Origin of the sequence: Bilophila wadsworthia ATCC 49260 (assembly GCF_000701705.1) — a bacterium.
Classification (GTDB): domain Bacteria; phylum Desulfobacterota; class Desulfovibrionia; order Desulfovibrionales; family Desulfovibrionaceae; genus Bilophila; species Bilophila wadsworthia.
This window is the reverse complement of record NZ_JNJP01000002.1, coordinates 1-115,343: the sequence shown is the minus strand read 5'-3', so window position 1 is coordinate 115,343 and position 115,343 is coordinate 1. Positions and strand designations below refer to the sequence as shown.

Below are 115,343 nucleotides of genomic sequence, written 5' to 3'. Positions count from 1 at the left end.
TGAGGGCGGCGGCCCTTTCGCGGGTGCCTTCGCCGAGATCCTTGCCTTCCAGCCATTCTTCCATAATGGAACGGAGAGCGGCGCTGATATCCCCGCCTTCCAGCAGAACCCTCATCTTCAGGGCGAGGGTGGCGCGGATCTGCGCTACGCCGAGGAACATGCCGAAGCCGTATTCGGCGTTGTCTTCAAAGAGCGAGAAGCCCCACGCCGGGCCGTGGCCGTTCTCGTCGGTGGTGTAGGACACGGAGGGGGCACCGGCTGCCCACACCGTGGAACAGCCGGCGGAGTTGGAGAGCATCATGCGGTCGCCGAAGAGTTGGGTGACGAGCTTGGCATAGGGCGTTTCGCCGCAGCCGGCGCAGGCTCCGGAAAATTCGTTGAGCGGGCGCAGGTACTGGCTGTTGGCGACGTTGAGCTTACCCTGAGTTGGCTTCTTGTAGGTGATGTTCTTTTCGGCGTAGTCCCACTTCCGGGCCCCCTCGGGCATCACGTTTTCCAGTTTGGTCATGGTCAGGGCCTTTTCCTTGGCCGGGCACTGGCCCACGCACACTCCGCAGCCGGTGCAGTCAAGGACGGAAATGGCCATGTGGAATTCGAAGCCCTTCTGGATACGGCAGGGACGATGCTCGATGGACGCTGGCGCGGCGACGGCTTCCTCGGCACTGAGCAGGCGCGGACGGATGGCGGCATGGGGGCAGGCGAAGGCGCACTTGTTGCACTGGACGCACTTTTCGGCATCCCAAACGGGTACCATGATGGCGGCACCGCGCTTTTCAAAGGCCGTGATGCCCACAGGCCACGTGCCGTCTTCGTAACCGAGGAAGGCGCTCACGGGCAGCTCGTCGCCTTCCTGACGGTTCATCACGTCCACGATGTTGCGGACGAAGTCGGGGCGTCCGCCGCAGGGGGCGGGGGCGTCTTCCTCGGCGTCGGCCCATGCGGCGGGCACGGCCACTTCGTGCAGCATGGCGATGCCCTGGCGCACGGCTTCCTGGTTCATGTCGACGACGGCATGTCCCTTCCTGCCGTAGGTCTTGACGATGGCTTCGTTCAGGTAGGCGACGGCGTCATCGAGGGGTATGATGCCGGCCAGCTTGAAGAAGGCGGCCTGCATGAGCATATTGATGCGTCCGCCGAGGCCGAGGCTCATGGCGATATCCACGGCGTTGAGCGTGTAGAAGCGGATCTTCTTGCGGGCGATGGTGCGGCGCAGGGAAGCAGGCAGATGTTTTTCCAGATCCCCGTCCTTCCACATGCAGTTCAGCAGGAAGACGCCGCCCTCCTTGATGCCCCGCAGCAGGTCGTACTTGTCCACATAGGACTGGTTGTGGCAGGCGATGAAGTCGGCATAGTCGATAAGATAGGAAGAGCGGATGGGCCGGCTGCCGAAACGCAGGTGCGATATGGTGACGCCGCCGGACTTGCGGGAGTCGTAGGCGAAATAGGCCTGAGAATACAGGTCGGTGTGGTCGCCTATGATCTTCACGGCCAGCTTGTTCGCGCCGACGGTGCCGTCGGAGCCGAATCCCCAGAACTTGCAGGCGGTCTGGCCTTCGGCCACCACGTGGAAGTCCTTCACTTCGAGGGATGTGTGGGTCACGTCGTCGATGATGCCCACGGTGAAGTTGTCGCGGGGCTGTTCGACGGCCAGGTTATCGAAGACAGCAAGGATCTGGGCGGGGGTGAAGTCCTTGGAGGCGAGGCCGTAACGACCGGCATATATCGCGGGGGCATCGGCTTTGGAGGCATAGGCGTTGCGCACGTCGAGGCACAGGGGGTCGCAGGCGCCGGGCTCCTTGGTGCGGTCGAGCACGGCGATGCGCTTCACGGAGGCGGGGACGGCTTCCAGCAGCTTTTCCGGCAGGAAGGGGCGGTACAGGCGCACGTTGACCATGCCGACCTTCTCGCCGCGGCGCATAAGCTCGTCGATGGTCTCTTCCACCACGGAGGCGCCGGAGCCCATGACGACGATGAGGCGATCCGCTTCGGGATGGCCGTAATAGTTGAAGAACTTGTAGTCCTTGCCGGTGATGGCGTTGATTTTGTCCATGTACTTCCGGACGATGCCGGGCAGGGCGTCCACGAAGGGGTTCACCGCTTCACGCAGCTGGAAGAACACGTCGGGGTTGTGGGTCATGCCGCGCAGCTGGGGATGGTCGGGGTTCAGGGCGCGGTGGCGGAAAGCTTCCACGGCTTCCCAGTCGAGCATGTCGGCAAGTTCTTCCTGCTCAAGGAGTTCGATCTTCTGGATTTCGTGGGAGGTACGGAACCCGTCGAAGAAGTGGATGAAGGGCAGGCGCGCCTCAATGGCGGAAAGGTGGGCCACGGCGCCGAGGTTCATGACGTCCTGCACGGAGCTGGAGGCCAGCATGGCGAAGCCGGTCTGGCGGGTGGCCATCACGTCCTGATGGTCGCCGAAGATGCTCAGGGAGTTGGAGGCGAGGGAGCGCGCGCTCACATGGAAGACTGCGGGCAGGAGTTCGCCGGCTATCTTGTACATGTTGGGGATCATCAGCAGGAGCCCCTGCGAGGCCGTGTAGGTGGTGGTGAGAGCGCCGCCTTGCAGGGAGCCGTGCAGAGCTCCTGCCGCGCCGCCTTCGGACTGCATCTCGACCACGCGCACAGGGGCTCCGAAAAGGTTTTTCTTGCCCTGAGCCGCCCACGCATCTGTGAGTTCCGCCATGGGAGAAGAGGGGGTGATGGGAAAAATGGCGGCAACTTCCGTGAAAGGATAGGAGATATAGGCGGCAGCGGTGTTGCCGTCCATGGTCTGTGTCCTGCGGTTACTCATGAAAAAGCCTCCCGATCTGAAGAAATAATACAGACTGGATGCGAATAACATGCCAAAACCGCAATTTTGAGGACGTGCCCCGTCTTATTTCTTCTCTTGTGCGGCGATCTCCTTCAGCTTCCTCCATAACGTGGCGGGGGAGATGCCCAGACGCCGGGCTGTTTCCGCCTTGTTGCCCTGTGTTTCCTCCAGTACCTGAAGGATGGTGCTGTTTATCTGGGCACGAAGCATACTCTGCTTGGTTTGTCTGTTCGCATCGGCAGGTGCGGAAGGCGACGGGGGCACGGTCACGGCCTTCTTGTGGCTGTTCCCGCACGGGGCCTCGTTCATCAGGAGCACGCGCGAGATGTCGCTTTCCTGTATTTCCCTGCCCTTTGCGATCACCACCAGCCTTTCTATGACGTTGCGCAATTCCCTGATATTGCCCGGGAAATGATAGAGCTTCAGCACGGCCAGAGCCTCGGGGCTGATCTGGGGCCGGGGGAGGGAGAGCGACTGGGGCAGCCAGCTGAGGAAGCTGTCGGCGAGTTCCTCGATATCCTCCGGGTGTTTCCGCAAGGGAGGGAGGTTGAGCCGGAGCACGTTCAGGCGGTAGAAAAGGTCTTCCCTGAACTTGCCGCACCGCACCAATTCCGCCAGATCCTTGTTCGTAGCGCACACGATGCGCACGTTGATGGGGATATAGCGTTCCTGACCGATGCGCATGACGATTTTTTCCTCGAGCACGCGCAGAAGCTTGGCCTGCACCGAGGTGGGGATCTCGCCGATTTCGTCGAGGAAGAGGGTGCCGTTGTGCGCCATTTCGAAAAGGCCCACTTTGCCGCCTTTTTTCGCGCCGGTGAAGGCGCCTTCGGCATAGCCGAAAAGCTCGCTTTCCAGAAGGGATTCGGGCAGGGCCGTACAGTTGATCCCCACAAAGGGGCCGTTCCTGAACGGGCTTGCCATATGTATGCCCTGCGCGAAGATCTCCTTGCCGGTTCCGGATTCCCCGTAGATGAAGATGGAAGAAGGGCTGTTGGCGTAAAGCTCCGCGTGTTCCACAAGGCTGCGCATCTCCGCGGAATGCCCTACCACGTCCTTGAGGGTATAGCGCGCCACATGCCCCTTGGCGTGCAGTTCCCGGCGCATCTTGTGTTCGAGGCTCTGGATATGGCTGGCATCCTGGATGATCACGCTGGCTCCGCAGTAGATATCGTTGCTGTAGGCGGGGATGATATTGCAGAGATACTGCTTTTTTTCGTACTTCTTGCTTTCTCCCGACCACGTGAGCTGCTGCTGTACCGCCTCGATGATGCCCGTATCCTGCAAAAAGGTGCGGATGCTTTTCATGGTGGATTCGCCGTTGGCGAACATCTTTTGGGCAGGCAGATTGTATTCCAGTATCTTGCCCTGTTCGTTCAGCGAGATGGCGCCGTCTTTCAATGCGTTGAGCATGGTGCGCACGCGGGCGTCCTTGGAACGTTCGCTGATGATGGCGTTGAGTATGCGGTCGGCTTCGTTCAGCACCTGTATCACGCCGTCCGCGGAAACCGTATGCAGTACGCCATGCAGTCCCAGTTTCTGTGCCCACTGCACGGCGTGACCGCCGCCAACGAGCACCTTCATCCCCTTGTCCCTCATCTCGTAACAGCCTTTTTCGATATCGTCGGGGTTGTTGACCTGATGGACGGTGAGGCTCACCCCGAGGTGTGGGGCCACCGTGACCATCTTGGCGATATGGGAAGGAAAGGAAACCACGCCGATGTTCGTGTCGTACTGCTTTGCCTTGGTAAGGAATTCAATGGCATCACAGCATGTTATGGGTGTCTGTAGCGTGGGTATGAGGGGAAAAGCCTTTTTTATCGTGCTCCACACGCTGCCGCGGCTGACGATGACGGCGGCACCTTCCTCAATGACCCGCCTCGTGGCTACTATGCATTTGCTGGATTCCGTAGTGATGATTCGGACAGGCGAGGATATGGAGTGCTGGCAGAGCTCTATCTGCTCTGCCGCACTGTTGTCGGAAACGATGGCACAGATGAAGGGATGCTTAGGCATAGGGGGTACTCGGCAGGGATGAGGGAGCAGTTGGTGAATGGATGCAGGATACCTGAACACGCTAACTTTTCAACTGCCTAAGCAGAAACGACAAAGGAGGAGAAGCTCCCTAACGGAGCTTCTCCTCGCCGGATAGCTTTTATATGGTTTAGTAGTTCTTACCAGCGGCCTTGTAGCCGTCGAGGACCTGCTGGATGAGGGACGGGGGGACCTGCTTATCGAAGTCCTTCCAGATGGCCTTGCCGGCGTTCATGAATTCAGCGCGGGCTTCGGGGGAGAGCTCGATCACGTCCACGCCCTGAGCGCGCAGCTTTTCGATGAGCTTCTGTTCTCCGGTGTGGATGGCACTACGCTGGATCTTCTGGACTTCAGCGAATGTTTCTTCAAAAATCTTACGGTCTTCAGGAGACAGGGAGTCCATGAACTTGGCGGAAGCCATGAACAGATGGGGGGTATAGAAGTGGCCGGAGAGCACGAGATGGGGGGCGACTTCGTGCAGGTTGGCGGAAACGGCGGAGTGGATGTCAACGTCCACGCCGGCCACGGTGCCCTGCTGAAGAGCGGTGAAGGTTTCACTCCAGGCCATGGGGGTGGGGTTCATGCCGAAGGCCTTGGTCATACTGATATGAACCTTGGAAGCGGTGGCGCGGATCTTCATGGACTTGGCTTCGGCCATGGTGTGGAATGGCTTGTTCATCCAGTAGAAACGGGTGCCGAGGGCGATCCAGCCCATGCCCTTGATGCCGATCTTTTCAAGGGAGCGGCTCAGTTCCTTCCCAACTTTGCCGTCGAGCAGAATATTGACGGCGTCGTAGTCGGGCATGAGGTAGGGAAGGTCGAAGATCATCAGTTTGGGATCGTAGATGGACAGGTTGGAAGGGGATTCCTGAGCGAACTGCAACATGCCGAACTGCAGGCCCTGTACCACGGCTTCAAAGTTGCCGAAGGAGTAGTTGTCGAACACGTCGATACGGAAGCGGCCATTGGTCTTTTCTTCAATGGTCTTTTTGAACTGGCCGCGGATGAGGTCGGTGGTGGGGTGGCCCGTGGGCTGGGTGAGGGCGATCTTCACCACGGTGGGAGCAGCCTGTGCGTGGGCGGCGGGGAGCAGAAGGCTCAGAGCGGCTACGGAGCAGAGCATGGCCTTGAACAGTTTCATAGAGATCCTCCAGACAGTTTGTGAGAATGGTTTCCCAACGTTAAGGACTTAGATGAGACAGAGCGAGAGCTGCGGGACAAAAGCGATGATGACCAGCATGACCACGAGTGTGAGAATGTAGGGGATGCTCGCAATGCTGAGGCGTTCGATGCTGATCTTGGCGATGGAAGCACCCACGAAGAGCGTCATGCCCACGGGAGGAGTCTGTCCCCCTACGGCGAAGCTGGTGAGCATGATGATGCCGAAGTGTACGGGATCCACGCCAATGGCATTGATAACGGGCAGCAGAAGCGGAGTGACGATCATGATGATGGCGGCAGCTTCGAGGAAGGTGCCCAGAATGAGCAGCACGACGAGGATGAGCGCCATGATGACGACCTTGCTCGTGGAGATGCCCATGATGGTATCGAGCACGGCGGCGGAAAGGTTGTAGTACATCATGATCTGGCCGAGTGCCGTGGCGGAGGCCACCACGAGGAAGATGGCGGCGTTGATGCGTACGGAGCTCTTGATGATCTCGAAGAACAGCTTCCTCGTCATGGAACGGGTGATGAACACTTCCACGAACAGGGCGTAGACCACGGCGATGGCGCCGGCTTCGGTGGGGGTGGTGATGCCGCCGTAGATGCCGCCAAGAACGATGACGGGCACCATGATGGCCCACTTGGCTTCGTACAGGGCCTTCAGCATTTCCGCGAATTTGGCACGGGCCACGGTTTTGCCGTACTTCCTGCGCACGCAGATGACGTAGCTCACCAGCATGAGGGCGCAGCCCATGAGGATGCCGGGAACGATGGTGGCCACGAAGAGGTCGCTGATGGAAACGCCGGCGGTGGAGCCGAAAAGGATGAGCGGGATGCTCGGCGGGATCATGATGCCGAGACAGCCGGAGGTGGAGTTCACGGCGGTGGCGAACTCCTTGGGGTAGCCTTCCTTCTCCATGGCGGGGATCATGATGCCGCCCACGGCGGCCACGGTGGCGGCGGCGGAGCCGCTCAGCGCGCCGTAGAAGAGGCTGGTGAGGATGGAAATGTGGGCCATGCCCCCCTTGATGTGGCCGACCAGACAGCGGGAAACGGCCAGCAGGGAGTTGGCGATGGTGCCTTTCTGCATGATGTCGCCAGCCACGATGAAGAAGGGGACGGCCAGCAGGGGGAAGGAGTCCAGCGCACTGTACATTTTCTGTGCGAGGAACACGGGGGGAAGGCCGCCCACCATCATGCCCATGAAGACGGCGGTGCCGATGGAAACGCCGATGGGTACGGTGAAGATAAGCAGGACGATGAGGGTGCCGAATGTGGTAAGAAGAACAGGATCCATATTATTTCCTTTTATTATACTATGTTAAACGTTCTTCGCTATCTCATCGACACAGCGCAGAATGGCTTGGATACCCATGAGGCCGAAGCCTGCGGGCATGGCCATCCAGATGATCCAGGCAGGCAGCTGCATGGCGGGGGTGAGCTGTTCGCTCCAGTGGATGTTGATGACGGACTCCATGCCGGCATAGACCATGATGATGCTGAACGCGAGGCACACGATGCAGGAGAAGCACTTGACGTACTTCTTCATGCGGGGGCCGGAAAAGTTGGAAAGGATGGAAAGCTCGAGGTGGGAGTCGGTGCGCATGGCGAAACTGCATCCGAAAAGCACGCTCCAGATGACGAGGTAACGGGCCAGCTCTTCCGTCCAGGCGAGGGAGTCCTGGAGCACGTAGCGGCAGAACACCTGAATGGAGACGACGAGGATCAGGAGCAGCATGGCGAAGACGCTGACCCAGACTTCGATGGCGTTGATTGCTTTGCGGAAAGGGGAATCCGGCTTCATGGAACCTCCTGTTGGTATGCCCTCTGTCATGAGGGCTTTTTTATTCAGTATTCCGTGTATGGGCATCCGCAGGGGCGGCAAGGTGCCAGATCAGGCGGGCTCTTCCAGAACCGCCACAAAGCGTATCGGGGAACCCGTGAAGCCGGCGAGCTTCAAGGGCAGGGCCGTACAGTGGAATCGTTTTCCTGCCAGAAGTTCGGAACGCACGATGCCTTCGATGATATGCACGCCATGGGAAAGGAAGGCGCGGTGGATGGGGCGCCCTTCCCCCCTGCGGTCGTCCACGGTGGGGCCGTTGACGCCCACAGCCACCGGACGGAGCCGGATGATGCGTTCCGCAGCGGCAGGGGTGATGAACGGGGAATTGAAATATTCCTGCGTATTGGAATACCAACCCGTTCCGGTGTGGAGCATGATGAAGGCGTCTTCCGGGATGGAGCCGTATTGCTTCAGCTCGCGTTCCACGTCGCCCGCATCGATCTTGTGGAAGGGGGATGCGGTGGTGAAGTCGAGGAAGACGCCGGGCATGGAATACAGGGCAGAGAGATCTGCTTCATCGATGGGCTTCCCGCCGGGGACGAAATGCAGAGGCGCATCGATGTGCGTGCCCGTGTGATCGGTCATGCCGAACCACATCATCTGGTAGGGGGAATCGGGACTGTGGCGGGCCACCGTGCGGAATTCCACAGGCGGATCGCAAGGGGCAGGCGATGCCGGGGTGATGGGCTGGCTGAGATCGATGATGTTCCGGGTGGCCATGGGAGCCTCCTAGCAGGATGGCGCTGCGTTGATGTCGGCAAAAGCATGAAAGGATGGAAGCTCTTCAAAGCTTCCATCCTTTCATGCTAACTGCTTACCATTTGAAGGCAAAGAACTGCCGCTCGCTGTACGTTTCGCCGGGGCGGAGAATGGGCGACGGCATGGAGGGGATGTTGATGGCGTTGGGGTAGTTCTGCGGTTCGATGGCAAGGCCGGGGGCCGGGGCGAAGGGGGATTCCAGCCCGCGGGAAGTATAGAACGAGGCCATGTTATAGGCGTTGTACACCTGCAGGGCGCGGGCCGTGGTGTGCAGGGTGTAGGAGCGGCCCTGTTCCGGGATGCTCACTTCGGCCACTTCGCGCAGGGTGCCGCCTTCGCCGTCCAGAGCCATGATGGGATTGTACACCGCGCCCTGAGAGAGTTCCTCCAACAGCTTTGGGGTGCGCAGGTCGAACACGGAGCCTTCCACGGGGATGAAGTTGCCGGTGGGGGTGCCGGTGGCATCTTTTTCCAGATAATACGAAGCGTTGACCTTCAGGTATTCGTTCATGACGTCACGGTTCTTGAAGCCGTTGAGGTTCAGGTACACGTGAGAGGACATGTCGATGATGGTAGGGGCGTCGGTGACGGCTTCCCAGTTCATGTGGAAGCGGTTGTCGTCGTCGAGGCGGTAGGTGACGGTCACGGAGGCGTTGCCGGGATAGCCTTCTTCGCCATCGGGAGAGAGATACGTGAGCTTCAGCGTGGCGCCGGTGGCGTCGCTGTCGGCTTCGCCGGTCCATACGCGGCTGTCGAAGCCCACGAAGCCGCCGTGCATGTTGCTGCCGGCGGGGCCGCTGGCGGACAGATTATAGGTCTTGCCGTCGATCTGGAACCGCGCGCCGGTGACGCGGCTGGCGGTGCGGCCGAGGAGGGCGCCGAGCCAGGGATTGAAGCGGGTATGGTAGGGCTCGAAGGTGTCGTACCCTACGCTCATGTTGTCCAGGCCGCCCTGGCCGTCGGGGATGCACAGGGCCTTGATGCGGCCGCCGAATTCGAGGAGCTCGGCCACCATGCCGTTGGCGTTGGACAGACGGAACAGGTGGATCGGTTTACCGTTGAGTTCACCAAAAACGCTTCTTTCAACTCGCTGCATGACAACCTCCAGAGTTCGTATGTTCGGGACGAGGAAAGGTCTGGTTCGACAGCCGGAACGCCGCTTGTGTTTTTCTTCTTGCAAATTCTGTGTCAACGGGCGCAGGCCCGGAGTATGGCCGCAGAGGAAGGGCCTTGCGCGCGGTATCGCGAGAAGGCAGGGCTTTTGGAGTGGTTCGGATATGCGCTCGGGAAGGATTTCAGGCGGAGGAATGGTTTGTGATTTTAAAATGAAATATTCAAAATTGAAACTATCAAAAATGATAGGGGCGAAAAGCGGTTTGCCTGCTACACGCTTCAAGGTTACACGATGTGGTTTTTTTGCATATAAAAGGAATTTTTTTATCAAGAAGCAATATGATTTTAGAACACGATAATAAATAAGGTGTTCATATCCATATTGAATCATCGATTCATCGTGCCAAAGGATGCAACGGAACATAAAGAATAAAGGCTCTGCCATAAATAGGGCTGATACGGTTTTACAGGATGGCAAATATACAATGTTTTTTAATTCTTTTTGTTGGTCGACCCCCCTCAGCAAAGGGATGGACTTTGTAGTATACATATGAAATTTCATGAAATGAAATTTCAATCGCTTACTGTGACAGATCCTGAATAAAAAAACAATGGAACTATCTGGTGTTATATATAGAAAACTTTTTTTAGAAAAGGAAAGATATGGATAGCGTTTTTTGGGGTGCCGGGAGAAGCCTTTTGGAAGGCTGGTTCTTTCATTATATCAAAATGAAATGGTTCAAAATGAAACGCATCGAACTGAAATGAAAGATGCCGCACGCAGGGCTTTCGGCGGGGCGATCAGTGATACTTGCGACTTTTCCAGAGGATTGGCGAGGCCTGGCTGAAGGTTTTTCGGCAGAAAGGGGATGTTGGCAAACCTTTTGCACAAAGTGCTGGAAAAGAGAAATCGAAAAACCGATCCGCTCTCTATACACTCAACGAAAAGGTTGCCTAATGGAACACGTTATTATGATGCACGCCAAAGATAACATTGCCATTGTCATGGTCCCTTCCTTGGCTGTGGGAAGCGAATTTACGGTGGGAGGCAAGATGGTTTGTGCCAAAGACGAGCTTCCCTTTGCCCATAAGGTCGCCATCAAGGCTATCCCCAAGGGTGGCCAGATCGTTAAATATGGAGAGCCCGTGGGGATAGCGACCGCCGATATCGCCCCCGGCGAGCACGTTCACGTGCATAACGTCGTCAGCGGTCGCCACACCGTAAAAGAATAAGGAACGCTGTCATGCTGCCAGAAATCATGGGTTACAGGCGTCCCGATGGCCGTTTCGGCATCCGCAACCATATCGCCGTCATCGCTACGATGGACAACGCCAATCCTACGGTGCGGCGCATATGCTCTCTGGTGAAGGGTTGCGTGCCTTTTTGCCCCGGGTTCGGCCGCGGCGAAATGAACGAAGACCTTGCCCTGCACAACCTCCTCTCCATCAATACCGCCCTGCATCCCAACGTGTACGGCGTCATCGTCGTGGCTTTGGAAGATCAGACCGCCGAATACATTTCCGGCGAGATCGCGAAGGGCGGCAAGCCCGTGGTGGGCTTCTCCATCGAAGATCAGGGCGGCACCGTGGAAGTGGCGTATCGCGCCGCTCAGGCCGCCATCCAGATGCTTCACGATGCGGGCCGCCTGCGCCCCGAACCCATGCCTTGGAGCGAATTCGTCCTCGGCGTGGAATGCGGCGGCTCCGACGGTTCTTCCGGCATCGTCTCCAATCCGGTGACCGGACGTTTGGCCGACCGCGTCATCGACGCCGGCGGCACCGTCATCATGTCGGAAACGCTGGAACTGCTGGGCGGCGAGGAGATGCTCGGCCGCCGCGCCGTCACCCCCGAAGTGGCCGCCAAGGTGAAGGGCATCATCCAGCGCACCCTCGACTATGCCGCCGAGCACAATCTCGACATCATGGGCGCCAACCCCGCTCCCGATAACATCGCCGGCGGCCTGACCACCATTGAGGAAAAGGCCCTCGGCGCCATCAAGAAGGGTGGCACCAGGCCTCTGGTCGAAGTCCTCGAAGAGGGCGAACGTCCCACGAAGAAGGGCTTCGTCATCATGGACGCTCCCGCCCCCGGCGTGGAGAACCTCACCGCCATCGTGTCGGGCGGCTGCCACGCCGTCATCTTCTCCACCGGCAAGGGCAACTGCATCGGCCATCCCGTGGCCCCCGTCATCAAGATTTCGGGCAATCCCATGACCGTGAAGGCCATGCGCGACAATATCGACGTCGACGTGTCCGGCGTCATCAATCAGGGGCTCACCCTCGATCAGGCCACCGATATCGTGCAGGACAAGCTGGTGGACGTGTGCTGGGGTGCCATGACCAGCTCCGACATGCTGGGCGAGATCGAAACGGCCGCCAGCCGTCTTTTGAGAACCCTGTAAGCCAGAGGATGCCATGAAGGTCTGTTTTCTGGGGCTTGGGAGCATGGGGAGCGGCGTGTGCCGCAACCTGTTGAACAAGGGATACGCCCTGCAGGTATGGAACCGCAGCCCTGAAAAGGCGGCCAAGGTCGCCGGATGGGGCGCGGAAGCCTTTGCCACGCCTCAGGAGGCTACCCGCGGCGCTGGCGTGGTGATGAGCTGCCTGTCTTCCGTGGCTGCGCTCAAGGCCGTGGCGGGCGGCGCAAACGGCGTGTTCTCCTGCATGGGGGAGGGTATGGCCTTCTACGACATGGGCACGTGGGACATCGAGTCCGTCCTCGCTCTGGACGCGGAAGCCGAGAGGCACGGCGTCCGCTACGTGCACATGCCCATGGGCAAGGGGCCCGAAGCGGCCGAGGCCGGGGAGTCCCCCTTGTTCTTCGGTGGCTCAAAGGATGTGTATGAGCGGGATAAGGCGTTCCTCTCCGATATAGGGGAAGTGTTTTATCTAGGCGACGTGAAGGCGGCCTGCGCCTTCAAGCTCATCACCAACCTCATCGGGCTTTCTAACAACGTCATCCTTACCGAAGGCGTGTTCTTCGCGAAGAGGATGGGCCTCTCCGAAGAGGCCTTCCTCAATGGGGCGAAGTCCACCGGCGCCTGGTCCTACCAGATGCGGAACTCGGGGCACAAGGTGTTCGCCGAAGCCTTCCTGCCCATGCGCGGTACGCTCGACAACGCCTGGAAAGATATGAAGTTCGGCGTGGAGATGGCGGAAGAGGCGGGAGTTTCCTGCCCCGCCTTCGCCATGCTCAGGGATCGCTACAAGGCCGCATCGGAAGCCGGCTACGGAGAGGAAGACTACATCTCCGTGTACCGCCTTCTCATGGATGCGGAAAATGACGGCGCAACTGCTGCGGAACCATGTAATTGACTAGGAGTTTGCCATGAAAGTTGGTTTTATCGGCCTCGGCAAGATGGGTGCCGGCATCTGTTCCAACATCGTCAAGAACGGCATCGACGTGGTGGTGTACGACATCAACCCCGCCAACATGCAGAAGTTCGTGGACATGGGTGCCTCTTCCGCCGCCACCGTGAAGGAACTGGCCGCCCAGGTTGACGTGTGCATCACCTGTGTGCCCATGCCCAAAGACGCCAAGGGCGTTCTGCTCGGGCCCGACGGCGTGTTTGAAAACCTCCCCGAAGGCGGCGTGCATTTCGACCTGTCCACCTTGGACATTGAAACGGTGGTGATGCTCGAAGCCGAGGCCGCCAAGCTGGGCAAGAAGTACCTCGTCATCCCCATGGGCAAGGGCCCCGCCTTTGCCGCGGACGGCACCTGCCCCCTGTTCGGCGGCGGCGACAAGGCCACCTACGACAAGTATGAGGAATGCCTGCTCAAGAAGATGGGCAAGCCCGCCTACATCGGCGACGTGAAGGCCGGCTGCGCGCTGAAGCTCATCCAGAACCTCATGGGCATGAGCATCAACGCCGTCTGCTCCGAAAGCATCAAGCTCGCCAAGCTCGCCAACATCCCCAAGGAACAGTTCATCGAACAGATCTCCAATTCCGGGGCCTTCTCCTTCCAGTTCAAGAACACCGCTTCCGGCACCTTCGACGAAGACTTCGAGCATCCGGTGTTCACCGTGAATCTGGCCTTCAAGGACGTGCGCCTCGGCATCGAGATGTGCGAATCCTTCGGCCAGCGCGTGCCCATGATGTCCCGCGCCCGTGAGGTGTTCGCGGCCACCGCTGAAAAGTACGGCGAAGAAAACTTCACCGCGACCTTCAAGATGCTGTAGCCCCCCTTCCTCCATCCCCGGAAGCCGCAGCCGTCCGGGGCGGCTTCCGGGGCCCCTCCCCAATGTCGCAGCATACCCACTTCTAACCTTTCCGAGGAGTCAGACATGTCCAAGAAAATCATCTTCATCACCGGCGTCACCTCCGGTGTCGGCCGCGAAACCGCCCGCCGCTTCATCAAGGAAGGCTGGAAGGTCATCGGCACCGGCCGCCGCCAGTCCCGCCTCGACGAACTCGCCGCCGAACTGGGCGGAGATTTCCTCCCCCTCTGTTTCGACGTCGCCAAGCGTGACGTCGTGGTGGAAATGTTCGCCAACCTTCCCGAAGGGTTCAAGGACATCGACGTGCTGCTGAACAACGCGGGCAGCTCCATCGGCCAGAACCCCGCTCAGGCGGGCAACATGGACGACTGGGACGAAATGATCGCCACCAACATCAACGGCCTGCTGTACTGCACCCGCTGCGTCCTGCCCGGCATGATAGAACGCGGCTCCGGCCACATCGTCAACATCGGCTCCGTCGCCGGCAACCGCGCCTTCAAGTGCGGCAACGTGTACGGTGCCACCAAGGCTTTCGTGAACCACTTCAGCCGGATGCTCCGCTGCGACCTTCTGGGCACTCCCGTCCGCGTGACCAACATCAAGCCAGGCCATCTGCACACCGAATTTCTGGCCGTGCGTTTCAAGGGTGACCTGAAGACTTCGGAAGCCGCTTACGAAAACTTGGATCCCCTGACCCCTGAAAATATCGCCGAATCCGTGTGGTGGTCTGTGAACCTGCCCGCCCATATGGACGTGTGCGACATGGAACTCATGCCCATGTGCCAGTCCGACGGCGGCTGGAGCTTCTGCCATAAGAGCTGACCGAGCGTGTGCGGGCTCCTGTCGCGGGGGCCCGTTTTCATAGACCTGCCGCCGCTGTTCCGAAAGCGGTCGCGAAGACCATCAGGATATGCGTTATGATGACCGCCGAGGAGTACATCCAGTCCCTCCGTGATCTGCGCCCCCGCAGAGTTTATGCCTTTGGCGAGAAGATCGAGGATTGCGTCGACCACCCCTTGATCCGCCCTTCCATCAACTGCTGCGCCATGACCTACAAGCTGGCCGAGATGCCCGAATACCGCGAGCTGATGGTGACGTCCTCCAGCTTTACCGGCAAGCCCGTGAACCGCTTCTGCCATCTGCACCAGTCCACGGCCGATCTGGTGAACAAGGTGAAGATGCAGCGGCTTTGCGGGAGCATGACCGGCGCCTGCTTCCAGCGCTGCGTGGGCATGGACGCCCTCAACGCCGTGTTCAGCACTACCTACGAGATCGATGCCCGCCACGGCACCGAATACCACCGGCGTTTCGTGGAATTCGTCAAAGAATGGCAGGAAAAGGACTGGACTGTGGACGGCGCCATGACCGACCCCAAGGGCAACCGGGGCCTCGCCCCCTACGCCCAGAAGGATCCCGACATGTTCCTGCGCGTGGTGGAACGCCGCGAGGACGGCATCGTGGTGCGCGGCGCCAAGATGCACCAGACCGGCGCCCTCAACTCCCATCAGATCCTCGTCATGCCCACGCAGACCATGCGCGAGGAAGACCGGGACTATGCCGTGGCCTTCTCCGTCCCCGCCGATGACCCCAGCATCCTTTACATCTATGGCCGTCAGGCCAGCGACACCCGCAAGCTGGAAGCCAGCAAGGTGGACGTGGGCAACGCGAATTACGGCGGCCAGGAAGTCATCATCATTTTTGAAGATACCTTCGTTCCTTATAAGAACGTGTACATGTTGGGCGAGATCGATTTCACCGGCATGTTGGTGGAACGTTTCGCCGGCTATCACCGCCAGTCCTACGGCGGCTGCAAGGTCGGAAACGGCGACGTGCTCATCGGCGCGTCCCAGACGGCCGCCGAATGCAACGGCTGCGCCAAGGCGTCCCACATCAAGGACAAGATCATCGAGATGATCCATCTGAACGAGACGCTGTTCTCCTGCGGCATCGCCTGTTCCTGCGAAGGCTCCCCCACGCGGGCCGGCAACTACCAGATCGACATGCTCCTCGCCAACGTGTGCAAGCAGAACGTCACCCGCCTGCCTTACGAGATCGCCCGCCTCGCGCAGGACATCGCCGGGGGGCTCATGGTGACCATGCCTTCCGATGCCGATTTCACGTCCGACGAAGTGGGCGAATGGTGCCGCAAGCTCATGGTGGGCGATGCCCGGTATTCCGTGGAAGAACGCCAGCGCATCCTCCGCCTCATCGAGGCCATGACCATCGGTTCCGTGGCGGTGGGCTACCTCACCGAATCCATGCACGGCGCAGGTTCGCCGCAGGCCCAGCGCATCATGATCGGCCGTCAGGCCAACATGGAAGCGAAGAAGGCCCTTGCACGCCGCCTGTGCGGCATCGATCCCGACGGCCTGTTCTGATTTGAAAACGCCTGCCGCGGCTTTTCGGGCCTTGGCAGGCCACTGCTTGAAGAGAGGGAAGGGGGTTATGTACGAGAACATCCTTTTTGAGAAAAAGGACGGCGTGGCTTACCTCACGCTGAACCGTCCCGATCGGCTGAACGCGCTGAACAGCGCCGTACTGAAGGAACTTGACGACGCCCTTGCCGCGATCGACGGCGATGCCGAGATCCGCGTCCTCGTCGTCAGGGGGGCCGGAGAGAAGGCCCTTGCCGCCGGAGCGGACATCACGGAGATGCAGTCCATGGAAGCGGAAGCCGGTATGTCCTTCGGTGCCTTTGGGCAAAAGGTATTCGCCAAGATAGAGGCCCTGCGCCAGCCCTCCATCGCCATGATCCCGGGCTTTGCCCTTGGCGGCGGCTGTGAACTGGCCCTTGCCTGCGATATCCGCATCGCATCCGAAAAGGCCCGCTTCGGCCAGCCCGAAGTCGGCCTCGGCATCACGGCCGGATTCGGCGGCACCCAGCGCCTGCCCCGTCTGGTGGGCAGGGGCGCGGCCTCCCTGCTGCTCTTCTCGGGCAACATGATCGATGCCGCAGAGGCCCTGCGCATCGGCCTCGTCGACAAGATCGTCCCCCACGATGCCCTTGCCGCTGAAGTTTCCGCGCTGGCGGAAGGCATCGCCCGTCAGGCTTGCTGTGCCGTCCAGCAGACCAAACGCTGCATACGTCATGGCCTCGAATCCGGCCTCGAATCCGGCCTCTCGTACGAAGCGCAGGCGTTCGGCCTCTGTTTCTCCACGAAGGAGCAGAAGGACAGGATGCGCGCCTTCGTCAATCGCCGCCGCTGATCGGGTTCCGCTGTGCAACCCTCGGAGGATGGACTGAATGGAAGCAACGCTCTGGCAACGCCTTGATGAGATCATTACGAGGACCGTGAGGCCTATGGCCGAGCGCTGTGATGAGGAAAGCCTTTTCTGCGGGGAGTCTGTCCGAGCCTTGGCCGACGCCGGATTCATGGGGCTTCCTTATCCTCCCGAGCAGGGCGGGCGCGGTTCCAGCTATGAATCGTATGTCCGTTGTGTGGAACGCCTGTCCAAGGTCTGCCCTTCCGTGGGCGTCACCTATGCGACGCACGTGGGCCTTGCCTGCCATCCGCTCCATGCCTTCGGCTCGCCCATGCAGAAGGAAAGCTTCCTTCGTCCCATGCTCCGCGGCGACAAGCTGGGGGCCTTCGCGCTCACGGAGCCCGAGGCCGGGTCGGACGTGGGGGCCATCGCCACCACGGCGGAGCTGGACGGCGGCTTCTACGTCATCAACGGACACAAGATATTCATCACCAATGCCGGCAGGGCCGATATCTATATCCTCTTTGCCCGTACCGGCGGGCAGGGCACGGAAGGCCTGAGCGCCTTCGTGGTGTGCAGTGACGACGCCGGCCTGCTCATCTCCGCCCCTCAGCGCAAGATGGGCATCCGCGGCGCCCAGACCTGCGAACTCTTTTTGCGCAACCTCTGCATCCCCGCCGACCGTCTCATCGGCAGGCCCGGCGACGGGTTCCGCATCGCCATGGAAACGCTGGACGGCGGGCGGCTGGGCATCGCCGCGCAGGCGGTGGGCATAGCGGATGCCGCGTTCGACGAGGCGTGCGTGCGGCTCAAGGAACGCCGCCAGTTCGGCCGCACTTTGGAGCATTTCCAAGGGCTGCGCTGGAAGGCCGCGGACATGTGGGCGAAGGTGGAAGCCGCCCGCCAGCTCACCCTGTATGCGGCCCGCCTGCGCGACGGGGGGAAAAGGTTCCGCGCGGAAGCTTCGGCGGCCAAGCTCGTGGCATCGGAAGCGGCCGTGTGGTGCGCTTCGGAAGCCGTGCAGATATGCGGCGGCAGCGGCTATTTACAAGGATCTGTTGCGGAACGCTTGTACCGCGATGCCAAGATCACCCAGATCTATGAGGGAACGAGCGAAGTCCAGCGCATGGTCATCGCGTCCGGCGTCCTCGGGTGATGGAAACGGGACAGGTCAACGAACGGTTTCATGCCGAAAAGGAGATGGTTATGGAGACCCTTTTTGTGATAGGTGCAGGGACCATGGGCGGCGGCATCGCTCAGGTGGCCGCGCTGAACGGTTTCACCGTGTATCTCTACGATATAAAGCAGGAATTCGTCGACAGGGGGCTGAAGGGCATCGCTGGCGCCTGGGACAAGCTCGTGGCCCGGGGCAAGATGGCCGCCGAAGACCGCGATGCGGCCCTCCCCCGCATCATCGGCACGTTGGACATGCAGGATGCCGCCAAGGCCGACGTGGTCATCGAGGCCGCCGTGGAGGATCTGGACGTCAAGCGTTCCATTTTCTCGAAGCTGGACGGCATCGTTTCCCCCGGCTGCATCCTCGCCACCAATACGTCCAGCCTGAGCGTCACCGCCGTGGCCTCCGCCGTGGGCAGCCCCGACAAGGTGGTGGGCTTGCATTTCTTCAATCCTGTGCCCCGCATGGCCCTCATCGAGATCATCCGTGGCGCCGCCACTTCCGACGAGACCTACGAAGCCGCCAAGGCGCTTTCCGAACGGCTGGGCAAAACGGCGGTCACCGTGAATGAATACCCCGGCTTCGTGGTCAACCGCATCCTCATCCCCATGATCAACGAAGCGGTCTTCATGCTGCAGGAAGGCGTGGCCTCCGCTGAGGATATCGATACCGCCATGAAGCTCGGAGCCAATCACCCCATGGGCCCACTGGCTCTGGCCGACCTCATCGGCCTCGACGTGTGCCTCGCCATCATGGAGCTGCTCCGCGACGAGATGGGCGAGGGCAAGTACCGCCCCGCGCCCCTGCTCCGCAAGATGGTCCGGGCGGGCAAGCTGGGCCGCAAAAGCGGTGAAGGGTTCTTCCGCTACTAAGCCGTCGGGAACATATCGCTCGCAAAGAGCGCATCATCGGGCGAAAGCCCTTGGAGAGCCGGTACTGTGCCGGACAGGAGTCATTATGCGTGAAGTGGTCATCGTAAGCGCGGCCCGTACCGCGTTGGGCAGTTTCGGCGGTTCTCTCGCCTCCGTCCCTGCCGTCGAGCTGGGGGCCGTGGCCATCCGCGCGGCCCTTTCCCGGGGTGGCGTGGATGCCGGCATGGTGGAAGAAGTCGTCATGGGCAACGTCCTTCAAGCGGGGCTGGGCCAGAACCCCGCGCGTCAGGCCGCCGTCAAGGCCGGTATCCCCGTGGAGATCCCGGCGTGGACGGTGAACAAGGTCTGCGGTTCCGGCCTCAAGGCCGTGGCGGAAGCCGCGCTGGCCATCCGCGCCGGAGAGGCCCGCTGTGTGGTGGCAGGCGGCATGGAGAACATGTCTCAGGCTTCCTATGTCCTGCCCTCCGCACGCTGGGGGGGCCGCATGGGCGATGTCAAGCTTGTGGACGAGATGATCAGGGACGGCCTCTGGGACGCTTTCAACGACTATCACATGGGCATCACCGCCGAGAACGTGGCGGCCCGCTACCATCTTTCCCGTGAAGGACTGGACGCCCATGCCGTGCTTTCCCAGCAGAGGGCCGCAGCCGCGCTGGAATCGGGCGTGTTCGATGAAGAAATCGTGCCCGTACACGTGGAGCAGAAGAAAAAATCCTTCGACTTCGCTCGTGATGAGTTCCCCCGTCCCGGCACCACCATGGACGTGCTCGGCAAGTTGCGCCCCGCCTTCAAGAAGGACGGCGTGGTGACGGCGGGCAACGCTTCCGGCGTGAACGACGGCGCGGCGGCTCTGGTGCTCATGGATGCCGGACTGGCCGCTGAACGGGGCCTTTCGCCTCTCGCCCGCATTGTGGGCTGGGCCAGTGCCGGTGTGGAGCCCGATGTGATGGGCCTTGGCCCCATCCCCGCCACCCGCAAGGCTTTGGAAAAGGCTGGTTGGACAGTGGCCGATCTCGATCAGATCGAAGCCAACGAAGCCTTTGCCGCCCAGTTCCTCGCCGTGGGCCGCGAACTGGGGTTCAGCCTTGATAACGTGAATATCAACGGTGGTGCCATTGCCCTTGGGCATCCTATCGGTGCCTCCGGTGCGCGTATCCTCGTTACGCTTTTGCATACGCTGAAGCGGAAGGGGCAGAGCAGGGGATTGGCAACGCTGTGCATCGGCGGCGGGCAGGGGATCGCCATGTTGGTGGAAAGGGGCTGACGGGCCATGCCTTCCCTCCATGTGAAGTATTGCGGGGGATGCCGCTCCGGATACGATCGCGCGGCATGGTTCAGGGGGGTGCTGTCCGCCATGCGCGCTCTCGATGGGAGCATTGTGCTCACGGACAACGAGGCCGGAGCCGATATCCGGGTGGCTGTGTGCGGCTGCCCCGCACAGTGCGTTTCCGTTCTGCCGGGGACGCACATGCTCCATGCCCCGTACATGGATGGGGAGCGTATGGAACCCTGCGATATGGCCGCATATTTGCTGGACATGGCTTCCCTGCGGAACGGGAGGGACGAATAGCATTGCTTATCAACTTGTTACAAAGGAGATGAGCGTTAAGGAGCGCAGAGGTGCTATGGCGTCAGCGATATCCCCCAGCCTCAGCGCTGTCATCTTATGCTAGCACGGTTTCCGATGTGCCTGCGGTGATTCGCCGGGATCTTGTCCTGCCTGCGCGGCATGGTGTACCTTACACACGCAAACGTAACTTCCTCATCAGCCACGCCGAGAACATAACCTTATGTGGAAGAATAGGATGTGGAAGAATGGGGCCGGCGTTATGATGGAAAGCGCCACTGTTTCCGCCGTGGTGTTCCCCTCCATCGGTGCTTCCATGATCCTGCGGCGCGTCATCGGTAAGGAACATCCGGCTTCCGCATCTGCCGTGTTGAATAAGCATTTCCGCCATCCTGCGTGAAGGAACCGTACATCATGACGGCGTCCGCCTCGGCTTTTCCCTGGCGGTGCGGATCTGCTTTTCCTGCTCCAGCATAGGGCTTCCTTCCGTGAAGCCTATGGGATCGAGGTTCCCAATCGGCTTGGGCTTCAAACGTAGGTGATGCGGTCGCGGCCTTCGGCTTTGGAGCGGTACATGCCGTCGTCCACGCGCATGAGTATGGCGTCCATGTCGTCTTCGGGGTTGATGCGGGTCGCGCCGATGCTGATGGTGACGTGGTTATCGAGATCGCGCACGCTTTCCAGAAGGCATCTCAAGGTTTCCTCGGCGTCGCCCGGCGCATCGATGAAGCCGATGAATTCGTCCCCGCCCCAGCGGGCCACGCAACCGGCCTTACCGACGATTTCCTCAGCCTTATGCCCCACACGGGCAAGGACTTCATTGCCCCAAAGGTGGCCGCGGGTATCGTTGATGTGTTTGAAGTGGTCCACGTCGAACATGAATACAAGAGGCCGTTCCCAGAGTTTCCGGCTCAGGATGGCATTGAAGCGTTCCCGGTTCATGAGCCCGGTGAGTTTGTCCGTGGTGGCAAACAGGGTCATGAATTTGTCGTAGCGCGATACGGTCCCCGAAACCAGCAGCAGGATCAGGATGATGATGCACGCCACGACGAGGATGTCCTTCCAAAGCTGCGAGAGAAGCGATTCCTTAATGATGGCGGTATCTTTTTCCACAATGAGATACCAGTCGAGATCGTCGATGTAACGGGTGACGAGGCAGGTTTCCTGCCCGTTGTACTTGTACCACGAGCTTTCCACACGGCTCTTGGTGAAGATCTTTTTGCGGTATTCGGATACGGGCAACAGATCGTCGATGGTGGCGTTGGCAATCATGGCGTCGGACGTGTGGACCTGTACCACACCCTCGCGGTTGACGAGGAACGCCGTCAGATCGAAATCGAGCTCGAACGAGGCGAGGATCTGCTGCAATTCACGCATTTTGACCCCGACGCCCACCACGCCCATGAGTTCGCCGTGATCGTCTTCGATACGGCAATCCACGAACACGGTCAGCTCATTGCGGGCCATTTCGTCGGTGTCGACCTCAAGCCGGTGGGGGATCCCGGAAGCGACGAAGTTGTAGTACCAGACGTCGTGGGAGTCATCCCTGCTGACAACCTTATTTATCCCATTATAATGATAATAAATATTCGTCTTTGCCGAAACAAGGAACACCGAACTGTAGTCGTATTTCCTCTTCAGGCCGTTGAGGTAGTCTTGCAGTTCCGCAATTTGTTCCGGTGAATCATTCTCTCCCCGGAGCCAGCTCTTGAGGAAGCTGTCGTTGGCCATTGTCAGGGAGACGAAAATCGGCTTGGTCAGTTCGTTACTGATGGAAGAAAAGATGTTCAGGGAGGTAAGGCGGGAGATATTCCTGATGTCATCCCTGATGACGACGCTGTATGTGCAGTAGTTAATGATTGTTATACAAATGAACCCAATAAGCACGATACCCGTGATGAAGGCGTGGGTCCTGAAGAGTTTCTTTTTCATAGGAGGCCTGATTACGGGGAGCCGGCGCGGAATGGCGGAAACCGACGTTCTGTCGGTGGGATATTATGACACTGTTCGTCCAACCGATAGATTCTAATGGGATCCTATGGCTCTGGCAATAGAAAAATGGCGGCATTCTGATAGGGTTGCGCTATGGGCTTAGGCCTCCTCCGGAGGTATGTTTCCGCAGGAGGCATTCCATCATGTGCTGCCTTTTTCCAGTTTTTCGGCAAGGGCTTTGATGCTCGGGGCGACGGGGAAAGGATGTTCTGTCCCAAAGGCCAACGCCTCAAACTGCGGGATGGGCAGGGGGCGCGAATAGAAATAGCCCTGCGCATAGGCGCATCCGGCCTGAAGCAGGAAAGCGGCCTGTTCCTCGGTTTCCACGCCTTCGGCAATGACCTTGATGCTCATTTCTCGGGCGAGGGAAATGCTGAACCGGATGACCGTCTTGCCGCGTTCGGTCGTGACGACCTCGTTGAGGAATCCCCGGTCGATCTTGATGAAGTCCACGGGCATACTCTTGAGCATGTTCAGGGACGAGTAGCCTGATCCGAAATCGTCCATGGAGAACTGGAACCCGAAGGCCTGCAAGGCCTTCATGGATTCGAAGAGCCCGCTTTCGTTCTCGAGGAAGGCGCTTTCGGTGAGTTCCAGTTCGAGGAGGTGCGGCGGCAGCTCGTAGCGGCGCATCAGGTCGAGCAGCTTTTCACGCAGGCGCGGATCGTGGATATGCATACGCGACATGTTCACGGAGATGGGCGTGGGCGTGAGGCCGTGGTCAATCCAGCGGCGCAAGGTGATGCAGGCCTGCTCCCAGATGTATTCATCCAGCCGGATGATGAAGCCGTTCTTCTCGAACAAGGGGATGAAACGGTCCGGCGGCATCAGCCCCTCGGTGGGGTGTATCCAGCGCACCAGCCCTTCCGAGCCGATGATGCGCGATGTCGGGATGTGCACCTTGGGCTGAAGGTACAGAACGAATTGCCCCTGCAGAAGGGCGTCGTGCATCTGGTTTTCGATCTTCTTTTCCTCAAGGATCCTCTCGCGCAGCTTGCCGTCGTAGAAGGCGTAGCTGTTCAGGTAATTCCCCTTGATCGTCTTGAGGGCGAGGTTGGCCCAGTCGCAGAGCACGTTGATGGGCGTGTCTATGTTGTCGACCTCGCAGATGCCGAACGAAGGCACGACCTTGTACGGCAAGGGGTAGTCGGCGAGCCTGTCCGTCAACTCCTTGATGAGGGCGAGGATACGCTCACGGGAGTAGTCCACGCACAGGCAGAACACATCCCCGCCGAGGCGCCCGTAGACGCTGTGGGTCCCGGCCATCTTTTCCCGCAGCAGATCCGCGATGGCGATGAGGAGCTTGTCGCCTTCCTTAAGGCCGTACAGGTCGTTGATGACCTTGAAGCGGTCTATGTCCATGCGGACGATGCTGTAGCGGCGCTCGGGGTAGGCGTGCACGGCCTGTGCCGCCTGCGAGTAGAAGGTGTGCATGTTGTACAGATCGGTCAGGAGATCGAACTCGGCCCGGTACTTGAGCGCGAGCACGGAACGGGTCGCGCTGTCGACGTCGTTGAGCGTGCCGATATAGCGCTTGGGATTGCCCTTGTCGTCGTGCAGGCAGGTGAGGGCCGCCTTGCACCAGATGTACATGCCGTCGCGCTTGCGGAAGCGGGCGGTCATCTCGGTATAGCGCTGGATGCGCGAATCTTTGAGGAAGGCGGTGAGCAGGGGCAGATCGTCAGGATGGATCACGAGGTCTTCCCGCCAGACGTGCATCAGATCACGGTGGTCGTAGTTCCCGGCGAAACGGGCGACGATCTCCGGCGAGATGTAACGGGTATCGGTTTCGAGGTTCCACTCGAAGACGAGGGTGTCCGTCTGCTCCACGATGGTCCGGTAGCGTTCGTCGTCGAGGCGCTGGCGCTCAAGGAGGATGTTCTGCTGAGCGACTTCCTCCGCCTGCTTCTTGTCCCCGATATCCATGATGAAGGCGAGATAGATCTCGTCGCCGCCGTCGGGCTGGGCCACGGGGAACATGGTGATCGACGCCCAGTGGTACTTCTGGTCGTGCCAGAGCTTGCGGAATTCGCCGATAAGGTATTCCCGGCCCGCCGCGAAGTTCTGCCGCAGCGCATCGAGATTAAAGAATTCGAGGAAGCGGGTGCGGTCTTCAGGAAAGAGCATGTTGCGCGATACGAGATCGATGCACTCGCTGAGGCGGCCCTGCTCGGGCGGGGTCACATACTTGCCCTTCACGTGGTACACGATACGGTAGCTGTCCTGCGTGATGTTCAGTTCGTACAGCTCGTCGTAGATGTTGCGCAAGGCGTGATCGTACTGCTCGCTGATGCGGCGGCGCTGTTCCTCTTCACGCTGTTCGGAGATGTCGCGGACGAGGAGTATCCCCTTGTCGGTGCGGCAGGAGTCGTGCCCGCACAGAGGAACGATGAAGGCGGAAACCCAGTACCATTTGCCGTCGCTGCCAAGGCGGCGGTATTCGGCGGGGACTTCCATGCGGCCTTCGCTGAACTCCTTGCGGATGTTGCTCCCGATGAAAGCGGTGAGGAAGCGTTCCCGGTCCTCAGGGTGGATGAGGGTTGCGGCTATGGTGTGGATATTGCCGTTCTTGTCGTGATCCACGGGGATCATGGGCGTGTCGGCGGCGTAGACAAGGTGGGGCGTATCGGCGCTGAGGTCGATTTCGTAGATTTCGGTATACGTGTTGCGCAGGGCGATGTTGTAGCGCTCTTCCTCAAGGGCGCGTTCCTCTTCGACGCGCTTCTGCTCCGTGATGTCCCGGATGATGAAAAAGGCGGTCATATCGTCGCCTTCTTCAAGGAAAAACACGCGGTTTTCGAGCCACAACTGTTCGTTTTCGCCAAAGAGCACCCGATACTGATCGACGAGGGTGCGGGAATGCGCGCGGCAGGCCTCGAGCAGGGCTTTGGGCGTGGTGGTGCGGTTGATGCGTTCGCGGTCGGCGGGATGGACCATCGCTATTGTTTCGGCGTGGAATGTGCGGTAGTCGCCGGAACGGGGTTCGCTGGGCAGGCTCGGCGCGGAGGCGTTGCGGTGGAACTGCCACGTGCGCAGGTTGATTTCGATGATGCAGTCCCCGGACTGGCGGAACACGGTGCTTTGACGGCGTTCGAGCCGGGCGGCGGTTTCTTCCATCCTTTTGCGTTCGTTGATGTCCTGCCAGAGGAGGAGCAGGCGCCCCGACGATCCGGGCATGGGCAGCACCAGTATCGAGATCCAGTGATAGGTCCCGTCGACGGCAAGGACGCGGTATTCTGTGGACAGCCGGGGATCGTCGGCCACTTTCCTGCTGACGTTTTCCGGGGAGAAAAGATCAAGGAAGGACTCCCGGTCATCGGGGTGGATGTACCGGTTGGCGATGGTACGGGTGTCCCGCGAATACGAATGGGTCAGCTCGGGTTTCGCCAACGTGGAATCTTCGTCCCGGTGCACGATGCGCATGGAATCCGTATCGAGCATGACCTCGTAGATTTCGGAATAGCTGTGCTGGAGGGCCTTGTAGAAATCGGCTTCCTCGTTGAGCCGTTCGGTGATGTCGCTCAGCAGGAGCAGGGCATGGTGGTACGCTCCGGGGATGGCCCGGATGGTGGCGTTGACCCACCGGTAGGGTTTTCCGGCGTCCTGCCGTTTGCGGTATTCGAGCTGTGGGGCCTCGCCCAGGTCGAGCCGGGCCATGATGTTCGGCACGTCGTAAAAGGTGCGGACGCTTTTGAGGTTTTCTGGGTGCACGCGGTTTTTGCCACGATCGAGGACGAATTCCTCGATGGGCATCAGGGTCGGCGAAATGGTGACTTGTTCGCTGTTGTAATAGAGGGGAGCGATAAGCCCGGCTTCAAGATCGAGGCGGAAAATTTCCGTATAGTTGCTTTGCAGGGCGAGGAGGTAGTTGTTTTCCTCTTCTTTCTTCTTGGTGACGTCGCGCAGCAGGATAAGGGCGTGCCCCTCGTTGCCGGGGACAGGCTGCGCCGAGGCCGCGATCCAGCGGTAAGGGCCGTTTTCCGACGAACGCTTGCGGTATTCACATTCCGGGCGGCCGCCGCGTTCCAGTTCCCCGAAAAGGCGGCGCTCGTAGAAATCGAGCACGCTTTCGAGGGATTCTGGGGCCACGCGGTCGACGGCGCGCCGCTTGACGAACGCGGAAAAATTGGCTTCCTCCTTGACGATGGGCACCTGCTCGCTGTTGTAGAACAGCGGCGTGACCGTGCGGCTCCTGACGTCGAGGGAGAAGATCTCGGAATAATTGTTTTGCAGGGCGAGGAGGTAGTTGTTTTCCTCTTCCTTCTTCTCGGTGACGTCGCGCACGAGGAGGACGGTCTCTCCCCGGTTGCCGGTCGGCAAGGGCACGATGAGCGCCAGCATCCAGTGATAGGTCCCGTCAAGGCCGAGCTTGCGGTATTCGACGGAAAGCTCTTCCCCGGCGTCGAGTTTCCTGAGGATGGTTTCGGCGGTGAAGAAATTCCGGAAGACCACCCGATCCCGCGGATGGACGCGGGTTTTCATGACCGTGATGATGTCCTTGTCGAATTCGCCGCTGACATCGATGGGCGCGAGCAGCTTGGTGTTGCAGAACAGGCAGGTCAGCTGGTTGGCGGCGAGGTTCATCCGGTAGATCTTGGCGTAGCTGTTCTGAAGGGCGACTTGAAGGTTTTCTTCGTCCCGCCTGTGGGTGAATTCCGCGCATTTCTGCTCGTTGATATCCCGGATGCATTGGAGGACGTGGCACGAGCCGTCGTCCTGCGTATAGGCGAAAGCGATGCGGGTACGCCAGCGGGGCCCGGCCTCCTCGGCAAACTGGTATTCGAGATGGATATTCCTGTCGTTTACGCCTGCCGCGAAGGCTGCCCGCAGCCCTTCGAGGGAGAAGTGTTCGCGGAAGGCGTCACGGTACTGTGGGAGGATATGGCCGAAGAACAGCTCGAAATGGGCGGCGTAATCGCCCGAAGTGTCGGTGGCGAGGTCATTGCGGTTGGCCAGAAGCTCAAAATGGCCGGTGCCGAGATCCACGTCCACGACATAATGATAGCTCTCGCAGAGGGCGCGGGCGAAGGAATCGCGCTTGGCCTTGGCCTTGCGCTCCTCGGGCGTCAGAAGGCGCTCTGAAATGAGCACGACGTGTGCGGGCTCCTTGTTTTCCCAAAGGATACCGGAAACCGAAATTTCACAGATGCCCTTGAAGGGCGGGTGCTCATGCAGGGTGGTGAACGCCTCCCCGCCGCCGTGTTTTGTCACGGGACAGAAGGAGCAGATATCGGATTTGCCCCAAAACACCTCGAAGCAGGTCACCCCGAGCTTGACATTGGGATACGCGCGGGCGACCGTATCGTTGAAGTAGACGATGCGGTGGTTGGCGTCGATGACGTAGACCGCCGTATTGGGCAGGCTGTTGAGGATGTTGCGGGTGGATTCGTAACTTTCGCGCAAAAGGCTGGCGGAGCGGCGCTGCCGGATGTACTCCCCGATGATTTTGGACATGAGGATGAGGGCGTCCACTTCCTGCTGCGTCCATATGCGGCGGTTGCCGCGCTCCTCGAAGCCGATATGGCCGACCACGTGCCCGTCGCGCACGATGTCGCACTGGAGGAGCGAGGAGATGGTGTCGTCGAGGATGAACGTTTTTTCTTCCGGGGGGACTTCCGAAAAATCGCTGCAATAATAGATGCCGCTGGAGTCCCGTGTTTTGGGCAGCTCGATTTTGTCGATGGGGACGTTTTGGAGCTGCTCCTTGGTGCTCCATTTCGGATCGGAGCACCATTCATGCGCGATGCTGACGGCCTTCCCGTCGAGCGAGTATTCAAAGATGAGAATCTTGTCCACGCGCAAGGCGTTTCCGATGAAATGCAACGCCTTGTCGATCCCTTCGTGCATGTCGTACATGCTGAAGAGGATATCGATGATGTCCACCATGATGCTGTTGCGGACGGTGTTGACGGCGAGGGGTGCGGATGTCTGGACGCCGTCGGCGTCTCCGCCGGAGGACTGGCCGAAGAATTCGTAACGGTTTTTGCCGTTCCCTTTGGCGTGGTACAGGGCGACGTCGGCCTGCCGGAACAGATCCTCATAGGCGATGGGGCGCTCGGTAACGGCGATGCCCACGCTGACGGAGACGGCGTTGTCGATATTGCTGTTTTTAAACAGGTTGCGGATGGAGGAGCAGAGGGACTGCGCGCGTGTGCGGATACCCGCGATTTCAGAAACGTCGCGCATGTAGACGTGGAATTCGTCGCCGCCCACGCGCCCGATGATGTCGTCCTGCCGGAAGGTGCGCCGAAGCTGGCGGGCGATTTCCATGATGATGGAGTCCCCGGCGAGGTGCCCCATGCTGTCGTTGACGTCCTTGAAATTGTCGATGTCGATCATGAACAGCACGCCGGAACTGCCGGGCCTTGCGTCGCGCAGGGCGATGCGGATTTCCTCTTCGGTCGTGACCTTGTTGTAAAGCCCGGTCATGGAGTCGGTGCGGCTCTTATCAAGGAGCCTGAGCTGTTCGCGCTTCTGCCGGTCGATGTCGCGCAGCGCGCCCACGGATTTGACGGGCTTGCCGAGGGTGTCCAGGATGTTGGTGCTGTAGAGGGCGAACCAGCGCTTGCGGCCTGAGTGGGTGGGCAGGAACCGTTCGGGTGCGGCCTCGGTGGAGGCTTTTTCGGCATCGAGGGCGAGAAAAGGTTCACGGAACCCCTCGCTTACGGGATCGATGGCCTCGCCTCTGCCCAGCCGTTCGCGGAAACGGGGAATAACGGGTTCGTGCCCGAAGACCTTATGGTACTTTTGGGTGTAGGCGATGGTATCCGTCTCAAAGTCGTATTCAAAGGGCAGATCTTCGGAAATGTCGGCGATGAGGGCGTATTTACGGCGCTCGTATTCGGCGCTGCGCAGCATCTCCTCCACGCAGGCGAGATCGGTAAAGGCGGAAAGGTAAACGGGGTACTGGCCTTCGTGGAGGACGCCTTCCATGCGCGTGCCGGAGAGGCGGATGCGGACGGAGGTGGCGTCTTTGCGGACGAGCACCCCTTCCCAGTCGAAAAGGGGAGGGTGCCCGGCGAGGAGCCCGATGAGGCGCACGGCGGAAGATTGTTCGATCCAAGGAAGGAGGGAGTTGCCCTGTTGGCGGCACGACTCGGCGGTTTCCCCGACAAGCGTATAGAGGGCCTTGTTCGCCGCGATCAAGGTAAGTTGCGGATCTGCGGCAACGGTGGCAGTTCCGGTGATTATGTGCGGGTTGTCGAGGAATTCCTGGAGCCTGTTCATTCCACTGTTCTCTTGGATAGGGTGTGGAGACACTCCGGGGGATGCCCCCCCCCCCGCATGTCGGAAAAAGTCCGGCACGCATCGTATCAAAGAATATAAAAGCCGGCAAAACATCCGATAGCATAGAGTATAGGCTTACGGGTGCCATTCATCAAGCGGAAATGCCGCTTGATGCCGGAAGTTATTCCACAACCGTTCCCGTTGCGGAGGGATACGGTTCTTGGGCGGAGGCAGCAGGGCGGTATCCTCAAGATGCCGCCCGCTTGTTGTGGTCAAGAGACGCTTGGCTTGCTGATGTGCCCGCTCTGCGCGGTAGAGCCGGGTGCTCTGGGGGTATGATCGGCCCGATTGAAAAGGTTTCTCCGCCGGGCGAAACAGGGTGGCGGGTTTCCGCGTATGGGGTGGCGTCGGGAGCTGCACAATGCATCCAGCCGAAAGAGGTGTCCCCTTCGGGGGGGCGGGCCGCCCTTTCCGCTTCCCGATTCTGAATAACATACCATCATCTCCGCAAGTTGTTTCGTTCTTTTGCCATGTGAAGAAAAGATCCTTGCTGAATGACTCCATTCCACTCAAAACCTTTGTAGCTCAAGGTTTTTCGGCCAATCGGAGCGTTCATTTTTTTATCATAAAAAAGCTAATGAACATATAGTATTATACTTTATAAACGGCCCTGTTCCGGCTTCTCGATTCCTCCGGAGCTTTCGTGAAAAAAATCGGAAAAGGTGAAAAGTGTCTCTTGGGAGACAGAAAATGTCCCTGAAATCCGTATTGTGAATGCAAGAACAAGGTCGCACAGCGACCCTCCAACCCTCTCTACGGAAGGAACCGCCATGAAAGAAGACCGCAAGATCAAGAACGTCGTGCTGATCATGCTCGACACGCTCCAGTTCAACTACCTTGGCTGCTACGGCAACAAGGTTGTGAAGACCCCCAATATCGATCGCCTCGCCCGTCAGGGCTTCCTCTTCGAAAACGCCTACAGTGAAGGCCTGCCCACGGTGCCCGTGCGCCGCGCCCTCATGACCGGCCGCTTCACCCTGCCTTACGGCGGCTGGCAGCCTCTCGCTCCTGACGACACCACCGTCGCCGACATCATGTGGGGCAAGAACATGCAGACGGCCCTCGTCTACGACACCCCGCCCATGCGCCTGCCCAAGTACGGCTATTCCCGCGGTTTCGACTTCGTGAGCTTCAACCCCGGCCAGGAGCTCGACCACACCAGCTTTGCCGATGTGCCGCTGGATCCCGCGCTGAAGCCGGAAGACTACACCTCCCCCACGATGGTTTTCAATGAAAAAGGCGAAGTCATCGACGACGACAGCACGCAGCTCCTCGACGAAATCGGCTGCTTCCTGCGCCAGCAGCAGTTCCGCAAGCCCGAAGACAGCTATATTTCCCGCGTCATGACGGATGCCCAAAACTGGCTGTCCAACCGCCGCGACAAGACCCGCCCCTTCCTGCTCTGGGTGGACTCCTTTGATCCGCACGAACCTTGGGACCCGGAATCCGTGTGGAAGGGCGAACCCTGCCCCTACGATCCCGAATACGTCGGCAACCCGCTGGTGCTCGCGCCGTGGACGCCCATCGAGGGCCGCATCACGGAACGCGAATGCGAGCACATCCGCGCCCTGTACATGGAAAAGATCATGCAGGTGGACAAGTGGGTGGGCGAACTGCTCGACTCCATCCGTGCTCAGGGGCTCTGGGACGAAACCCTTATTGTGCTGATGTCCGACCACGGCCAGCCGATGGGCGAAGGCGAGCACGGCCACGGCATCATGCGCAAGTGCCGTCCCTGGCCGTATGAGGAACTCGTGCACGTACCTCTGATCATGCACGTCCCCGGCATCGAAGGCGGCAAGCGCATCAAGAGTTTCGTGCAGAACGTGGACGTGACCGCGACCATCATGGACGCGCTCGGGGAGCTCGGCACGCCGCAGAAGGCGAGCGATTTCGGCTTCCCGACCTATGACACCTCGGAAATGCAGGGCATCAGCCTCCTGCCCGTAATGCGCGGCGAGACCGACACCGTGCGCGACTGCGCCATCGCCGGGTACTACGGCATGTCGTGGTCCCTCATCACCGAGGATTACTCCTACGTGCACTGGCTGGTGAGCGAGGACGTGAAGGACAGCGTGGACTGCATCGCCGGTTCCGGCACCGAAATGAAGGAAGAAATGTGGACCTGCACGGCAGGCGCGAAGGTGCAGGTGCCCGATCATGATGAATTGTACGACCGCAAGGCCGACCCCTTCCAGCTCAACAACATCGCGGATCAGAATCCCGACAAGGCCCGCGAGATGCTCCAGCAGCTCAAGCTCGTCATCGGCGAAATCCGTACGAGCTGAGGATAGGAAGAAAGGGAGAACTGGGGGAAGGGGTTCCCCTCCCTTCCCCCACCCCCCAATCCCTCCCCTTCCTAAGGTTTTTGTTTTTAGCGAACCCTTGTTCACTGTGTTGGGGAGGTGCCGGATCCTTGCCGGGCTGCGGGGCTTCCTTTTCCATATATCTCACTCTATTCCATGCACTGCGCGGAGCGCATATGACAACTGCCGTTGCGACCAACAAGCTGTCCGGAAAGTGGATAGGCTGGCTGACGAGCCTGCTCGGTGGCCTCTTTGTGGCTTGGTGCTTTTATGACCCGAGCACACCGAAAGTGAACCTCTACTGGTTCGGGACGATCATGGCGATCGGCATGTTCGCCTTTGACCTGCTGCCGAATTTCGTCACCGCCGTCCTGCTCCTGATGTACTACATCCTGACGGGCATCGCGGCTCCGGATGTGGCTTTCGTCGGCTGGACCACCCCCATCCCGTGGCTGTGCATGTGCGGTATGCTCATCGGCGTGCTCATGGAAAAGACGCGCCTCGCCAACCGTATTGCCCTGTTCACCATCAGCCGCGTGGGGACCACCCCCATTCGCATGTACATCGCGTTCCTGCTCGCCGGATTCATCGTCAGCGCGATCATCCCCGACGTCATCACGGTCGACATCCTGTTCATGGCCATAGCCACCGGCATGTGCCAGAGCCTCAACCTGTCCGTGACTTCCCGTTCCGCGACCACCATCGTCCTTGCCGCCTTCTTCGGCGCGACCATCTCTTCGGCTGCCTACCTGCCCAACAACACGGGCATCATCGGCCTGCTCATGGTCAAGGACATGGGCGTCCCGTTCACATGGCTGGGCTTCTACAGCGAAAATCTGCCTTACCAGATCGGGCACGCGCTGCTGGCCTATACCATCCTGCACCTTTTCGGCGGGCGTGAGCTTGGCGAGCACATTTCCCGCTGCCGCGCTTGTGCCGAAGCGGAACTCGCCACTCTCGGCAAGATGAGCCGCGACGAAAAGAAGACCCTCGTCCTGGCCTTGCTCGCGCTGGTGGCTTTTATCAGCGAACCGTGGCACGGTATCCCCGGCTACTTCGCCTTCTGCAGCATGGTCCTGCTTGGGTTCACCCCTATCTTCAACTTGATGGAAGCCAGCGATCTCAAGAAGGTGCAGTTCCCCATCCTGTTCTTTATCGCGGGCTGCATGGCCATCGGCATTGTGGCGGGAACCCTCGGCATCCCCGCATGGCTGGCCGGGAAGCTGGTGCCCTACCTCCAGCAGATCGACAGCAATGCCGGTTCGTCCATGTTCGCCTATTGGGTGGGCGTCGTCGCCAACCTTGTGCTGACGCCTGTCGCGGCGGCAACGTCCCTGAGCGTGCCCATGGCCGAAATCGCCACCTCGCTGAACCTTGGGATCAAGCCCATCCTGTACAGCTTCCTGTACGGGCTTGACCAGTTCTTCCTGCCGTATGAGCTGGCCCCGGCCTTGATCATGTTCGCGACCGGATACGTCCGCGTCCGTTACCTTATCGGTATCATGCTGACGCGTATGGTTTTGGCCAGCCTGATCGTGGCGTTCGTCGCCACCTTTATCTGGCCCATGATGAACCTGTAGGGAGGGGTGAAAAGGAGGAAACATGAACCGTTTCGGATTCTGCAAGCAGGAAGGCCCGGTTTTCCGCATCCGGGATCTCAACAGCCCGTGGCGTTCGGTCCTGCATCAAGGCCAGCGTCAGATGGTAGGCAAGTCCTACCAGTGGGAAGACGATCCCGAAACCTCCACCTTCTCGTTTTTGGAGAAGGGCAGGGTACGGCTCCTGAATCTTTCCGAAACGGGCAAGGAGCGCATCGTGCTCTATATCGAGCCGGGGTGCCTCTTCCGCGAAATCGTGTTGCTGCATGTTTCCCCTTCGCATCCCGCGTCGCTGGTGGCGCTGGAACCCTGTGAAGTCTATAATTTCCCCCGGACCCTGCTGGACGATGCCGAATTCGTGCGGCGCCATCCGGCGCTGATGAGCAATCTGGTCCACTCGCTCGGAGCCAAGGCCGGGGCCTTTTACAGCCAGATAACCGAAAGCGTCGAGCTGGACCCGCAGACGCAGGTATGCCGGTATCTGCACCGGCTGGCCGATGAGCGCCGGACCCGCGTGGTCAACCCCGGCGTGTCGCAGTCCGAGCTGGCCCTTGTGCTCGGCTTGCATCGGAGCACGGTATGCCGCATTATCCGGACCCTGCGCGATCGGGGCGTTCTGGGGCACTTTACCCGGTGTTCCCTTGAGATCCTCGACCGCGAAGCCCTCGCGGAGTTGTGCAACCCGAGCGAGGGAGGAAAATAAGATGAACCGGGGAGAGGGAGCTTTCGGGGAATTCCCGCACGGTTTCTCCCTCCCTGGATACACCGCCTTCCCCATGTTTTTCGAGTGAAGGCAGGCGGTACGGAGGGGAATCCCCTTTCGTGACGAGAGAACCGCATGAAACCCATTGGAGTGACATTATGATCGAGATCATCACCGAAGCTGACTATAAGGATCGCCTTGCCGCGACGCAAAACGGCGTGCTGCTGTTCTTCAAGAAGCTCTGCCCGCATTGCAAGAACATGGAGAAGGTGCTCGAGAAGTTCGGAGCCGCCAAATCCGGCATCGCGCTGTACGGCATCGATATTGAAGAGAACGCCGCCGCTGCCGCCGCGCTCGGCGCGGAACGCCCGCCGACGATTTTCGTCATCAAGGGCGGTGAGGTCAAAGCTTCCAAGGTCGGCCTCATGAACCCCCGCGAAATGGCCGCGTTCTTCGAGAAGGCCTAAGTTGCCGAATGGGGGGAAGGGGGATTCCAGAACGGTGCGCTGATGCGCGCTCCCCCTTCCCTTCACATTGTCTTTTTCTCTTATACATCCGTTACGATGAAGGCTTCGATAATCGCTTGTTTTTGCCAATGATTGCGTGAGCCGAATCCCCTTCGGCGGCAAGGCATGGGCAAAGGCGGGCCGGTCGTCGCGTCGTTTGTCTCGGAAAAGGCGGCGGTTCCCGTGCGGGAAAGCCGTGGCGTCATCTCCTCACCAGCCGAAACGTTTTGAGGTGGGGGCCGGGAAGGAAGGCTTTTTATAAAGGGCCTTTTCCTCGGCAAATCAGGAGTTTCCATCAGGAGCTTGCAATGGAAGAACGTACTTGTGACATCATCGTACTGGGCGGCGGGCCTGCCGGGATGACGGCGGCGATCTACGCGAAACGCGCGAACCTCGATGTGGTGCTCCTCGAGACGAATGTGACGGGCGGGCTGGTGAATTCGACGTATACGGTGGAGAATTTTCCCTCTTATCCTGAGATCCACGGTATGGAACTCATGGAAAAGATGCGCGAACATGTGGATCACATGGGCGTGGAAGTGGAGGAAGTGTTCGAAGTCACCGGCCTTGAGCTTGGCGAAGACGAGAAAGCCGTGCATGGGGACGGCATCGTTTACAAGGCCCCGGCGATCATTCTGGCGACGGGCCGCAAGCCCATTGCGCTGGACGTGCCCACCGAATGCGATCAGATGCACTTCTGCGCGATCTGCGACGGCGCTCCGTACAAAGGCAAGCGCGTGCTCGTGGTCGGCGGCGGGAACAGCGCCTTCGACGAAGGCTTGTACCTCCTGAATCTCGGCGTCGCCGAGCTGACCGTGGTGGAAATCATGGATCGCTTCTTCGCGGCGGAGGCCACGCAGGACGCCCTGCTCGGCGATCCCCGCGTGAAGGGCTTCAAGACGACCAAGGTCGTGGACGTGGAAGTCACGGACGGCAAGCTGTCCGCCGCCATCCTCGAAAACGCGCAGACCGGCGAACGCACCGCGCTGCCCGTGGACGGGATTTTCGTCTTCCTCGGCCAGTCCCCGAACAACGAATGGTTCAAGGATGCGATCGCCCTCGATGACAAGGGCTACATCCTTGCGGGCGAAGACATGTCTACCAATATTCCCGGCGTGTTCGGCGCGGGCGACATCAACCACAAGCCGTACCGCCAGATCACCACGGCGGTCAGCGACGGTACCATAGCCGCTCTCGCCGCCGAGCGTTGGTTGCGCAGCCGCAAGAAATAAGGTTATGTATGACTCCGGGGGAGGATGTTTGGGGAAAGGCGTCCTCCCCCGCCATGCCGTCCGCATGAACGGGCGGCGGGGAGAGACGTTCCCTCGGGGGGACGCACGCATATTCCATCCGCTTGAATACACTTCTTTATCCTCAATAACGTGCGGTTAAAGAGCGTGTAGCTGGGTGTCGGGATATGTGTCCAAACTCCCCCTCCTGGTTTGCGCCGGGAGGGGGAGTCTTTTGTGTACCGAGCTGTTTTTTCCAGAAGCGGGGCCTGAACCCGTGCCTCGGCAAACGGAAAGGGATTTTACGGGCGGATGACCTTGTCGGCCAGTGCGAGGCTGGTCACGACATCCAGCATGTTGGTGGTCTGTCCGGCCTGCTTCGCCTCAAGGAGGCCGTAGAAATCAAGGCAGGTTCCGCAGACGAGGACGTCCGTCCCCGCGTTTTCCAGAGCCTTCAGGCTGTCCAGTGCTTTTCCGAGGGTGGCGGCGAGCTTCACGCCGCCGTTCAGCAGAATGACGCGCCACAGGCTCTCCCCCAGCTCGGGCAGGGTGGACAGGAAATTCCCCATCAGTTTTTCGCCCAGCTCATCATCGCCGCGCCCGAAGGTTTCGGTGGTGATGAGGACCAACGTCTTGCCGGGCGTGAGGGTTGCGGCGGCGGGTTCCGGCTCGGTGACGCGGCATCCGCACGCTGTGGCGGAAACGCACCACAAGTCGGCTCCTTCCTGCCGTACTTCCACGGAATAGCCGGTGCGGCCGAGAAAGCGGCCCACATTTTCCGAAGCCGCCGTATTGTCCACAAGCACGCGCAGCGAGGCGGGTTTTTCTTCTTCCAGCATCCTGCGGCAGCGGATGACTGGTTCGGGGCAGGCCAACCCGCAGCAATTCAATTCCTTGGTCATGTGACTATCCTTTTCTGTTTTTTCATGAAGCGGCCGCCGTCCGCACAAACGGCTGGACGGCGCTTCCATGCCGCCGAGAGGCTTAGTTGAGCATTTCGAGGAAGGCTTCGATCCGGACCTTGAGCTGTTCGGTATCCGCCTCCGAGTAGTCCGTCACGATCTGGAGGAACGGCAGATCCAGTTCCTCACGCACGAACTTTTTGACGGACCACGATTCCACATCGTACGTCTGGCATCCCTGCCAGGTGAGATCGACCACGGCGTCCGTCTGGAACGCTTCCGTCAGCTCTCGCAGCGCCGTGTAGCGGTTGGGGTTGGGCGACATGACGGAGCATGGCGTGTCGAGATACCGTCCGGCGAGTTCGGTCAGCGGATCGGCGGTTTCATCCATCATCAGGCGCACTTTTTTATAACAGGTGCAGTTGTCGATGCAGACGATGCTCGCCCCGCACTCTTCGAGGAGCTGGATGACCTTGTGGGAGCCCAGCCCCGTGGGGACGCCCGTGAGCAGGACGCGGGGCGCGTCCGGGGAAACGGCCCCGTCACTCGCCCCGCCGATCTCGGCGGCGATGTCCTGAAGGAGCGCGATGGCCTGCTCGTAGTCGGGCATGAAGGAAGCCCGGAAACAGATGTCCAGCAGATCCATGCCCGTCAGGGGCGACGGTTTGCGCTTGGCAAGGTCAAGGACATCCTTGAGGGCTCGGCGGAGCCGGTTGGTCAGCCGGACGGCATTCCGCAGATCGTCCGTGGTGATGGAAACGCCGAAATCCTTTTCCAGCCTCGCGGCGAGCTTGGCGTACTGGGCGCGCCAGTAGTCCTTGGCGTCCCCGTCCTGAATCTGCGGAAGCTGGAGCAGTACGACCGGCTTGTAGGCGGCCAGCAGTTCGTACATCTTTTTCTTGCCGTCGCAGGTGGTGTCCGCCACCACGATGTCCGAGGCGGCGAGATAGGGACAGCTGTCTTGGAGCGCGAAACCGAAACTGCTCTTGATCAGCGGGCAAAGGGAGCGGGGGAGCATGGTTTCCGCCACCGGGATGGAATCGTTTTTCGTGCCGCACAGCGAAACCGGAATGGCTCCTGCGGCAAGGGCGATTTCCAGCGGCGAATAGATGCAGTACTGGCCCACGACCTTTTTCCCCGCTTCTTTGGCTTGTTGCAGCGCCAGCACATTGCGCCCGGTGATGTCGCGGAACCGTTCGAGACTTGCGTATGCCATGGAAGTTCTCCTTCAAGGTATGGTGGTGAAGCCGTTCAGATGCGGGCGGCAATCAAGGCCGCTCCGATGGCTCCGACGAGTTGCGGATACTCGGGCACGTTGACCGGGACGCCGAGTTCTTCGGAAAGCAGCCTGCTGAACGAAGGGCTTGTCGCCAGCCCGCCCGTGAACGTGCATTCGCCGCGCAAGGGTATGCGGGCGGCAAGGCCCCGCATACGCCGGGCGATGGAGCGGAAGACGCCGGCGGCGATATCGGCGGGTGGCGTACCCCGCGCAAGCAGGCCGATGATTTCCGTTTCCGCGAATACGGCGCACATGCTGGAAATGGCGGCGGGCTTTCCCCGTCCGGCGGCTTCACCGAGCTCCGCCAGCTCCATGCCGAGGATGCCGGAAAGGACCTGTAGAAAACGGCCCGTGCCCGCCGCGCACTTGTCGTTCATCAGAAAATCCTGCACCGAGCCGTCCGGGGCCGTACTGATGACCTTGCTGTCCTGCCCTCCGATGTCGAGCACAACGCCCGTTCCGGGGAAGAGGTGGACGGCACCGCGCGCGTGGCAGGTGATCTCCGTGACCACTTTGTCCGCAAAGGGCAGGGAAATGCGCCCGTACCCCGTTCCGACGATACGGGATGCCGCGATCCCGCCCGCGTCGGCACAGGCGGCGGCCAGCGCCTTTTCCCCGGCCTCGCGCGCGTTCCAGCCTGTGGGCAGGACGGCCTTGCCCAACAGCGAACGCGATTGGGGATCGAAGATAACGGCTTTGGCGGCTACGGAGCCGACATCGACACCGGCTACAGGCATACGGTTCTCCTTATGGGGGCGGCGTCGGATGCGGAACCCTTGGGGGTGGCGGGAGCCCGCCCTTCCGTCCGGAACGGGCAGAGGCTCTTCACGGGCGTGCCCATGTCCATATGCTTCTGGGCACGCAAGAAAGCGGCTCCGGAAGAACTCTTCGAGGCAGGGGGATCAGGAAACGCCGAGGGGCTTACCGTTTTCGACAAGCGCGTAGTTTTCCCGATCGGCGAAAGGCTTAGGGCAGACGCATTGAGCTTCGAAGGCCCTGTCCTTGGACACGGCCGCGATGGGCGGGGAGTGGCGTGCCGTGAAAACGAGGCCGCCTCAAAGGAGGGAAGCTCGGCCGAGGGTTTCCCGAGCAGGCCGTGTGCGGTAAGCCCGGCAAGGGGTGCCCGGCGGAAGGGTGCGAACATGGACATTTCCCCAATGCTTGTTGTGTATGAACGCTCCGAAAGGGTTCCGGAGCCTCCGACGCGGCAGCGAAACGTGTACCGCGCACAAGATACAAAAAAGCCCGTATGCAACCATACGGGAAAAGCGATGGGGGAATGTCCGTCAGGAAAGAAAGGCGGGAGGGGATGCCGCTATCAGCACACCGCCAACTGTGACGGGGACATACAGCCCCACCGCAGACGGCGTCAGGTCATGCCTGAAATCTGATGGCGGAAACGAGACATGGGGTACCTTTGCTCAGTATTTTCATAAAGCAATAATCGCTGGCCATTGGAATGTAAAGGGCGTTTAGCGTTTGATTTTCATAGATGACGGATGGGATTGCCTTTTCCAGTTCGGAGTGTGTCATTTCACTCCCTTGCCCTGGCTGTTTATCGCCTCCTCCGGAATAAGATAACGGACAGCAAGGTTTTCTGGGCGTATCCTTGGACCACGAAAAACAGGCAAGGGAGAGCAAAGGGAATACGTCTAGGCCGTTAGAGGGCTTGAGAGAGAACGTTTCTGGAGAGTTCAATGGATAGTGCCATGATAGCTTCGCTTCTTTCATACGGGAACATTGCGATCAAACTGGCTGTAGGGCTGATCGGTTTTCTTTGGGTGCTGCGGACGACCAATCGCTGCCAATTGGCACAGATGACCCCGGTCGACCTTATAGGCAATTTCGTGATGGGCGGCATCATTGGCGGTGTTATTTATAATCAGGACATAACTACCGTACAATTCATAATCGTATTGGCGATATGGCAACTTCTGGTATTAGGGGTAAATGCCCTGCGCATACACACGGAGTCCGGTCAGAAGATGATAGTGGGAAGGCCTACTCCTGTTGTGATAAAAGGCAAGTATTTACAGGATAAATTTGAACTCTTGGGTCTTGATATCGCTGATTTTGCGACATTATCCAGAATCCAGGGCGTTCACTCCCTCTATGATATATGGAATGCGCAGATTGAGCCGAATGGGCAGGCCACCATTCAGAAAAAAGATGCCCGCAAAACATCAAATATACTCATAACGAACGGGACAATAGATACAGGCGCTCTGGAAATGATGGAAAAGGATGAAGGATGGTTGAAAAATGAATTACATAAAAGGGGATACGAATCGTATAAAGATATCTTTTTTGCCGAATGGAATGAACTTATTGATGATGAAAGGGGAAAAGCCGGGGAACTGTATATCGTTGAGCGCACGGAAAAAAGAGATTGAAAAGGATACTGCCGGAGAGGAATGCCCTTCAAGGTAACGCCATGCGAGACATCCCGAGGAGTTTTTCCTATCCGGAAGAGGAGATCACGCCATGTCCGTGCCTTGTACGGATGAAGCCTCCCCGCGCTACCGGAGGGATGGTTCAGGGAAATGCGTAGCGGAAATGTAAAATCCGGCCCGCGATATGGCCTTACTCACTCCGGGCGAGCAGAAAATGTTCCGGCAGGATTTCCCGCCATTCCCCGCTCAGATCCGCCGTTTCATGCGTGTAGGGGATGATCTTTTTTGAGCGTTCGTAAACAGGATCCGGTACGGGAATGGCGGAGAGCAGCGCACGGGTATAGGGATGCAGGGGGTTCCCAAAAAGCTCTTTCGCCGGGGCGAGCTCCACCAGCCTGCCCTCGTACATGACGCCCACGCGGTCGCAGAGGTAGCGGACCATCGACAGGTCGTGCGCGATGAACAGGAACGTGAAGCCATGCTGCCGCTGCAAGTGCTGAAAGAGGGACACGATTTGCGCCTGTATGGAAACGTCGAGTGACGCAACGGGCTCGTCGGCGACGATCAGTTCGGGGTTGACGGCTATGCTGCGGGCGATGGCGACGCGCTGGCGTTGCCCGCCGGAGATCTCGGCCGGAAACTTGTTGCCGTAGCTGGTGTCCAGCCCGACAAGCGTGAGCAGTTTGTCCACTTCGGCCCGCAACCGGACCTTATCGGGATAAACACGATTGATAACCAAGGGCTCCGCAATGATGTCGGCAACCTTCATGCGAGGATTCAGGGCCGCCGCAGAGTCCTGGAAGATGACCTGCATATTGCGCTGGATATCTTTCTTGTGCTCCCGGTAGGAGCGCTTTTCCGAGATCAGAAAGTCTTTGAAGCAAATCTCGCCTTCCGTCGGGGTATAAATGCCCATAATGGCGCGCGCCACCGTCGACTTGCCGCAGCCGGATTCCCCGACCAGCCCGAAGATTTCCCCCTTTCGCAAGTCGAAAGAAATCCCGTTGACGGCGTGCACCGTCAGGGACTTGTTGATGGGGAAATGCTGCTTGTAGTTTCTGACGGATAAAAGAACCGGATTCTTCAATGGACCATACCGCGGCGTTTGATGGTGACGGGAGGCGTGACCGCGGGCGCCCTTTCATCCAGAAGCCATGTTGCGGCGCTGTGGGTTTCGGAAACGGGGAACATCGGAGGCATCCGCTCGTAATCGATTTTCATGGCATACTGATTGCGTTCGGCGAAGGCGTCACCCGGAGGCGGATCAAGGAGCGTCGGCGGCATACCCGGAATCCCCCTGAGCTCCCCGTTTTCCACGGCCTGAGAGGGAAGGGCGCCTAGCAGCCCCCATGTGTACGGGTGGCGCGGGTCGTAAAAGATTTCCTCGGCGGTCCCGATCTCGACGATTTTCCCGGCATACATCACGGCGACCCGGTCCGCGATGCGGGCGACCACGCCCAGATCGTGCGAAACCAGCACGATGCCGATGCCGGTCTTGCGTTGGATATCACGCAGCAGGTCGAGCATCTGCGCTTGTACGGTCACATCCAGCGCCGTAGTGGGTTCGTCGGCGAAGAGGATGTGCGGGTTCAGGGCCAGCGCGATGGCAAGCACGCACCGCTGGCGCATCCCTCCGGAAAAATAGTGCGGCTGCAAGAGCATCCGCTGGGCTGGATCGTCGATGCCCACGCGGTGGAGCATCTCCACGGCCAGTTTTTGCGCATCTTCCCGGCTCATTTTGCGGTGTTTCAGCACGGCTTCCGTGATCTGCTTCCCGATGGGGATCGTGGGGTTCAGCGTGGTCATGGGGTCCTGAAACAGCATGGAAAACAGGGAACCGCGCAGCTTGCGCATCTGTTTTTCGGTATACGGGGCAATGTCCTTGCCGTCGATGAGCATTTTGCCGCTGATCCGGGCATTGCCGGGAAGGAGTTTCATGACCGATTTGCACAAAACGGACTTGCCGCATCCGGATTCGCCCACGATGGCAAGCGTTTCGCCGCTCTTGAGGGACAGCGAAACGTCCCGGACGGCCTGAACGGTTCCGTCGGGCGTGTCGAAATGAACGGAAACGTTTTCCAGTTCCAATACGGTGTCCATGTCTTCCTCGGTGCTCCGAAAAGGCAGCCGGGGCCGCCCGGATGTCCCGGACGGCCCTGCTGCGTGCGGTTAGCGGTTCAGCGTCCAGTCTTCGATGTTCCACATGACGCCCACGGCATGGTGGCCGAGAACGCGCGCGGTATCAAGCCCCTTCAGCCCGGCGATGCTGACGTAGTTGCCGTTCAGGTACGCGACCAGCAGGTGGCCGGGGCGTTCGGCATAGGCTTCCTCAAACTGGCCGTAGATGGCCTTGCGCTGGGCCGGATCTTCGGTGGCGCGGCCCTTTTTCAGCAGTTCGTCGACCTTGGGGTTGGAATAGGCCATCGTGTTGTCGCTGGCTCCGGTGACGAAATCCTTGTAGACGCCGTCCGGGTCGAATTCGGCGGCGAACCCGGCGAGGAATCCGTTGTACCCGGCCTTCCAGTCAAATTTGGTGACGAGGACGATCTGCATGTCGACCCCGGCTTTCTTCAATTCGTTGGCGATGACCTTGGCGATGTCTACGCGCTCTTCCTCATAGTCCCGGACCTGAATCGTGAACGAGAACTTCTGCCCGTTGCGCTCGTAGATGCCGTCCTTGCCCTTCTTCCAGCCGAGCTTTTCCATTTCGGCGGCGAATTTCTTGAGATCGTAGGAGTAGATGTCCGCGGCCTTGTTGCCGCCGTAGGCGTTCATCTGGATGGGGCTGAACGCAGGGAACCCCTGGCCGTTCAGCACGCTTTTGGCGATGGCGTCCTTGTTCAGGGCGTAGTTCAGAACGCCGATGGAGTCGCCGTTCCGCTTCCAGAAGTCGGTATGGAAATCCATAGCGGCGGAACGGTAGTCGGCGGTGGCGAAGTCGATGTTCTTGTAGCCGTCCTTGCCCCGGAACGTGTCCGCATACTTGGCGTTCAGCCACGCCAGATCCGCTTCCCCGGACTGGAGCATGAGGGCCTTGGTGCTTTCGACGGCGACGGTCTTGTAGACGATCCGGTCGATGTTCGGCACCTTGCCGTAGTAGTCCTTGTTCTTTTCCAGAATGATCATGCCGCCGGCGGTGTCCCATTCCACGAACTTGTAACGCCCGGTGCCCACGGGGTGCTGGTTGGCGGGGGCGGTGTTGATGTCTTTGCCCGCGAACAGGTGCTTGGGCAGGATGCCGATGGTGAAGTTGTCCAGCATGGCGGCGTTGGGCTTGGACAAGGTGAAGATCACGGTCTGGGCGTCAGGCGCCGTGATTGACTTGATGTCCTCGTAGTTGCTGGTGATGGATGAGGCCAGCGTCTTGTCTTTGGTCAGCGCTTCGTAGGTGAACAGGATGTCTTCCACGGTGAGGGGCTTGCCGTCGTGCCATTTCACGCCGTCGCGCAGCTTGAAGGCATAGGTGTGCGTCCCTTTATCATAGGTGAAGCTCTCGGCGAGCTCGGGAACCGGCTGGCCCTTGGCGTCGTACTTCATCAGGCCGGAAAAAATGATTGTGGGCAGTTCCTGATGGTTGTTGAGCAGGGGGTTGATGGTGTCCTCGTTTTCCCCGGCGTAGACAAGGGTGTTCGCCATTTCGTCGGCGGCGTTGGCGGGCATTGAGGCGAGACAGAGCGCAAGGCACATGAGGCCCCAGCGAACCGTTTTCAAGACCGGAGCGGTCAATACGTTCCTCTTCACGAAGTTCTCCTTTTCGGATTGTCGTACGTTGCCTGTATTTATAAAGGCGACCTGTGGTTACAGGTTGCTTGGCCCTTGGTTGCTTCTTTTTCGGAAGTAATGGCCGATGCTGGTGATGCTCAGCAGCGTAACCACAAGGAAAACCCCGGGGATGAGGATGACCCACCACGAGTTGAGGAGGAGCGCCCGGTCGGCCAATGCCAACATGCTCCCCCATGAGAGCACGTCCACAGGCAGGCCCAGTCCGAGGAAACTCAAGGTCGCTTCCATCGCCATGCTGGTGCTGATGCTGGAAATGACCACGAACATGATCGCCGACACGAAGTTCGGGATGAGGTGCTTGCGCATGATGAAGGGAAACCGCGCGCCCATGCAGCGCGAGGCGAGGATGTACTCGCTGTTGCGGATCTGCCGGACTTCGCTCCGGACAATGCGGGACAGGGCGAACCAGCCGGTGACGCCGATGACGAGAGCGATGGTGAGCTCGTTCGGTTTGCCCATGAGGGAAAGGATCAGCAGCAGGGACAGAAGGACCGGGACACTTTGCAGGAGTTCCACCGCCCGCATCATGGCGCTGTCCACCACGCCGGAGGCGACCCCGGACAGGCAGCCGTAAGAAACCCCGATAAGGGTAATGACCGCGGCGCTCATCAGCCCGATGAAGATGGAAGCCCTGCCGCCGTACCAGATGATCGAGTAAATGTCCCGCCCCAGAGAGTCCGTGCCGAACCAGAATTCGGCATTGGGAGCCTCATTGACGTTCATGAGGAAGAGTTCGGCGGGATCATGGTTGATGATCAGGTTGGAAAAAAGGCAGCCGAGGGCAATCACGGAAAACACGGCGACGGAGAGGGTGGGCTTGCCTTTCAGCCGCGCCCAGAAGCCTTTTTTCCGTATGGCGGGCTGGTGCGCCCTGTACCCGGCCCCGACGATCGTGAAGGCATCGTTGGAAGAGGCGTCCATCAGCACACGACCCCGTCAGAAGACTTCATGCGCGGATCGATGACTTCGTTGACGGCCTGCGCGACAAGGCTGCTCAGCATGACCATCGCTCCGGTGATCAGCACCATGAGCATCAGCAGGTTGTAGTCATGGTATTTGGCGCTGGATACGGCGAGCAGGCCGATGCCCGGATAGTTGAATACGGATTCCGCCACATAGGTGCCGCTCAGGACGTGGGGGATGGAGATGGCCATGATGCTGACGATGGTGGGGAGCACGTTCCGCAGGCAGTGGCTCAGCAGGACCCGTGTCCTTCCGAGCCCCTTGGCCCGCGCCAGCAGCACGTAATCACGGCGGATTTCATCCAGCAGCTTGTTGCGGATCATGTAAGCGTAATACCACAGGTGGCTCGCCACCATGACGATGAGCGGCAGGACGAGGTGGCGCAGGCGGTCGGTCAAATCGCCGGATTTCCCGATCCCGTAGGCACCGCTGCTCGGCAGCAGTTTGAGGTTGACGCTGAAAACGAGCACCAGCACCACGCCCATCCAGAAGGCGGGCACATAAAAGGCTACCGTACCGATGCGGCAGACGAACCGATCCATGAAAGTGTCCTCGAACCGGGCGCAGAAGAGGGCAAGCGCGATGGCGAGCATAAAGACCAGCGCGTAGGCGATGCCGCCGAGCATGAGCGTATTGCCGATAAGCGGAGAAACGACATCAAGGACGGGGCGTTTGTATTTCAAGGAGATGCCGAAATCCCCCTGCATGACGTTCCCGATCCATTTGGCGTACTGCATCCAGATGGGGCCGTTCAGCCCCAGCCGTTCCCGTGCGGCGTCCAGTTCCGTGGTCGTCATGGACTGCATGGCGTCGCCGTAGAAGGATTGGAGAGGATCGCCGGGGGTCAGGCGGGATACATAGAAAACGATCAGCGACAACAGAAACATCATGGCGATGAACACCAGCGTTTTCCGTGCGAGAGAAGCCATCAGTTGTCTGCTGTTCATAGTCTGCCTTCCTTGGAGCGCGATCCTTCGGACTGTTCCGAGATCCTGTTTCGTAACACGTTGTTTTCTTAGATGTAGAGTATAGTGTTACGCGTATAAAAAATGTAATACGAGGTATACCGGCCACCGCCGACGGTGTCAATGAGAGGTCTTTTGCATCAAGCGGGCACGGGCTTCGGGCGGATTTCCTCCATGGCCATAAACGGATTACATCCTGATATAAAAAGAGAAAACGGGGAAAGAAAACGCCCCTGTCACCGTCCACATCGGTTCCCTGGGCGTTTTGCGATGATTGTGTATAGGTCAAGGTGTTACTTTTGTCAAATTAATGTTATCAAAATGGTATTCCGCGCCTCTCCAAATAAAAAAGGGCAACATCTCAAAGGCGGCGTGAATCCCCGCCACCGTTTGTGCCGTCACATAGTGAGGATATGGCGCGGGTTCTTGACCTTCAGAGCGCGACGGTTTTACTGTTTCCCCCACGAAGCTTCGGGATGAAGCGCGCGGAACAAACTGCCCAGTGTTCAGCTTGCCGTGCAGGTGGTTTTAAACGGGAAAATCTCAACGGATAGAGAGGTTGCCATGTCGATATTGGTCGTATGGGCAAGTCCCAACCAAGACGGTTTGACCTCTGCCGCCAAAGACAACATTTTGAAAGGGCTGTCAGAGGCGGGCAGTGAGGCCGAGGCTCTGCATCTGAATAAGCGGGACATCAGGTGTTGCCGGGCGTGCGGGAATGGGTGGGGGCTTTGCAGGAGCGAAGGCAGGTGCGTGATCAACGATGATTTTTCGGAAGACTATCAGAGACTCGTTTCCGCCGAGGCGATTGTCTGGATCACGCCCGTCTACTGGCACGATCTTGCCGAGAACCTGAAGGCTTTTCTGGATCGCCTGCGCCGGTGCGAGACGCGCCGTAACCATTTTCTGAAAGGGAAAAAGAGCCTCTTGGTCGCCTGTGCCGGAGGGACGGGCCGAGAGGCGATACAATGCCTTGACCGCCTTGAGGACACACTGGGCCATATGGATATTGTTGCGGTCGACCGCCTGCCGATTATCCGTTTTAACCGCGAGTACATGCTCCCGGCCCTGCTTGGCGCGGGGCGTGCCTTTGCGGCGCATATAGGGCAAACGGCGTCCGAAGAGGGCGTATGAGTGCCGACCCCGGATCAAGACAATCAAAACGTGGGGAGCTCTCTTTTGCAGGGCGGTGGATGCCGGCAGCGGCATTTGCCGTCCTGCTGTTTCAAGGGGGCCTGAAGTCGGGCAAGGGTCACGGAAAAGGCTTTTTCAGCCAATCTGTATCTGCCTTGCCGCAATAAACACCGATGCCTTTCCCGCCTACCGCGAGAAGGCGCCTCGCTGGGCATCGGCATGGCAGGCGGCGCAGTTCTTCAATCCTTGAGCCTTGGCAATGGAACCTTGTGAAACATCATCATGCTTGTGTATGAACCAACGGCTTTCCGTGATTCTGACGGGCGTGTCGCCATGAAGTTTTTTGGCAATTTTGCTTCCGCGCCGGGTGGTTCCCGTGTCCGCGGCATTGCCTTGAAGCCACGCGCCGATCTGCTCCTTGTCCGCGGCGTCGAGTTCGACGGCGGCATCAAAATGGTTCGGAAGATCCCCCATGAGCCGTTTCCATGAGCCGGACGGCAGCAGCAGGGCGGAGTATGCCGTATGGCATGAGCCGCAGTTGTCGACATACGTTTGCGGCGGGATGAGAAGACGGTTTGGGGAATGTTTCCTGTATCCGTCATGCGCTTCGGCAAGCCCGACGATTCCACAGAGTAAAAGGCCCGTGAATCCCCAAAGATACCTTTTTTTCATGAGATCGCTCCTTGCTGCGTTTGCGGTTGGTTGGACTGCAACCTACCCTGAGCGGCGTGAAGAATATGTTAACGCCGCGTTTTCCCGGCACCTCCGCGAGAGGGGAGGGCGGGATGCGGGCCCCCCTTTTCGTGGCGTTGCATCCCTATGTACGGCGGCGCTCACCCGACATAGCGTGCCCACAGCGCCGAGAGCGGCATGATGATGAGCATGGACGGCAGCATGTTGATCACGGGAAAGATTTTGATGCCGCACATGCGCAGCCCCGTGGCGACGAAGATGACGCCGCCGCAGGCGGTAAAGTCGCTGAGCATTCCCGGCGTCATGTACGGGGCGAGGAAGGCGGCGGAAGCATAGAGCAGGGCGAGGATGGCGAATTGGGGTATGGCGATGAGGCTGACCGAGAGGCCGAAAAGCGTCCCGAACACGATGCCGCTGAACAGATCGAGAACGGCCTTGGTGAGGAGGATGTCCGTGGACCCGGTGATGCCTTCGTTTATCGCGCCGAAGATGCCCATGCTGCCGAAGCAGAAGGCGGAAACAAGGGTGATGATGTTCACGATGTACGTCTCATTGCCGCAGTGCTTGCTTTTTGCGAGGCGGAACAGCGCCCTGATGCACTTGGCAAGAAAAGATTCGGCAAAGACGAGCTCGCCGATGACGGAACCCACGATGAGGGCCATGACCACGACGGGAAGTGCTGAAGCCTTGTTCACGAGGGTGGAGCCCATGCACAGCGTGATCACGCCGAAGATGAGGGGAAGCGTTTCCTTGACGCGCTTCGGGATGAACCCAGAGAAGAGGGTCCCGGCGAGCCCGCCGACGAAAAGAGCGCAACTGTCTGTAATCGGTCCGATCATAATGCTTAACCTATTGAAATAATGTAAAAGATTCTTTCATCCAATTGTACCATGAAACATGGCGCTGAAAAATTGTCAAGCTCCAAAGAAGAGGAACACCGTCTTTGCTGAAAAGGCGGACGGATCGGCATATGCCCGAGGGCACGACGGGGGGAAGGCCGCTTGCCATTTCTTTGGTGGCTTTGCTAACGTAACGGGCGCAACTGGAGCCGCGTGGGATGGCATGGCATCCTTTTCCGCAAAAACGGGAAGAGGATATGTCCGCTTTCCGCCGTATTTTTCGCAGAGGGAAAACATTGACAGGCCACATGGGGTGAGTTATGGAAAAGTCGTCAGACGTCAGACGAGTTAGGGAACAACGGGAACCCCTGTATGTGGAAGTGAAAGAGGCTATTCTCGAATTGGCCCGTACGCAGTGCGGCCCGGATCGCAGGCTTCCTTCCGAGGAAGAGTTGTGCCGCCTGTTGGGCGTAAGCCGGGCTACGGTGCGGGAAGCGTTGAGCATCCTTTGCCGCGAAGGGTTCGTCTCCAAAAGGCACGGCATAGGGAACCTCGTCAACCGCAGCGTGCTTGATACGCCGATGCGTTTCGATTTGGAGCGCGGGCTCCGTCGGATGCTTGAAGACGCGGGGTATCAGGCAAGCACGATCCGGGAAATGCCCGTGAGCCCCGGTGGGAAGGACATCCTTTTGGATGATCCGACGCTGCCGGTCAGGCTGACGATCCCCCGGCCGTGGAAGATCCAGCGGACGGCGCACCTTGTGGAAGGCGCGCAGGCCATTGTGACCTGTAACGTGTTCACATCGAACGGCTCATGGAATGGAAAAGGGTTCGCGCAGGAACTGGCCTATACGGATGTGATCAACCTGCTGTCGGGCGGCACGTTGTCGCACACGGTGATGGCGTTCCTCCCGTGGTGCGCGGGGAAGGGGATCGCTTCCGCTTTCGGGCTTGCTCCGGGTACGCCGATCATTCTGTGGCATGAGCTGAACTACGGCATACAGGATACCTTGTTGTGCGAGAGCGTGGTGGCTTTCAATCCGGATTTTGTGACCCTGCGCGCGCTCCACAGATGGTAATGTCCCCTGACATGGCAAAGGCCTTTTTCTGAATCCTTTCGAATGGATCACGACGAGGACGTGCTATGTTTTCCAGAAAGATCCAATCACTTTGCATTGCCCTGTTCTGGCTCTGCGCCGCCGTGCCCCAGATGGCCTTCGCGGAGTATCCGGAACACCCCGTAACCGTGTATCATCCCTTCGAGCCCACGCCGTATGACGCGTTGAGCAAGGTCTACAATGCGGAAATGTCGAAGATTTTGGGTGTGCCCTTTGTCTTTGAATATGGTATGATGGGCAAGGCGGCGAAAGCGACGCTCAACGGCAAGCCCGACGGCTACACCGTGTATTTCGCGGCGATGGGCCCGATGGTCCTGAAGCCCAACATGGTCGGCCCGTCCGCCTCGCCCAAGGATTTCCGGGCCGTGGGGCGTGCGACCCTGCTGCCGATCCTGTTCGTGGCGAACAAGAATGCGCCCTTCAAGACCTTTGAGGAGTTCAAGGCCTACGCGAAGGCCCATCCCGGCAAGGCCCGGATCGGGATCACCAACGCCCCCAGTTCCCTCCAGATCGGCATGACGCACCTTATCAAGGATCTTGCCAAGCTGGATGTGCAGCTTGTGGAGCAGCCGGACGGCCCCGTGCGCGGGACCATCGACTGCCTGATAGGGGATACCGACGCGCTGATCAGCCATCCGCCGGACATCATGCGCTACATCAGGCGGGGGGATTTCGTTCCGCTGGCGACGTTCGCGCCGGAACGCCTCGCCATGCTGCCCGATGTGCCGACCCTGCGTGAGCTCGGCTATGATTTCTCCCAGACGAGCTGGCGTGTCCTCGTGGTGAACAAGGATACTCCGGACGCCATTGTGGAAAAGCTCGCCAAGGCTTCCGAGCGGGCGTTGAACAGTCCCGCCATGAAGAAGTCCGCCGAGGAGAATTACGAAATTCTCGCTTGGCTGCCCCCGAGCGAGGCCGATGCCTTCCTCCAGTCCGAGTTTGATTTTTATCGGGATCTGTCCATGTCCATGGGGTTGCACTATACCCAACGGCCCAAGAAGTAACCGTTTGAGCAGCATCCACAAGAGCCTCTCCGTTTATGGCGGAGAGGCTTTTTTATGGGCAACGTCTTTTTCACGTATGGGGTTGCATCTAGGGCCTTTCGGCTTTGTGCGGCGATTGACAACCGCCAACGGGATACATAAGAAGCAAGACCATATGCTGGCTGGTGCCTGCGCTTGCCTCCCCGTTTCCGAACGTGCTGCGTCTATTCTGTCGAGGCGGCTTTGCCGCTCACCGCAACGCACAGGAGGCCCCATGACGGGATGTGGAACGGAACGCTACGCCGACTGGTTTTTTGACTTGGACGGGACGCTGGTGGACAGCGCCCCCGATATCCTGCGGCTGCTCGGCGGCGTGCTGCGGGAGGAAGGGCTCGCCGTGCCCGAACTGGACAAGGGGCGCATCGGGCCGCTTCTGGAAGACATCATCCGCGGGATCTGCCCGGATCTGGCCCCTGCGGATCTGGAGCGCATCGTCCGCATCTACCGGGCGCGCTACCGCGCCTGCCCCTTTGACGAAAGCCCGGCGTTCCCCGGCATACCGCCGCTGTTCGAGCGGCTGTCGGGGCGGGGCTGCCGGTTGTTTGTGGCTACCAACAAGCCGGAGGACGTAACCCGCCGTCTGCTCGACGTCCGGGGTCTTCTGCCGTTTCTGGCCGGGTTCGCGTGCAGCGACTCGCTGCCGGGGCGGCGGCTCTCCAAGGCCGGGATGCTGGCCCTGCTCATGGAACGCCACGGCGTGGAGCCGGGGACGGCGATTATGGTCGGGGACTCGGCGCTCGATATGCGGGGAGGGCAGGAGGCGGGCATGGCCACGGCTGCGGCCTTGTACGGGTATGGGCGGCGCGGGGCGCTGCTCGAAACCGGGCCTGATTTCGTCATTGAGGATGCGGCGTGGACGCGCGTGGTCCGGCTGTCCGGCGGAGCCGCCGGTTTGCATGAAGGAAGGATTGCATGAAGCAGGAAAATCGGCATCAGGCCATTCTCTATGCCGTGATGCGGCAAGGGTACGTTTCCATCGAATCGCTGGCTGAGGAGCTCGGGGTGTCGTCGCAGACCATCCGGCGGGACATTTCCGAGCTGGACAGGACGGGGATGCTGGAGCGCAGACCGGGCGGTGCGAGCTGCCGCACGACCATTCTGAACAGCACCTACGATGCCCGGCAGGTCGAGGATTTCAAGGACAAGGAGCGCATCGCCCGGACCATTGCGGAGTATATCCCCGACAACAGTTCCATTTTCCTTACCCTCGGGACGACCGTGGAGGTCATCGCGTACGCGCTGCTCGAGCGTTCCGGGCTCATGGTCATCACCAACAACGTGGTGGCGGCGCTCACCTTGAACAAGAAGACCGACTTCGAGGTGGTCCTCGCTTCGGGCTATATGCGCAAGAGCAGCAACGGCCTTGTGGGGGAAAGCACAATCGAATTCGTCAACGGTTTTCAGTGCGATTACGTGATCACGAGCACCGGGGGCATCAGCGAGGCGGACGGCCATCTGCTTGATTACCATACGGCGGACGTGAGCGTGGCGCAGTGCATGATGCGCAATGCAAACAAAGTGTTGCTTGCGGCAAGCCGTTCGAAGATCGGACGGCAGGCCGTGGTCAGGGTAGCCCCGCTCAAGACCGTGGACGTATTGTTCACCAACAGCCCCGTCCCTTCTCGGTTGGAGGAGGTCGCGCAAGCCGCGGGCGTGGAATTGATCGCTTGTTGATGGAATAAATTTTACAACTATATGACGCTCAATATTTTTGGAAAGGATTCTATATTTTTTTAACATATTGAAATTAAATAAATATAAAATACAGCATCCGTTCATGCCGAATGGATGCTGTATTTTTTTGTACATTTTTTGAAAATGTATTGACACAAAACGACGTTTCGGAGATGGAATGAAACAGAATAGACGCAGTATTGGTTCTCGGACTGGTGACGGCAATCCCGTTAGTCCGCCGGATTGTTCCTTTCGGAACATGACGGCGCCACCCTCAAACCGGAGAGTTTCATATGCGCAAAGGTCTTTTCACCCTTCTGTCCCTTGTCTGCGCCGGCCTGATCTGGGCCGCGCCGGCCCCCGCGAACGCGGCGGACAAGATCGTCATCCGTTTCGCGCACAGCAACACGCCTTCGGACATGGACCCCTACCATGCGCTCGTCACGAAGATGAACGACAAGCTGGTCAAGAAGCTCGGCGCGGATCGCATCGAGATTCAGGAATTCCCCGCCGGGCAGATCGGCAGCGAGGAGCGCAGCTTTCAGGACGTGCAGCAGGGCATCCTCCAGATGACTGTGCTCGCGGTGAACAACGCCTCGATCTTCGCCCCCTCCCTCGGAGCGTTCGACCTTCCCTACATCTTCAAGAGCGTCAAGGAATTCGACGATTGCGTCGATCAGAACTGGGATCTCATCAACAAGCGCATGGAAGCCGAAAGCGGCACCATCGCCATCGCGTGGCATTCGCAGGGCTTCCGCTTCATCACCAACAGCAAGCAGCCCGTTGCCAAGCTGGCCGACCTCGCTCCGGTCAAGATCCGTACCCCCAACAACCCGATCATGATCGGCGTGTACCGCGCCTGGGGCACGGACCCGGTTCCCATGGCCATGGACGAAACCTTCAACGCCCTCCAGCAGAAGGTCGTGGACGGTCAGGACAACCCGCTGGTCTCCATCGCCACCAACCGCTTCTATGAAGTGCAGAAGTACATCACCGAACCCCACTACAAGCTGTGGACCGGCCCCGTGGTCGTGAACGTGGACTGGTTGCGTTCCCTGCCCGCCGACGTGCAGCAGGCCATCATCGAGGCCGGGCACGAAACCACCGTCGAAATGCGCGCCCTGCTCGACAAGCAGGAAAGCGCCTCCCGTGAGTTCCTGAAGGAAAAGGGCATGGTCTTCTGCGGCGTGCCCACGGATGAGGACGAGTGGATGAAGCGGGCCGTCAGCATCTGGCCCCAGTTCTATCCCCAGATCAAGAACCTTGAAATCGTTGAGGCCTTCATGAAGACGCTGGGACGCCAGCTCCCCAGATAAGTCCAGGTTTGACGGGGGCGGCCTTCGGGCCGCTCCTCCCCTCAGGAGTTCCGCTATGAAGAATCTGCTTGCATGGCTCGACGTTCACTTTGAAGACGCGCTTTGCGGCGTCCTGCTCGTCGGCATCATGATCATGCTCATGGCGCAGGTGGTCGTCCGGTTCGCGTTCGGGCACGGGCTCACGTTTTCGGAAGAACTGTGCCGTTTCTCCTTCCTCTATCTCGTCTATTTCGCGGCGAGCCTCGTAGCCTGCAAGGGTGCGCACATCCGGGTGACCGCGCACACCCAGAAGCTCCCCGCGCCCGTGCGCGTGGGCCTGCTCATGCTGGCGGATCTGCTCTGGCTCGGGTTCAACGCCACGGTGATCTATCAGGGCGCGCTGCTCATCGACAGCATGTCCACCCGCCCTATGGTGTCGGGCAGTATGCTGCTTGATCTGCGTTACGTCTATTTCGCCGTTCCCGCCGCCTTCACGCTCCAGAGCTTCCGCATCCTCCAGCGGTGGTACCGGCATTTCCGGGGCGGCGTTTCCATCCTCGGTCAACAGCAGGAGGAGGTGTAGCATGTCCGCCGATGCCGTTCTTTGGATTGTTATGGCCTTCTGCCTCATCGTGGGCTGCCCCATTTTCGTGTCGCTCGGCGTGGCCTCCACCCTTGCCCTTATTTTGACCAATATCCCCATGCGCATCGTCGCGCTCGACATGCTCAAGGTGATGGACATGTTCCCGCTGCTCGCCGTGGTGGGCTTCATCTTCGCGGGCGCACTCATGGAAAAGGGCGGCATGGCCCGCCAGATCGTCGACGTGGCCTCGCTGTTCGTGGGCCGGATACGCGGCGGCCTCGGCATCACCACCATTCTGGGCTGCCTGTTCTTCGCCGCCATGATCGGCTCGGGCCCGGGCACGGTCGCCGCCATGGGCAGCATCATGATCCCCACGATGGTCCGGCGCGGCTATTCGCCGGAATACGCGGCTGGCGTGTGCGCCACGGGCGGCACCCTCGGCATCCTGATCCCGCCGAGCAACCCGATGATCATCTATGGCATCATCGCCAATACATCCATCGCGGCGTTGTTTACCGCCGGGTTCGTGCCGGGCTTCGTGCTCGGGCTCATGATGATGCTCATGGCCTATTTCCTTGCCCGCCGCGCCGGGTTCACCGGAACCGTGGACGAGGACAAGGGTGCCCATTTCTGGCCCATGTTCCGCAAGAATTTCTTCTCCCTGATGGCCCCGGTCATCATCCTCGGCAGTATTTACGCCGGGATCTGCACGCCGGTGGAGGCTTCGGTGGTGGCGGTGTTCTACGCCCTGTTCGTCGGGACGTGCATCACCCGTGAGCTGAAGATCATCCAGCTCTGGGACGCGATCAAGCTGACCAACGTCTCGGCGGGCAGCATCATCATCGTGCTCGGCGTGTCCACGCTGTTCGGGCGCATCCTGACCATGCAGCGCATCCCGCACCAGCTCGCCAACGCCATGATCACCCTGACGGACAATCCGTATGTCATTCTGGTGCTCATCGGGCTTCTGCTGCTGTTCCTCGGGATGTTCATGGAAACCCTCGCCACCATCGTCATCCTCGCGCCTATTTTCCTGCCCCTGATCACCAAGGTCGGCATCGATCCCGTGTTCTTCGGCATCTTCTGGGTCATCACCAACGAGGTGGCGCTGCTTTCGCCGCCGCTGGGGGTGAACCTGTTCATTGCCCAAAACCTGTCGGGCATCAGCTTCGAGCGGGTGGCCAAGGGTGCTTTCCCCTACATGATGCTGATCATCTGTTTCATCATAATGCTGATCCTGTGGCAGGATCTGCCCTTGTGGCTTCCGCGCCTGACGGGGCAATACTAGTTTGATAGGGAGTTCGGATATGTCTGAAAAGGACTTTGACCTGATTTGTATCGGCCGGTCGTGCGTGGATCTCTACAGCGGCGAATTCGGCGTCCCGCTGGAGCGGGCCATGACCTTTACCAAATCCGTGGGTGGAAGCCCCATGAACATCGCCATCGGCACGTCCCGGCTCGGTCTGCGGGTGGGCGCGATCACCGGCGTGGGGCAGGAAGACAACGGCCGTTACCTCAAGTGGCAGCTCTCCTGCGAAGGCGTGGACGTCAGCGCCGTGAAGACCGATCCCAAGCGGCTCACCGCGATGGTGCTCCTGAGCATCCGGGGCGACAACGACTTCCCGCTCATCCAGTACCGGGAAAACTGCGCCGACATGGGCCTGACCGCCGAGGACATCGATCCGGACTATCTGGCCCGGGCCGGGGCCGTACTGGTGACGGGCACGCACCTCTCGCGCGAGGGCGTGCGGTCCGCGACCATGAAGGTGCTTGAAACCGCAAAGCGCCTCGGCCTCAAGTGCATCCTCGACATCGACTTCCGCCCCAACTTGTGGGGATTGCAGGGGCACGACGCCGGGTCCAGCCGCTGGGCCGAGGCGTCCGAGCAGGTGACCTCCGAATACAAGAAAGTCCTTCCGTACTTCGACCTTATTGTGGGTACGGAGGAGGAATTCTTCATCGCGGGCGGCAAGACCGAGGCGATGGAAGCCCTGCGCGAAGTCCGTAGGCTCTCGAAGGCGCTCCTCGTCTTCAAGCTCGGGGACAAGGGCTGCGCCGCGCTGCCCGGGGATATTCCGGACAGCTTCGTGGATGAAGTGGTCTATCCGGGCTTCCCGGTGAAGGTGTTCAACTCCATCGGCGCGGGCGACGGGTTCATGTCCGGCTTCCTGCGCGGCTGGCTGCGCAATGAGGATCTGGCCTCCTGCTGCCGTTACGCCAATGCCGCCGGGGCGTTCGCCGTGTCCCGCCTCGGCTGCTCCTCAGCCTATCCGAGCTGGACCGAGCTGCAATACTTCGTCAGCCACGGCAGCAAGCATAAGTGGCTGCGCGAAGACGCCATGCTCGAACAGATCCACTGGGCCACCAACCGTCGCAACAAGTGGAAGAACCTCGCCGTGTTCGCCTTTGACCACCGTGATCCCTTCTCCGCTCTGGCCGCCGAAACGGGCCGCGACGCCAAAGCCATTACCGCCTTCAAGAATCTGGCTTTCCGGGCCGTGGCGGAAGCCTCCTCGGAGCTTGAAGGCCAGAACGATGTGGGCATTCTCGTGGACGACACGTACGGCCAGTCCGTCCTGTTCGAGAGCAACCGCTATCCGTTCTGGGTGGGCCGTTCCATTGAAAAGACCGGGGTTAACCCGCTCATGTTCGAGGGCAAGGCCGACGTGGGTTCGACGCTTCAGGCGTGGCCTGAGAACCATGTGGTGAAATGCCTGTTCCGCCCCGGTGCGAAGGATGCGCCCGAGGTCGTGGAAGAGAACGAGCGCCAGCTGTGCCGCCTCTTCTCGGGGGCGCGGAGCACCGGGCATGATCTCCTGTTGGAAATCATCGTCGACCAGCCGCAGACGCGGGAAGAGCAGGACGCCTGCCTGCTGCGTTGGATGCGCCGCTGCTACGAGCTTGGCGTGTACCCCGACTATTGGAAGATCCTGCCCGTAGCCGACCAAGGCACGTGGCAGGCCATCGAAGCGTTGATCGGCGAATACGATCCGTACTGCCGGGGCATTCTGTTCCTCGGGCTCAACGTGGCGGAAGCCGAGCTGGTGAAGCGGTTCGCCGCGCTGCCCGAATCGCCGCGCGCGCTTGGGTTCGCCATCGGGCGGAGCATCTTCCTCGAACCGGCCCGCAAGTGGTTTGCCGGGCAGATGTCCGATGAGGACGCCGTGGCGACCATGCGGGATTGCTTCCTGCGGCTGGCCCGCGCGTGGAACGGGCGCAACCGCGGGTAGTTTTTCGGGGGCTGCGCGCCCCCGTACCCCTCGGCAGAGGCGCTGCCTCCGTATTCCGCAAGGGGGCAAGCGCCCCCTTGACCCGGCGTGGGAGTTTCCTGTTGCAAGGCTGCGGGAAGCGCTGGGAGGGAATTGCCTCTTTATACGCAATACAGACAAAACAAAATCTCCTCCACCCCAACCCCGGGCGTTCCGCATTCCCCCTGCGGGACGCCCGAACCAAGGCACTTTGAAAGGAACGGCGCCATGAAAGCATGCGTATTGTACGGTCCTAAAGACCTCCGCATTGAGGAGCGCCCCGTCTCCGAGCCGCAGCCGGGTTTCGTCCGTCTGCGCATGGGCGGCGTGGGCATTTGTGGGAGCGATCTTCATTATTACCATATCGGGCGCGTCGGGAACGCCGTGGTCCGTGAGCCCATGATCCTCGGGCACGAACTGAGCGGCGTGGTCGATGCAATCGGCCCCGGCGTATCCGGCCTTGTGCCGGGCCAGAAGGTCATCATCAACCCTACCGATGAATGCGGAACGTGCGGCTATTGCCGGTCCGGGCACCAGAACCTCTGCCCGGATCTGCGTTATTACGGATCGGCGGCCCGGACTCCGCATGTACAGGGGATCATGGTCGAATACCCGATGGTGCAGGCCCGGCAGTGCGTGGCGGTCAGCGACGCCATGCCGCTTGATCAGGCCGCCTGCGTGGAACCCCTCGCCATCGCCCTGCACGCTGTGGCCCGCGCCGGGAATCTGCTCGGCAAGCGGGTGTTCGTCAGCGGGGCGGGTCCGGTGGGCTGCCTCATCGCCGCCGTTGCCCGCCTGAACGGTGCGGCGTCCGTGGCTATCAGCGATATGGAGGCGTTCCCGCTGTCCGTGGCGGTGAGGCTCGGTGCGGACGCGGCGTTCAAGGCCGCCGATCCCGCGCTGACCGATCTCGCCAATGCCTGTGAAGCCTGCTTTGAGGCGTCCGGTTCCGTGGGTGGCATGAACACCTGCCTGAGGAGCGCCGCGCCCGGCGGTACGGTCGTGCATGTCGGGTTCCTCGGCGAAGAGGAGGTGGCCTATCCGGTCAACACGATGGTCATCCGCAAGGAAGTCACGGTCTGCGGCTCGCTGCGCGCCTATCAGGAATTCCCGCTTGCCGCCCGCCTCGTGGAATCGGGGCGGCTTGATCTGTCGCCCCTGATCACCGCTTCCTATCCGCTGGAAAAGGCGGAAGAGGCCATTCTCGCCGCCAGCGACAAGACCCGATCCATGAAAGTCGTTCTGACCGGACCGGCACTGTGAGGTTGTTATGAATATCAGTATTTCCGTCGCCGCCACGCCGTGCGCCATGCCGCAGATCATGTTCGCGGGCGATCTGGAGGCGCGCTGTGCGCTTCTCGCAGGGCTCGGCTATGACGGCATCGATATGTTTTTCCCCGATCCGCAGGGCACGGATGCCCGTACCGCCAAAGCCGCGCTGGACCGTAACGGGTTGCGGGCTACCATGCTTGCAGCGCAGGGCGATCTCATGGCCGACGGTTTGTATTTGAATGATGCCGGGAGGTTGTCCGAACTGCTCGAGCGTTCGAAGTACCATCTTGAGCAGTGCGCCGTGCTCGGTGCCATGCCGAACATTGGGTTCATCCGGGGATGGCACCGCAACGATCCGGGCAGCCTGCCCCGCATGGCCGACGGCCTCGCCGCGTATTGTCAACTGGCGGCGTCTTTCGGTGTAGACGTGCTCTTGGAGCCGATCTGCCGTTACGAAATCGACTCCATCCATACAACGGATCAGGCCATCGACCTGTGCGAGCGTGCTGGAAAACCCGCCAATCTCGGGCTCCTTCTCGATCTCTTCCATATGAATATTGAGGAAGCGTCCGTGTGCGGAGCCATCTGCCGCGCCGGGTCGCTTGTGCGGCACGTCCATTTTGTGGACAACACCCGCGCCGTGCCCGGTATGGGCTGCATGGCGCTGCCGGATGTCGTGGCCTGCCTCAAGGCCGTGGGCTACGAAGGGTTTCTCGGCATCGAAGCCATCCCCGGATCCGATCCGGAAGGCGAGGCCCGCAGCGGTCTGGCCTTCACCCGCGCGCTGGGCGTGTGAGGCTATATCCCTTAGCAAACAGGCGGCATTTTTCTTTTGCTGGAATGTTTCGGTGCGGCATACCCCGAGGAATTCCTTCAACCATTACAGTAAGGATGCAATCATGTTTTCTCTGAACGGTAAAACGGCTCTCATTACTGGTTCCGGGCGCGGCATCGGCCTCGCCATCGCGGAGGCGATGGCCCATCAGGGCGCGAACATCTTCCTGTCCGACATCAACAGCTCGGTTGTGGAGCGGGCCGCCGGGGAACTGGCGGGGAAATATCCCAACGTGGCGGTACGCGGCCTGACCTTCGACGTGACCGACAAGGCGCAGATTGAAAGCGCCATGCAGACCATCAGGGATGCCGGGAACGGCCTGCAAATCCTCGTCAACAATGCGGGCATCAACCTGCGTGAGCCCGTGGCGGACATGGATGATGCCCTGTGGCAGAAGATGCTCGACACGAATCTGACCAGCGTGTTTCGGGTATCGCGGGCGGCGTTTCCCATGCTCAAGGAAAAGGGCGGCAAGGTGATCAACCTGTGCTCGCTGATGTCCGAAATCGCGCGCCCCACGGTATCGCCCTACGCGAGCACCAAGGGTGCGGTGCGCCAGTTCACGCGGGCGCTGGCAACGGAATGGGCGGAACATAACATTCAGGTCAACGGCATCGCGCCGGGCTTCATCGCCACGGACATGAACATCCCGCTCATGGAAGACAAGGATCTCAACGACTACATCATGCGCCATACCCCGGCGAAACGCTGGGGCAAGCCGTCCGAAGTGGCTTCGGTGGCGGCCTTCCTCGCCTCGCCCGCGGCGGATTTCGTGAACGGGCAGGTGATCTTCATCGACGGCGGGTTCATCATTTCTCTGTAATGGGTGGGGTTCCGGCGGCAAGAACCTTTGCCAAGAAAAAGATTCTTGCCGCTCCCGATTGGAAGTGCGGCGGACGTCTGTGTATGGAAGGGATGCCCAATAGTGTAAGGAGGTTCCATGCGAATCAACGGCACCGTCTGGAGCGCGCGGGACATTGCGGCGCGCATTGATCATACTGTGCTGGCACCCGACGCCACGCGCAAGGATATGGAAAACGCCTGTGCCCTCGCACGGGCGTATGGTTTTAAGGCTGTGTTCACGAACCCGTACTGGACGCCGCTGGTAGCCGAACTGCTGGACGGCAGCGGCATTGCGGCGGGGATTTCGGCGGCGTTTCCGCTCGGTTCGTTGTCTACCGACGCTAAGGTCGCGGAAGTCTTGGATGCCGTGGCCCGCGTCGACGGCAAACCCTGCGCCGTGGACATGGTGACCAACATTGCCCTGTTGAAGGAAGGGCATTTCGACGACTACACACGGGATATCGCCGCAGTGGTCAACGCGGTGGAAGGGCGGGGCATCATCGTCAAGGCGATCCTCGAAACGTCGCTCCTCAATGCGGAGGAAATCCGCACGGCTTGCCGCTGTGCCGCCGAAGCGGGCGTGGACTTTGTGAAGACCTCGACCGGCAGGGCGGGTGCCCCGGCGCTCTCACATATCCGGATCATGCGTGAGGCGCTCCCCGCCCACGTTGGCATCAAGTTCTCCGGCTTCGGAACGCTCAATGCTCCGGAACTCGCGCTGTGGGCCTTTTTCCTTGGTGCGGATGTGCTCGGCTCTCCTTGCGGAGATGTCGTTGTTGATGTGTTGTCCTCCGGCTATGCCGAGGTCGGGATGCTCGCTGGATCTTGATGTGTCCTCAGAGGGGTTTGGCGGCAACGCTCTACTTCATGCGCAAGCTGAAATGGCAAGGGAGGTCCGCCTCCCTTTTTCGTGCGGGATGCGGTGCCTTTTGATCGGTTTTCTGCAAAGGTGGGCTCATTGCATCTTTCAGAAAAGGATCTATAATAAAAGAAGAAGAGGAATAGGATGAAAAGGTTGGGAGCAGGCCTTGAACCTATACTCTACGAAAGGAGGTCTACTCAGATGTACAAAGTTGCGGAACGATGAGGCGGCGGCAGAGGCCCCCAAAACATGAGCAACGATAAACAGGAGACGATTCCGATGGGCAAAACAGTGATGGTTCTGGTTATCCCGGAACCTAAGGTGCGGAAGGCGACGGCAAAGCCGGTTCGAAAGCACAAGGGCAAAACAGCCTACAGCCGCAAGGCAAAGCACAAGACCCCCGAATGGGGGTCTTGTTGTGTCTGGGGCGCTGTGACGGGGTTTGCGCTTCGGGCGTATCCTTGGTGTGAGCGAGGATATGAACCTGTTGAATACGGTCGATAAGAAAAGGTACCATTTTAAGTTTGCATGCTAATGAATGATAATATATCATGAAATATGAATATATTTTGAGGAATAAGGATAAGGAAAAGCCCTGAACACATCGAGTGCTCAGGGCTTTTTCCTGATTTCCACATGGAAAAACCTGCTAGTTATACTTCCTTACACCATAGATACCGACGACAACGGAGATGAGCATGAAAGCACCAGCGATGATCATAATAGGAAACATGGACATGGTGGACTCCTTTATCGTTATAGGTTTCAGAAAAAGGAAACACACAGCAGAAAAATCCGTACAAAAGTTTGTAGAGAACACCCTTTCGTCGTGAATCCTGTCTACCACCATTCATGGAAAAGGCACAAACGGAAAAAAATGTTCTTTTTGACAACTAAAACTTATTAGAGGCACTGCCATAACTGAAAAATGCCCGAGGACGGAATCATCCTGCGGGCATTTTCAATAATCGGGCGGAAAGGGGAGGCGGAAGGGGCGGGGGCGGGCCACTTCATCGGCCTCTCTCTCTCTCTCTCTCTCTCTCTCTCTCTCTCTCTCTCTCTCTCTCTCTCTCTCGTGGCGGCGCTTGGCGATGGCGCCGGGGGTGCTGCCGAAATGCTTCTTGAAAGCCGAGATAAAGGCGGAGACGGAATTGTAGCCGCAGTCCAGGGCGACGGCGGTGACGCTTTGCCCCTGCTCGATTTCGGTCATTGCGTGTTGGAGGCGCATGATTTGCAGCCAGCGTCCGAACGTTTGCCCGGTTTGCCGGATGAACAGGCGGGCGAGGGTTTTTTCGGACATGCCGAGATGGCGGCTCCAATCAGCCATGCATATCGGCGCGTCGGGTGCGGCCAAGGCTGCCGCGCACAGCTCCACCAGACGGTGCTCGGAAGGCATGAGCAGAGGGCCGCCAACTTCCTTGCTGGCTTTGAGGCGATCCATAAGCACCAGTGCGAACCGTTTCCCTTCTTCCGTCGTGAAGTCCGGCTTGAGGTCGTCCACCGCAAAAAGAAGCTCCCGCAGTAGCGGGGACATTTCCAAACCGTGGCACTGCCGGAAACGGGGGGAATTCTCGAACAGGGAAGCGTGGAAGAAAAGCGAGCGGTTCCATGAGGCTTCGGGCAGATACCACTCATGCTGGACGCCCGGCGGGACCCATGTGGCGCGGTACCCCTGCCCGAGGAAGTTTCCCGTTTCCGAGCATAGGACGATGCTGCCCGTGGCGACAAACAGCAGCTCCCCCCAATCGGGGTGGACATGCAGGTCGCTCCATGTCCCGGCATCCTGCCTTTCATTAAAGGCGTAAATGAGTTGTGTCTCATCAACGAAACAGGCTTCGTTCGTCCGGGGATTCCAATAATGCTGTCGCAGCGCCATGATGCCCCCTGAACCGTATCGGGCAGGATGAGCCTTTTGATACGGATAGATTGTTCTTTAATGTACAATATGTGTTGGCAACGGACGGATTGCGTCAATTGAAGATGCCGGTTCTTTTCTTAATGAAAACACTTCATTCAAAAATGGGTCAGCCTATGCTTGTGAATTGGTTTTACGGTGGCGGGCTTCGTGAAAGCCCGTTTTATGGAAGTCGGGGAACTGATTTTGTCATACCTTTGCCTGTATCAGAAGGGATTCCCGGTGTGCAACTCGTCGGCATCAAATACTGCGGATGGGCAATGAAGGACATGTGAAACAGGATGTGTCTATAACATATTGTAATTATTTGTTTATTTATACTTTGTTCCGTTTTGGAACAGAAAATGTCCATTTGGCGTTATTTTTTGTCCGTCCTTCGCAAGTAAACAGGAATATCATGCCGTATTTTTCTTAGAAAGAGCGAAGAACTTTTCATTTGACCGCATAATGGTTTTATTTCTTTACGATTACAAAGATATTCCTGTGCGGTCTTTTTTGAAAGCCCTTTCGTTCAAAAAAGCACAATAGCTCAAAATGGACAGTTGGGCAGCGTGTTTTTTTCGGGATTTTTTTCGCATTGCGTTCCGAACGCCCCCATACGACGCACAACCATCAAAGGAGCAAGCTCATGTTGGTAAGCAAAAAGACCGTCTATGTCGGGGCTGATATCGTCACCATGTCCGAAAAGGCTCCCAAAGCCGAAGCCGTCTGCATCGCGGACGGGCGCATCGAATGCGTCGGAAGCCGTGAAGAGGTCCTCGGATACGCCAAAGCGGGCGAATACGACGTCGTGGATTTCGGCGGCGGGACCCTCTATCCCGGCTTTATCGACACCCACAGCCATATGTCCTCGTTCAGCCGCTGCCTCAATCAGGTGTACTGCGGCGCTTCGCTCGGTTCCATCGCCGCCGTGCAGCAGGCCCTGCGCGACAAGGCCGCCGCAAGCGATGACGAATGGGTGATCGGCTACGGGTATGACGACTCGGGCATTTCCGACAACCGCCACATGAACCGCCACGATCTTGATGCCGTCTGCGCCGATCGGCCCGTGATGGTTGTCCATATTTCGGTACATATGGGGTACGTCAATACCATCGGCCTCGAACGTCTTGGTTTCACCGCCGATACGAAGGTCCCCGGCGGCGAAATCGTCCTTGACGGGAACGGCCTGCCCACCGGCCTGCTGCTGGAAAACGCCATCATCGAAGCCTCGGGCCGCTTGCCCGTTCCCACGGAAGCTCAGGTGCGCGAAAGCCTCGTCCGCGCCATCGCCGAATACAATAAGAAAGGCTTTACCACGTTTCAGGATGGCGGGCTCGGGATCAACGGCGAAGCCGAAGTGTTCCTCCGGCCTTACATGGAGCTTGCCCGCGAAGGCCGGCTCAACGCCAGAGCCTATCTGCAGCTTCTGCCTTCCGAGATGGACAAGCTCATCTCCCTCGGCGTGTGGGGCATCGGCAACGACCACATGAAGATCGGCGGGGTCAAATACTTCACCGACGGCTCCATTCAGGGCTTCACCGGAGCGCTGCTTGAAGACTACTACACCCGCCCCGGCTACAAGGGTGCGTTGCTGTGGTCGCAGGAAGAGATCGACGAAATCATCATCAAATACCACTGCCTCGGCTTTCAGGTCGCCGTGCATACCAACGGCGACGCCGCCTCGGAATCGGTCATCCAAGCTTTTGAAAAGGCCGTGGAGCGGTGCCCGCGCACGGATCTGCGCCACATGCTCATCCATGCGCAGCTCGTTTCCGACTCGCAGCTTGAGCGCATGAAGGCTTGCGGGATCATCCCGAGCCTGTTCGCCCGGCACATCGAAGTCTGGGGAGATCGGCACGCCGCCATTTTCCTTGGCCCCGAGCGCACCGCGCGCATGGACCCCGCCGGTTCCTGCGTCCGTTTGGGTATGCCCTTCTCGCTGCATGTGGATACGCCCGTCCTTCCGGTGACCGCCCTCGGCAGTATGCACGCGGCGGTAAACCGCATCAGCGACGGCGGTGTCCTGTTCGGGGGCGATCAGCGCATTACCCCGCGTCAGGCGCTGGAAGCCTACACGACCTATGCTTCCCTTTGCTGCGGCGGGGAACACGACCGCGGGCGCATCGAGCCGGGCCGTTTTGCCGATTTTGTATTGCTCGACAGTGATATTGAAGCCGTCGATCCGTCCGGAATCAGGGACATCAAGGTCCTGAAGACCATCTGCGGCGGGCGTGTGGTGTACGAAGCGTAACGCAGAATGGCATGGAGAGGGGTTTTTCAAGACAAGCCCCTCCCCTTGCCCCAGCGGATATTGCGGCGAAGTGAACCATCACTGCCGAAGACACTCAAGGAGGTTTCCATGCAGGCACAGCGCCTTTTCGATACGCTTGAAGAACTGTCCACGTGCAACGCGACGCCCGGAAAAGGGGTGACGCGGTTCTCATGGTCGGAGGCGGACAGCCGTGCCCGCCGCGTGCTTGAGCGCGAACTGAAGGCTATCGGGCTGGAACCGTGGACCGACGGCATGGGGAACCTGCACGCCCGGATTGAAGGCTCGACCGGCGCTCCCGCCGTGCTCACCGGTTCCCACCTCGACACCGTGCGTAACGGCGGACGCTATGACGGGACATACGGCGTGGTCGCCGCGCTGGAGGCGCTGCGTTCCTTCCATGATGAAGGATACAAGCCGGAACGCGCCATCGAATTCATCGCCTTCGCGGAGGAAGAGGGGTCGAATTTCGGTTCCACATGCCTCGGCAGTAAGGGCATCGCGGGGCAGATCGGCGTGGAGGGCTTGAAACGCCTGAGCAACGCCGAAGGGTCCGCCTACGATGCACTGCGTGCGTTCGGGCTCGACCCGGATGCCCTGCCCGAAGAACAGATCGATCCCGCGAACGTTAAAGCTTTCCTTGAAGTCCATATCGAGCAGAACGCGATGCTCGAAGACGCCGGGCGCGAGCTCGGCATCGTTACCGCCATTTCCGGGATGCGTCTGCACCGCATCGTCTATAAAGGCCATTCGGATCACGCCGCCAGCCCCATGCAGGGGCGCCGCGATCCCGCCGCCGGATTCGCCGAGCTGGCCTTCCGCATGGAGCAGCTTTGGAAGGACGGCGATCTGCCCGAGGATTTTTCCTGCACCATCGGCGAATTGGCCTGTTCCCCCAATGTGGGGATCGTCGTTCCCGAGTCGGTGACGTTTACCATTGATATACGCCATGTTGACGTGCCCGTTCTGGAGGAGGGTTGGCAGCGCATCGAATCGCTCGTGCGTTCCGTCGCCGAATCCAGAGGGCTTGATCTGGAGCTTGTCCGGCTTTCCGCCAGCGGGGGCGTGCGCACGTCCCCCGAAGTGGGCGAGGTGTTCCGGCAGGCGGCCGAAAGGCGGGGTGTCCAGCCGCTCTTCCTCAAGAGTGGTCCCGCCCACGACGCCGCCAGCCTCGGGAGCCGAGTGCCGGTCGGGCTTTTGTTTGTTCCGAGCATCAAGGGGTTGAGCCATTGTCCGCAGGAGGCCACCGCGCCTGAGCACCTCGCTTTGGGGGCATGGGTGCTTGAGGATGCGCTGCGCTCTCTTGCGGGGGGTGGCCGCCCCTGATGCCGGAACCCTCCGGTTGGTTTTCATTTTGGGTAACTTTATCCACAGGAGCTATTCGCATGAAACGGTTTCTCGTCGCCTTTTTGGTGTGTACCGCGATGCTGCTTGCTCAGACGCAGGCGCAGGCCGCTTCAAAGATCACTGTGATTGTGGCCTCGTCCGTGGACACCAGCGAACAGAACTACATGAATGTCACGTATAAGAAGCTGGTGGAACTCGCTCAGAAGTATTCCGACAACGCGTTCGATTTCCAGTTGTTCCCGAGTATGCAGCTTGGCGACGAACAGGAAACCGTCCGCGCCCTCCAGCTCGGCACGCTTCAGATGTCCATGCTCGCCACGAACAACTACGCCCCTTTCGCGCCTTCCTGCGGCTGGGTGAACATGCCGTATCTGTTTGATACGCTGGATGAATTCCGCGCGCTGCTCGATGCCATGTGGGAACAGAACAACGAGTGGGCCGTCAAGGAAGGCGGCTGCCGTATCCTGTCCATTCTCGACATCGGCTACCGCCAGCTGACCACCAGCGCCAAGCACCCGGTCCGCAAGCTCGCCGACGCCAAGGGCATCAAGATCCGCACGCCGCAGAACGCCCTCATGGTGTCCACGTTCAAGGCTCTCGGCCTCGAACCCACCGCCGTTTCCTTCTCCGAAACCTTCAACGCGCTCCAGCAGGGCGTGGTGGACGGTCAGGAAGGCTGCTTCAACAACGTGGTGACCCTGAAGTTCTACGAAGCGCAGAAGTACGCGACCCAGATCAACTACTCCGTGCACAGCGCCAACATCATCGCCAGCGAACGCTGGCTCCAGAGCCTGCCCGAGAAGGAGCGCAACGCACTGATCCGCGCCGGCAAGGAAGCTATGGAATATGAGCGCACCAAGGTCGCGGGTATGCTTGAGGCCGACGACAAGCTGATGGTGGAACACGGCATGGAACTGCTCGGCGTGGTCGAAGACCTCCCCGAATGGATCCGCCTTGGCCGTACCGCGTGGCCCAAGTGCTATGAAGTCATTGGCGACGGCAATGCCGAAAAGGGCAAGGCCGTTATGGATATCGTCCTCGCCAAGAAGGAAGCTCTGGCGAAGAAGTAGCCCTTTCCGGGGCATCCGGGGGAGTCATTCCCCCGGACTCCGGCGGAAAAGGGAGCCGCCGGGGGTGTTGAGGAGGTTTCCGCAGCCGTTTGCGGAATGTTTCAGCGGGAGTTTTCCCGCAACGATGTCAGTTCAAGGGGAAATGACATGAAGAAATTGCTTGTTGCCTGCCTGCTGTGCGCATCCGTGATCGGCCTTGCGTTCGGTCAGGCGAAAGCCGCCTCGAAGACCACGGTGATCGTGGCGTCCTCCGTGGACGCGAACCCGCAGAACTACACTAACGTCTTCTATAACAAATTCATCGAACTGGCCCAGCAGTATTCGGACAACGCCTTTGACTTCCAGTTCTTCCCCAGTATGCAGCTTGGCGACGAACAGGAAACCGTGCGCGGCATCCAGCTCGGCACCATCCACATCGCCAACCTCGCCACCAACAACTATGCCCCGTTCGCGCCTTCCTGCGGCTGGGTGAACATGCCGTACATGTTCGACTCGCTGGAAGAATTCCGCGCCCTCGTGGACGCCATGTGGGATCAGAACAACGAATGGGCCATCAAGGAAGGCGGCTGCCGCCTGCTGTGCATCCTTGACATCGGCTACCGCCAGCTGACCACCAGCGCCAAGCACCCGGTCCGCAAGCTCGCCGACGCCAAGGGCATCAAGATCCGCACGCCGCAGAACGCCCTCATGGTGTCCACGTTCAAGGCTCTTGGCCTTGAGCCCACCGCCGTTTCCTTTGCCGAAACGTTCAACGCGCTCCAGCAGGGCGTGGTGGACGGTCAGGAAGGCTGCTTCAACAACGTGGTGACCCTGAAGTTCTACGAAGCGCAGAAGTACGCCACCATGATCAACTACTCCGTGCATAGCTGCAACTTCATCGTCGGAGAACGCTGGCTCCAGAGCCTGCCCGAGAAGGAGCGCAACGCTCTGATCCGCGCCGGCAAGGAAGCCATGCTGTACGAACGCACCAAGGTTGCCGACATGCTCGCCACCGACGACAAGCTCATGCAGGAACACGGCATGGAGCTGCTCGGCGTGGTTGAAGACCTCCCGGAATGGGTCCGTCTCGGACGTACCGCATGGCCCAAGTGCTATGAGGTGATAGGCGATGGCGACGCCGCCAAGGGCAAGGCGGTCATCGACGTCGTTTTGGCCAAGAAGGAAGCTCTTGCCAAGAAGTAAGCTGTTCCCCGGCGGGAAGGGAGCCCTTCCCGCCATTCTCCGGGAGGTATCATGAAGGTTTTGCGCTGGCTCGACGAATGGGCCGAAGAATTTTGCGTTTCGATTATGCTGTCCTTGCTCATCCTGCTTCTGGGAACCGAAGTTTTTTCCCGGTTCCTGCTCAGCAAGTCGTTTTCGTGGATTGAGGAACTCTGCCGGTATCTGTTTGTATGGGCATCCTATCTTGGCGTCGCCATCGCGGTGAAGCGCAAGGAACAGCTTCGCGTCCTCATGCTCATGGATACGCTGGAAAAGCATTTCCCGCGTCTGGTGAAAGTCTGTTACGTGGTTTCCGAGCTCTCGTTCGCTGTGTTTTGTGTGCTTGTTTTTTATTACAGCATCAATATGCTCGAGAACATGACCCGTTTTAAGCAGGTTTCCGCTTCCCTTGAAATCAACGTAATGTACGCGTACCTGATCATCCCGATCAGTATGGCCGTTACGACGTTCCGCGTGTTGCAGGGCTTGTACCGCGATTTCCGGAACCATACGCTCCACTTCCAGGGCAGGGGGGACTAAGCCATGCTGCTTGTTTTGTCATTCGTCTTCTTCATGTTGCTTGGCTTGCCTCTGTTCGGCGTTATCGGGCTTGCGTCCATCATCTCGATGATCGGGATGCCGTTTCCGATGGAGTTCATCCCCCAGAACCTGTACACGGGCATGGACCAGTTCCCGCTCATTGCCACCATCGGTTTCGTGATGGCCGGGTTCCTCATGGAGCCCGCCGGGATTACCGGTGAAATCATTGAAGTCGCCAAGAAGGCGGTGGGCAACATCCGCGGCGGCCTCGCCATGGTGACCATCCTCGCCTGCATGATCTTCGCGGCGCTCAGCGGCTCCGGCCCCGCCACAACCGCGGCCATCGGCAGTATCATGATCCCCGGCATGATCGGCGCGGGATACCGCAAGGACGACGCCGCCGCCGTCTCCGCCACGGGCGGGACGCTCGGCATCCTGATCCCGCCGAGCAATCCCATGATCATTTACGGCGTCGTGGCCAACACGTCCATCGCCGGATTGTTCATGGCGGGCTTCATCCCCGGTTTCGTGATGACCACTTCCATGTGCATCACCGCCTATTGCATCGCCCGCAAGCGCGGCTATAAGGGCACCGGCGAAAAGTTTTCCGTCTGCGGCTTGCTCAAGGCGATTTGGGACGGCAAGTGGGCGCTGGCGACTCCGGTGATCATCCTCGGCGGCATCTACTGCGGCGTATTTACCCCCACCGAAGCCGCCGAAGTGGGCGTGCTCTGGACGCTGTTCGTCGGCCTGTTCGTTTACCGCAAGCTGACGTGGAAGAACATTTCCTCGGCGCTTATCCGTACCTCGGCCTTCGCCGGGTCGGCCACGGTGCTGGTCGGCGTCTCGATGGCCTTCTCGCGGCTCCTGACCCTGTACCACATCCCGCAGAGCGTGGGTGCGTTCCTCGGCTCCATCTCTACGGACCCGACGATCACCCTGCTGCTCATTGCGTTCTTCATCTTCCTGTGCGGCTTCGTGGCGGATACGCTGGCGATGGTCGTGGTGCTCGCGCCGGTGTTCCTGCCCATCACGAACGCCCTCGGCATCCATCCGATCCAGCTCGGCGTGCTGTTCGTGGTGTGCTGCGAAACCGGGTTCCTGACGCCTCCTTTCGGCGCGAACCTGTTCATCACCATGAAGATTACGGACGTGAAGCTTGAGGAAGTGGCGCTGAAGGCTTTCCCCTACTTGTGCACGATATGGTTGCTGATCATTCTCATTGCGGCCTGCCCGCAGCTGGTGATGTTCCTGCCGAATCTGCTCATGTAGCCCCTCCCGGGGCCCCTCGTGCGGCGGGTCTGCCCATCCGTCGCGCGGGGGGATTCCCTTCATGTCAACCTTGCGGAGTTTTTGTCATGATTTTCGGAAAGATAAAGTCGCTGCTTGCCGTGCTGGCGCTGGCTCTTTTGCTGGCGCCAGCCGCACAGGCCGCGCCCGCCAAGCTCTCGAGCGCTTGGATGGGCGAACACGAGACCTTTGTGGCGTGGTACGCCAAACAGCAGGGCTGGGACAAGGAAGCCGGGCTTGATCTGACGATGATGCCGTTTGATTCGGGCAAGAACATCGTCGAAAGCCTTGCCGCCTACGATTGGGCAGTCGCCGGGTGCGGCGCCGTGCCCGCTTTGACCACGCCGCTGAGCGACTACCTGTACATCATTGCGGTCGCCAACGACGAATCCGCCAACAACGCCATTTATGTGCGCAAGGACAGCCCCATCCTTGGAGCCAAGGGCACGAATCCGTCCTATCCCAATGTGTACGGTTCCGCTGTGACCGTGCAAAAGGCCGATATCCTGTATCCCAAAAGCACATCCGCGCACTATCTGTTGGCTACATGGCTGCGTATCCTCGGCTTGAGCGAAAAGGACGTGAAGCTTCAGGAAATGGAACCCACCCCGGCCCTGAGCGCCTTTACCGGCGGCGTGGGCGACGCTGTGGCCCTGTGGGCCCCCCTGACCTATGAAGCGGAGGCCAAGGGCTTCAAGTCTGTGGCGAATTCCAAGGATTGCGGCATCACGCAGCTTGTCCTGCTGGTAGCGAACCGCCGGTTTGCGGATCAGCACCCTGAGCAGGTGCAGGCGTTCCTCAAGATGTATATGCGCGGCATCGAAGCCCTGCGCGCCAAGCCCGCCAAGGAGCTTGCCGTCGACTACGTCCGTTTTTACAAGGAATGGACCGGCCGCGAGCTGACGCCTGAAATGGCCGTTGCGGACATCCAGAGCCATCCGGTATTTACCCTTGACGAACAGCTTGCCATGTTCGCCCCGGGCGGCAGTGTCCAGAAGGCCCTCAACGAGATCGTGGACTTCTCCATCAGCCACGGCTCTTTTACCCCGGAACAGATCGACAAGATGAAGGGCAAGACGCAAGTCGCCGCCCGGTTCCTCGAAGCCATCAAGTAAGTCACCTGAAAACAGAGTTTCCTCGCCCCTTTCCGGCCCGCGCCGGGAGGGGCGTTTCGTTTTTCCGCCGGGGTGTCCGCTTTTTTCATATGTTTTTTTACGGCAAACAGAAAATCGTGATCTTGATCACGGCGCTGGGCTTCCGTACGGTGTAGGAATGGGCTTACAGAAAGAAAACCCCGGAGGAATCCGTCATGAAGGAATACAGAAATATCATCGAAATAGACAGGGAACGCTGCAACGGCTGCGGCCAGTGCGTGCTGGACTGTGCGGAAGGCGCCATTGCGATCATCGACGGTAAGGCGACTGTGGTTTCGGACAGTTACTGCGATGGGCTCGGCGCGTGCCTTTCCGGATGCCCGCAGAACGCGCTTGCCATCGTGCGCCGGGAAGCCGTGCCGTTCGACGAAGAGGCAGCCATGCGCCACGTCGCCAGGCAGAAGGAAGAGCGCAGGCAACAGCTTTTTCAGCCGCTCGGCAAGCACGAGCCGCACGGAACGCTTGGTTGCGGATGCTCCGGGACCACCGTGCAGGAATTCGCTCCACGGAAGCGGCAGGAAAGCAAGGCGGCAGGGCCGGTTGGTGAAAGAAGGCAGACATGGCCCGTCAAGCTGCGCCTTGTACCGCCGTCCGCCCCGTTCCTCAAGGGCGCGGATATCCTGCTTGCCGCCGACTGTTCGGCCCCCGCGTCCGCCCGGTTTTGCGAGATCGCGTCAGGAAAGGTCGTGTTGATCGCCTGCCCGAAGTTTGAGGACAACCAGGAGATGCGCGCCCGTCTGGTTGCGTTGTTTACGGAGGCGCGCCCGGCCTCGGTGACGGTCTTGCGCATGGAAGTCCCCTGTTGCCGGGGCATTGCGGCGGTTTGTCACGAAGCGGCCGAAGAGTGTGGCATCTCTGTTCGTGAGCTTGTTATGGGACGCAATGGGGAGTTGTGTCAGCTGAAGGATTGAGCAAGCGCGGAGAGCCGGGGGAGGAGAACCTTTCTGAAGAAAGGTTCTCCTCCCCCGGACCCCACCTCTCCCAAGACTTTTGACTGATGGGGAGGTGGCACGCAGGGAGTCCGTTCCGGTGAAAAGGGAGAGGGACGAAGGTTTTTGGGGGCTGCCGGGAATGGGGACTTTGCTCTCTTTATCGCCGGGTCAAGGGGGAGCTGCCCCTTTGCGGAGTGCGGAGGCGGAGAGCCTTTGCCGGGGCGAGGGGCGGAGCACCAATCAGCTCAGCGGAGGGAACGGATGAAGCGTTCGGCTTCCAGCGCGGCGATGGTTCCGTCGCCCATAGCCGTGGTGATCTGGCGGTACCGCTTGGCGCGGACGTCTCCCACGGCGAACACGCCGGGAAGGGAGGTCCTCATGTCCTCATCGGTGCGGATATAGCCCTTTTCCATATCGATGAGCCCTTCAAAGAGAGCGGTATTCGGTTTCTGGCCTATGAAGCAGAACACGCCGTCCACAGTTTCCTCGGAGGCGGCCCCCGATGCTGCATCCCTGAGCGAGGCGCGGCAGCGTCCGTCCGGCAGCGGGTCCAGCGCGGTGATGGTGGTGTTCACGTTTGCCCTGATGATGCCGGTAGCCAGAGCCCGGTCTTGTGTGGACTGTGCGGCGGCGCAGGCCGGGAACATTTCCACGATATGGACGGAACGGACGCCGAGGCCCGCGAGGTACAGGGATTCGTCGAACCCGCTGTTCCCGCCGCCGACCACGAGCACGTCTTTGTCCTTGTAGGCGGTGCCGTCGCAGACCGAGCAGTAGTGGACCTTTTCGAACGCCGTTTCCACAGGCAGCGGGATGGGCTTCCGCCCGGTGGCGATGATCACCACGTCGGCGGTGAAGCTGTCGCCTTCCGAGGTGCGTATTTCCTTGGGCTGGCCGTCGAGCCGGACCTCTTCCACCTCGTTGACTTCTTCAATGGCGACGCCGAGGGACTCCACATGCTCCCGGCAGGCGGTCATGAGATCCATGCCGTGGATGCTCTTGTATGAGGGCACGTTTTCCACGGTATGGGTCCAGTTCACCAGCCCGCCGCACACTTCCTTCTCCACGATGCGGACGGAAAGGTTGGTCCGAGCCGCGTACAGCGCCGCCGTCATGCCGCCTATGCCGCCGCCGATGATCAGGATGTCGCTGTGCCCGTTCATGACGCCGACTCGTAAAACGCGAGCAGTTCGCGCGGGTTCATGATGCCGCTTTTGCGGGCGGCGACGGCCCCGTTCCGGCAGACGATCAGGGTAGGCACGCGTTCAACGGAGCAGCGGGCCATGAGATCCGGCTGTTCTTCGGAATCGACGGATGCGAGCTGGATATCGGGGCGTTCGGTCGTAGCCTTGCCGAGCACGGTACGCATGACCTTGCAGTGCGGGCAGAGCTTTTTGTGGAACAGGACAATGCCGTCGTGGGACTTGATCCATTCATCAAAAGTAACGGAATCCAACAGGGTAGCTTCGCTCATAACCGGTTCCTTTGCGGGTTGCGGAAAACGGTGAAACAGGGGTTTTCCCGAAGGGCATTCGGGAAAGCGGGATGTCGGTATTTTCGAAAGGCCGGAGAGGGGGATCCCCACGGGCAGGACGGTATTGCCCAATCCCCCTCACCGGCGGATCATCAGGAGGCGCGCAGTTCGGCCATGAACAGCTTCAGCTGTTCGAACAGCTCCTTGGCGACCTCGGGATGTTTGGCGGAGACGTTGTTGAGCTGGAACGGATCGTCCTTGCGGCAATACAGCTCGTCGCGGGCGGGCACTTCGCTGGAGGCGGCGGCGGTGCAGGTCCACTGATCTTCGCCGTCCAGCGTTGCGGCCTTTTTGTGTTCCTCGTAGGCGCGGTTGTAGAAGGCGGTGTCGCGGTCCTCGACGGCGTTGGCCTTCTTCATCTGGAGGATGTGGGCCGTGGATTCGCCGAGATCCTTACCGTAGATGCCGAACCGGGCATCGGCGACGCTCTTTTCGTCATCCTTCAACCAATGGATGAAGGACCAGTCCTCGGTGATGATGGACCACGAGTACCGGAAGTACCCGGCAATGGCGAATTCGCGGACCTTTTCCACGTCGCCCTTGGCGAGCGGCAGGAGCGAATGGCCCTGCATGGAGGGATGCACGCCGATGCCGAGCCAATCCACCACGGTGGGGGCCACGTCGCAGGACTGGACGAAGCCTCTCACGCGCCGGTTGCGGGGCAGGCCGGGGCCGCGCATGATCATGGGGATGTGGGCAAGTTCCTCATAGGGCCACGGGCGGCACTTGCGCATGATGCCGTGGCCGTGCTCGCCCTTGCCCATCGGGGAACCGTGGTCGGAGACGAGGATGACCAGCGTGTCGTCTTCCATGCCGAGCGTGCGGATATTGTTCATGAGATGCCCGAACCATTTGTCCACCATCGTCACCTTTTCGGCGTACAGGGCGCGGATGTGTTCCAGTTCGCGGTCGGTATACAGGCCGTCGACATGGCCCTGAATGGGCAGGAACATGTCCTTGCCTTCGTAGTCGGGGTCATAGGGGCACTTCAGATCCGGATCGTACACGGAGGGAGCATCCCACGGTTCGTGCGGATCAAAGCAGTCGATCCACATGAAGAAGGACTTGTTGCGGTCGACGCGCTCCAGGTTCCGTACGGCTTCCTTCATGATCTGGGCGGCGTGCTGATCGCCGTCGGATTTCCAGTACTGGCGCTCCTTGAGATGGCATTCAACCTGGTTCATGAGCGGGCGCATGACGTTTTCCCCAAGGATCTCGTCGGCTTTTTCCATTACATGATCTTCATAGTAGTCCTCGGCCTTGAGGCCGCCGCCGAGTTCGTCCTGTGCGTAATACTGGTGATCGGTCTCATGCCCGTGCAGGAAGAACACCTTGTCGAAGCCCCGCGAGTACCCGAACTTGGGCAGTCGGAACGGCCCGGAGTCGTGGATCAGGTAGCTGTCGATGGGCTGCCCCCAGCACAGATCCGCAATGGTGGTGTCGCTGACGTCGAGCTGCGACCAGCCCTTCACCGGCAGGGTGTAGCGCCCGGTGAGCATGGCCCGGCGGCAGGGCACGGTGGGCAGGCCTTCCGTATAGGCGTTTTCGAAGACCACGCCTTCGGTGGCGAAGCGGTCGATGTTCGGGGTCTTGACCCGCGTATTGCCGTAGCAGCCCAGATAGTTGAACTGGAGCGTATCCAACATCACGACGATGACATTCTTCTTTTCGCGCATGATAACACCTTTTGTTTTTTCGGGTTGAAAGTAAGGGGGCGGGCGATCACTTCGCCATCAGCCCCTTGATGACTTCGGCGTTGCGGACGGATTCCTCCTCCACGAATGCGCGGCAGTCCTTGCTGTCCAGATAGCCGGGAACGAGGTTCAGCTTGTGGAGGCGCTCCACGAACTCGGGAGACTGCATGGCCTTGCGCATGGCGTCGGAAAGCGTGGCCTTGACGTCGGCGGGCAGGCCCTTGGGGGCGAGAAGGGGCATCCACTGGCTGTAATAGGCTTCGACGCCGGATTCCATCACCGTGGGCAGGTTGGGCAGCAGCGGATCACGGGTGGCATCCATGAGGGCCAACCCCTTGACGTCATACTGATCCAGCGATCCGGCGGTGGAGGTGTAGACCTGCACGCGGTTCCCCGCGATGGCCTGGAAGGCGTCGGCGTCGCCGGAGAAGGGGACGTGGCGGACCTGCGCCCCGGCCTTCTTGAAGAGGTCCATCATGGCGAAGTAGGGTACGCTGCCCACGCCGGATGATGCGAAGAAGAACGTGTTGGGGTTGGTCTTCATATCCCTGAGCATGTCGTCAAGCGTGTTCCAGGGCGCGGTCTTGGCGACCATGACGATGTACGGAGCCTTGAGGATACGGCCCACGAAGTCGAACGAATCCAGCGTATACGGAACTTTGCGCATGTGGGGGTGCATGGCCAGCGGCGCGCTCGGGGTTACGCCGAGGGTATAGCCGTCGGGCTTGGCCCCGGTGACGGCGCTTATCCCGGCGACGCCGGATGCGCCTACGATGTTCTGCACGACCATGACCTGCTTGAGTTCCTTGCTCATGCCATCCGCAAGCATACGGGCCACGAGGTCGGTTTCGCCTCCGGCCGCGAAGGGCACGACGATGGTGATCGGGCGGTTCGGGAACGCATCGGCGGCCACGGCGGAGCCGGTCATGAGGCATACGGCGGCGAGGGCGAGCAGCAGCTTTCTGAACATGGGACACTCCTGGGGATAGAGGTTTTTACTTTCTCCGGCTGGCCCAAAGCGGGCGCAGCATCGGGGCGAGCAGCAGGCAGGCGGAAACCGCGAACAGGACGAGGGCGACGGGCGCGCTGAAGAGGTATTCGGTCAGCGGCATGTCTCCTTTGTAGATGACGGCCTGGCCGAGACGGTACTCAAGCTGCGCGCTGAGCACGTAGCCGATGAGGAACGGGGCCACGGGGAAATCCGCAAAGCGCATCAGGAAGGCGATCACGCCGATGAGCAGGGCCATCCACACGTCGAACATGTTGCTGCGGGGCAGGTACACGCCGAGCAGGGAGCAGATGACGATGATGCTGAGCAGGATTGCTGTGGGGAACTTGATGAGCTTCCCGAAGCCGCGCACGGTGATGATGGCGGTGGGGATGATCAAAAGGTTGGCGAGAATCAGGGACAGGAAGGTCGAATAGACGATGTCGGGATTGTCCGCCATGAGCCGTACGCCGGGGGTGATCCCGTGCAGGGTCAGGGTGGCGAGCATGAGCGCCATGACGGGCTCGCCGGGGATGCCGAGGGCCAGCGTGGGGACCATCGCGCCGCCCGCGACCGCGTTGTTGGAGGATTCGGCGGCGACGAGGCCGTCGGGTTCGCCCTTCCCGAAGTTTTCCCCATTCTTGGAAAGGCGCTTGGCGGAAGAGTAGCTGACGAAGGTGGCCGCCGTCGCGCCGGTGCCGGGGAGGATGCCGAGGCCCACGCCGATGAGCGATGAGCGCAGGAGGATGAGGCCGCGCCCCTTCCATTCCTGCCATGTGGGGAAGCTGATGCGCTTGCAGTCGATGGCCGTGGGCTCCACGTTGGCGTGGACCTCATAGGCCCGGTAGAACAGTTCCGCCAACGGGAACACGCCGACTACGATGGGCATGAGGTCGATGCCGCTGACGAGCTGGGGCGAGCCGAAGGTGAAGCGCATTTCGCCGCTCAGAGGATCCACGCCGATGGTGGCGAGGAACAGCCCGGCGACGCCCATGAGCAGGCCTTTGATCTGGTTGTCTTCGGACAGGCTGGTGATGCAGGCGAGGCCGAGGCAGATGAGGCCGCAGATTTCCAGCGGGCCGCCGTACTTCACGGACAGATCCGCAAGCTGGGGGGCGGCGATGACCAGCGCAACGCAGGAGAACAGGCCGCCGAGGACGGAGGACATGGTGATCCAGCCGAGGGCCTTTTCCGCTTTGCCCGCCTTGGCCATGGCGTAACCTTCGAATCCGGTACAGGCTGATTGCGGCGTGCCAGGCGTATTGAGCAGCACGGCGGAGATGGACCCTCCGTAAATCGAAGTGGCGTAGACGCCGAGCAGCAGGGCGATGGCCGAAGCGTTGCCCATTTGTAGGGTGAAGGGGATACAGATGGTGATGGCCACGGCCGTCCCAAGGCCGGGAAGCGCCCCGACGACGGTTCCGAACATCGCGCCGATGCACAAGGCCAACAGGCAGTCGGGGCTCATCGTGATCATGATGCCGTGCATGATATCGGAAAACATACGGTTCTCCCGAGGGTTAGAACAGGCCGAGCCAGAAGGGCTGCGGGACGACGACGCCCAGAATCTTCTCGAACACCAGCCACGTCAGCCCCGCGCCGAGCAGGGCGAAGGGGATCATGCGCCGGATGTCCCGGTAGCGCATCAGATAAAAGAAGAGGAGCAGGAAGAGGAACGTCCCGAGGGGAAGCCCCACCGTAGCGAACAGGATGATATAGACGGCGATGGACGCGACGACTTTGGAAACGCCCGGCAGGCTGGCCCGCAGATCGTGGGCGTTGAACGGCTTTCCGGGGTTGAGCAGATACAGGATCGATAGGCCGATCCAGCCGAACAGCAGGATGCGGGGGTAGGTCATCGTACCCATTTCGCCGGGGACGGCGAATGCGCCGACGTCGACCGCGTACGTCTCGCGGAGGAGCAGGGCGCCGATGCCCAAAAAGAGCAGGCCAAGCGCGGTTCTACCAGAAAGAAGCATTTTCACAGGACCTCCTATACGGTTAGGGCTTCAGCCCTTTTCTTGGACGATTCGTGAAAGCAGCTTGAGGCAGGCTTCTTTGGAAATGGTTTCTCCCGGCCGTAAGGACCAATAGGCATCTCCGATTTCAAGGACGGGTTCCCGGCCGACCAGCCCTTCGCGGGACATGAGCGGCGGTTCGGACAGGCTGGACACCGTGCCCCGGAGGTTCAGCTCACGCAGGGCCAGGTGAAGGTTGCGGTCGATTTCCGCAATGCGTTCGGGGTCATAATCCCAAATGACGATGGAAAGCGGAAAGCTCATGCGGTGCTCCGGCGTTTCGGTTGGCGTTCCTGAATCAGTGTGTCCGAAGAAGCATGAGTTCTTTTTCAGTCATAAGTAAAGAATAGTCAACAGATAATTTTATTTTACGAAGCCTAAATATGATAACATATGATATTTTAACAAAATAATTTTCAAGATATAAACTTGCTCTTTCCATTGAGACTGGCTATACAACAGAAAACGCGTAGAAGCGTGTTCGAGGTCCAGTCTTTTTCTTTCCTCGGTTTTCCCAACTGTCTTACAAAGGCTCAGTATGCTTTTCGATAACGTCACGCTCAAAAAAGGCATGGATTTCGCGGCTCAGCTGTATGCCGCCCATCGCCAGCTTTCACCCATCGATCTGAGGGATATTCTGCTCGGCTGTTTCAGCGGCCTGCCCATCACGGGGAAAAACCAGTGCGATCATATCCGTAAGAACATTGTTTCGCCGTCTCTTGATGGTGCGTCGCCCGTGCTGATGCTCATCGCGGCGCTCAGCGAAATGGACCGCCTGACCGGATGGAGGCAGCTCCTGCCCATTGAGCTTGCGGACCTGATGAGCCACATGCTTCCGGGCGACGAAGACGCGCCGGTGGTCTGCCACGGCTCGCGTACGCTCCAGTTCGCCGTCTGGTTCGCCTCCAAGGGGCGGGAAGTCTGTTTTACTGGGGAAAGCGCGCTTGTCCCGCACATCGCAGCCATCGCGGGGGGGCAGGTCAAAGGCCTCGGCCCTTCCAGCCCGTACCCGGCAAACGCGGGTCACATCGCCATCCATGATTCCGATTCCCGGAACGCCGAACTCGGCACGTTCCTGCGCCAGCTCGATCACCAATCCTATCAGGGGGCGGTGGTCATGACGAACTGGTCGTTCCTCAGCAGCGCCAGCCCCCGCACGTTGCACCTCAAGCAGCGGCTCATCGAAAACGGCTCGCTGTACTCCGTCACACAGCTTCCCGGCGGGATCATCCCGCGTACCCTTCCCGCCTTGCTTCAGCTCGGCCCTTCCGAGCCGGGCCGCACGGTACGGTTGGTCAATGCCAAAGATTGGTGCGTGCCGAGCCGTCAGGGGCTGGAGATCAGCTACCTCGATCCCATCCTTGCGCAGGCGTGCGACCGCCCCATCGGGCGGCTGCCGCGCTGGACGCCCAAGCCCCCGGCGGAAAACGTGGATTATGAGGCTCTGATCCTGCGTGGCTGCGATCTGCGCCTCAAGTCGAGCCCGCTGGTGCAGACCTCGGCCCCGTCCTTACGGGAGGAATCCCTCGGCGGGTGTGCGGCGCTGGTACGGGGGCAGATGCTCGCCAAGGCCGGGGACGGAGAACTTTCCAACATCTATAGAGAAGTCACCCTTGCCGATATTGATGAAAGCGGATTCGTTACCGACGCCAGCCGCCTCGTGCCGGATGCCGCGCCCCTGCCGCGTTCGCGCCGGATCGCCCGGCTTCGGGAGGGTGATCTCCTGCTCACCTGCAAGGGCTCGCTGCAATCCCTCGGCAAGGTGGGCATCGTGACCCAGTGCGGCGATAACTGGCTGCCGAGCCAGACGTTTTATCTGATCCGTACGGAATGTATCGATCCGATCTGGCTATTCCACTATTTGCGTTCTCCGCGGGCCTTGAACTATCTGCGCTCAAACATTTCAGGAACGAGCATCCCGCAGATTCGGGTTGCGGATATCGCGGCATTGCCGATTCCGATTCCGAACGAGGAGATGCTTGCCTCCGTACACGCCGTGCATCGCCAAGCCCTCAAACTGCTGCAAAAGATCGACAAGTTGCGTGATGAGCTGGATGGCCTGCTGGATACGCCTGCCGTCATGCTCGATTCGCTGATGACACCGGAAAGCTGATTTCCAGCCGCTGCAACGAGAACAGGGCGGTCCGCGCGCATGGCGTCGGACTGCCCTGTTTTTCTGCAAGCCTCGTGTTCCTGCCATCTTCTGCCCAGGGGCTCCGCCCCTAGGACCCCCGGCAGAGGCGCTGCCTCTGCACTCCGCAAGGGGCGAGCCGCCCCTTGACCCGGCTGCGCGTTTTCTTTCGGCGGCAAGCCGCCGAAAGAAAACGCTTGTCTGGCAGTGGGAAACACGGGATAAATTTATTTTGACGATGAGTTACGTTTCTTTAATCTCGCAGCGGAACGAACTCCCTTTGCGTAGCCTCCCCAATTTCAACCATGCCAATCCGTTACGCCAGCCGGAAGCCATGCCGCAGAGGATCGGCGGGATCGATGACCAGTTTGAGCAGGCCGGTCACGTAAGCCGAACCGGATACTTCAGGGATGCCTCCCTTGTACGGCCCGACCATTGCGGGCTCGACGATACGCGCCCGGAACTGGGTGCCGATGACGCTTTCATGGACAAAAGCTTCGTTCAGGCCGAGCTCGCCCTTGGCGAACAGCGAGGCCACACGGGCGGACGTGCCCGTCCCGCAGGGTGAACGGTCGAGGGAGTCAGGCAGAAAAACGACGGTATTGCGGTAAGTGGCTGTGGGATCATCCGGCTTCGTATAGAACATGACGTGCGTGATGACATTGATGAACGGCTGGAGGGGATGCTGGAACTTCACCGCCGCGCGCACAGCATCGCCGAATGCCTGCGCGGTCTTTTCGATGGCGGAACGGTGGCCGGAACGGAGTTCAAGGCCGGGAAAATACGCGGCGTCGGCAATGGCATACGTGTTGCCGCCGTAAGCCACATCAAAGGGGACAGCCCCTATACCGGGAACCTCGACCGTCCCCGAGCAGAACAGGAAGGAAGGCACGTTGCGGAACGCGACGCTGGTCACGCTGCCGTTTTCCACGGTGGCCCGGGTGCGCACGAGTCCGGCTGGGGTATCGATGTTCACTTCGGTCACTTCCCCGGTAATGGGCACCCGGCCGCTTTCCAACATGGCGGTGACGCAGCCGATGGTGCTGTGCCCGCACATGGGCATGTGCCCGCCCGCGTCGATGAACAGGATGCCCATGTCGGCCTCGGGATGGCACGGTTCCACCCAGATTGTGCCGGACATGTTGCTGTGCCCGCGGGGTTCCATCATGACGGCGGTGCGCAGCCAGTCCAGATGCTCCTCGGCATAGGCCATCTTGTCCTGCATGGTTTTCCCCTCGATGCGGGGAACCCCGGCGATGAGGTTGCGGGTGGGATTGCCCGCGGTATGCGTATCAATCGTTTCAACGAGGTGGCTGAGATGCATGGCAGGTCTCCTGAGATGTTCCGCAGTCTGTTTGAAAATGTATGGTGATATTAATTAATCAATGACTAAATTACACCATGAACTTTTCCCGCCGTCAATCCTTTTCCGCCGTGATCCTCCGGGCAAGCTGTTCCTCCGGTCGGCTTTTTTTGCCAATAGATTGCAATAAAAAGTAAAAACACCGTCCATTGAAACGGTGTTCTACACAGAAATTCCCCTGCCGGATGTCTTTTGCCTCGACAGGCTTAAAGGCACCTTAACAGGCTACGGTTTTTATGCTTAAAGAGAGCTTTTTTGAAGGGAACCCGTTTCAGGGAGCCCTGCATAAAAGGCTTTAAAACGGAGAGAGGGGCGCGAGGCTGAGCCGGCAGGCTTGGGGAAGCTTTTCTTGAGAAGAAAGTCGCTTCCCTCAATGCGGTTATACCACTTCAAACGTTCCTGTCCCTAGGGGATTGTTCCCCTGTTTCGACAATCTGGACCCGCCCGGGCAGAAAGTTTTTCTCAAGGTACCCGCTGTCAGTAAAGAGTGGCTGTATGAATCAGCGGCACCATTTCCCAAGCAATCGTTTCAATGCTTCCGGGTCAAAGGGCTTGCCGATGTGTTCGTTCATGCCCGCCTTTAGGCTCTCGGCTCGGTCCGTGTTCATGGCGTTGGCGGTCATGGCGATGATAGGAAGGGCGTTGAAGCGGTTATCTTTCCGGATCAACCGCGTCGCCTGATAGCCATCCATGATCGGCATCTGGATATCCATAAGGACTAAAGCGTATTGGTTTGTTTGAATTTTCTGTACGGCTTCCAGTCCGTTCTCGGCCAGCTCCACCTCAAGCCCAAAGGAATTGAGAATGGCAATAGCTATTTCCTGATTGATTTCATTGTCTTCCGCTAGGAGGACGGTTTTTCCCTTCAAGCTGGAAGCGGGAAGGGCTTCAACGGGGGCGCTCTGTTTCGTTTCGGGATGCTGCGCCGCCGGGGTCGCTGCGTCCTTCTTTTCAAGTTGGAGCCTGAAGAAAAAGGTTGAGCCCACGCCTTCCTCGGTTACAGCCCATATTTCCCCATGCATGAGCTCCACCAGCATCTTGCAGATGGAGAGGCCAAGCCCCGTGCCGCCGTATTTCCGTGTCGTCGAGCCGTCCGCCTGGGTAAAGGGGATAAAGAGTTTGTCCAGTTGCTGCTGGCTCATGCCGATACCTTGATCGCGGACGGAAAAGAGCAGCGTGACGTTTTCACCGTGCACACGTTCGCAGAGGACTTCGATTTTGATGGTTCCGTGATGCGAAAATTTGACGGCATTGGAAACGAGATTCAGCATGATTTGGCTGATGCGCAACGTATCGCCGATCAGTACGTCGGGAATGCCCGGATCAATATGGGTTTCGAAAGATTCGTTCGCCGCTTTGGCTTTGGGCTCATTGATGCTGACGACATCGCGCACCAGCTTCTCTATTGACAATGTATTCTTCTCTATCTCGAGCTTCCCGGACTCTATCTTTGAGAAATCCAACACATCATTGATGATGGATAAGAGATTTTTGGCAGAAAGTTCCATCTTGCGCAGGTAGCTCTCCTGCACAGGGTCTGTACAGCTTTGTTTCAGCAAATAATTCATGCCGATGATGGCATTGAGGGGCGTCCGTATTTCATGGCTGATTCTGGCCACAAATTCGCTTTTGGCCTTGCTGGCTTCGTGCGCCCGTTGGATGGCTTCGGCATAGGCCTTTTCCGTTTCCTTTCGCAGCTGGATGTTGCGGGAAATGCCAACCATGCCGAAAGGCGCATTATCTTCCGAGTAGTACAGTGTCTTGATGGTTTCTAGGTATATCCTTTTCCCATCGGGATACAGCACCTCTTCCTCGCGGATCAAGGTATCGAGTTTTCCCCTCATGACCTGAAGGTCGTCCTCAATAAATTTCTGAGCGGCATTTCCTGAAAGCTGAAAAAGCTCCACATCGTCTTTGCCTATAATCTCTTGTTCGCTCTTGCCTATGAAAGCGCCGAACGCTTTGTTGCATCCCTTGTATATTCCGTTCATATCTTTATAGAAGATCAGATCTGGAACGGTATTTAAGATAGTCTTCAACAGAGCGCTTTCTTTAAGCAGCCTCTCCTGAGAAAGTCTCAACTGATCCGTGCGCTCCTCAACAAGGCGATTCAACCTGTCTTGATCCTGCTTCACTATTCTGGCCATTGACCGCAACGTATTGGCCAAGACGCCAAGCTCGCCTTGGCCATAGACGTCCAGAGTCGCCTCCAACTGTCCGTTGGAAATCCTGCGGGCATACTCGATAATCTTGTACAGGGCCTTCACTACATTATAAATAAGAATGGATCCGATGAGCAGGCCAATCAGGATTGCCAGAAGGGTCAGCAGAAAACTGTTCTTCGTGGATGATAACACCGTCTTATTGATTTGCGTGTCATCCATCGCGATCAGGACATACCAGTTCAGGTTTTTGATTTTTTTGTAAAAGCCCGTATAGGTTTTGCCGTTGAAGGCATACGTGACATACCCTTGTGGAGTCCCGTCGCTTAAGGTGTGGTCATCCAGCTTTATGCTGTCCGGGTGTTTGCCGTCTTTTGTGCTCTCTTTGGCCATGAGGATATGGGCCGTATTGTCGAGCAGGAAAATATCTATCCGGGACGAAGTGATATCATGGTTAAAGCAGAGAACGGATATGCTATCCAGTTCCACGGAGGCAACCAGAACGCCTTTATTCCGCTCGTTGCCCACAGGGACAGCGATATAGACACATTCTTTTTGAGTGACGCGTGAGACCAAAGGGCCGACGATCGCCGTTTCTCCGGCGATTGCCTGTCGGAAGTATGTGCGATCCCCATAGTTGTTGCCGTAATCATGCGAATTGAGGCTCGCCCGGATATTGCCGGTTTCATCAAGGAGGAAGACGTCCGTGATTGTCGGCATGACGTGCTTGATGGCCTCGAAGAAGGCGACAACGCGTTCATGTTCCCGTTGTCCCGTGTTTTCCAGTGATTCCTTGATGGTTTCCGATTTTGCGGCAACACGGAAACTGTTTTTTATATCCGATATGGTCAGATTGATATTTTCCGCGACAAAGAACGATGTCGCTTTTATATCTTTCTCAATGACATGCCGCATGGCTGCGGAATGTGTTCTGTATGTCATATAAGATGAAATGCAGACGGCAAGAGCAATAGGCACTGTGATATACACGAGGAGTTTCGTTTTGAGCTGCATAGTGCCTACCGTATTCGCACAGGGTTACAGAAATGCCGAGAAGCACGCTCTGCCGAGTCCAAGCTTTTCTCTTATCATTTGAGGAAGAACTGATGCCGCCTGCTAGGATACGCACGGCTCGCCCCTTTGGGAAAGGCTGGCGAGGTTTCCATCCATCTCATCTTTTCTGCACCCCAAAAATGCAGCAGGAAGGATGAGAGGCAATATAATGCGGCAGGTATGGTGCAGTCCAGCGTTATTAGCGGCGTAATATTAAAAAACACATCCAATGAGAGCTATGCTACATTTATATTGATAAAAAGGTATGCCGCGAAAAACATCCTCAATACGCAGTTGTCCGCACATTATCCTGTTATACAAAACTACCCGATATTCCATGTATAATCTGCAAGAGAGTCCCGGTTTCCGGAGCTTTCCGGGCCAGGCCGTAGCCATGCGCCATCTGAAAACGGTCGGAAGGATACGGAGGGCCGCATAGAGTCCCGGCTTCCCATTCGTCAGTTCCTTACCCCGTTTTTTCCTCTCCACGCGGGGCGGCTGTAGAATCCCGGACAATCAAATGATGCTTGAATTCGACGCGGGTGATGTTGCGGTCGGATGACTCGCCGGACATCTTCGAGTGGAGGATTTCGAAAGCGTTGCGTCCCTTGTCCGCAATGTAGTGCTCGACAGTGGTCAGGCCCACGGGGAGGAATTGCGAGGGAAAGATGTTGTCGAACCCGCACACGCTGTAGTCCTCCGGAACCCGGCGCCCTTCGGCACGGATGGCGTCGAGCACGCCGTAGGCCACCATATCGTTGACCGCCACGAAGGCCGTGATGCGCCGCTCGCCGAGGCATTTGCGGGTCAGCTCGAAGCCGACCGCGTGCTCGATGGAAATGTTGTCCCGTTCCTCTTTTGGGGTCACCTCGCGGGAACGCACGATTACGGAGCCTTCGGGGCATTCGTCGCGGTAGGTGTCGCGCACGCCTTCCAGACGGCGGACGCGGGCGGAATTGGCCTCGTTCAGCGTGGTGGAGATATAGGCTATGTGCTTGTGCCCGAGGCCGATCATATAGTGTGCGATGATGGCCCCGGCGCTGTAGTTGTTCATCTCCACGGTGTCCACGTTGAGGCTGGTGTTGCGGTCCCCGATGACCACGACCGGTACAAGCCTGTTCACGCGTTCCACCAGTTCGGTGGACTGCGGCATCATGGTGAACACCACACCCGCCAGATCCGAACCGGCCACGGCGTTCAGTATGCGGATTTCGTTTTCGGCGTCGCGGTAAGTCGTGTAGACGAGGGTGTCGCAGTCTTTGTCGGCGGCGGCTTGCTGGATGGCCTGTACGATGGTGGAATAATAAGGATTGAGGACGTTCGGGCAGACGATGAGGACTGTCTTGCGATCAAAGAGGGAGGGCCGCTTTTTGGCGGTGGGGGCGTAACCGAGGGCCTCGGCGGTTTCCCGCACTTTGCGGACGGTGTCCGCGGAAAAGGAAACGTCCGTCCGCCCGCTGAGGATCATTGAGACCGTGGCGGGGGAATACCCGGACTGCCTGCTTATATCAGTCAAGGTGACTCTGGTTCTGGGGCTCACGACATCCTCTTTTTCGTTGTTATGGGGAACATATAGGCACAAGAACTTTCGGGTGTCAAACCGGGCTTAGATTTATTAAAATTTTAATTATACTATGTGAAAAAAAGAGGTTTAAAAAGTATATTTTTGAAAAATTCATTTTTTCAGCAAAAAGACACGGACAATATATTGCCATATTTCGGATTAGATGGCATGGTTTCAGCGGTGTTATGCCAGTGCGGGCAGAACGGAACCCTCTTTGGCATTTAAAAATGAGGCGGAGTTTTTATTAAATTTTTAATAAGCGGACGGCGGATCCCACCAGATGGCCTCGCCCCGCGAATCCCTCACCCGGCGCCACGGAACGGGCGGACGGGCAACCCGGGCGGCGGAAGGCCGTCCCAAGGAGCATCGCATGAGCGCACCCAGCAAGCAGGAGATCCGCAAGGTCGTCCTTGCCAGTCTGCTCGGAGCCACCATCGAATGGTACGACTTCTTTCTGTACGGGGTTGTGGCGGGCATCGTCTTCAACAAGCTGTTCTTCCCCACCACCGACCCGTTCATAGGCACCATTCTGGCCTACAGTACCTTTGCCATCGGCTATCTGGCCCGTCCCCTCGGCGGGTTCGTTTTCGGCCACTTCGGCGACAAGCTCGGACGTAAGAGCATGTTGGTGCTGACCATGCTCATCATGGGGCTGGCGACCATCGGCATCGGCCTTGTCCCGACCTACGCCCAGATCGGCATTGCCGCGCCGATCATCCTCCAGACCCTGCGCCTCTGCCAGGGCCTCGGGCTCGGCGGCGAATGGGGCGGCGCGGTGCTCATGACTTATGAATACGCGAGCAAGCGCGAACGCGCCTTCTACGCCAGTATTCCCCAAATGGGCCTTGCCACGGGCTTGTGCCTCTCCTCCGGCGTGGTGGCGCTCCTGTCGTGGGGGCTCACGAACGAGCAGTTCATGGCATGGGGCTGGCGCTGCGCGTTTCTGCTCAGCGTGGTTCTGGTGGGCGTGGCCCTCTATATCCGTATGCATATCCTTGAAACCCCCGACTTCCGCAAGGCGCAGGAACGCGGCAAGACCGAACACAAGAGCCTGCCCATCGTACGCGTCTGTAAGGAGCATCCCGGCAATATCGCGCTCGGCGTGGGCGCGCGCTGGATCGACGGCGTGTTCTTCAACGTCCTTGCGGTGTTCGTGATCACCTATCTCGTGCAGTATGTGGATGTGCCCCGCACGGAAGCGCTCACCGTGGTGATGATTGCCGCTCTGGTCATGTGCCCGTTCATCCTGTTCGCCGGGCGTCTGGCCGACCGTTTCGGGCGCGGCAAAGTGTACGGTTTGGCAAGTCTGCTCTGCGGGCTGTCCATCTTTCCCTCCTTCTGGCTGATGGAAGGGAGCGGCGGCAACCTGTTCCTCATCGGGCTTGCGATTGTCATCCCGCTGAGCGTATTCTACGCGGGCGTGTTCGGTCCCGAGGCTGCGCTGTTCTCCGACCTGTTCCCGCCGGACGTACGCTACACCGGCATCTCCATCGTATACCAGTTCCCCGGTTTCCTCGTCGCGGGCATCGTGCCCGGCCTGTGTACCCTGTTCATGAAGTGGAATGACGGCGATCCCCTCTACGTTTGTCTGTTCACGCTTCTTGCGGGCCTCACGAGCGCGGCGTCCGCCTTCATCATTCAGCGCAAGCACAACGCAGCGGTCCGCAGAAGCGTCGACGGCGAAGTTGAGCATGTGTAAGATGCTGTAGCGGGATTGGGAATTGGAGAAGGAAGGGCTTTTCTGAGGAAAGGCATCTTCCTTCTCCAGACCATCCATTCCTCCCTTCCAAAGATTGTTACGGGATGGAGAGGGCGCGTGACGACGGTTCGTTCCTGTTGGAGAGCCTTGGCTTGAAAGGCTGGAGAACGTGCGCATAGGGAACGGAGAGCGTTGCGTGTGGAGGGAGTCCGCCGGAAAAACGGAGCACATCCGGTTCGGCGAGGTTCATGGGGTTTTAGATGATGCGCGGAGGCCGTTGCGTTTCCGCACAACCGATTGAAGGTAAGCGAAATGCGTATCCTGCATCTTTCCGATTTTCATTTGCGCGGCGACGGTGGCCTTTCGTTCAGGGTGGTGGATACCCTTGAATGCCTGCGGGTCGTTGCGGAGCATCTCAAGACGCTTGTTCAAAAGCCCGATGCCTTGGTCATCACGGGCGACTTGGCCGACAGCGGGGACGCGCACGCCTACAGCCTGCTGCATGAGGCGCTCGCACCGCTTTCCCTGCCGGTGTACGCCGTGCCCGGCAACCATGACCGCCGCGACCGGATGCGCGAATTGCTCGGGAATTGGTGCCCTGCCGATGCTTCCGTGGCTCCGTACCTGTGCTATGCCGTGGAGGATGGCCCGGTGCGCCTGGTCATGCTGGATACCATGCAGCCGGGTTCGCATTCCGGGCACTGCCCTGAAGCCGTAGCGGGCTGGCTGGAACGGACGCTCGCGGCCCGGCCCGGCGTCCCGACCCTGCTGTTCATGCACCATCCCCCGTTCGTGACCGGCATGGGCGCGATGGACGAGCCCTTCGAGAATGTGGGCCGCCTTGCCGATATCCTGAGCCGTTCGCCGTGGGTGCGCCTGTGCTGCGGGCATATGCACCGCCCCATCGTGACCCAGTGGGCGGGCTGCATCGCGTTGACCTCCCCCGCCGTGTCCATGCAGATCGATCTCGATCTTTCCCCCGAGGGCGGAGACACCTTCCGCATGGAAACCCCCGGCTATCTGCTGCACCATTGGGACGGCAGCGTCCTGAACAGCCATATTTGCCAGATCCCGTGTTCGCCCACGTTCTCTGGCCCTCACCCCTTTGTCGGCTCCGTGAACCCCGTTGAAGGATAGCAACTCGGGACGACATTCCCCCAAAAAAGGCTCCCTGCCGGACTGACGGCGGGGAGCCTTTTTGTTTTCAGGAAAGGACGGTTTTTCTGAAAGGGAACTCGCGCGGCAGGAAAGGTCGCCGATTTGAGGCGGGCAGGCCAGAGGGGGCCGCCCACTCCGGCTCGGGAAAGCCCCTATTTGCCGCTTTTCTGTTGGGCCGTTTTGGCGGGCTGTTTCGGTGCGGCTTTTTCAGATTTCGCTTGTGTGGCCCTTGCCTTCACCGGAGCGGAATTTGTCGGCGCTTTTGCGGATGCCTTGGAATTCTGCGCCGGCTTCTGCGTTTGTGCCGCCTTGGCAGGGGCCGTTGCGGTCGTTTGGGCCGTTTGCGTCGCGGCTTTGGGCTGTTCCGCTTTTGTCTTCACGGGCGCTTTGGCTGTCGTGGTCGTCTTGCCGTCAGCCTTGGCCGGAACTGCTTTTTTCCCGGCGACGGGCTGTGCTGCCTTGCCCTCCTTCCCCGCCTTGGCGGGTGCGGCTTTGGCCTTGGCCGGTTCCGAAACCGGGGTGTTTTTTGCGGGTACGGCACCCTTTTTGGTATTTGGGGCTTGGGCTGCCTGTTTCCCGGGGACTTTCTTTTTCGGGGGGATGGTTTTCGTTGCGGCTTTGGCTGTCGCTTGTGAAGGCGTCGTCTGTTTCCGGGCGGCAACGGCTGGCCCGCCGTTTTTTTTGTTCTGCGCGGGTTCCTGTTTTGCGGGCGGGGCTGACGCCTTGCGGCGGGTATCGGCCTGTGTCCGGTGTTCGGCTACCGCTGCGGACGTTTGTTTTCGCGTAGCGGAGCGCTTTTGATTCGAAGCAAGGGCGGCCTTGTGGGTGAGGGTGGGTTTGCGGGAGTCCAGCGCCATGAGCTTTTTGATGGCTTCGGCGTCGGATTCCTTGGACTGGACTCTGCGGGCACCGATGAAGGTGGAGCTGAAATAGGGATCGGACAGGGCGGCGATGGATACGCTTTTGCCGCGTCCGGGGCTGTGGATGAACGAGCCGCCGCCGAGATAGATGCCCGTATGGTAGCCGCGCCGGGGATGGTTGAAGGCGACGATGTCGCCCGCCATCATGGAGCCGGACTTGATGGGGCGGCCCATGACGGATTGCTCGCGCGCCGTGCGCGGCAAGGTGACGCCGACATTCCGGTAGGCCCACTGCACGAACCCTGAACAGTCGAAGCCTTGCGTATCGGTACCGCCGGGCACGTAGGGCGTGCCGAGGGCTGTTTTGGCTTGCTCGATAAGATGCAGGTTCGGCAAAGGGATTCCCGACTCCCGCATCGTGGACAGGCTCGCCGTACGGTTGTCGTAAGCGAAGCGCTCCTCTTGGGACATGGAAGAACGATCGGCTTTCTTCCGGTTTTCCAGATACGCCTCAAAAGAGTACGGATCGTCGTACACCGGCTCAAAGGCGGGTTGCAGCTTTTTGGAGGAGCACCCGGAAAGCGCGATGGCAGCAACGAGAAGGGCAACGGTGCAGATGGAGGAGTGGCGAGCTTTCATTTTTTCGGGCTAGGCAATTTCCCGAGTGATGTCAAGATGGTTACGAAGCGTTTATCATACAAAAAGAACCAAATAATATCAGTATGTTTTGTGATTGAAAAACACACACTCCTGCCCGGTGGGGCGGTGAGCGGGCGGAGTCCCTGTGTGGGCCTCTGGAATGAGCCGGAACTGTGGGGAAAACAGGCTTTGCGAGAAAGAAAAACCCTCTCCCGCGGGGATACGGGAGAGGGCGGGGTAGGGGCATTTTCCGGCAGGGAACGGTTACTTGACGAGCTTGAGGAACTTGTCGGTGACGTAGGAGGCGTTTTCGACCTTCTTGAGTTCATCCGGGGTGATGCTGCCGATGGAGGCGAAGAACTGGGCTGTGTCGGCTTGCCACTGCTGGACTGTGCTCATGCCCTTGGAGGTATCGAAGAGGGCGAGCTGTCCCTTGATGTCCCATGCGGGGTGGGATTCCAGATCCAGCCGGGCGAGTTCCTTGGAATAGGTCTTTCCGGCCCAGTCGAAGAAGAAGCGCTGGTATTCGGGGATCAGTTCGTCGACGCTGGTGGTCCGCAGGTGTTCGACGCCGCGCAGGTAGACGGAGAGGAACTTTGCGGTGATTTCAGGGTGGGCGTCGGCGTACTTGGTGTCGGCCACAAGGACGAGCGGGGTGCCCTTGCCGCACAGGGCGGCGCTTCCGGCGACCTTCCAGCCCTTGTCGGTTCCGGCGTACATGTGCGGGGCCCACAGAGCCACGAAGTCGCCGATGCCGTTTTCAAAGGCCGCAAGGGCTTGCGGCTGATCCATGTTCTTGATGGTCACTTCAGTGGGCTTTACGCCGACGGCATCAAGCCACGCGGTGAGCGCGAAGTGGGCGGAGGAAACCGTGGTGCAGAGGATGGTCTTGCCCCGCACGTCCTCTGGGCTCCCGAATACGCCGGGATGCTTGGGATTGAGGCCCTTGGTCTTGAAGACGGGATTGTCGGGCCGGGCGAGCACGGCGACGCAGGCGGACTCGTCGGTGCCGACGCCGATGACGCTGGTGCCGTAGCGCAGGTTCCCCATCATGGCCGGGACCCCGCCGAGGCAGGAATACTGCCATTCGCCTGCGGGTAGGGCGTTGAGGATGGCCATGCCCGAATCGAAGAACAGGATGTCGATATCCAGACCGGCCTCTTTGTCCCATCCTTTTTCCTTGGCGTACCACATGGCGAACGTTTCATAGGAATCCATCCACGCCGTGCGGATCTTGGTGAGCGGGGTGGCGGAAGCGGCGTTGCACAGGGAGAAGGCCAACAAAACGGCGGCAAGGCCGGAGAGGAACTTGTTCAGGCGCATAGTGGACTCCTTATGAGGGGTTATGCTTCTTGTTGGCGGCGAGGCAGGCCAGAAACGCGTGCATGATCCCCGCCGCGGCGAACGAGGTGATGCCCGCGGAGTCGGTATCCGGAAGGACTTCCACCAGATCCATTCCGACAAGGCGCTGTCCGGGGCACACGCCGAGGATCAGCTTGAGGGCCTCATGGGTGGTGAAGCCGCCGATTTCCGGCGTCCCGGTCCCCGGCGCATAGGCGGCGTCGAGGAAATCGATATCGAAGGTGACGAAAACCGGGGTTCCGGGGCGGATCCGCTCGCGCATGATGCGGATCGTCTCATCCACACCGATGTCGTGCAGTTCCCACCCGCTGATGACGCGCATCCCCTTGCCCTTGGCGTAGTCGAGGCTGGACCGGGAATAGAGCGGGCCTCGGATGCCCGCCTGCGTGCTTTGTTCGGGGAGGATCAGCCCTTCCTCGATGGCCCAGTGGAAGGTTGTGCCGTGGTTGTAGGGTTTGCCGAAAAAGTCGTCGCCGGTGTCGGAATGGGCGTCGAAGTGGAGCAGGGCCACGGGGCCGTGGCGCTTCGCCACGGCGCGCAGTTCGGGCAGGGTGATGGAGTGGTCGCCGCCCATGATCACCGGGACGGCCCCGGCGTCGAGCACGCCCGCGACGGCGGCTTCGATGCGCTCGAAGGACTCGTCGAGATAGCCGGGGATGATATCCACATCGCCCGCGTCGACGCCTTGGCAGTGCTCGAAAATATCCACGTCAAGAACGCTGTGGTAGGACTTCAGGATGCTGGAGGCATCCCGGATGGCAGCCGGGCCGAACCGGCATCCTGGCCGATATGAGGTGGCCGTGTCGAAAGGCACGCCGAGCACGGCGAAATCGTTGCCGGAACAATCGGCGGAATACGGCAGGCGCTGAAAGGTGCGGACCCCGCAGAAACGGGGGGAAGCCAGTGAATTGACGGGAACGCCCATGTCATGCTCCTTGTCCTTGTCGGAAGGTGGTTTTGTTTTTTAATAAGCAAGGTACATGCCATAGTGTAATATATTGAAATAAAAATAGATTGTCCTCATGACAGCAGTGAAAGGCTATTCAGATATGAATAATGTGTTGTCCCACAGGGGAGGAGGAACAAATATTGATTTCTCTATCATCCGGTAATATAACACAAAAAAAGAAAAAATTCCCTGTGGAGAGCTTGTTATTCAAACATGAATAGCCTATTCAGTATTGAATACATCCGCAGGAGGCTCCGCCATGTCGCCGTTCGATGCCGCGTTACCGAGTACGGAAGATTTGTTTTCCGTCATTGAGGCCATCCACGACAACGTCGCCATCGTTGACCACAACGGCGTCATGCGCTGGGTGAGCAGCTGCTTTGAGCGCAATTACGGGATCAGCCGCGACCGGGTCATCGGCAGGACCACCTATGAACTGGAGGCGGAAAAAGTGTTTTCGCCATCCGTGGCGGCCCTCGTCCTCAAAACCCGCCGGGTGGTCACGCTGACCGAGGCCACGCGTTCGGGGCAATACAATATCGTTACCGGCGTTCCCATCTATGATGATGACGGGGATGTCTCGTTTGTGGTGAGCTACAGCGTGGACATGCGCTATTCACGCCGATTGCATGAGGAATACCAAAAAATCAGCGCGCTGGTGTCCCCGAATGCGCCCCAAACCTCCGGAGGCCTGCCTTTCAGCGGGACCATGAGGGCCATAGCCGCGACCATCGAAAAGCTGGCCAAGGTGAATACGACCGTGCTCATCACGGGAGAATCCGGGGTCGGGAAGAACGTGGTCGCCCGTCTGGTGCACCATCTGAGCGACCGCACGAACGGGCCGCTGGTCGAAATCAACTGTGCGGGCATCCCCGCCCCGCTGTTGGAGTCGGAGTTGTTCGGCTATGAGGCCGGAGCGTTCACCGGAGCCAGCCATAAGGGGAAAGAAGGGCGGATTGCACTGGCGGACAAGGGCACGCTGTTCCTCGACGAGATCGGAGAACTGCCCCTGCGGCTCCAGTCCAAGCTGTTGCAGGTGATCCAGGAAAAGCAGATCGTCAAGCTCGGCGGGGTAAAGCCCGTTTCCATTGATTTCCGGCTGGTGGCGGCGACGAACCAGGATCTGGAGGCGCTGGTGGAGAAGAAGCGTTTCCGCAGTGACCTGTTTTTCCGGCTCAATGTCCTGCCGCTATGGATTCCGCCCCTGCGGGAACGGCGCGAGGAGATCGTGCCGCTGTGCCTGAGCATTCTGGGGGAGATGAACGCCAAGTACGGGACGGAAAAGGTTTTTTCCGATGAAGTGAAGCGGCATCTCGCCGCCTACTCGTGGCCGGGGAATATCCGTGAGCTGCGCAACGTTATCGAACGGCTCGTGATCGTCTCTTCAGGGGGCGTCATCAAGGCGGACGAATTGCCGGAACACATGTTCCGGCATCAGGAGAATCCGGAAAGCCCGATAGGCAAGAGCCTGCCCGATGCGCTGGAGACGCTTGAACGGCGCATGATTTTGGAAGCGTATAAGGCCTGCGGGACCACGACCGGGGTTGCGAAGGCGCTGGGGATCAGCCAGCCCACGGCCGCCCGGAAGATTGCGAAGTACAAAAACGGGGCATCCGGAGAGAGATAGCCTAGGGAAGCCTCTTTTTTCGCCGGTCGCGCAATGCCCTGGTAGGGAACTTAGAAGATATTTTCCTCTGGAGAGATGGAATGGCGGAACATGGAGAGGCAAGGCTCGCAATGCGTTCCGCCTTGCAGCGGGATGCCGTTTGGAAGGTGTGAAACCGTGTATCAGAATAAAACCCGTCTCGGATAAGCTGTCCGACATAAAACAGGGCCGCCCGGCGAGGATAAACCGGGTGGCCCTGTTTTGCCGCTATCAGCGGGGAACGGAGGCCGAAAAGGATGATTACACCGTAACAGGTTATAACTATTTGTAATTATAAGTTGTTACTGTGTAATGAAAACATGGTGGCTTGCGGGCTAGACAAGCACTTCGATAGCGTTGCCGAATTCCGGGGAAATGAAGACCTGCGACTCGGGTTCGCGCTCCTGAGAGGACTGGGTACAGTCCTTGGGTTCGGGCGCAACGTAGGGTTCGCACACTTCAACCACGGTCTCTTTCTCGCCGTGTTCGGCTGAGACGTAGGTCACGGTGTCCAGATGGCAGACCATGTTGTCACGGAGAAAAGTGCTTTCGCTTACGGAAACGGCGGTGTCACGGGTGGGAGTCGACATAAGAATTTCTCCTTTGAAGTATGTGGATACGAAGTATGCCATGTCTCCTTGATAGGACCATGCCCGAGAGGAATCAAGTTGTTCTGTGCGCTCAAACAGCCGGAAAAAACTTATCTTTTTGAAAAATATATCGGATTGATCGCTCGAACACCCGACTTTTGGGCTTCATTGCCGTCCGTTCCTGTGAAGAGAAAAAACGGAGTGGAATACGAGAGAAAGCGTTTGGTTTCGGAAAATTACAAACCGTCAGTGGGGTGTAGCGGATAGCGGGAAACACACTCCATCGCCATTGTTTCGCCACTCAACGGCTTCTCTGCGGAATGATTTCACTTTAATGATATTTTTTGTCCGTTGCACAGAAAAACTCCCCATCGGATGTCGACGGGGAGTTTTCTATAACGGCGAGAGGGGGCTTTTGAAGGAAGGCACCATCCTCCCCTGCTGTGGGAGGGGAGGATACGAGGGAAGCGTTTGGCCTTCCCCCAGAAGAGATTTTAGGGAAGATATTCCACTTTACGGCTGAGTTAGGCTTGCGTCGCTTCCCGCACGGTTTCGGCGAGCTTGAGGAATGCGGCCTTCGCCGGGGTATCGTCGGGCATGGATACGATGGGATGTCCCCTGTCCGCGGCGACGACCGTGGCGGGATCGAGCGGGATCGCGCCGAGGAAGTTCAACCCTTCCTGTTTGGCGAGGGCTTCGCCGCCGCCCTTCTTGAAGAGATCGATCTCCTCACCGCAATGGGGACAGAAGAGGCCGCTCATGTTCTCCACAAGGCCGAGCACGTCCGCTTTGACGACCTTGAGGAAATCAAGCGCTTTGCGGACGTCCGCCAGCGAAATTTCCTGCGGGGTGGTGACGACGACGCACTTGGCGTCGGGGATGGCGTCAAGGATGGTCATATGCTCGTCACCGGTCCCGGGAGGGGAATCGATGAGCAGATAGTCCAGCGCGCCCCACTTCACGTCGGCGACGAACTGCTGAATGGCTCCAACCTTTTTGGGGCCGCGCCAGATGATGGCGGCGTCCTTGTCTTCGAGGAAGGATTCGATGGAGATGAGCGAGAGGCGTTCGCCGCAGGAAACGGGCACGAGCTTGCCGTCTTCGTTATCCACCCTGACGAACCCGTGGGAGCCGAGCAGGTGCGGGACGCTCGGGCCATGCAAATCCACGTCGAGGATGCCGACGTTGAAGCCCTGCGCCGCCAGCGCGGCGGCGAGGTTCACGGTTACTGAGCTCTTGCCCACGCCGCCCTTGCCGCTCATGACGAAAAGTTTGTGCCGCACGTCTTTCAGGTTTTCGGACATGACCTTGCGCTGCATGGCCGCGGTCATGGGGATCGTTGTCTGCCCCTGTTGTTCCGAACATGATGCCATATGTATTTCTCCAGACGGTTGAGAGGGATGAAGACTGCATCGGCGGAAACCGCTTCTCCGGCGGGAGGCGTTGCTTGCCGAGGCTTCCGGCTATTCCGTCCGCAGCTCACAGGCGGAATAAAAGACCTGCCCATCCTTGGGCTGCGTCACGGCCTTGCCGTCGGCGACGAGCATCTCCAGATGCTTGATGGCTTCGGTGACGTGGATGTTCAGGCCCGCAGCGGCTCCGGCGGCGGTACAGGGGCGGCGTTCGATGAGCGCGAGGATGTCCTCTTCCTTGATCTGCGTGCGGAAAGCCGTATGCGCCATGTCGTCGAGATGTTCCGCGATGATCTCGACCGTGCCGGGCACCCCAGCGAAATGCTTTCGGATTTCCAGCAGCCGGGCGGCGGGAACGGGCAGGGCATAGGTTTCCGCCGGAGGGCGGCATACGCTGTTGATCTGCACCTTGTCGGGCCGGATGCGTTCCGCCAGGCGGGCGATGGCGTCCACGGAGGCGTCATCGTCGCTTATGCCGCCGAGCAGCATGACTTCGAGCCAGATCTGCCCGTTGAAGGCACCGCGGAAGGCGATCAGCCCTTCGACGATTCGATCGAAATCAAGGGACGCGGCGGGGCGGTTCACCTTGTCGAGCAACGCGGCGTCGCCTCCGTCCAACGAGGGGATCACCACATCGGCGGCGGCGAGGTCGGCGCGGACTTCCGGCATCCACAGCAGGGAGCCGTTGGTGAACACCACCACCGGAACGTCCGTCATGGCCTTGATGCCCCGGATGATGTCGCCGAGCCCGGAGTGCAGCGTGGGTTCGCCGGATCCGGCGAAACTGATGTATTCGGGCTTGTCCCCGTTTTCGAGCTTGCGGCGCACTTCGTCAAGGATATCCGCGGTGGGGATATATTCCTTGCGCTCGATGGTGTGGTTCGTAGTCCGTCCGAGCTGGCAATACACGCAGTCGAACGAACAGCTTTTGAAGGTCAGGGCGTCCACGCCGAGAGAACGGCCCAGACGCCGGGAAGGAACCGGGCCGTACACATGTTTGAAGCCAGTGTTCATGTTCTGTCCTTTTCTCGCGGAATCGCCCGCGTTCGGTGCCATGCCCCGGAAATGGCCCGGAGTTCAGGCTTTGCTTTCGTCCGGGCCGCCTTCGATGGCTTCGAAAGCCCGTTGGCTCACGCCCGCGTGGGAGGCGATGGCTTTCCATGCCTCGGCATAATCCCCGGCAAAGGGATTTTCCCCGTTCCGGCTCTTGGTCGTCAGCATGAAGCCTTCCAGAAACGCGGCCCTCGGTTCCGGAGCTTCGGCGAGCTTCGTCTCCAGGGGCCGGATATGCTTGGCATAGATGTAGTCGGCGATCTCTTTATCGGTATGGCCCCATGAGCGGCCTTCCTCGATGGCGGAGGTGATTGAGCAGATGATTTCGTTCATGGTGTTATTGTCGGGGTTTCGCCGTCGGCGGGCTGGATGAGCCGTCGGCAGTGAGGGCAGCCGCACGTCATTTCACGCGCGTTGCATACCAAATAATCACCGCCTTCGATGATCAGCCGTCGGCTGTTGACGAGGCAGTCGGCAATTTTATGACGCGCGTTCCGGTACATGGCTTGCGCGGTGGTCCGTGCGACGTGCATCCGTTCGGCGCACGCCTCCTGATTCAAGCCTTCCAGATCGATGAGCCGGATGGTTTCATATTCCTCGACCGTCATGACGATGGTTCCGTCGTCAATCCCGGCAAGAGGTCCGAAAAGCGTATTCTGAGGCAGGCGGCAGACGCGTCTCCACTTTCTGGGTCTGGGCATGATCCCTTCCTCTGTTGTCCGGGAACCGTTCCGGGGCCTCGGCATGGAGCGCCCCATCGATCATTTTTGACATATGCCCTATTCCTTCACGCCGCATCTGTCAACAATCAAGCCGCGTTATTTTGGGGTTCCGCTGTCCTTGCCGCTCTTTTTCCAGCAAACATCCACAAGGCGGACAGACCCTGAACGGAAAACCGCAGTGCGTCCTCCCGTTCAGGGGGATACGCCTCTCCGGAAAAACGGTTTCATCTTGATTTGCCGTGCGCGGTATGAAACAATCCGCCGCGTTTGTTCCGGTCCCGGAAAAACCGCTTGGGGAATCCGCAGTTGGAACATCCACCACGAAAAGTCATCTTGAGAAAGTTGGAAAAAACAATGCGCAATCCCATTCCCAGAGTGGCGGCTATCCACGATCTCGCCGGGTTCGCCCGGACGTCCCTGACGGCGGCCATCCCGATCCTGTCCAGCATGGGCATTCAGGCCACGCCCCTGCCCACAGCCATCCTGTCCACGCAGACGGTGGGCTATAACGATTTTACGCTGCTCGACCTGACGGACGACATGGTCCGCATCCTTGATCACTGGGAGCGCCTCGAGCTGCGCTTTGACGGCGTGTACTCCGGCTTCATGGCGTCCACGGCGCAGATGGATTCGGCGGCGCGGTGCATCCGGAATTGCCTCGCTCCCGGCGGCCTGGCTGTGGTCGATCCCGTGCTCGGGGATGACGGCAAGCTGATCCCGACCATGACCCCGGAGATGGTGGCGAAAATGCGCTGGCTCATCACCTGCGCGGACCTGATCACTCCGAATTTCACCGAAGTCTGCCTGCTCCTTGACGAGCCTTACAGCCCGGAAGCGGATCTGCCCACGCTCAAGGGCTGGCTGCGCCGCCTCGCCGAAAACGGCCCCAAGACGGTTGTGGCGACGAGCGTGCCGCTTGCGGACGGGCAGGCCTCGCGTAAGCCCGAATGCACTTCCGTCCTCGCCTACGAACGGGATGAGGACCGTTTCTGGCGCGTGGACTGTTCCTATATTCCGGCATATTACCCCGGAACGGGCGATGTGTTCGCCAGTGTGCTGACGGGGAGCCTCCTGCAGGGCGACAGCCTCGCCATTGCGCTTGACCGGGCCGTGCAATTCGTCACCTTGGGCATCCGGGCCACCTTTGGGCAGGGCCTCCCCAACCGGGAGGGGATTTTGCTTGAGCGCATCCTTGATACCCTGCGCGCGCCTCTCGGGTCGTATATGTGCCGCCTCGTAGACTAGCGGGTTCACGGCGGACAGACGCGGCATTCCGGTTTCCGGGTGCCGCTTTTTTTGTGCACGGCTACAATATTCCCATAATCTTTTTATTATGTAAATTTTATTGCCGAACCCATCAACCCTGCCTCATGCACCAAACATCCAACACCCCACAAAACAAAAACCGCCGCGCGCTAGAGGTAGACGAGCAGGATGGTCATGGCGATGGTGCTCAGGAGGATGGACAGGGAACAGATGTTGCCCGCCATGATCACGTCGCCCTTGAGCTTCATGGTGAAGATGAGGGCCAGCGAAGAGGAAGGGGCCAGGGCGATGACGGCCATAGCCTGCCGGATTTCAAGCGAGAAGGGCAGATAACGGTAGAAGAGGAATGCCAGCACGGCTGAGAGCGCATAGCGGACTGTGATGTGTTTGATGAGGCACCGGAAGCTCTTGCTGTCCATTTGCAGATTGATGTTCACGCCGATCATGAGCATACAGAGGAACGCGTTGGCGTCCCCGGCGATCTTGGTGAAGATGATCACGGGATGCGGCAGGGCGAGGTGCAGGAACGCCATGACGATCATGATCAGATAGATGCAGAAAGGGATGGACGAAAAGACGTTGCGCAGGAAACTCTTGATGGACAGATGCTGTGAGGCGTCGGTAACGCTGTTGGCGAGCGCGTAGGTACCGCCCGTGCACATGATCGCGTTCCCGGCGTCGAACAGGCAGGTGGCCAGGAACCCTGTGGGAGGCAGGAACCCGGCGACGAAAGGCATGGCGAACGTGCCGATGTTGTAGCCCGAAAGGTTGAGCATGGAAAAGGCGCGTTCCTGCCGGGCCTTGCCGTAGGTCATCCCGTAGCCGGTGGCGACCATGAGGACGTTGCAGAGCGCGCCCAGAGCGACGAGCCAGAGCATTTCGGAAGTCACGGGCACGCCGTTGATGCTGGTTATGATGATGCACGGCAGAGTGATGTAGAACACGATGCCGGAAAGCACGCGGAACGTCTCCGCCTTCAGGATGGACAAACGGCGGAGCAGGTAGCCGAGCATGATGAAGGTGATGAACGAAAGAACTTTGAACAGTGCCTCTTCCATGAAAAATCCCCTTTCTGCACCAGCCCGCGGGATCGCGTTTCAAAGGGCAATCCTCCGGCGGTGTGGTGTTCCCATGTACGGGGCGAACCTATTATACCCACTCTCCGTTCCTGTATACTCCCCCCTCCGTACGGCGCGGAAGGCCGTCCCGCCGGGTCTATCCGAAGGGGCGGCACACAAAAAGGCAGCCGCACCCGGAGAAGAAAGGGGTGCGGCTGCCTTCAGGCTTGTGCCGGCGGCAGGATCGGAGGAGGGCTATACCAGCGAACCAGCAGCCTCGTAGATCCCTTCGGAAAGGGTGGGGTGGGCGTGGATGGTTTCGAAGAGATCGCGGGCTGTGCAGCCACGCTGGATGGCGAGGGTGGCTTCGGCGATCAGATCGGAAGCGTGGGCTCCGGCGATGTGCGCTCCGAGGAGCTTGCCGCTGCCTTCTTCAACGACGAGCTTGAACAGCCCGGCGAGTTCGCCCATGGCCTGCGCCTTGCCGAGCTCGCGGAACTGGAACACCGAAGTTTTCACGGCGAACCCCTGTTGTTTGGCTTGCGCTTCGGAGAGCCCCACATCCCCGATTTCCGGGGCGGTGAAGATGGCGGAGGGCACCACATCATAGCGCTGCGCCTTCCTGTCTTCGGGATGCAGGATGTTGTGCACGGCGGTATGGGCTTCCGCGACGGCCATGTGCGCCAGCATGATGCGGCGTGGCCCGATAACGTCGCCGATGGCGTACACGCCCGGCACCGAGGTTTCCAGAAAGTCGTCGGCTTCGATCCAGCCCCGGGCATCGACCTTGACCCCGGCGGCGTCGAGCCCGAGGCCGTCCGTATGCGGCACGCGGCCCACGGTGACGCACACCGCGTCGGCCTCAAGCGTGCGCGGGGCGGGCGGGTTGGCCACCTCCACGAACGGAGACGCGCCGATCTCCACGGAGACGCCTGTCCCGGTGGGCGTTGTGGCGGTCACCGTGCGGGCCAGTTCCACGGCGATGCCCTTCTTTTTCATTTCGCGCTGCAACAGGCGGCTGATTTCCTCATCCACTGAGGGCAGGGGCAGTACGCGGTTTTGGCCTTCCACGACCGTCACCTTGGAGCCGAACGCCCGGTAGATGAACGCCAGCTCGCAGCCGATGACCCCGCCGCCCACGATGATCAGGCTGGGCGGTACGGCTTGCAGTTCCAGCGCGTCATCACTTGACAGCACGCGGGCGTGATCGACGGGCAGGGCGGGCAATTCCAGCGGCGAGGAACCCGTGGCGATGATCACGTTGTCGCTTTCGACCTCTTCCGTGCCCTCCGCCGTGGTTACGCGCACCAGCTTCGCGCTCACGAGTTCGGCCTTGCCGTAGACGACGCGGACTTTGAGCTGGGCGCACGTTTTTTCAAGGCCGGTCTGCAGCGTGGCTGTGACCTTGCGCTTGCGGTTCACGATGGCGGGCATGTCCGCCTTGAGCGCGCATTCTCCGGTGATGCCGAATTCCGCCAGCCGTCCGCTCATTTCCAGCACGTCGGCGGACGAGCGCAGGGTTTTGGTGGGGATGCAGCCCGTGTGCAGGCACGTGCCCCCGAGTTTCGCCCGTTCCACGAGCGTCACTTCTACCCCGGCCTTCGCCGCCGCAAACGCCGCCGAATAGCCTCCAGGCCCGGCCCCGATGATGGTCAGTTTCATATCGCCTCCTCAAAAGGTGCTGCTTGATGCGCTTCCAGCCGGGACGAGTCCCCGCTTCCTGCCAGTGGGAATTCTTTAGGAGAAACCAGCGGAGGATGCAAGGCCGATCAGCCGATACTCTGGCGAAATACGTTTTTTATGCGCTTTGAAATAACGATTTTTTCAGAAAAAAACGATTTTTCTTTTCTTCTAAATAGAACAGTGATTTTTCGGCAGATGAGGGCTAGCGCTTCCAGTGGAACGTGAATACCTGTTCGACGTCGGGGTGCAGGCTCAGATGAACCGGGCAGGTATGGGCGGCGCGTTCGATCATGGTTTTCTGTTTGTCGGTGTATTCGCGGTCGGGCATGGTGAAAACGACTTCAAGCTTGCCGATGCGCCGGGGGTTCGCGCTCATGGTTTTGGTGACTTCGATGCTGGTTCCGGTCACGTCCACATCGTGCATTTTGCCGTAAATGCCGATGATGGTCATGGCGCAGCTGGCCAGCGCCGTGGCGCAGAGATCCGTGGGCGAAAAACCTTCGCCCTTGCCGTTGTTGTCCACGGGGGCGTCGGTGATGAGGCGCGCGCCGCTGGCGGCGTGAACGGATTCGACACGAAGGTCGCCAAGATACGTTGCGGTAATGGTAGCCATGCCAAACTCCTTTTTCATGGACTGTACCGGAAACTCCCGCAAGAGCCTACCCCCCCGTTATGCCTTGCCTGTAGAGTCCCGTTTCCGCCCATATGGTTTGAAGTGCGGTGCGTTTTATTGACAACCTCTGTGATTTCCACCATTGTTAAAACAGATACCGAGTCTTCCCGCACTGATGAGTGCCTTTTTAGGGGATGGAGGATGGCTTTGCTCGGAAAAACAGACTGGTATAGCGCCGAAAAGAAAATCATCCTGACGATCGCGTTGGCTATCCTGATCGCTTCTGTATCGGTCTTCGCCATTCTGTATCTGATGATGAGCCACGCCTTGCAGGAGGATATCCGGGCACGTGCGCGCGTGGTGAATGCCTATGCCGAATCCCATTTGAATCTTGAGGGATTCGTCCACATCAATACGCTTAAGGACATGCGGCGGGACACCTATCAGGACATGCAGTCCATGCTGGATAATATCCGGCAGATCGCCAATGTCCGGTATCTCTACACCGCCAAGTTCAATGACCGGGGCCAGCCCATGTATCTGGTGGACGGCCTACCGCCGAATTCTTCGGATTTCCGCAGCCCGGGCGACCTCATTGAACAAGACATCGTCCCCATGTTGAACCGTTGCCTGTCCGGCGAACTCATCGAATCGGATGGTGTGCTGAATACCGAATGGGGCGCGATCTTCCTGACGTGTATGCCCGCCTATACCATTGGCGAGGCGGAGCCCATCGGGGCCGTGGTTATGGAGTTCAACGCTGACGTCATCTACAAAAGCAAGCTTCGGGCCATGCTGTACAGCGGGGCGCTGGCCTTGGTGATCGTGGGAGGCTGCACCTTTATTACGATGCTCTGCCTGCGTCGTCTGGCCACGCCTTTTTATAAGAAGCTCGCCTACACGGACATGCTTACCGGCATCGGCAACCGCACCGCCTTTGAACTGGAACTGAAGAATCTGGAAAAGAGGCTTCCCCACCCGTTTACCATCGTCGCGTATGATCTGAACTACATGAAACGGATCAACGATACCTACGGTCATGCGGCGGGGGATGCCTATCTCCGGCGTATGGCCCACCTGCTGATGCGCGAGGAGCCGGTAAGACGGGGGCTTTCATTCCGTATCGGAGGGGATGAATTTGTGACGCTGTTTGAGGGCGAGGAGGAGGAAACCCTGTTGCGGGAGCTAGAGGTGTTCCACATGGCGGGGGCACAGGCCGAAGTCAATGGGGAGCCCGTCACTTTCGCCTATGGGGTCGCCTCGTATGATCCCGCCCTCGATAAGGGCAGTTTGCACAATACCCTGAGCCGGGCCGATGCTCTCATGTATCGCTTTAAGAAAGCCGCTAGGGGAGAAAGCTGAGAACCGGTAAAGACCGGGCAATAGCTTGAAAACCTTACAGAACGCCGCCCTTCCCGGATTTCGGGACAGGGCGGCGTTTGTATTTGGACGGTTTCCTTCATGGAAAGGAAACCGGATAGAGGCTTAGTGCTGTACGGTCGACTCGGGTTCATTGAGCATGTCAGCCATGCCAAAGCGGAATTGGCTCACGGCGGAGGCACAGTCGTTTTCAAGTCTCTGAATGTTCTTGCCCGCTCCGGCCTTGAAGCCTTCACGGTAGGCGCTGGTCATCAGATGGATGAAAATGTCGAGATCGAGTACAATAGGTTCTTTTTTATCTTTCATCGTCACATCCTGGTTGTTGTGTATGGTATGAGCATACTGTAAGTGCGGAAAACAGATCGTCTATTATCTTTCATCATGATAATCAATAGGATATGCCATATAGAAGAACATCAGCACTTGCGCTGACGGTCTCACGGCTGACCGTGCGGGACGCTGGCCGGAGCATCCTTCCCCCAATGCATGTCGGTCTGATCGCTTTTTCCCGTTTCCGTCTGAGGGAATTGGCTGTTCGGATGGTTTGGGGAGCTCCGTCGTATTGGCTGGCTTCCTCTAGTACGATGTGACGCGCAATGCTATGATAAAAAGAGTTTCCGGGCAAAAAAATGCTGAATACCTAGTTTGGGGCGCATACCTTTTTTCCTTTTCATAAGAAAAATGCGAGATAGCTTTCCGGCCAGCAACCCCTGGCGTCCTCGTTTTTTCGGAAAAGCACTGCTCCTGTTTGCGCGTTTCCCGTTACGGCAAGCCCCGGAATAGGGTCTTACGGGAGAAGCCAGCGGGAGAGACAAGGCCACAGCCGCCCTAAAAGCTGTAGCGGATAAATAAGGTATACCGGGAAAAACGGCGTATTGAAGGCAAACGCGGAGAGGCCCCCTGGTCTGGACTGGGAGGGCCTTCTTCATGAAACGACACCGTGTCCGTGGATTCCAGCACGGTACGGATGTCCCCGCTCGGTCGGCCCCGTTGGGTATAGGCTCCGCGATTGAATCGAAGGAGAAGAAACTGGTGCCCGCGCAGAGGCTCACCGCCTGCAATCATCTGAAACGATACGATTGCCAAGGAGTTTTCGGGCGGTTCTTTGCTGGCAGGATTTCGCCTCGGCTGTTATATGAGGACAAAGCCTTTACAGCATCGGCGCTGACAAGAGGGCGTCCGTATCAGGCCCGCTTGTCTTTTATCTGCCGCAGGGTCGTGAACAGGGCCGGGATATCCACCGGCTTTGAAATATGGGCGTTCATCCCCGATTCCAGTGATTTTTCCACGTCATCTTCGAAGGCATCGGCCGACATGGCTATGATGGGTATCCTCTCCGCATCATCATGTGCCAGAGAACGGATGCGCCGGGTGGCCTCAAGGCCGTCCATGATCGGCATTTGGATATCCATGAGGATGGCAAGGTAATATCCGGCTTCGCTGCCGCGGAATTTCTCCACGGCCTCTTGGCCGTTCCGGGCCGTGTCCACTTGCAGTTTACGCGTGGTCAGGAGGGTCACCGCGATTTCCAGGTTGAGAGCATTGTCTTCCACCAGCAGCACGCGTTCGCCGTCGAACCCCTCCTCTGGATTCGCGTCGCACGCAAGGGGCCTGTCCTGCGTCAGGGAAAGCAAAAGATCGTATAATGTCGAAGCGAACAGCGGTTTTTGCAGGAATACGTCGGCTCCTGCCTCAAGGGCTTTCACCTTGATCGCGCTCCAGTCGTAGGCCGCAACAGCGATGACCGGCCCGTTCTCCTCAACGCTTTTCCGTATTTGCCGGATCAATGCGTCGGAGGCTGGCCGGGCGTTTCCCCAGTCCACCAGTACGATTATATCGGATTCGCCCTGCCGTACCGCCGCATCCAGCCGCTCCAGTGCCATATCGCCGGAAGCGAAGCCCTCAGCGGCCACTCCGAACCGGAACAAGAGCGAGCAGGTGTATTCGAGCTCTTCGGCATCAGCATCGACGACAAGAGCCTTAAGGTGCCGGAAACGTTCCTCCAATGAAACCGGGGCCTGCGCCTCGTCGTTTTCCAGCCAGACACGGGCGACGAACGTGCTGCCTTTGCCGGGAGCGCTGTCCACCTCGATGCCGCCGTTCATCATGCGGGCATACTTTTCGGCGATGGACAAACCGAGCCCGGAACCGCCCTGATTGCTCCTTTGCTGCGAATCCTGCTCAAACGGCTCGAATATTTTCTTGAGGAAAGACTTTTCCATGCCGATACCGGTATCCGTGACGGTAAAGACGAGTTCCGATGCCTTGTTTGAGCGTTTATCCTCCTGTACCGAAAGCAGTACGCTGCCGCCCGGTTCCGTAAACTTGATCGCATTGCCGAGCAGGTTGATGAGGATCTGGTTCAGTTTGAGCTCATCCCCCGCATAGGCTTCAGCCAGGTTCCGCCCAAGCAGGACCTGAAAGCGTACCTGTTTTTTTTCGGCCTGGCCATAAAACATGGCGGCGAGGTTTCGTGTGAATGCCGCAAAGTCGAAGGCTTTTTTCTTTAATATCGCTTTCCCGCTCTCGATTTTGGACATATCCAAGATATCGTTGATGAGCGCGAGCAGAAATCTGGCGGAGTTTTCCACTTTATCCAGACAGTCCCGCACCCGATCGGGGTCATCCCACGATTCTTTGGCGATGGAGAGCATCCCCATGATCGCGTTCATGGGGGTGCGTATGTCGTGGGACATGCGCGAGAGAAAATCGGACTTGGCCCGGTTGGCCCGTTCCGCCATTTCCAGGGCGTTGCGCAGCAGCTCCGAACGCTCCTCCAGCTTCTTCTGGAGTACCTTCTGCTCGGTGATATCCGTGATGTCAATGTAGATGAAGAGGTACACGGGATCGCCCTGTATGACGTCGATGCAGTCCCCGTTGAGCTGCAACCATGCGTCATCGTTTTGTAACGTCTTCGCTTGAACGGTGAAATGCACCGGCTTGCCTTCCCGCATGGCCGGGTAGTGTTCGTTCAGGGCCTGCTGGTTGCGCGCGGAATCCCAGTTGACCAAAGAGTACGTGGCATCGCCCGCCGCCAGCGCACCGAAAAAGTCGATGAAGCGGTCATTGGCATCAAGGAAGGTAAAGCGTTCCTGAGCACATCCCGCCCGGATTTGGAATTTGGCTATAAAACCGGGCAGATTGTCATAGGTGATGCTTTTTTCCGTCTGTGCCTGTACGAGATCCGTGATATCGGTGAACACGCTGTAGATAACAGGGATACCGTCCACCGTCTCTTTCGTAAAAGTCCCGACGACTTTGATCCATATACGGCTGCCGCCCTTCACGGGCATCGGGCAAACAAACTCATAAGACGGTTCGCCATGTTTCAGAGCCGTTTTGATGAATTTCCCCATGGTTTCATAGACGTCGGGAAAGGCTGAATAATACTCGCTGACATGGTTATGGAAGGTTGCTTCATACTCTTCGCGGCCATACCCCGTTTTTTCATAAAAAAAATCGTTGGCCCAGATCACTGTAAAATAGGGATCAAGCAAATGTTTCCCCACGCTGACGTGCATGGAACTCATCAGCATGTTGTATTCATGGGTAATCCGGTCAGGCTGTTTTAATGCATCATATTCCATGAATAGATCTCCTCAATGAACTCTCAAAACAGCCTTGTGTTTTGCGTATGCTTTTTTGATGGAAAAAAATACGTTGCCAATATAAAACAGGTTTCATATCAAGCACATGATATGCATTATTCTTTATTATAATTTACTACTATGCAATACCTCTGAGGATGTGTCAAACTGTGCCGCATTTGACCGTTATGGGGAAAATATTTCCTGATCAAAAAATCGTTTTTATACATAAAAATTTTGTTAAAATAAAAATAATCAAGTGCTAATTATGTACATTTGCCTAAAAATGTTTATCGCAAATAAAAAAAAGAATTCTGAATATATCTTTTTTGAACAACCGATATATCCGATCAAAAGGTCCCAAATCTTCCGCTTGTTGGGGTAGAGCCAAGGAGGTAATTTGTTTTATTCGCTATATCGTAATGGCAGCCCTGAACACGGCTCACCTCTGACATGGACATGTCGGTACTGCCTCCCGGAGAACCCGTCGCCGGAGCATCTATTTTTAACGATATACAGATACTTTTTTTGTCAGAGCAAAAAAACAATTGTCCTCCTCTGAGGCATGCTTTGAAAAAAAACTACCAAGTGCTAAAAGGGCTGCGTGGATTTTCTGTCCAGGTTCAGGAATCGCATCCCAGAAAAGGCATCTATGAAGTTCGATCCGGAAAGCGCTTTGCACCTATTGCTGGAACAAGCCCTCAAAAATGTTACACTGGACGGGTACGCGTCGTTTTTGGCGACGTTTTTCGTCCAGTTTATGCCCGTGGCCTCGCTGGTCGTCAGGGAATTCGATACCAACCACATTACGCAACTCGCGCACTATGCTGTTAATAAGACAGTCTTTTCTCCTCCCAGAGTAGTGACTATCCCTGATGCGCTCGTCTATGAACTGTACCTTGATCCCGATTGTTCGGGAGATAAATACAAAGCCAGTATCCTTTCCTCAAAAGACGGCACATCCCGCACCCGTGTTTTCACGATGTTGCATATGGCGGAGGAGACTTCCATCTTCTTTCCCCTGCTCGTCGACGATAGCTTCCTGCACTGTTTTTATATTTCCATCTCGGCGATAGGCAAAAACAAATACACGGAAGAGCATCTTCAGATTTGCGAGAGCCTTCGCATCCCTTTGGCGAACGCCCTCACGGTTCTTTTGCAGAGGAGAAGCGAGTCGCCGCTTTCCGCGTTTCCGCCTCTTGCCGCCGGGCAAACGTTCAATGGAGCGGAGGCCCCCTCCATGATGCTGGAGGAAGTGACGACTTCATACATCCATCATGTCCTCGCATACACGCGGGGCAGGGTCAGCGGCCCGCGCGGCGCCGCCAGAATACTGGGGATTCCAGCCAGTACCCTTGTCTCCAAGCTTCGCAAGCTCGGCGTAAACCCCAAAGCCTATTTCAAGGCCGGGGACTGAGCCCTACGGAGCCGCCGCCGCATGGTTCTACGGCGCTGGCCGCTGTATGATACTCATTGCAAGTGGAGGCCCTCCTTCTACAATCTTCTGAAAAGACACGATTGTCCAAGGAGGCTTCATGCGTTTCCTCAACTCTCGAACGCTCAGGTACTTCGGCCAGCGGGCCAGAGAACTGGCTCACAATTTCGAGAATGCCCACCATCCTTATGAAGAGCGGCAGGGCGGCCGTTCGTGGGAAGACTACTATCGGCGGCGCTGGCAGCACGACAAGGTGGTGCGTTCCACCCACGGGGTCAACTGTACGGGGTCCTGTTCTTTCGATGTGTTCGTCAAGGACGGGATCATCGTGTGGGAGGCCCAAAAGACCGACTATCCCACGCCTCACCCCGATTTCCCCGACTACGAGCCTCGCGGCTGCCCTCGCGGCGTCTCGGCCTCGTGGTACGTCTACAGCCCGTTGCGCGTGAAGTATCCGTATATCCGCGGCAAGCTGCTCGAAATGTGGAAAGCCGCGAAACAGGCCAACAACAACGATCCCGTAGCCGCTTGGGAGGCCATCCAGTCCGATCCGGCCAAGCGCAAGGTCTACCAGCAGGCGCGGGGGAAGGGCGGTTTTGTCCGCTTCTCGTGGGATGAGGCGTCCGAGATCATCGCAGCCTCGCTCATTTCCACCATCAAAAAACATGGCCCGGACCGTATTTTCGGCTTCACGCCGCTGCCCGCCATGTCCATGACCAGCTTCGCATCCGGGGCGCGGTTCCTGTCCATGCTCGGCGCGAGTATGGTCAGCTTCTATGACTGGTACTGCGACCTGCCCCCGGCCTCCCCGCAGATTTGGGGCGAGCAGACAGACGTGCCCGAGAGCGCGGACTGGTACAACGCGGGCTACATCATCTCGTGGGGTTCCAACCTGCCTCAGACCCGCACGCCGGACGCCCACTTCTATGTCGAGGCCCGGTATCGGGGCACTAAAATTGCCGCGATTTCCCCGGACTACGCCGACTTCACCAAGTTCGCCGACCATTGGCTGCCCGTACGCGCGGGTACGGACGGCGCACTGGCCATGGCGATGGACCATGTCGTCCTGAAAGAATTTTATCTCGATCGTCGCGTGCCGTATTTTGAGGATTACGCCAAGCGCTTCACGGACCTGCCGTTCCTGCTGTTCCTCGATGAAGAGGAACGGGACGGCGAAACCGTGCTTACGCCGGGCCGCTGCGTACGCGCTTCGGATCTGGGGCTCGGCGGCAACAACCCGGAATGGAAATTTGTGATCCACGACCGTACCCGCAAGGGCCCGGCCGTGCCCAACGGCTCCATCGGGTCCCGTTACGGCGAAGAAGGGACCTGGAACCTTGAGATGCGCGACTGCTACGACCGCGCCGATCTCGATCCGGTCCTCAGTTATGCGGATCTCGGCGATGAGACGGAATGGAAGCTTGCCGCGTTCCCCGTCTTTTTTGAAGGCCAGCCGTCCCTTCGCAAGGGGGCCGTCCCGGTGCGCCGTCTGGCCGTCACCGGCGCGGACGGCAAACAGCAGGAACGCCTCGTCACCACGGTGTTCGACATCCTCGCGGCAAGCCTCGCCATCGATCGCGGGCACGGCGGGGATGTGGCGTCCGGTTACGAAGACGCTCGGGCCTACGCCACTCCCGCATGGCAGGAGGCTATCACAGGCGTCCCCGCCGAGGATATGATCCGCGTGGCCCGGGAATTCGCGGACAACGCCGAGCGCACGGGCGGGCGTTCCATGATCATCATGGGTGCGGGCGTCAACCACTGGTACAACAACGACGTGACCTACCGGGCCATGATTTCCCTGACCACGCTCTGCGGCTGTCAGGGCGTATCCGGCGGGGGCTGGGCGCACTACGTGGGGCAGGAGAAGGTACGCCCGCTGGCGGGTTGGACCACCGTGACCGTGGGCAGCGACTGGATGGGGCCGCCGCGCCTGCACAACGGAACATCGTTCTATTATTTCGCGCTCGATTCGTGGCGTCACGAGCTTCTCAGCATGGACAAGCTCACGCCGCCAGACCGCAAGGGGAGCCTCCCCGACCATCCGGCGGACTGCAACGCCCTTGCCGTGCGGCTCGGCTGGCTGCCGTTCTACCCGCAGTTCAAGGAAAATTCCCTCGAAACCTGCGAAAAGGCGGCCAAGGCCGGGGCGGCTTCCAATGAGGAGATCGTGGCCCATACCCTCGAACGCCTCAAGTCCGGGGATCTCGAGCTGTCCGTGGACGCGCCAGACGATCCCGCCAACGTGCCCCGCGTCATGGTCTTTTGGCGTGCCAATCCGCTTGGCTCCAACGTCAAGGGGCATGAATACTTCCTCAAGTATCTGCTCGGCACCGAAAGTTCCTTCCTCGGCGAGGAGGCCCGCCAGCCTGAAACCATCCGCACCACGCCCGAGCCGGATTCCCCGGAAGGCGTGGGCGGCGGCAAGCTGGACCTCATGGTGACGTCCGAAATCCGCATGAGCACGACATGCGTCTATTCCGACATCGTGCTCCCGGCGGCGCACTGGTACGAATACCACGACCTGTCCTCGACGGACATGCATCCGTTCATCCATCCCTTCAATCCGGCGACCGACCCCGCGTGGGAAGCCCGGACCAACTGGGATCAGTTCAAGGCCATCGCCCAGAAGTTCTCCGAACTGGCGGGCAAGCATCTCGGCGTCCGCAAGGACATGGTGGCGACGGCGCTCCTGCACGACACCCCCGGCGAGATAGGCCAGCCCTTCGGCGAGGTCCGAGACTGGCGCAGGGGCGACGCGGAACCCGTACCCGGCAAGACGATGTTTAATCTCAAGGTCGTGGAGCGGCCCTATCCCGACATCTACAAGATGTACTCCGCGCTCGGCCCCAACGTCGCCAAGCCCGGCGGCGTGGGCGCGAAGGGTGTGTCGTGGTCGTGCGCGCCGGAATACGAACAGCTTAAGGCGCGTCTCGGCGTGGTTTCCGAGCCGGGCGTCAGCGAAGGTATGCCCCGCATCGACAACGCCAAGGACGCCTGTGAAATCATGCTGGCCCTGTCCCCGGAAAGCAATGGCGATGTGGGGGTGCGCTCGTGGGCCGGGCTGGAAAAGCAGACCGGTTTCAAGCTCAACGATCTTTCCCGCCCGGTGCAGGATCAGCATTTGACCTTTGAGGGCATCACGGCCCGTCCCACAAAGGGTTTCACCAGCCCGAACTGGAGCGGCATTGAAGTCCACGGCCGGACCTACGCGCCCTTCGAATTGAACGTGCAGCGGCTGGTGCCGTTCCACACGCTCACGGGGCGCCAGCACTTCTACATGGATCACGAATGGATGCGCGGCCTCGGCGAGTCCCTGCCCGTGTACCGTCCGCCGCTGTCCCTCGCGGCCATAGGCGAGATCTCCGGACCGCGCATTCCGCGAACGGACAAGGATCTGGTGCTCAACTTCCTGTCGCCGCACAGCAAGTGGTCGATCCATTCCTCCTATTCGGACAACCACATCATGCGCGAGTTGTCCCGTGGCGGTGGGGAGATCTGGCTGAACAACGACGATGCGGCCTCTGCGGGCATTGCCGACAACGACTGGCTGGAGTGTTTCAACGCGAACGGCGTGTTCATGGGCCGCGCGGTGGTGAGCCATCGTATCCCGCATGGCAAGACATACATCCATCATGCGCAGGAGCGTACCGTCAACGTGCCGCTTTCGCCGCTTTCCGGAACGCGCGGCGGCACGCACAACAGCCTCACCCGGCCTCTCGTCAAGCCGACCCAGATGATCGGCGGGTACGGGCAGCTTTCCTATTTCTTCAACTACTACGGTCCGACCGGCTGTCAGCGCGACGAGTTCGTCGTCGTGCGGAAGGTGCAGGGGGATGTGAGGTTTTGAAGATTGGGGAGGGGGGAGGGAACCCCTTCTTCAGAAGGGCTTCCCTCCCCCCTCCCCAAACCCC

At 59.2% G+C, this 115,343-nt stretch carries 90 protein-coding genes and 2 pseudogenes (1 of these 92 running past the window's edge); 48 read left to right on the top strand and 44 right to left on the bottom strand.

Annotation, left to right across the window (positions count from 1 at the left end):
* From nifJ to T370_RS0101675, 7 genes are all read right to left on the bottom strand, one after another.
* On the bottom strand, window positions 1–2,791 hold the 5' portion of the coding sequence (nifJ, locus tag T370_RS0101705) for a pyruvate:ferredoxin (flavodoxin) oxidoreductase (RefSeq protein ID WP_029434525.1). Its footprint begins 731 nt before the window's first position; the window shows 2,791 of its 3,522 coding nt (coding positions 1–2,791); it begins with the start codon at window positions 2,789–2,791; its stop codon lies off the left edge, out of view.
* A gap of 84 nt (window positions 2,792–2,875) precedes the next feature.
* The gene (locus T370_RS0101700) at window positions 2,876–4,828 is read right to left on the bottom strand and encodes a sigma-54-dependent Fis family transcriptional regulator (RefSeq protein WP_029434524.1); all 1,953 of its coding nucleotides are present in this window, start codon (window positions 4,826–4,828) and stop codon (window positions 2,876–2,878) included.
* A 148-nt stretch (window positions 4,829–4,976) separates the two neighbouring features.
* Window positions 4,977–5,987: a TRAP transporter substrate-binding protein gene (locus T370_RS0101695; protein WP_029434523.1), complete on the bottom strand. Its 1,011-nt coding sequence runs from the start codon at window positions 5,985–5,987 to the stop codon at window positions 4,977–4,979.
* Between the two features lie 48 nt (window positions 5,988–6,035).
* Complete coding sequence (locus tag T370_RS0101690; protein ID WP_029434522.1) at window positions 6,036–7,307, bottom strand: TRAP transporter large permease; 1,272 nt, start codon at window positions 7,305–7,307, stop codon at window positions 6,036–6,038.
* Between the two features lie 24 nt (window positions 7,308–7,331).
* A complete protein-coding gene (locus tag T370_RS0101685) occupies window positions 7,332–7,814 on the bottom strand; it encodes a TRAP transporter small permease (RefSeq protein ID WP_005024015.1) in 483 nt (160 codons plus the stop codon).
* Window positions 7,815–7,904: 90 nt separating this feature from the next.
* Window positions 7,905–8,573 carry a cyclase family protein gene (locus tag T370_RS0101680; protein ID WP_029434521.1) on the bottom strand — a complete coding sequence of 223 codons (669 nt, stop codon included), beginning with the start codon at window positions 8,571–8,573 and terminating at the stop codon, window positions 7,905–7,907.
* A gap of 94 nt (window positions 8,574–8,667) precedes the next feature.
* A complete protein-coding gene (locus T370_RS0101675; protein ID WP_029434520.1) occupies window positions 8,668–9,708 on the bottom strand; it encodes an aldose epimerase family protein in 1,041 nt (346 codons plus the stop codon).
* A gap of 974 nt (window positions 9,709–10,682) precedes the next feature.
* Between T370_RS0101675 and T370_RS0101665 the strand changes: the two genes are divergently transcribed.
* The 12 genes from T370_RS0101665 (at window position 10,683) to T370_RS24755 (ending at window position 21,167) form a co-directional block, all read left to right on the top strand.
* Window positions 10,683–10,958 (top strand): UxaA family hydrolase, encoded by a 276-nt coding sequence (locus tag T370_RS0101665; RefSeq protein WP_029434519.1) that lies wholly within the window; start codon window positions 10,683–10,685, stop codon window positions 10,956–10,958.
* 11 nt (window positions 10,959–10,969) lie between these two features.
* A complete protein-coding gene (locus T370_RS0101660; protein WP_005024024.1) occupies window positions 10,970–12,127 on the top strand; it encodes a UxaA family hydrolase in 1,158 nt (385 codons plus the stop codon).
* Between the two features lie 13 nt (window positions 12,128–12,140).
* Window positions 12,141–13,040 (top strand): NAD(P)-dependent oxidoreductase, encoded by a 900-nt coding sequence (locus T370_RS0101655; RefSeq protein ID WP_029434518.1) that lies wholly within the window; start codon window positions 12,141–12,143, stop codon window positions 13,038–13,040.
* A gap of 13 nt (window positions 13,041–13,053) precedes the next feature.
* Window positions 13,054–13,908, top strand: coding sequence for an NAD(P)-dependent oxidoreductase (locus T370_RS0101650; protein ID WP_005024027.1), 855 nt, complete (start codon window positions 13,054–13,056; stop codon window positions 13,906–13,908).
* A gap of 105 nt (window positions 13,909–14,013) precedes the next feature.
* Complete coding sequence (locus T370_RS0101645) at window positions 14,014–14,769, top strand: SDR family NAD(P)-dependent oxidoreductase (RefSeq protein ID WP_005024029.1); 756 nt, start codon at window positions 14,014–14,016, stop codon at window positions 14,767–14,769.
* A 95-nt stretch (window positions 14,770–14,864) separates the two neighbouring features.
* The gene (locus tag T370_RS0101640) at window positions 14,865–16,325 is read left to right on the top strand and encodes a 4-hydroxyphenylacetate 3-hydroxylase family protein (protein ID WP_029434517.1); all 1,461 of its coding nucleotides are present in this window, start codon (window positions 14,865–14,867) and stop codon (window positions 16,323–16,325) included.
* 67 nt (window positions 16,326–16,392) lie between these two features.
* Window positions 16,393–17,154, top strand: a complete 762-nt coding sequence (locus tag T370_RS0101635) for an enoyl-CoA hydratase-related protein (RefSeq protein ID WP_029434516.1) — start codon at window positions 16,393–16,395, stop codon at window positions 17,152–17,154.
* Between the two features lie 37 nt (window positions 17,155–17,191).
* Entirely contained in the window at window positions 17,192–18,307 is a 1,116-nt protein-coding gene (locus T370_RS0101630) for an acyl-CoA dehydrogenase family protein (protein ID WP_029434515.1), read from the top strand.
* 50 nt (window positions 18,308–18,357) lie between these two features.
* A complete protein-coding gene (locus T370_RS0101625) occupies window positions 18,358–19,200 on the top strand; it encodes a 3-hydroxybutyryl-CoA dehydrogenase (protein ID WP_029434514.1) in 843 nt (280 codons plus the stop codon).
* An 85-nt stretch (window positions 19,201–19,285) separates the two neighbouring features.
* Window positions 19,286–20,464: an acetyl-CoA C-acetyltransferase gene (locus T370_RS0101620; RefSeq protein ID WP_029434513.1), complete on the top strand. Its 1,179-nt coding sequence runs from the start codon at window positions 19,286–19,288 to the stop codon at window positions 20,462–20,464.
* A 6-nt stretch (window positions 20,465–20,470) separates the two neighbouring features.
* Complete coding sequence (locus T370_RS0101615; RefSeq protein WP_029434512.1) at window positions 20,471–20,770, top strand: hypothetical protein; 300 nt, start codon at window positions 20,471–20,473, stop codon at window positions 20,768–20,770.
* Between the two features lie 259 nt (window positions 20,771–21,029).
* Window positions 21,030–21,167, top strand: coding sequence for a hypothetical protein (locus T370_RS24755; protein ID WP_156034313.1), 138 nt, complete (start codon window positions 21,030–21,032; stop codon window positions 21,165–21,167).
* Between the two features lie 128 nt (window positions 21,168–21,295).
* On the opposite strand, the gene T370_RS0101605 is transcribed toward T370_RS24755, so the two are convergent.
* From T370_RS0101605 to T370_RS26220, 3 genes and pseudogenes are all read right to left on the bottom strand, one after another.
* Window positions 21,296–22,699 (bottom strand): sensor domain-containing diguanylate cyclase, encoded by a 1,404-nt coding sequence (locus T370_RS0101605; RefSeq protein WP_029434511.1) that lies wholly within the window; start codon window positions 22,697–22,699, stop codon window positions 21,296–21,298.
* Between the two features lie 201 nt (window positions 22,700–22,900).
* A pseudogene (locus T370_RS26225) lies at window positions 22,901–24,598 on the bottom strand (putative bifunctional diguanylate cyclase/phosphodiesterase); the annotation flags it as partial.
* A gap of 4,143 nt (window positions 24,599–28,741) precedes the next feature.
* A pseudogene (locus tag T370_RS26220) lies at window positions 28,742–29,617 on the bottom strand (GGDEF domain-containing protein); the annotation flags it as partial.
* A gap of 1,199 nt (window positions 29,618–30,816) precedes the next feature.
* Between T370_RS26220 and T370_RS0101595 the strand changes: the two are divergent.
* The 5 genes from T370_RS0101595 to T370_RS0101570 all read left to right on the top strand — a co-directional run bounded on the left by T370_RS0101595 (window position 30,817) and on the right by T370_RS0101570 (window position 36,391).
* A complete protein-coding gene (locus T370_RS0101595; protein WP_029434509.1) occupies window positions 30,817–32,334 on the top strand; it encodes a sulfatase family protein in 1,518 nt (505 codons plus the stop codon).
* 194 nt (window positions 32,335–32,528) lie between these two features.
* Entirely contained in the window at window positions 32,529–33,932 is a 1,404-nt protein-coding gene (locus tag T370_RS0101590; protein ID WP_005024051.1) for an SLC13 family permease, read from the top strand.
* Window positions 33,933–33,954: 22 nt separating this feature from the next.
* On the top strand, window positions 33,955–34,653 hold the full coding sequence (locus T370_RS0101585) for a Crp/Fnr family transcriptional regulator (RefSeq protein ID WP_029434508.1): 699 nt from the start codon (window positions 33,955–33,957) through the stop codon (window positions 34,651–34,653).
* 158 nt (window positions 34,654–34,811) lie between these two features.
* Window positions 34,812–35,120 (top strand): thioredoxin family protein, encoded by a 309-nt coding sequence (locus T370_RS0101575; RefSeq protein ID WP_029434507.1) that lies wholly within the window; start codon window positions 34,812–34,814, stop codon window positions 35,118–35,120.
* 347 nt (window positions 35,121–35,467) lie between these two features.
* Window positions 35,468–36,391, top strand: a complete 924-nt coding sequence (locus T370_RS0101570) for an NAD(P)/FAD-dependent oxidoreductase (RefSeq protein ID WP_005024061.1) — start codon at window positions 35,468–35,470, stop codon at window positions 36,389–36,391.
* A 299-nt stretch (window positions 36,392–36,690) separates the two neighbouring features.
* Here T370_RS0101570 and yedF read toward each other — a convergent pair whose 3' ends face one another.
* From yedF to T370_RS0101555, 3 genes are all read right to left on the bottom strand, one after another.
* Window positions 36,691–37,290, bottom strand: coding sequence for a sulfurtransferase-like selenium metabolism protein YedF (gene yedF / locus T370_RS0101565; RefSeq protein ID WP_029434506.1), 600 nt, complete (start codon window positions 37,288–37,290; stop codon window positions 36,691–36,693).
* Window positions 37,291–37,372: 82 nt separating this feature from the next.
* Window positions 37,373–38,506, bottom strand: coding sequence for a double-cubane-cluster-containing anaerobic reductase (locus T370_RS0101560; protein ID WP_029434505.1), 1,134 nt, complete (start codon window positions 38,504–38,506; stop codon window positions 37,373–37,375).
* Window positions 38,507–38,541: 35 nt separating this feature from the next.
* Window positions 38,542–39,306 carry an acyl-CoA dehydratase activase gene (locus tag T370_RS0101555; protein ID WP_005024068.1) on the bottom strand — a complete coding sequence of 255 codons (765 nt, stop codon included), beginning with the start codon at window positions 39,304–39,306 and terminating at the stop codon, window positions 38,542–38,544.
* Between the two features lie 960 nt (window positions 39,307–40,266).
* Between T370_RS0101555 and T370_RS0101545 the strand changes: the two genes are divergently transcribed.
* Entirely contained in the window at window positions 40,267–40,962 is a 696-nt protein-coding gene (locus tag T370_RS0101545; protein ID WP_016360940.1) for a DUF421 domain-containing protein, read from the top strand.
* Window positions 40,963–41,152: 190 nt separating this feature from the next.
* On the opposite strand, the gene T370_RS0101540 is transcribed toward T370_RS0101545, so the two are convergent.
* From T370_RS0101540 to T370_RS0101520, 5 genes are all read right to left on the bottom strand, one after another.
* The gene (locus T370_RS0101540) at window positions 41,153–42,049 is read right to left on the bottom strand and encodes an ATP-binding cassette domain-containing protein (RefSeq protein ID WP_029434503.1); all 897 of its coding nucleotides are present in this window, start codon (window positions 42,047–42,049) and stop codon (window positions 41,153–41,155) included.
* Window positions 42,046–43,062, bottom strand: a complete 1,017-nt coding sequence (locus tag T370_RS0101535; RefSeq protein ID WP_009368832.1) for an ABC transporter ATP-binding protein — start codon at window positions 43,060–43,062, stop codon at window positions 42,046–42,048. Before T370_RS0101535 ends, T370_RS0101540 begins: the two co-directional genes overlap by 4 nt.
* 69 nt (window positions 43,063–43,131) lie before the next feature.
* Entirely contained in the window at window positions 43,132–44,703 is a 1,572-nt protein-coding gene (locus T370_RS0101530) for an ABC transporter substrate-binding protein (protein ID WP_029434502.1), read from the bottom strand.
* Between the two features lie 57 nt (window positions 44,704–44,760).
* Window positions 44,761–45,666: an ABC transporter permease gene (locus tag T370_RS0101525; RefSeq protein WP_005024079.1), complete on the bottom strand. Its 906-nt coding sequence runs from the start codon at window positions 45,664–45,666 to the stop codon at window positions 44,761–44,763.
* Complete coding sequence (locus T370_RS0101520; RefSeq protein WP_029434501.1) at window positions 45,666–46,655, bottom strand: ABC transporter permease; 990 nt, start codon at window positions 46,653–46,655, stop codon at window positions 45,666–45,668. The genes T370_RS0101525 and T370_RS0101520 overlap by 1 nt, the downstream gene beginning before the upstream one ends.
* 582 nt (window positions 46,656–47,237) lie before the next feature.
* Between T370_RS0101520 and T370_RS0101515 the strand changes: the two genes are divergently transcribed.
* On the top strand, window positions 47,238–47,807 hold the full coding sequence (locus tag T370_RS0101515; protein ID WP_029434500.1) for a flavodoxin family protein: 570 nt from the start codon (window positions 47,238–47,240) through the stop codon (window positions 47,805–47,807).
* 186 nt (window positions 47,808–47,993) lie between these two features.
* On the opposite strand, the gene T370_RS0101510 is transcribed toward T370_RS0101515, so the two are convergent.
* Both T370_RS0101510 and T370_RS0101505 read right to left on the bottom strand, forming a co-directional pair.
* Window positions 47,994–48,479 (bottom strand): hypothetical protein, encoded by a 486-nt coding sequence (locus T370_RS0101510; RefSeq protein WP_051643706.1) that lies wholly within the window; start codon window positions 48,477–48,479, stop codon window positions 47,994–47,996.
* 161 nt (window positions 48,480–48,640) lie between these two features.
* Window positions 48,641–49,339 (bottom strand): DUF554 domain-containing protein, encoded by a 699-nt coding sequence (locus T370_RS0101505; RefSeq protein ID WP_034505527.1) that lies wholly within the window; start codon window positions 49,337–49,339, stop codon window positions 48,641–48,643.
* Between the two features lie 320 nt (window positions 49,340–49,659).
* Between T370_RS0101505 and T370_RS0101500 the strand changes: the two genes are divergently transcribed.
* From T370_RS0101500 to deoC, 12 genes are all read left to right on the top strand, one after another.
* On the top strand, window positions 49,660–50,418 hold the full coding sequence (locus tag T370_RS0101500; RefSeq protein WP_029434497.1) for a GntR family transcriptional regulator: 759 nt from the start codon (window positions 49,660–49,662) through the stop codon (window positions 50,416–50,418).
* 65 nt (window positions 50,419–50,483) lie between these two features.
* Window positions 50,484–51,461: a tripartite tricarboxylate transporter substrate binding protein gene (locus T370_RS0101495; RefSeq protein WP_005024092.1), complete on the top strand. Its 978-nt coding sequence runs from the start codon at window positions 50,484–50,486 to the stop codon at window positions 51,459–51,461.
* Window positions 51,462–51,714: 253 nt separating this feature from the next.
* Window positions 51,715–52,416, top strand: coding sequence for an HAD family hydrolase (locus T370_RS0101490; RefSeq protein ID WP_029434496.1), 702 nt, complete (start codon window positions 51,715–51,717; stop codon window positions 52,414–52,416).
* Complete coding sequence (locus T370_RS0101485) at window positions 52,413–53,174, top strand: DeoR/GlpR family DNA-binding transcription regulator (protein ID WP_005024096.1); 762 nt, start codon at window positions 52,413–52,415, stop codon at window positions 53,172–53,174. The genes T370_RS0101490 and T370_RS0101485 overlap by 4 nt, the downstream gene beginning before the upstream one ends.
* Window positions 53,175–53,467: 293 nt before the next feature.
* Complete coding sequence (locus T370_RS0101480; RefSeq protein WP_005024099.1) at window positions 53,468–54,490, top strand: TRAP transporter substrate-binding protein; 1,023 nt, start codon at window positions 53,468–53,470, stop codon at window positions 54,488–54,490.
* A 55-nt stretch (window positions 54,491–54,545) separates the two neighbouring features.
* Entirely contained in the window at window positions 54,546–55,052 is a 507-nt protein-coding gene (locus tag T370_RS0101475; protein ID WP_005024100.1) for a TRAP transporter small permease, read from the top strand.
* A gap of 1 nt (window position 55,053) precedes the next feature.
* Entirely contained in the window at window positions 55,054–56,340 is a 1,287-nt protein-coding gene (locus T370_RS0101470) for a TRAP transporter large permease (protein WP_005024101.1), read from the top strand.
* Window positions 56,341–56,359: 19 nt separating this feature from the next.
* Window positions 56,360–58,282 (top strand): bifunctional 5-dehydro-2-deoxygluconokinase/5-dehydro-2-deoxyphosphogluconate aldolase, encoded by a 1,923-nt coding sequence (locus T370_RS0101465; RefSeq protein ID WP_029434495.1) that lies wholly within the window; start codon window positions 56,360–56,362, stop codon window positions 58,280–58,282.
* 246 nt (window positions 58,283–58,528) lie between these two features.
* On the top strand, window positions 58,529–59,563 hold the full coding sequence (locus tag T370_RS0101460) for an L-idonate 5-dehydrogenase (RefSeq protein WP_029434494.1): 1,035 nt from the start codon (window positions 58,529–58,531) through the stop codon (window positions 59,561–59,563).
* Window positions 59,564–59,570: 7 nt separating this feature from the next.
* Complete coding sequence (locus T370_RS0101455) at window positions 59,571–60,368, top strand: sugar phosphate isomerase/epimerase family protein (protein ID WP_005024107.1); 798 nt, start codon at window positions 59,571–59,573, stop codon at window positions 60,366–60,368.
* 103 nt (window positions 60,369–60,471) lie between these two features.
* Window positions 60,472–61,230 (top strand): SDR family oxidoreductase, encoded by a 759-nt coding sequence (locus T370_RS0101450; RefSeq protein ID WP_029434493.1) that lies wholly within the window; start codon window positions 60,472–60,474, stop codon window positions 61,228–61,230.
* Window positions 61,231–61,347: 117 nt separating this feature from the next.
* Window positions 61,348–62,079 (top strand): deoxyribose-phosphate aldolase, encoded by a 732-nt coding sequence (deoC, locus tag T370_RS0101445; protein WP_029434492.1) that lies wholly within the window; start codon window positions 61,348–61,350, stop codon window positions 62,077–62,079.
* Window positions 62,080–63,073: 994 nt separating this feature from the next.
* Here the strand turns inward: deoC and T370_RS0101435 are convergent.
* Window positions 63,074–63,988 (bottom strand): helix-turn-helix transcriptional regulator, encoded by a 915-nt coding sequence (locus tag T370_RS0101435; RefSeq protein ID WP_081847450.1) that lies wholly within the window; start codon window positions 63,986–63,988, stop codon window positions 63,074–63,076.
* A 71-nt stretch (window positions 63,989–64,059) separates the two neighbouring features.
* On the opposite strand from T370_RS0101435, the gene T370_RS24750 reads away from it, so the two are divergent.
* From T370_RS24750 to T370_RS0101395, 9 genes are all read left to right on the top strand, one after another.
* Window positions 64,060–64,302 carry a hypothetical protein gene (locus tag T370_RS24750; RefSeq protein WP_156034312.1) on the top strand — a complete coding sequence of 81 codons (243 nt, stop codon included), beginning with the start codon at window positions 64,060–64,062 and terminating at the stop codon, window positions 64,300–64,302.
* Window positions 64,303–64,655: 353 nt separating this feature from the next.
* Window positions 64,656–66,260 carry an amidohydrolase gene (locus tag T370_RS0101430; protein ID WP_029434490.1) on the top strand — a complete coding sequence of 535 codons (1,605 nt, stop codon included), beginning with the start codon at window positions 64,656–64,658 and terminating at the stop codon, window positions 66,258–66,260.
* Window positions 66,261–66,368: 108 nt separating this feature from the next.
* Complete coding sequence (locus T370_RS0101425) at window positions 66,369–67,604, top strand: M20 family metallo-hydrolase (RefSeq protein WP_029434489.1); 1,236 nt, start codon at window positions 66,369–66,371, stop codon at window positions 67,602–67,604.
* Window positions 67,605–67,663: 59 nt separating this feature from the next.
* Window positions 67,664–68,695: a TRAP transporter substrate-binding protein gene (locus T370_RS0101420; RefSeq protein ID WP_005024244.1), complete on the top strand. Its 1,032-nt coding sequence runs from the start codon at window positions 67,664–67,666 to the stop codon at window positions 68,693–68,695.
* Window positions 68,696–68,842: 147 nt separating this feature from the next.
* A complete protein-coding gene (locus tag T370_RS0101415) occupies window positions 68,843–69,877 on the top strand; it encodes a TRAP transporter substrate-binding protein (RefSeq protein WP_009368765.1) in 1,035 nt (344 codons plus the stop codon).
* A gap of 51 nt (window positions 69,878–69,928) precedes the next feature.
* Window positions 69,929–70,435: a TRAP transporter small permease gene (locus T370_RS0101410; RefSeq protein ID WP_005024248.1), complete on the top strand. Its 507-nt coding sequence runs from the start codon at window positions 69,929–69,931 to the stop codon at window positions 70,433–70,435.
* Window positions 70,436–70,438: 3 nt separating this feature from the next.
* Window positions 70,439–71,707 carry a TRAP transporter large permease gene (locus tag T370_RS0101405; protein WP_029434488.1) on the top strand — a complete coding sequence of 423 codons (1,269 nt, stop codon included), beginning with the start codon at window positions 70,439–70,441 and terminating at the stop codon, window positions 71,705–71,707.
* 86 nt (window positions 71,708–71,793) lie between these two features.
* Complete coding sequence (locus tag T370_RS0101400; RefSeq protein ID WP_029434487.1) at window positions 71,794–72,840, top strand: ABC transporter substrate-binding protein; 1,047 nt, start codon at window positions 71,794–71,796, stop codon at window positions 72,838–72,840.
* A 194-nt stretch (window positions 72,841–73,034) separates the two neighbouring features.
* On the top strand, window positions 73,035–73,790 hold the full coding sequence (locus T370_RS0101395) for an ATP-binding protein (RefSeq protein ID WP_029434486.1): 756 nt from the start codon (window positions 73,035–73,037) through the stop codon (window positions 73,788–73,790).
* A gap of 266 nt (window positions 73,791–74,056) precedes the next feature.
* Here the strand turns inward: T370_RS0101395 and T370_RS0101390 are convergent, their stop codons facing one another.
* The 7 genes from T370_RS0101390 to T370_RS0101360 all read right to left on the bottom strand — a co-directional run bounded on the left by T370_RS0101390 (window position 74,057) and on the right by T370_RS0101360 (window position 80,309).
* The gene (locus T370_RS0101390; protein WP_029434485.1) at window positions 74,057–74,974 is read right to left on the bottom strand and encodes an NAD(P)/FAD-dependent oxidoreductase; all 918 of its coding nucleotides are present in this window, start codon (window positions 74,972–74,974) and stop codon (window positions 74,057–74,059) included.
* A complete protein-coding gene (locus T370_RS0101385) occupies window positions 74,971–75,285 on the bottom strand; it encodes a thioredoxin family protein (protein ID WP_029434484.1) in 315 nt (104 codons plus the stop codon). The genes T370_RS0101390 and T370_RS0101385 overlap by 4 nt, the downstream gene beginning before the upstream one ends.
* A 152-nt stretch (window positions 75,286–75,437) precedes the next feature.
* Window positions 75,438–77,021 carry a sulfatase family protein gene (locus T370_RS0101380; RefSeq protein WP_005024262.1) on the bottom strand — a complete coding sequence of 528 codons (1,584 nt, stop codon included), beginning with the start codon at window positions 77,019–77,021 and terminating at the stop codon, window positions 75,438–75,440.
* Window positions 77,022–77,067: 46 nt separating this feature from the next.
* Window positions 77,068–78,009 (bottom strand): Bug family tripartite tricarboxylate transporter substrate binding protein, encoded by a 942-nt coding sequence (locus T370_RS0101375; RefSeq protein WP_029434483.1) that lies wholly within the window; start codon window positions 78,007–78,009, stop codon window positions 77,068–77,070.
* A gap of 25 nt (window positions 78,010–78,034) precedes the next feature.
* Complete coding sequence (locus tag T370_RS0101370) at window positions 78,035–79,531, bottom strand: tripartite tricarboxylate transporter permease (protein WP_029434482.1); 1,497 nt, start codon at window positions 79,529–79,531, stop codon at window positions 78,035–78,037.
* 16 nt (window positions 79,532–79,547) lie between these two features.
* Window positions 79,548–80,006, bottom strand: a complete 459-nt coding sequence (locus tag T370_RS0101365) for a tripartite tricarboxylate transporter TctB family protein (RefSeq protein ID WP_029434481.1) — start codon at window positions 80,004–80,006, stop codon at window positions 79,548–79,550.
* 30 nt (window positions 80,007–80,036) lie between these two features.
* The gene (locus tag T370_RS0101360; protein WP_029434480.1) at window positions 80,037–80,309 is read right to left on the bottom strand and encodes a hypothetical protein; all 273 of its coding nucleotides are present in this window, start codon (window positions 80,307–80,309) and stop codon (window positions 80,037–80,039) included.
* Between the two features lie 274 nt (window positions 80,310–80,583).
* On the opposite strand from T370_RS0101360, the gene T370_RS0101355 reads away from it, so the two are divergent.
* A complete protein-coding gene (locus T370_RS0101355; RefSeq protein WP_029434479.1) occupies window positions 80,584–82,158 on the top strand; it encodes a restriction endonuclease subunit S domain-containing protein in 1,575 nt (524 codons plus the stop codon).
* A gap of 334 nt (window positions 82,159–82,492) precedes the next feature.
* On the opposite strand, the gene T370_RS0101350 is transcribed toward T370_RS0101355, so the two are convergent.
* From T370_RS0101350 to T370_RS0101340, 3 genes are all read right to left on the bottom strand, one after another.
* Window positions 82,493–83,500, bottom strand: a complete 1,008-nt coding sequence (locus T370_RS0101350; protein WP_029434478.1) for a proline racemase family protein — start codon at window positions 83,498–83,500, stop codon at window positions 82,493–82,495.
* 539 nt (window positions 83,501–84,039) lie between these two features.
* Window positions 84,040–86,715, bottom strand: a complete 2,676-nt coding sequence (locus T370_RS0101345; RefSeq protein ID WP_029434477.1) for an ATP-binding protein — start codon at window positions 86,713–86,715, stop codon at window positions 84,040–84,042.
* A 505-nt stretch (window positions 86,716–87,220) separates the two neighbouring features.
* Entirely contained in the window at window positions 87,221–88,294 is a 1,074-nt protein-coding gene (locus tag T370_RS0101340) for a LacI family DNA-binding transcriptional regulator (RefSeq protein WP_005024281.1), read from the bottom strand.
* A 394-nt stretch (window positions 88,295–88,688) separates the two neighbouring features.
* Here T370_RS0101340 and T370_RS0101335 point away from each other — a divergent pair, with 394 nt between their 5' ends.
* Window positions 88,689–90,017 carry an MFS transporter gene (locus T370_RS0101335; RefSeq protein ID WP_005024284.1) on the top strand — a complete coding sequence of 443 codons (1,329 nt, stop codon included), beginning with the start codon at window positions 88,689–88,691 and terminating at the stop codon, window positions 90,015–90,017.
* Between the two features lie 312 nt (window positions 90,018–90,329).
* Complete coding sequence (locus tag T370_RS0101330) at window positions 90,330–91,154, top strand: phosphodiesterase (protein ID WP_029434476.1); 825 nt, start codon at window positions 90,330–90,332, stop codon at window positions 91,152–91,154.
* A gap of 173 nt (window positions 91,155–91,327) precedes the next feature.
* Here T370_RS0101330 and T370_RS0101325 read toward each other — a convergent pair whose 3' ends face one another.
* The 3 genes from T370_RS0101325 to speB all read right to left on the bottom strand — a co-directional run bounded on the left by T370_RS0101325 (window position 91,328) and on the right by speB (window position 94,961).
* Window positions 91,328–92,674 (bottom strand): C40 family peptidase, encoded by a 1,347-nt coding sequence (locus T370_RS0101325; protein ID WP_029434475.1) that lies wholly within the window; start codon window positions 92,672–92,674, stop codon window positions 91,328–91,330.
* A gap of 264 nt (window positions 92,675–92,938) precedes the next feature.
* Window positions 92,939–93,997, bottom strand: coding sequence for an ABC transporter substrate-binding protein (locus tag T370_RS0101320; RefSeq protein WP_029434474.1), 1,059 nt, complete (start codon window positions 93,995–93,997; stop codon window positions 92,939–92,941).
* A 10-nt stretch (window positions 93,998–94,007) separates the two neighbouring features.
* Window positions 94,008–94,961, bottom strand: coding sequence for an agmatinase (speB, locus tag T370_RS0101315; RefSeq protein ID WP_029434473.1), 954 nt, complete (start codon window positions 94,959–94,961; stop codon window positions 94,008–94,010).
* Between the two features lie 283 nt (window positions 94,962–95,244).
* Between speB and T370_RS0101310 the strand changes: the two genes are divergently transcribed.
* Entirely contained in the window at window positions 95,245–96,612 is a 1,368-nt protein-coding gene (locus T370_RS0101310; RefSeq protein ID WP_029434472.1) for a sigma-54 interaction domain-containing protein, read from the top strand.
* Between the two features lie 353 nt (window positions 96,613–96,965).
* On the opposite strand, the gene T370_RS0101305 is transcribed toward T370_RS0101310, so the two are convergent.
* From T370_RS0101305 to T370_RS0101285, 5 genes are all read right to left on the bottom strand, one after another.
* Complete coding sequence (locus T370_RS0101305) at window positions 96,966–97,220, bottom strand: hypothetical protein (protein WP_029434471.1); 255 nt, start codon at window positions 97,218–97,220, stop codon at window positions 96,966–96,968.
* A 524-nt stretch (window positions 97,221–97,744) separates the two neighbouring features.
* Window positions 97,745–98,593: an Mrp/NBP35 family ATP-binding protein gene (locus T370_RS0101300; RefSeq protein ID WP_029434470.1), complete on the bottom strand. Its 849-nt coding sequence runs from the start codon at window positions 98,591–98,593 to the stop codon at window positions 97,745–97,747.
* A 90-nt stretch (window positions 98,594–98,683) separates the two neighbouring features.
* Window positions 98,684–99,646: a radical SAM protein gene (locus T370_RS0101295; RefSeq protein WP_005024301.1), complete on the bottom strand. Its 963-nt coding sequence runs from the start codon at window positions 99,644–99,646 to the stop codon at window positions 98,684–98,686.
* Window positions 99,647–99,709: 63 nt separating this feature from the next.
* The gene (locus T370_RS0101290) at window positions 99,710–100,018 is read right to left on the bottom strand and encodes a hypothetical protein (RefSeq protein WP_005024303.1); all 309 of its coding nucleotides are present in this window, start codon (window positions 100,016–100,018) and stop codon (window positions 99,710–99,712) included.
* Window positions 100,015–100,386, bottom strand: coding sequence for a DUF134 domain-containing protein (locus tag T370_RS0101285; protein WP_005024306.1), 372 nt, complete (start codon window positions 100,384–100,386; stop codon window positions 100,015–100,017). The genes T370_RS0101290 and T370_RS0101285 overlap by 4 nt, the downstream gene beginning before the upstream one ends.
* Before the next feature lie 375 nt (window positions 100,387–100,761).
* Between T370_RS0101285 and T370_RS0101280 the strand changes: the two genes are divergently transcribed.
* Entirely contained in the window at window positions 100,762–101,652 is an 891-nt protein-coding gene (locus T370_RS0101280; RefSeq protein ID WP_029434469.1) for a pyridoxamine kinase, read from the top strand.
* A gap of 170 nt (window positions 101,653–101,822) precedes the next feature.
* On the opposite strand, the gene T370_RS0101275 is transcribed toward T370_RS0101280, so the two are convergent.
* From T370_RS0101275 to T370_RS0101265, 3 genes are all read right to left on the bottom strand, one after another.
* Window positions 101,823–102,731 (bottom strand): AEC family transporter, encoded by a 909-nt coding sequence (locus T370_RS0101275; RefSeq protein WP_029434468.1) that lies wholly within the window; start codon window positions 102,729–102,731, stop codon window positions 101,823–101,825.
* A gap of 255 nt (window positions 102,732–102,986) precedes the next feature.
* On the bottom strand, window positions 102,987–104,393 hold the full coding sequence (lpdA, locus tag T370_RS0101270; RefSeq protein ID WP_005024313.1) for a dihydrolipoyl dehydrogenase: 1,407 nt from the start codon (window positions 104,391–104,393) through the stop codon (window positions 102,987–102,989).
* 223 nt (window positions 104,394–104,616) lie between these two features.
* A complete protein-coding gene (locus T370_RS0101265) occupies window positions 104,617–105,027 on the bottom strand; it encodes an OsmC family protein (RefSeq protein ID WP_029434467.1) in 411 nt (136 codons plus the stop codon).
* A gap of 201 nt (window positions 105,028–105,228) precedes the next feature.
* On the opposite strand from T370_RS0101265, the gene T370_RS0101260 reads away from it, so the two are divergent.
* Window positions 105,229–106,389 (top strand): sensor domain-containing diguanylate cyclase, encoded by a 1,161-nt coding sequence (locus T370_RS0101260; protein WP_016360914.1) that lies wholly within the window; start codon window positions 105,229–105,231, stop codon window positions 106,387–106,389.
* Window positions 106,390–106,512: 123 nt separating this feature from the next.
* Here the strand turns inward: T370_RS0101260 and T370_RS0101255 are convergent, their stop codons facing one another.
* Together T370_RS0101255 and T370_RS0101250 are read right to left on the bottom strand one after the other, a co-directional pair.
* Window positions 106,513–106,713 (bottom strand): hypothetical protein, encoded by a 201-nt coding sequence (locus T370_RS0101255; RefSeq protein ID WP_005024319.1) that lies wholly within the window; start codon window positions 106,711–106,713, stop codon window positions 106,513–106,515.
* Between the two features lie 878 nt (window positions 106,714–107,591).
* On the bottom strand, window positions 107,592–109,994 hold the full coding sequence (locus T370_RS0101250) for a PAS domain-containing hybrid sensor histidine kinase/response regulator (protein WP_029434466.1): 2,403 nt from the start codon (window positions 109,992–109,994) through the stop codon (window positions 107,592–107,594).
* 652 nt (window positions 109,995–110,646) lie between these two features.
* Between T370_RS0101250 and T370_RS0101245 the strand changes: the two genes are divergently transcribed.
* Entirely contained in the window at window positions 110,647–111,411 is a 765-nt protein-coding gene (locus T370_RS0101245) for a hypothetical protein (protein ID WP_029434465.1), read from the top strand.
* 118 nt (window positions 111,412–111,529) lie between these two features.
* Window positions 111,530–115,279, top strand: coding sequence for a nitrate reductase subunit alpha (locus T370_RS0101240; RefSeq protein ID WP_029434464.1), 3,750 nt, complete (start codon window positions 111,530–111,532; stop codon window positions 115,277–115,279).
* Window positions 115,280–115,343 lie beyond the last annotated feature (64 nt).

Coding starts and splice junctions, on each gene's coding strand:
- T370_RS0101700 (WP_029434524.1), bottom strand. CDS start 4,828: ATGCCTAAGCATCCCTTCATCTGTGCCATCGTTTCCGACAACAGTGCG.
- T370_RS0101695 (WP_029434523.1), bottom strand. CDS start 5,987: ATGAAACTGTTCAAGGCCATGCTCTGCTCCGTAGCCGCTCTGAGCCTT.
- T370_RS0101690 (WP_029434522.1), bottom strand. CDS start 7,307: ATGGATCCTGTTCTTCTTACCACATTCGGCACCCTCATCGTCCTGCTT.
- T370_RS0101685 (WP_005024015.1), bottom strand. CDS start 7,814: ATGAAGCCGGATTCCCCTTTCCGCAAAGCAATCAACGCCATCGAAGTC.
- T370_RS0101680 (WP_029434521.1), bottom strand. CDS start 8,573: ATGGCCACCCGGAACATCATCGATCTCAGCCAGCCCATCACCCCGGCA.
- T370_RS0101675 (WP_029434520.1), bottom strand. CDS start 9,708: ATGCAGCGAGTTGAAAGAAGCGTTTTTGGTGAACTCAACGGTAAACCG.
- T370_RS0101665 (WP_029434519.1), top strand. CDS start 10,683: ATGGAACACGTTATTATGATGCACGCCAAAGATAACATTGCCATTGTC.
- T370_RS0101660 (WP_005024024.1), top strand. CDS start 10,970: ATGCTGCCAGAAATCATGGGTTACAGGCGTCCCGATGGCCGTTTCGGC.
- T370_RS0101655 (WP_029434518.1), top strand. CDS start 12,141: ATGAAGGTCTGTTTTCTGGGGCTTGGGAGCATGGGGAGCGGCGTGTGC.
- T370_RS0101650 (WP_005024027.1), top strand. CDS start 13,054: ATGAAAGTTGGTTTTATCGGCCTCGGCAAGATGGGTGCCGGCATCTGT.
- T370_RS0101645 (WP_005024029.1), top strand. CDS start 14,014: ATGTCCAAGAAAATCATCTTCATCACCGGCGTCACCTCCGGTGTCGGC.
- T370_RS0101640 (WP_029434517.1), top strand. CDS start 14,865: ATGATGACCGCCGAGGAGTACATCCAGTCCCTCCGTGATCTGCGCCCC.
- T370_RS0101635 (WP_029434516.1), top strand. CDS start 16,393: ATGTACGAGAACATCCTTTTTGAGAAAAAGGACGGCGTGGCTTACCTC.
- T370_RS0101630 (WP_029434515.1), top strand. CDS start 17,192: ATGGAAGCAACGCTCTGGCAACGCCTTGATGAGATCATTACGAGGACC.
- T370_RS0101625 (WP_029434514.1), top strand. CDS start 18,358: ATGGAGACCCTTTTTGTGATAGGTGCAGGGACCATGGGCGGCGGCATC.
- T370_RS0101620 (WP_029434513.1), top strand. CDS start 19,286: ATGCGTGAAGTGGTCATCGTAAGCGCGGCCCGTACCGCGTTGGGCAGT.
- T370_RS0101615 (WP_029434512.1), top strand. CDS start 20,471: ATGCCTTCCCTCCATGTGAAGTATTGCGGGGGATGCCGCTCCGGATAC.
- T370_RS24755 (WP_156034313.1), top strand. CDS start 21,030: ATGATGGAAAGCGCCACTGTTTCCGCCGTGGTGTTCCCCTCCATCGGT.
- T370_RS0101605 (WP_029434511.1), bottom strand. CDS start 22,699: ATGAAAAAGAAACTCTTCAGGACCCACGCCTTCATCACGGGTATCGTG.
- T370_RS0101595 (WP_029434509.1), top strand. CDS start 30,817: ATGAAAGAAGACCGCAAGATCAAGAACGTCGTGCTGATCATGCTCGAC.
- T370_RS0101590 (WP_005024051.1), top strand. CDS start 32,529: ATGACAACTGCCGTTGCGACCAACAAGCTGTCCGGAAAGTGGATAGGC.
- T370_RS0101585 (WP_029434508.1), top strand. CDS start 33,955: ATGAACCGTTTCGGATTCTGCAAGCAGGAAGGCCCGGTTTTCCGCATC.
- T370_RS0101575 (WP_029434507.1), top strand. CDS start 34,812: ATGATCGAGATCATCACCGAAGCTGACTATAAGGATCGCCTTGCCGCG.
- T370_RS0101570 (WP_005024061.1), top strand. CDS start 35,468: ATGGAAGAACGTACTTGTGACATCATCGTACTGGGCGGCGGGCCTGCC.
- yedF (WP_029434506.1), bottom strand. CDS start 37,290: ATGACCAAGGAATTGAATTGCTGCGGGTTGGCCTGCCCCGAACCAGTC.
- T370_RS0101560 (WP_029434505.1), bottom strand. CDS start 38,506: ATGGCATACGCAAGTCTCGAACGGTTCCGCGACATCACCGGGCGCAAT.
- T370_RS0101555 (WP_005024068.1), bottom strand. CDS start 39,306: ATGCCTGTAGCCGGTGTCGATGTCGGCTCCGTAGCCGCCAAAGCCGTT.
- T370_RS0101545 (WP_016360940.1), top strand. CDS start 40,267: ATGGATAGTGCCATGATAGCTTCGCTTCTTTCATACGGGAACATTGCG.
- T370_RS0101535 (WP_009368832.1), bottom strand. CDS start 43,062: ATGGACACCGTATTGGAACTGGAAAACGTTTCCGTTCATTTCGACACG.
- T370_RS0101525 (WP_005024079.1), bottom strand. CDS start 45,666: ATGGACGCCTCTTCCAACGATGCCTTCACGATCGTCGGGGCCGGGTAC.
- T370_RS0101520 (WP_029434501.1), bottom strand. CDS start 46,655: ATGAACAGCAGACAACTGATGGCTTCTCTCGCACGGAAAACGCTGGTG.
- T370_RS0101515 (WP_029434500.1), top strand. CDS start 47,238: ATGTCGATATTGGTCGTATGGGCAAGTCCCAACCAAGACGGTTTGACC.
- T370_RS0101510 (WP_051643706.1), bottom strand. CDS start 48,479: ATGAAAAAAAGGTATCTTTGGGGATTCACGGGCCTTTTACTCTGTGGA.
- T370_RS0101505 (WP_034505527.1), bottom strand. CDS start 49,339: ATGATCGGACCGATTACAGACAGTTGCGCTCTTTTCGTCGGCGGGCTC.
- T370_RS0101500 (WP_029434497.1), top strand. CDS start 49,660: ATGGAAAAGTCGTCAGACGTCAGACGAGTTAGGGAACAACGGGAACCC.
- T370_RS0101495 (WP_005024092.1), top strand. CDS start 50,484: ATGTTTTCCAGAAAGATCCAATCACTTTGCATTGCCCTGTTCTGGCTC.
- T370_RS0101490 (WP_029434496.1), top strand. CDS start 51,715: ATGACGGGATGTGGAACGGAACGCTACGCCGACTGGTTTTTTGACTTG.
- T370_RS0101485 (WP_005024096.1), top strand. CDS start 52,413: ATGAAGCAGGAAAATCGGCATCAGGCCATTCTCTATGCCGTGATGCGG.
- T370_RS0101480 (WP_005024099.1), top strand. CDS start 53,468: ATGCGCAAAGGTCTTTTCACCCTTCTGTCCCTTGTCTGCGCCGGCCTG.
- T370_RS0101475 (WP_005024100.1), top strand. CDS start 54,546: ATGAAGAATCTGCTTGCATGGCTCGACGTTCACTTTGAAGACGCGCTT.
- T370_RS0101470 (WP_005024101.1), top strand. CDS start 55,054: ATGTCCGCCGATGCCGTTCTTTGGATTGTTATGGCCTTCTGCCTCATC.
- T370_RS0101465 (WP_029434495.1), top strand. CDS start 56,360: ATGTCTGAAAAGGACTTTGACCTGATTTGTATCGGCCGGTCGTGCGTG.
- T370_RS0101460 (WP_029434494.1), top strand. CDS start 58,529: ATGAAAGCATGCGTATTGTACGGTCCTAAAGACCTCCGCATTGAGGAG.
- T370_RS0101455 (WP_005024107.1), top strand. CDS start 59,571: ATGAATATCAGTATTTCCGTCGCCGCCACGCCGTGCGCCATGCCGCAG.
- T370_RS0101450 (WP_029434493.1), top strand. CDS start 60,472: ATGTTTTCTCTGAACGGTAAAACGGCTCTCATTACTGGTTCCGGGCGC.
- deoC (WP_029434492.1), top strand. CDS start 61,348: ATGCGAATCAACGGCACCGTCTGGAGCGCGCGGGACATTGCGGCGCGC.
- T370_RS0101435 (WP_081847450.1), bottom strand. CDS start 63,988: ATGGCGCTGCGACAGCATTATTGGAATCCCCGGACGAACGAAGCCTGT.
- T370_RS0101430 (WP_029434490.1), top strand. CDS start 64,656: ATGTTGGTAAGCAAAAAGACCGTCTATGTCGGGGCTGATATCGTCACC.
- T370_RS0101425 (WP_029434489.1), top strand. CDS start 66,369: ATGCAGGCACAGCGCCTTTTCGATACGCTTGAAGAACTGTCCACGTGC.
- T370_RS0101420 (WP_005024244.1), top strand. CDS start 67,664: ATGAAACGGTTTCTCGTCGCCTTTTTGGTGTGTACCGCGATGCTGCTT.
- T370_RS0101415 (WP_009368765.1), top strand. CDS start 68,843: ATGAAGAAATTGCTTGTTGCCTGCCTGCTGTGCGCATCCGTGATCGGC.
- T370_RS0101410 (WP_005024248.1), top strand. CDS start 69,929: ATGAAGGTTTTGCGCTGGCTCGACGAATGGGCCGAAGAATTTTGCGTT.
- T370_RS0101405 (WP_029434488.1), top strand. CDS start 70,439: ATGCTGCTTGTTTTGTCATTCGTCTTCTTCATGTTGCTTGGCTTGCCT.
- T370_RS0101400 (WP_029434487.1), top strand. CDS start 71,794: ATGATTTTCGGAAAGATAAAGTCGCTGCTTGCCGTGCTGGCGCTGGCT.
- T370_RS0101395 (WP_029434486.1), top strand. CDS start 73,035: ATGAAGGAATACAGAAATATCATCGAAATAGACAGGGAACGCTGCAAC.
- T370_RS0101390 (WP_029434485.1), bottom strand. CDS start 74,974: ATGAACGGGCACAGCGACATCCTGATCATCGGCGGCGGCATAGGCGGC.
- T370_RS0101385 (WP_029434484.1), bottom strand. CDS start 75,285: ATGAGCGAAGCTACCCTGTTGGATTCCGTTACTTTTGATGAATGGATC.
- T370_RS0101380 (WP_005024262.1), bottom strand. CDS start 77,021: ATGCGCGAAAAGAAGAATGTCATCGTCGTGATGTTGGATACGCTCCAG.
- T370_RS0101375 (WP_029434483.1), bottom strand. CDS start 78,009: ATGTTCAGAAAGCTGCTGCTCGCCCTCGCCGCCGTATGCCTCATGACC.
- T370_RS0101370 (WP_029434482.1), bottom strand. CDS start 79,531: ATGTTTTCCGATATCATGCACGGCATCATGATCACGATGAGCCCCGAC.
- T370_RS0101365 (WP_029434481.1), bottom strand. CDS start 80,006: ATGCTTCTTTCTGGTAGAACCGCGCTTGGCCTGCTCTTTTTGGGCATC.
- T370_RS0101360 (WP_029434480.1), bottom strand. CDS start 80,309: ATGAGCTTTCCGCTTTCCATCGTCATTTGGGATTATGACCCCGAACGC.
- T370_RS0101355 (WP_029434479.1), top strand. CDS start 80,584: ATGCTTTTCGATAACGTCACGCTCAAAAAAGGCATGGATTTCGCGGCT.
- T370_RS0101350 (WP_029434478.1), bottom strand. CDS start 83,500: ATGCATCTCAGCCACCTCGTTGAAACGATTGATACGCATACCGCGGGC.
- T370_RS0101345 (WP_029434477.1), bottom strand. CDS start 86,715: ATGCAGCTCAAAACGAAACTCCTCGTGTATATCACAGTGCCTATTGCT.
- T370_RS0101335 (WP_005024284.1), top strand. CDS start 88,689: ATGAGCGCACCCAGCAAGCAGGAGATCCGCAAGGTCGTCCTTGCCAGT.
- T370_RS0101330 (WP_029434476.1), top strand. CDS start 90,330: ATGCGTATCCTGCATCTTTCCGATTTTCATTTGCGCGGCGACGGTGGC.
- T370_RS0101325 (WP_029434475.1), bottom strand. CDS start 92,674: ATGAAAGCTCGCCACTCCTCCATCTGCACCGTTGCCCTTCTCGTTGCT.
- T370_RS0101320 (WP_029434474.1), bottom strand. CDS start 93,997: ATGCGCCTGAACAAGTTCCTCTCCGGCCTTGCCGCCGTTTTGTTGGCC.
- speB (WP_029434473.1), bottom strand. CDS start 94,961: ATGGGCGTTCCCGTCAATTCACTGGCTTCCCCCCGTTTCTGCGGGGTC.
- T370_RS0101310 (WP_029434472.1), top strand. CDS start 95,245: ATGTCGCCGTTCGATGCCGCGTTACCGAGTACGGAAGATTTGTTTTCC.
- T370_RS0101305 (WP_029434471.1), bottom strand. CDS start 97,220: ATGTCGACTCCCACCCGTGACACCGCCGTTTCCGTAAGCGAAAGCACT.
- T370_RS0101300 (WP_029434470.1), bottom strand. CDS start 98,593: ATGGCATCATGTTCGGAACAACAGGGGCAGACAACGATCCCCATGACC.
- T370_RS0101295 (WP_005024301.1), bottom strand. CDS start 99,646: ATGAACACTGGCTTCAAACATGTGTACGGCCCGGTTCCTTCCCGGCGT.
- T370_RS0101290 (WP_005024303.1), bottom strand. CDS start 100,018: ATGAACGAAATCATCTGCTCAATCACCTCCGCCATCGAGGAAGGCCGC.
- T370_RS0101285 (WP_005024306.1), bottom strand. CDS start 100,386: ATGCCCAGACCCAGAAAGTGGAGACGCGTCTGCCGCCTGCCTCAGAAT.
- T370_RS0101280 (WP_029434469.1), top strand. CDS start 100,762: ATGCGCAATCCCATTCCCAGAGTGGCGGCTATCCACGATCTCGCCGGG.
- T370_RS0101275 (WP_029434468.1), bottom strand. CDS start 102,731: ATGGAAGAGGCACTGTTCAAAGTTCTTTCGTTCATCACCTTCATCATG.
- lpdA (WP_005024313.1), bottom strand. CDS start 104,393: ATGAAACTGACCATCATCGGGGCCGGGCCTGGAGGCTATTCGGCGGCG.
- T370_RS0101265 (WP_029434467.1), bottom strand. CDS start 105,027: ATGGCTACCATTACCGCAACGTATCTTGGCGACCTTCGTGTCGAATCC.
- T370_RS0101260 (WP_016360914.1), top strand. CDS start 105,229: ATGGCTTTGCTCGGAAAAACAGACTGGTATAGCGCCGAAAAGAAAATC.
- T370_RS0101255 (WP_005024319.1), bottom strand. CDS start 106,713: ATGAAAGATAAAAAAGAACCTATTGTACTCGATCTCGACATTTTCATC.
- T370_RS0101250 (WP_029434466.1), bottom strand. CDS start 109,994: ATGGAATATGATGCATTAAAACAGCCTGACCGGATTACCCATGAATAC.
- T370_RS0101245 (WP_029434465.1), top strand. CDS start 110,647: ATGAAGTTCGATCCGGAAAGCGCTTTGCACCTATTGCTGGAACAAGCC.
- T370_RS0101240 (WP_029434464.1), top strand. CDS start 111,530: ATGCGTTTCCTCAACTCTCGAACGCTCAGGTACTTCGGCCAGCGGGCC.